Annotated in this window: 104 protein-coding genes, 1 pseudogene and 1 riboswitch (2 of these 106 running past the window's edge); of the genes and pseudogenes, 59 read left to right on the forward strand and 46 right to left on the reverse strand. The window is 70.9% G+C overall.

Going from position 1 to position 112,273, the window contains the following annotated elements; translation table 11 throughout:
- Together J5X86_RS04925 and J5X86_RS04930 are read left to right on the forward strand one after the other, a co-directional pair.
- Positions 1-1,966, forward strand: the 3' portion of a protein-coding gene (locus tag J5X86_RS04925; protein WP_208515516.1) for a proline/glycine betaine ABC transporter permease. Its footprint begins 56 nt before the window's first position; the window shows 1,966 of its 2,022 coding nt (coding positions 57-2,022); its start codon lies beyond the left edge, outside the window; its stop codon occupies positions 1,964-1,966.
- Between the two features lies 1 nt (position 1,967).
- Complete coding sequence (locus J5X86_RS04930; protein ID WP_208515517.1) at positions 1,968-2,945, forward strand: ABC transporter substrate-binding protein; 978 nt, start codon at positions 1,968-1,970, stop codon at positions 2,943-2,945.
- A 36-nt stretch (positions 2,946-2,981) separates the two neighbouring features.
- On the opposite strand, the gene J5X86_RS04935 is transcribed toward J5X86_RS04930, so the two are convergent.
- Both J5X86_RS04935 and J5X86_RS04940 read right to left on the reverse strand, forming a co-directional pair.
- On the reverse strand, positions 2,982-3,569 hold the full coding sequence (locus tag J5X86_RS04935) for a Uma2 family endonuclease (protein ID WP_208515518.1): 588 nt from the start codon (positions 3,567-3,569) through the stop codon (positions 2,982-2,984).
- Between the two features lie 135 nt (positions 3,570-3,704).
- On the reverse strand, positions 3,705-4,148 hold the full coding sequence (locus tag J5X86_RS04940) for a carboxymuconolactone decarboxylase family protein (protein WP_237298993.1): 444 nt from the start codon (positions 4,146-4,148) through the stop codon (positions 3,705-3,707).
- 82 nt (positions 4,149-4,230) lie between these two features.
- Here J5X86_RS04940 and J5X86_RS04945 point away from each other — a divergent pair, with 82 nt between their 5' ends.
- The 3 genes from J5X86_RS04945 to J5X86_RS04955 all read left to right on the forward strand — a co-directional run bounded on the left by J5X86_RS04945 (position 4,231) and on the right by J5X86_RS04955 (position 7,455).
- Entirely contained in the window at positions 4,231-5,736 is a 1,506-nt protein-coding gene (locus J5X86_RS04945) for a PLP-dependent aminotransferase family protein (RefSeq protein ID WP_208515519.1), read from the forward strand.
- Positions 5,737-5,901: 165 nt separating this feature from the next.
- The gene (locus J5X86_RS04950) at positions 5,902-6,252 is read left to right on the forward strand and encodes a hypothetical protein (RefSeq protein WP_208515520.1); all 351 of its coding nucleotides are present in this window, start codon (positions 5,902-5,904) and stop codon (positions 6,250-6,252) included.
- 15 nt (positions 6,253-6,267) lie between these two features.
- On the forward strand, positions 6,268-7,455 hold the full coding sequence (locus J5X86_RS04955) for a glutathionylspermidine synthase family protein (RefSeq protein WP_208515521.1): 1,188 nt from the start codon (positions 6,268-6,270) through the stop codon (positions 7,453-7,455).
- A gap of 47 nt (positions 7,456-7,502) precedes the next feature.
- On the opposite strand, the gene rocD is transcribed toward J5X86_RS04955, so the two are convergent.
- Positions 7,503-8,723 (reverse strand): ornithine--oxo-acid transaminase, encoded by a 1,221-nt coding sequence (rocD, locus tag J5X86_RS04960; protein ID WP_208515522.1) that lies wholly within the window; start codon positions 8,721-8,723, stop codon positions 7,503-7,505.
- 32 nt (positions 8,724-8,755) lie between these two features.
- A riboswitch (ZMP/ZTP riboswitch) is annotated at positions 8,756-8,853 on the forward strand.
- A gap of 39 nt (positions 8,854-8,892) precedes the next feature.
- Here rocD and glyA point away from each other — a divergent pair.
- Positions 8,893-10,164 (forward strand): serine hydroxymethyltransferase, encoded by a 1,272-nt coding sequence (glyA, locus tag J5X86_RS04965; protein WP_078647471.1) that lies wholly within the window; start codon positions 8,893-8,895, stop codon positions 10,162-10,164.
- Between the two features lie 394 nt (positions 10,165-10,558).
- Here the strand turns inward: glyA and J5X86_RS50415 are convergent.
- Positions 10,559-11,117, reverse strand: a pseudogene (locus tag J5X86_RS50415) (RNA polymerase sigma factor); the annotation flags it as partial.
- A 46-nt stretch (positions 11,118-11,163) separates the two neighbouring features.
- On the opposite strand from J5X86_RS50415, the gene trpS reads away from it, so the two are divergent.
- Together trpS and J5X86_RS04980 are read left to right on the forward strand one after the other, a co-directional pair.
- Complete coding sequence (gene trpS / locus J5X86_RS04975; RefSeq protein ID WP_208515524.1) at positions 11,164-12,177, forward strand: tryptophan--tRNA ligase; 1,014 nt, start codon at positions 11,164-11,166, stop codon at positions 12,175-12,177.
- A gap of 237 nt (positions 12,178-12,414) precedes the next feature.
- Entirely contained in the window at positions 12,415-13,014 is a 600-nt protein-coding gene (locus tag J5X86_RS04980) for a 2'-5' RNA ligase family protein (protein WP_208515525.1), read from the forward strand.
- A 37-nt stretch (positions 13,015-13,051) separates the two neighbouring features.
- On the opposite strand, the gene J5X86_RS04985 is transcribed toward J5X86_RS04980, so the two are convergent.
- Positions 13,052-13,858 carry an SDR family NAD(P)-dependent oxidoreductase gene (locus J5X86_RS04985; protein WP_243979259.1) on the reverse strand — a complete coding sequence of 269 codons (807 nt, stop codon included), beginning with the start codon at positions 13,856-13,858 and terminating at the stop codon, positions 13,052-13,054.
- A gap of 168 nt (positions 13,859-14,026) precedes the next feature.
- On the opposite strand from J5X86_RS04985, the gene J5X86_RS04990 reads away from it, so the two are divergent.
- Positions 14,027-15,037 (forward strand): YihY/virulence factor BrkB family protein, encoded by a 1,011-nt coding sequence (locus J5X86_RS04990; RefSeq protein WP_243979260.1) that lies wholly within the window; start codon positions 14,027-14,029, stop codon positions 15,035-15,037.
- Positions 15,038-15,077: 40 nt separating this feature from the next.
- On the opposite strand, the gene J5X86_RS04995 is transcribed toward J5X86_RS04990, so the two are convergent.
- A complete protein-coding gene (locus J5X86_RS04995; RefSeq protein ID WP_374229219.1) occupies positions 15,078-16,511 on the reverse strand; it encodes a D-alanyl-D-alanine carboxypeptidase family protein in 1,434 nt (477 codons plus the stop codon).
- On the opposite strand from J5X86_RS04995, the gene J5X86_RS50420 reads away from it, so the two are divergent.
- The gene (locus tag J5X86_RS50420) at positions 16,510-16,761 is read left to right on the forward strand and encodes an SCO4848 family membrane protein (RefSeq protein ID WP_243979262.1); all 252 of its coding nucleotides are present in this window, start codon (positions 16,510-16,512) and stop codon (positions 16,759-16,761) included. The genes J5X86_RS04995 and J5X86_RS50420 overlap by 2 nt on opposite strands.
- Positions 16,762-16,807: 46 nt before the next feature.
- A complete protein-coding gene (locus J5X86_RS05000) occupies positions 16,808-18,526 on the forward strand; it encodes a metallophosphoesterase (protein WP_208515527.1) in 1,719 nt (572 codons plus the stop codon).
- A 36-nt stretch (positions 18,527-18,562) separates the two neighbouring features.
- Here the strand turns inward: J5X86_RS05000 and J5X86_RS05005 are convergent, their stop codons facing one another.
- The 6 genes from J5X86_RS05005 to J5X86_RS05030 form a co-directional block, all read right to left on the reverse strand.
- Complete coding sequence (locus J5X86_RS05005) at positions 18,563-19,954, reverse strand: VanZ family protein (RefSeq protein WP_208515528.1); 1,392 nt, start codon at positions 19,952-19,954, stop codon at positions 18,563-18,565.
- Positions 19,955-20,147: 193 nt separating this feature from the next.
- Entirely contained in the window at positions 20,148-20,921 is a 774-nt protein-coding gene (locus tag J5X86_RS05010; RefSeq protein WP_119989364.1) for a succinate dehydrogenase iron-sulfur subunit, read from the reverse strand.
- Positions 20,921-22,675 carry a succinate dehydrogenase flavoprotein subunit gene (gene sdhA, locus J5X86_RS05015; protein WP_208515529.1) on the reverse strand — a complete coding sequence of 585 codons (1,755 nt, stop codon included), beginning with the start codon at positions 22,673-22,675 and terminating at the stop codon, positions 20,921-20,923. Before sdhA ends, J5X86_RS05010 begins: the two co-directional genes overlap by 1 nt.
- Before the next feature lie 24 nt (positions 22,676-22,699).
- Positions 22,700-23,170: a succinate dehydrogenase hydrophobic membrane anchor subunit gene (locus tag J5X86_RS05020; RefSeq protein ID WP_208515530.1), complete on the reverse strand. Its 471-nt coding sequence runs from the start codon at positions 23,168-23,170 to the stop codon at positions 22,700-22,702.
- 5 nt (positions 23,171-23,175) lie between these two features.
- Positions 23,176-23,556 (reverse strand): succinate dehydrogenase, cytochrome b556 subunit, encoded by a 381-nt coding sequence (sdhC, locus tag J5X86_RS05025; RefSeq protein ID WP_014061379.1) that lies wholly within the window; start codon positions 23,554-23,556, stop codon positions 23,176-23,178.
- Positions 23,557-23,712: 156 nt separating this feature from the next.
- A complete protein-coding gene (locus tag J5X86_RS05030) occupies positions 23,713-24,264 on the reverse strand; it encodes a 2-oxo-4-hydroxy-4-carboxy-5-ureidoimidazoline decarboxylase (RefSeq protein WP_208515531.1) in 552 nt (183 codons plus the stop codon).
- Positions 24,265-24,580: 316 nt separating this feature from the next.
- Here J5X86_RS05030 and J5X86_RS05035 point away from each other — a divergent pair, with 316 nt between their 5' ends.
- The 4 genes from J5X86_RS05035 to J5X86_RS05050 all read left to right on the forward strand — a co-directional run bounded on the left by J5X86_RS05035 (position 24,581) and on the right by J5X86_RS05050 (position 29,552).
- On the forward strand, positions 24,581-26,224 hold the full coding sequence (locus J5X86_RS05035) for a glycoside hydrolase family 20 protein (RefSeq protein WP_208515532.1): 1,644 nt from the start codon (positions 24,581-24,583) through the stop codon (positions 26,222-26,224).
- Between the two features lie 329 nt (positions 26,225-26,553).
- Positions 26,554-27,630 carry a DUF4328 domain-containing protein gene (locus J5X86_RS05040; protein WP_208515533.1) on the forward strand — a complete coding sequence of 359 codons (1,077 nt, stop codon included), beginning with the start codon at positions 26,554-26,556 and terminating at the stop codon, positions 27,628-27,630.
- Between the two features lie 60 nt (positions 27,631-27,690).
- Positions 27,691-28,374, forward strand: coding sequence for an RNA polymerase sigma factor (locus J5X86_RS05045; protein WP_208515534.1), 684 nt, complete (start codon positions 27,691-27,693; stop codon positions 28,372-28,374).
- Entirely contained in the window at positions 28,374-29,552 is a 1,179-nt protein-coding gene (locus J5X86_RS05050) for a hypothetical protein (protein WP_208515535.1), read from the forward strand. The genes J5X86_RS05045 and J5X86_RS05050 overlap by 1 nt, the downstream gene beginning before the upstream one ends.
- A gap of 238 nt (positions 29,553-29,790) precedes the next feature.
- On the opposite strand, the gene J5X86_RS05055 is transcribed toward J5X86_RS05050, so the two are convergent.
- Positions 29,791-30,690, reverse strand: a complete 900-nt coding sequence (locus tag J5X86_RS05055) for a L,D-transpeptidase family protein (protein ID WP_243979263.1) — start codon at positions 30,688-30,690, stop codon at positions 29,791-29,793.
- Between the two features lie 135 nt (positions 30,691-30,825).
- Between J5X86_RS05055 and J5X86_RS05060 the strand changes: the two genes are divergently transcribed.
- Together J5X86_RS05060 and J5X86_RS05065 are read left to right on the forward strand one after the other, a co-directional pair.
- On the forward strand, positions 30,826-32,415 hold the full coding sequence (locus J5X86_RS05060) for a methylmalonyl-CoA mutase (protein WP_208515536.1): 1,590 nt from the start codon (positions 30,826-30,828) through the stop codon (positions 32,413-32,415).
- A 61-nt stretch (positions 32,416-32,476) separates the two neighbouring features.
- Positions 32,477-32,692, forward strand: coding sequence for a hypothetical protein (locus tag J5X86_RS05065; protein WP_043237345.1), 216 nt, complete (start codon positions 32,477-32,479; stop codon positions 32,690-32,692).
- 385 nt (positions 32,693-33,077) lie between these two features.
- Here the strand turns inward: J5X86_RS05065 and J5X86_RS05070 are convergent, their stop codons facing one another.
- Entirely contained in the window at positions 33,078-33,791 is a 714-nt protein-coding gene (locus J5X86_RS05070) for a B3/4 domain-containing protein (protein WP_208515537.1), read from the reverse strand.
- Between the two features lie 143 nt (positions 33,792-33,934).
- Here J5X86_RS05070 and J5X86_RS05075 point away from each other — a divergent pair, with 143 nt between their 5' ends.
- Positions 33,935-35,188, forward strand: a complete 1,254-nt coding sequence (locus J5X86_RS05075; protein WP_208515538.1) for a hydrolase — start codon at positions 33,935-33,937, stop codon at positions 35,186-35,188.
- A gap of 54 nt (positions 35,189-35,242) precedes the next feature.
- Here J5X86_RS05075 and J5X86_RS05080 read toward each other — a convergent pair whose 3' ends face one another.
- Positions 35,243-35,389, reverse strand: a complete 147-nt coding sequence (locus J5X86_RS05080; protein WP_208515539.1) for an SCO1431 family membrane protein — start codon at positions 35,387-35,389, stop codon at positions 35,243-35,245.
- 131 nt (positions 35,390-35,520) lie between these two features.
- Here J5X86_RS05080 and J5X86_RS05085 point away from each other — a divergent pair, with 131 nt between their 5' ends.
- From J5X86_RS05085 to J5X86_RS05100, 4 genes are all read left to right on the forward strand, one after another.
- A complete protein-coding gene (locus J5X86_RS05085) occupies positions 35,521-36,945 on the forward strand; it encodes an amidase (RefSeq protein WP_208515540.1) in 1,425 nt (474 codons plus the stop codon).
- A gap of 519 nt (positions 36,946-37,464) precedes the next feature.
- Positions 37,465-37,821, forward strand: coding sequence for a hypothetical protein (locus J5X86_RS05090; protein ID WP_208515541.1), 357 nt, complete (start codon positions 37,465-37,467; stop codon positions 37,819-37,821).
- Positions 37,818-39,908, forward strand: a complete 2,091-nt coding sequence (locus tag J5X86_RS05095; RefSeq protein WP_208515542.1) for a bifunctional polysaccharide deacetylase/glycosyltransferase family 2 protein — start codon at positions 37,818-37,820, stop codon at positions 39,906-39,908. Before J5X86_RS05090 ends, J5X86_RS05095 begins: the two co-directional genes overlap by 4 nt.
- Before the next feature lie 16 nt (positions 39,909-39,924).
- A complete protein-coding gene (locus tag J5X86_RS05100; RefSeq protein ID WP_208515543.1) occupies positions 39,925-41,013 on the forward strand; it encodes an LCP family protein in 1,089 nt (362 codons plus the stop codon).
- 194 nt (positions 41,014-41,207) lie between these two features.
- Here the strand turns inward: J5X86_RS05100 and J5X86_RS05105 are convergent, their stop codons facing one another.
- Complete coding sequence (locus J5X86_RS05105) at positions 41,208-41,447, reverse strand: DUF397 domain-containing protein (RefSeq protein ID WP_208515544.1); 240 nt, start codon at positions 41,445-41,447, stop codon at positions 41,208-41,210.
- Positions 41,444-42,253 carry a helix-turn-helix transcriptional regulator gene (locus J5X86_RS05110; RefSeq protein WP_208515545.1) on the reverse strand — a complete coding sequence of 270 codons (810 nt, stop codon included), beginning with the start codon at positions 42,251-42,253 and terminating at the stop codon, positions 41,444-41,446. Before J5X86_RS05110 ends, J5X86_RS05105 begins: the two co-directional genes overlap by 4 nt.
- Positions 42,254-42,369: 116 nt before the next feature.
- On the opposite strand from J5X86_RS05110, the gene J5X86_RS05115 reads away from it, so the two are divergent.
- On the forward strand, positions 42,370-42,786 hold the full coding sequence (locus J5X86_RS05115; protein ID WP_208515546.1) for an ATP-binding protein: 417 nt from the start codon (positions 42,370-42,372) through the stop codon (positions 42,784-42,786).
- Positions 42,787-42,870: 84 nt separating this feature from the next.
- On the opposite strand, the gene J5X86_RS05120 is transcribed toward J5X86_RS05115, so the two are convergent.
- Together J5X86_RS05120 and J5X86_RS05125 are read right to left on the reverse strand one after the other, a co-directional pair.
- Complete coding sequence (locus J5X86_RS05120) at positions 42,871-43,242, reverse strand: hypothetical protein (RefSeq protein ID WP_208515547.1); 372 nt, start codon at positions 43,240-43,242, stop codon at positions 42,871-42,873.
- A gap of 324 nt (positions 43,243-43,566) precedes the next feature.
- The gene (locus J5X86_RS05125; RefSeq protein ID WP_208515548.1) at positions 43,567-44,175 is read right to left on the reverse strand and encodes a TetR/AcrR family transcriptional regulator; all 609 of its coding nucleotides are present in this window, start codon (positions 44,173-44,175) and stop codon (positions 43,567-43,569) included.
- 96 nt (positions 44,176-44,271) lie between these two features.
- Here J5X86_RS05125 and J5X86_RS05130 point away from each other — a divergent pair, with 96 nt between their 5' ends.
- Complete coding sequence (locus tag J5X86_RS05130; RefSeq protein ID WP_208515549.1) at positions 44,272-45,021, forward strand: SDR family NAD(P)-dependent oxidoreductase; 750 nt, start codon at positions 44,272-44,274, stop codon at positions 45,019-45,021.
- A gap of 60 nt (positions 45,022-45,081) precedes the next feature.
- On the opposite strand, the gene J5X86_RS05135 is transcribed toward J5X86_RS05130, so the two are convergent.
- The 4 genes from J5X86_RS05135 to J5X86_RS05150 form a co-directional block, all read right to left on the reverse strand.
- Entirely contained in the window at positions 45,082-45,978 is an 897-nt protein-coding gene (locus tag J5X86_RS05135; RefSeq protein WP_208515550.1) for an RNA polymerase sigma-70 factor, read from the reverse strand.
- A gap of 109 nt (positions 45,979-46,087) precedes the next feature.
- Positions 46,088-47,287, reverse strand: coding sequence for an NAD(P)/FAD-dependent oxidoreductase (locus tag J5X86_RS05140; RefSeq protein WP_208515551.1), 1,200 nt, complete (start codon positions 47,285-47,287; stop codon positions 46,088-46,090).
- Positions 47,288-47,442: 155 nt separating this feature from the next.
- A complete protein-coding gene (locus J5X86_RS05145; protein ID WP_208515552.1) occupies positions 47,443-48,162 on the reverse strand; it encodes a TetR/AcrR family transcriptional regulator in 720 nt (239 codons plus the stop codon).
- Between the two features lie 95 nt (positions 48,163-48,257).
- On the reverse strand, positions 48,258-49,478 hold the full coding sequence (locus J5X86_RS05150; RefSeq protein WP_208515553.1) for an FAD-dependent monooxygenase: 1,221 nt from the start codon (positions 49,476-49,478) through the stop codon (positions 48,258-48,260).
- Positions 49,479-49,540: 62 nt separating this feature from the next.
- Between J5X86_RS05150 and J5X86_RS05155 the strand changes: the two genes are divergently transcribed.
- Positions 49,541-50,206 (forward strand): nitroreductase, encoded by a 666-nt coding sequence (locus J5X86_RS05155; protein ID WP_208515554.1) that lies wholly within the window; start codon positions 49,541-49,543, stop codon positions 50,204-50,206.
- A 116-nt stretch (positions 50,207-50,322) separates the two neighbouring features.
- Positions 50,323-51,087 (forward strand): alpha/beta hydrolase, encoded by a 765-nt coding sequence (locus J5X86_RS05160; RefSeq protein WP_208515555.1) that lies wholly within the window; start codon positions 50,323-50,325, stop codon positions 51,085-51,087.
- Positions 51,088-51,152: 65 nt separating this feature from the next.
- Here the strand turns inward: J5X86_RS05160 and J5X86_RS05165 are convergent, their stop codons facing one another.
- A complete protein-coding gene (locus J5X86_RS05165) occupies positions 51,153-51,884 on the reverse strand; it encodes a FadR/GntR family transcriptional regulator (protein ID WP_208515556.1) in 732 nt (243 codons plus the stop codon).
- Positions 51,885-52,016: 132 nt separating this feature from the next.
- Between J5X86_RS05165 and J5X86_RS05170 the strand changes: the two genes are divergently transcribed.
- Genes J5X86_RS05170 through J5X86_RS05185 form a run of 4 tightly spaced genes read left to right on the forward strand, consistent with a single transcriptional unit; the run spans position 52,017 to position 55,839 of the window.
- A complete protein-coding gene (locus J5X86_RS05170; protein ID WP_208515557.1) occupies positions 52,017-52,529 on the forward strand; it encodes a gluconokinase in 513 nt (170 codons plus the stop codon).
- 19 nt (positions 52,530-52,548) lie between these two features.
- Entirely contained in the window at positions 52,549-53,946 is a 1,398-nt protein-coding gene (locus J5X86_RS05175; RefSeq protein ID WP_208515558.1) for a gluconate:H+ symporter, read from the forward strand.
- 37 nt (positions 53,947-53,983) lie between these two features.
- Positions 53,984-54,754 (forward strand): SDR family oxidoreductase, encoded by a 771-nt coding sequence (locus J5X86_RS05180; RefSeq protein ID WP_208515559.1) that lies wholly within the window; start codon positions 53,984-53,986, stop codon positions 54,752-54,754.
- A 53-nt stretch (positions 54,755-54,807) separates the two neighbouring features.
- Positions 54,808-55,839 (forward strand): L-idonate 5-dehydrogenase, encoded by a 1,032-nt coding sequence (locus J5X86_RS05185; protein WP_208515560.1) that lies wholly within the window; start codon positions 54,808-54,810, stop codon positions 55,837-55,839.
- A gap of 623 nt (positions 55,840-56,462) precedes the next feature.
- Here J5X86_RS05185 and J5X86_RS05190 read toward each other — a convergent pair.
- Complete coding sequence (locus J5X86_RS05190; RefSeq protein WP_208515561.1) at positions 56,463-57,983, reverse strand: FAD-dependent oxidoreductase; 1,521 nt, start codon at positions 57,981-57,983, stop codon at positions 56,463-56,465.
- Between the two features lie 68 nt (positions 57,984-58,051).
- Between J5X86_RS05190 and J5X86_RS05195 the strand changes: the two genes are divergently transcribed.
- On the forward strand, positions 58,052-58,708 hold the full coding sequence (locus J5X86_RS05195; protein WP_208515678.1) for a TetR/AcrR family transcriptional regulator C-terminal domain-containing protein: 657 nt from the start codon (positions 58,052-58,054) through the stop codon (positions 58,706-58,708).
- A 153-nt stretch (positions 58,709-58,861) separates the two neighbouring features.
- Here the strand turns inward: J5X86_RS05195 and J5X86_RS05200 are convergent, their stop codons facing one another.
- A complete protein-coding gene (locus J5X86_RS05200) occupies positions 58,862-60,460 on the reverse strand; it encodes an MFS transporter (protein WP_208515562.1) in 1,599 nt (532 codons plus the stop codon).
- A gap of 131 nt (positions 60,461-60,591) precedes the next feature.
- Positions 60,592-61,599 carry an NAD(P)/FAD-dependent oxidoreductase gene (locus tag J5X86_RS05205; protein ID WP_308124443.1) on the reverse strand — a complete coding sequence of 336 codons (1,008 nt, stop codon included), beginning with the start codon at positions 61,597-61,599 and terminating at the stop codon, positions 60,592-60,594.
- A 91-nt stretch (positions 61,600-61,690) separates the two neighbouring features.
- Between J5X86_RS05205 and J5X86_RS05210 the strand changes: the two genes are divergently transcribed.
- The 7 genes from J5X86_RS05210 (at position 61,691) to J5X86_RS05240 (ending at position 69,039) form a co-directional block, all read left to right on the forward strand.
- Positions 61,691-62,296 carry an XRE family transcriptional regulator gene (locus J5X86_RS05210; protein WP_208515564.1) on the forward strand — a complete coding sequence of 202 codons (606 nt, stop codon included), beginning with the start codon at positions 61,691-61,693 and terminating at the stop codon, positions 62,294-62,296.
- 130 nt (positions 62,297-62,426) lie between these two features.
- The gene (locus tag J5X86_RS05215; protein ID WP_208515565.1) at positions 62,427-63,302 is read left to right on the forward strand and encodes a trans-aconitate 2-methyltransferase; all 876 of its coding nucleotides are present in this window, start codon (positions 62,427-62,429) and stop codon (positions 63,300-63,302) included.
- A 178-nt stretch (positions 63,303-63,480) separates the two neighbouring features.
- Positions 63,481-64,284, forward strand: coding sequence for a DUF1684 domain-containing protein (locus tag J5X86_RS05220; protein ID WP_208515566.1), 804 nt, complete (start codon positions 63,481-63,483; stop codon positions 64,282-64,284).
- A 55-nt stretch (positions 64,285-64,339) separates the two neighbouring features.
- Positions 64,340-64,714, forward strand: coding sequence for a nuclear transport factor 2 family protein (locus J5X86_RS05225; RefSeq protein WP_208515567.1), 375 nt, complete (start codon positions 64,340-64,342; stop codon positions 64,712-64,714).
- A gap of 324 nt (positions 64,715-65,038) precedes the next feature.
- Positions 65,039-66,022, forward strand: coding sequence for a hypothetical protein (locus J5X86_RS05230; RefSeq protein ID WP_208515568.1), 984 nt, complete (start codon positions 65,039-65,041; stop codon positions 66,020-66,022).
- A gap of 141 nt (positions 66,023-66,163) precedes the next feature.
- Entirely contained in the window at positions 66,164-67,633 is a 1,470-nt protein-coding gene (locus tag J5X86_RS05235; RefSeq protein WP_208515569.1) for a CoA transferase, read from the forward strand.
- Positions 67,634-68,100: 467 nt separating this feature from the next.
- Positions 68,101-69,039 (forward strand): aminoglycoside phosphotransferase family protein, encoded by a 939-nt coding sequence (locus tag J5X86_RS05240; protein ID WP_208515570.1) that lies wholly within the window; start codon positions 68,101-68,103, stop codon positions 69,037-69,039.
- Positions 69,040-69,066: 27 nt separating this feature from the next.
- Here the strand turns inward: J5X86_RS05240 and J5X86_RS05245 are convergent, their stop codons facing one another.
- Genes J5X86_RS05245 through J5X86_RS05255 form a run of 3 tightly spaced genes read right to left on the reverse strand, consistent with a single transcriptional unit; the run spans position 69,067 to position 72,652 of the window.
- The gene (locus tag J5X86_RS05245; protein ID WP_208515571.1) at positions 69,067-70,269 is read right to left on the reverse strand and encodes an acyltransferase; all 1,203 of its coding nucleotides are present in this window, start codon (positions 70,267-70,269) and stop codon (positions 69,067-69,069) included.
- The gene (locus tag J5X86_RS05250) at positions 70,266-71,675 is read right to left on the reverse strand and encodes a polysialyltransferase family glycosyltransferase (RefSeq protein ID WP_208515572.1); all 1,410 of its coding nucleotides are present in this window, start codon (positions 71,673-71,675) and stop codon (positions 70,266-70,268) included. Before J5X86_RS05250 ends, J5X86_RS05245 begins: the two co-directional genes overlap by 4 nt.
- Positions 71,675-72,652, reverse strand: a complete 978-nt coding sequence (locus J5X86_RS05255; RefSeq protein ID WP_078641949.1) for a glycosyltransferase family 2 protein — start codon at positions 72,650-72,652, stop codon at positions 71,675-71,677. Before J5X86_RS05255 ends, J5X86_RS05250 begins: the two co-directional genes overlap by 1 nt.
- Positions 72,653-72,875: 223 nt before the next feature.
- On the opposite strand from J5X86_RS05255, the gene J5X86_RS05260 reads away from it, so the two are divergent.
- The 5 genes from J5X86_RS05260 (at position 72,876) to J5X86_RS05280 (ending at position 79,280) form a co-directional block, all read left to right on the forward strand.
- Positions 72,876-74,201 carry a DUF6716 putative glycosyltransferase gene (locus tag J5X86_RS05260; RefSeq protein WP_208515679.1) on the forward strand — a complete coding sequence of 442 codons (1,326 nt, stop codon included), beginning with the start codon at positions 72,876-72,878 and terminating at the stop codon, positions 74,199-74,201.
- Between the two features lie 164 nt (positions 74,202-74,365).
- Positions 74,366-75,565 carry an acylneuraminate cytidylyltransferase gene (locus tag J5X86_RS05265; protein ID WP_208515573.1) on the forward strand — a complete coding sequence of 400 codons (1,200 nt, stop codon included), beginning with the start codon at positions 74,366-74,368 and terminating at the stop codon, positions 75,563-75,565.
- Positions 75,566-76,498 (forward strand): N-acetylneuraminate synthase family protein, encoded by a 933-nt coding sequence (locus J5X86_RS05270; protein ID WP_119989316.1) that lies wholly within the window; start codon positions 75,566-75,568, stop codon positions 76,496-76,498.
- Between the two features lie 116 nt (positions 76,499-76,614).
- A complete protein-coding gene (locus J5X86_RS05275; protein WP_208515574.1) occupies positions 76,615-77,853 on the forward strand; it encodes a hypothetical protein in 1,239 nt (412 codons plus the stop codon).
- 206 nt (positions 77,854-78,059) lie between these two features.
- Complete coding sequence (locus J5X86_RS05280; protein ID WP_208515680.1) at positions 78,060-79,280, forward strand: amidohydrolase; 1,221 nt, start codon at positions 78,060-78,062, stop codon at positions 79,278-79,280.
- Between the two features lie 121 nt (positions 79,281-79,401).
- On the opposite strand, the gene J5X86_RS05285 is transcribed toward J5X86_RS05280, so the two are convergent.
- The gene (locus J5X86_RS05285; protein ID WP_208515575.1) at positions 79,402-79,557 is read right to left on the reverse strand and encodes a hypothetical protein; all 156 of its coding nucleotides are present in this window, start codon (positions 79,555-79,557) and stop codon (positions 79,402-79,404) included.
- 136 nt (positions 79,558-79,693) lie between these two features.
- Here J5X86_RS05285 and J5X86_RS05290 point away from each other — a divergent pair, with 136 nt between their 5' ends.
- From J5X86_RS05290 to bla, 11 genes are all read left to right on the forward strand, one after another.
- Positions 79,694-80,860: a helix-turn-helix transcriptional regulator gene (locus tag J5X86_RS05290; protein ID WP_208515681.1), complete on the forward strand. Its 1,167-nt coding sequence runs from the start codon at positions 79,694-79,696 to the stop codon at positions 80,858-80,860.
- Positions 80,861-81,059: 199 nt separating this feature from the next.
- On the forward strand, positions 81,060-81,572 hold the full coding sequence (locus J5X86_RS05295; protein ID WP_374229220.1) for a hypothetical protein: 513 nt from the start codon (positions 81,060-81,062) through the stop codon (positions 81,570-81,572).
- Positions 81,569-81,760, forward strand: coding sequence for a hypothetical protein (locus J5X86_RS05300; protein ID WP_208515576.1), 192 nt, complete (start codon positions 81,569-81,571; stop codon positions 81,758-81,760). The genes J5X86_RS05295 and J5X86_RS05300 overlap by 4 nt, the downstream gene beginning before the upstream one ends.
- Before the next feature lie 192 nt (positions 81,761-81,952).
- The gene (locus tag J5X86_RS05305; RefSeq protein ID WP_208515577.1) at positions 81,953-83,041 is read left to right on the forward strand and encodes a methyltransferase domain-containing protein; all 1,089 of its coding nucleotides are present in this window, start codon (positions 81,953-81,955) and stop codon (positions 83,039-83,041) included.
- 354 nt (positions 83,042-83,395) lie between these two features.
- A complete protein-coding gene (locus J5X86_RS05310) occupies positions 83,396-84,430 on the forward strand; it encodes a BMP family protein (RefSeq protein WP_208515578.1) in 1,035 nt (344 codons plus the stop codon).
- Positions 84,431-84,543: 113 nt separating this feature from the next.
- Complete coding sequence (locus J5X86_RS05315) at positions 84,544-86,160, forward strand: ABC transporter ATP-binding protein (protein WP_208515683.1); 1,617 nt, start codon at positions 84,544-84,546, stop codon at positions 86,158-86,160.
- Complete coding sequence (locus J5X86_RS05320) at positions 86,157-87,290, forward strand: ABC transporter permease (RefSeq protein ID WP_208515579.1); 1,134 nt, start codon at positions 86,157-86,159, stop codon at positions 87,288-87,290. Before J5X86_RS05315 ends, J5X86_RS05320 begins: the two co-directional genes overlap by 4 nt.
- On the forward strand, positions 87,287-88,582 hold the full coding sequence (locus J5X86_RS05325) for an ABC transporter permease (protein WP_208515580.1): 1,296 nt from the start codon (positions 87,287-87,289) through the stop codon (positions 88,580-88,582). Before J5X86_RS05320 ends, J5X86_RS05325 begins: the two co-directional genes overlap by 4 nt.
- Positions 88,579-89,001 carry a cytidine deaminase gene (locus tag J5X86_RS05330; RefSeq protein WP_208515581.1) on the forward strand — a complete coding sequence of 141 codons (423 nt, stop codon included), beginning with the start codon at positions 88,579-88,581 and terminating at the stop codon, positions 88,999-89,001. The genes J5X86_RS05325 and J5X86_RS05330 overlap by 4 nt, the downstream gene beginning before the upstream one ends.
- 51 nt (positions 89,002-89,052) lie before the next feature.
- Entirely contained in the window at positions 89,053-90,336 is a 1,284-nt protein-coding gene (locus J5X86_RS05335; RefSeq protein ID WP_208515582.1) for a thymidine phosphorylase, read from the forward strand.
- A 106-nt stretch (positions 90,337-90,442) separates the two neighbouring features.
- On the forward strand, positions 90,443-91,342 hold the full coding sequence (bla, locus tag J5X86_RS05340) for a class A beta-lactamase (RefSeq protein WP_374229221.1): 900 nt from the start codon (positions 90,443-90,445) through the stop codon (positions 91,340-91,342).
- A gap of 312 nt (positions 91,343-91,654) precedes the next feature.
- Here the strand turns inward: bla and J5X86_RS05345 are convergent, their stop codons facing one another.
- Positions 91,655-92,638: a LysR family transcriptional regulator gene (locus tag J5X86_RS05345; RefSeq protein ID WP_078647466.1), complete on the reverse strand. Its 984-nt coding sequence runs from the start codon at positions 92,636-92,638 to the stop codon at positions 91,655-91,657.
- A 62-nt stretch (positions 92,639-92,700) separates the two neighbouring features.
- Between J5X86_RS05345 and J5X86_RS05350 the strand changes: the two genes are divergently transcribed.
- Positions 92,701-94,104 (forward strand): MFS transporter, encoded by a 1,404-nt coding sequence (locus J5X86_RS05350; protein WP_208515583.1) that lies wholly within the window; start codon positions 92,701-92,703, stop codon positions 94,102-94,104.
- 581 nt (positions 94,105-94,685) lie between these two features.
- Here J5X86_RS05350 and J5X86_RS05355 read toward each other — a convergent pair.
- On the reverse strand, positions 94,686-95,450 hold the full coding sequence (locus J5X86_RS05355) for an alpha/beta hydrolase (RefSeq protein ID WP_208515584.1): 765 nt from the start codon (positions 95,448-95,450) through the stop codon (positions 94,686-94,688).
- 103 nt (positions 95,451-95,553) lie between these two features.
- Between J5X86_RS05355 and J5X86_RS05360 the strand changes: the two genes are divergently transcribed.
- The gene (locus J5X86_RS05360; RefSeq protein WP_208515585.1) at positions 95,554-96,720 is read left to right on the forward strand and encodes an adenosine deaminase; all 1,167 of its coding nucleotides are present in this window, start codon (positions 95,554-95,556) and stop codon (positions 96,718-96,720) included.
- A gap of 124 nt (positions 96,721-96,844) precedes the next feature.
- On the forward strand, positions 96,845-97,102 hold the full coding sequence (locus J5X86_RS05365; RefSeq protein WP_208515586.1) for an ATP-binding protein: 258 nt from the start codon (positions 96,845-96,847) through the stop codon (positions 97,100-97,102).
- Between the two features lie 143 nt (positions 97,103-97,245).
- Here J5X86_RS05365 and J5X86_RS05370 read toward each other — a convergent pair whose 3' ends face one another.
- From J5X86_RS05370 to afsQ1, 5 genes are all read right to left on the reverse strand, one after another.
- Positions 97,246-97,449, reverse strand: a complete 204-nt coding sequence (locus tag J5X86_RS05370; protein ID WP_014061318.1) for a PspC domain-containing protein — start codon at positions 97,447-97,449, stop codon at positions 97,246-97,248.
- 61 nt (positions 97,450-97,510) lie between these two features.
- Positions 97,511-98,086: a VanZ family protein gene (locus J5X86_RS05375; protein WP_208515587.1), complete on the reverse strand. Its 576-nt coding sequence runs from the start codon at positions 98,084-98,086 to the stop codon at positions 97,511-97,513.
- Between the two features lie 113 nt (positions 98,087-98,199).
- Entirely contained in the window at positions 98,200-98,814 is a 615-nt protein-coding gene (locus J5X86_RS05380) for a hypothetical protein (RefSeq protein ID WP_208515588.1), read from the reverse strand.
- A complete protein-coding gene (locus tag J5X86_RS05385) occupies positions 98,811-100,397 on the reverse strand; it encodes a HAMP domain-containing sensor histidine kinase (RefSeq protein ID WP_243979573.1) in 1,587 nt (528 codons plus the stop codon). The genes J5X86_RS05380 and J5X86_RS05385 overlap by 4 nt, the downstream gene beginning before the upstream one ends.
- Before the next feature lie 217 nt (positions 100,398-100,614).
- Positions 100,615-101,289, reverse strand: coding sequence for a two-component system response regulator AfsQ1 (afsQ1, locus tag J5X86_RS05390; protein WP_174887374.1), 675 nt, complete (start codon positions 101,287-101,289; stop codon positions 100,615-100,617).
- Positions 101,290-101,486: 197 nt separating this feature from the next.
- Between afsQ1 and J5X86_RS05395 the strand changes: the two genes are divergently transcribed.
- The gene (locus J5X86_RS05395) at positions 101,487-102,269 is read left to right on the forward strand and encodes a SigE family RNA polymerase sigma factor (protein ID WP_208515590.1); all 783 of its coding nucleotides are present in this window, start codon (positions 101,487-101,489) and stop codon (positions 102,267-102,269) included.
- A gap of 165 nt (positions 102,270-102,434) precedes the next feature.
- On the opposite strand, the gene J5X86_RS05400 is transcribed toward J5X86_RS05395, so the two are convergent.
- The 8 genes from J5X86_RS05400 to deoC all read right to left on the reverse strand — a co-directional run bounded on the left by J5X86_RS05400 (position 102,435) and on the right by deoC (position 111,878).
- Positions 102,435-103,076, reverse strand: a complete 642-nt coding sequence (locus J5X86_RS05400) for a uridine kinase (RefSeq protein ID WP_208515591.1) — start codon at positions 103,074-103,076, stop codon at positions 102,435-102,437.
- Positions 103,077-103,118: 42 nt separating this feature from the next.
- Positions 103,119-104,729, reverse strand: a complete 1,611-nt coding sequence (locus J5X86_RS05405) for an IS200/IS605 family accessory protein TnpB-related protein (protein WP_374229222.1) — start codon at positions 104,727-104,729, stop codon at positions 103,119-103,121.
- A 202-nt stretch (positions 104,730-104,931) separates the two neighbouring features.
- The gene (locus J5X86_RS05410) at positions 104,932-106,284 is read right to left on the reverse strand and encodes an MFS transporter (protein WP_208515593.1); all 1,353 of its coding nucleotides are present in this window, start codon (positions 106,282-106,284) and stop codon (positions 104,932-104,934) included.
- An 88-nt stretch (positions 106,285-106,372) separates the two neighbouring features.
- Positions 106,373-107,293: an amidohydrolase family protein gene (locus tag J5X86_RS05415; protein ID WP_208515594.1), complete on the reverse strand. Its 921-nt coding sequence runs from the start codon at positions 107,291-107,293 to the stop codon at positions 106,373-106,375.
- A 124-nt stretch (positions 107,294-107,417) separates the two neighbouring features.
- Positions 107,418-108,443, reverse strand: a complete 1,026-nt coding sequence (locus J5X86_RS05420; protein WP_208515595.1) for an amidohydrolase family protein — start codon at positions 108,441-108,443, stop codon at positions 107,418-107,420.
- A gap of 143 nt (positions 108,444-108,586) precedes the next feature.
- Positions 108,587-109,450 carry an aldehyde dehydrogenase gene (locus tag J5X86_RS05425; protein WP_208515596.1) on the reverse strand — a complete coding sequence of 288 codons (864 nt, stop codon included), beginning with the start codon at positions 109,448-109,450 and terminating at the stop codon, positions 108,587-108,589.
- Positions 109,443-110,876 carry an aldehyde dehydrogenase family protein gene (locus J5X86_RS05430; protein ID WP_208515597.1) on the reverse strand — a complete coding sequence of 478 codons (1,434 nt, stop codon included), beginning with the start codon at positions 110,874-110,876 and terminating at the stop codon, positions 109,443-109,445. Before J5X86_RS05430 ends, J5X86_RS05425 begins: the two co-directional genes overlap by 8 nt.
- 6 nt (positions 110,877-110,882) lie before the next feature.
- The gene (gene deoC, locus J5X86_RS05435; protein ID WP_208515685.1) at positions 110,883-111,878 is read right to left on the reverse strand and encodes a deoxyribose-phosphate aldolase; all 996 of its coding nucleotides are present in this window, start codon (positions 111,876-111,878) and stop codon (positions 110,883-110,885) included.
- Between the two features lie 125 nt (positions 111,879-112,003).
- On the opposite strand from deoC, the gene J5X86_RS05440 reads away from it, so the two are divergent.
- Positions 112,004-112,273: the 5' end (the start) of a PH domain-containing protein gene (locus tag J5X86_RS05440; RefSeq protein WP_243979265.1), read on the forward strand. 402 nt of this gene lie beyond the right edge of the window; only the first 270 of its 672 coding nucleotides appear in the window; its start codon is at positions 112,004-112,006; its stop codon lies off the right edge, out of view.

A 112,273-nucleotide genomic window follows, 5' to 3' on the forward strand; every position in this document is an offset into this window, starting at 1 on the left:
CGGGACGGCGGCGGCCGAACCGCGCCCGTCCCTGCTGAGCTCCGCCGTCCGCAGCCCCGCCGCGCGCAAGCTGGCGGTGCTCGTGGTGATCGCCGCCGTGCTCATACCGTTCGCGCACGCCAAGTGGGCGAGCGGTAGCTGGCCGCACGCGCTGACCGTCGATGTGTCCGGACCGCTCGGCGATGCCAGCGACTGGATCCTCGACAACCGCGACAGTCACTGGATCTTTCTCTACTTCTTCGGCCACATCAGCAACGTCATCATCATTGGTGTCCGCGCCGTCTATGTCGCCCTGCTCGCCCTCGGCTGGGCCGGTGTCACCGCCGGGCTGACCCTGATCGCCTGGCGGGTCGCCGGGGTGCGGATCGCGGTCACGACCCTGGTGTCCTTCGCCATCTGCGGACTGCTGGGCATGTGGGTGCCGACGATGCAGACGCTCGCGCTGATGGTCATCGCCGTCACCGCCTCCGTCGTCATCGGCGGACTGCTGGGCCTGGCCGGCGGCCTCTCGGAATGGGCGTTCCGGGTGCTACGGCCGGTGCTCGACACCATGCAGGTGCTGCCCGCGTTCGCGTATCTGCTCCCCGTCGTGATGATCTTCGGCAACGGCGTGCCCGGCGCGGTGCTGGCCACCGTGATCTACGCGGCTCCGCCCATGGCCCGGCTCACCGCCCTCGGCCTGCGCGGCGCGGACGCCGGCGTGCTGGAAGCGGTGACCTCGCTCGGCGCGACCTGGCGGCAGCGGCTGCTGTCCGCCCGGCTGCCGCTGGCCCGCAAGGAGCTGCTGCTGGGCATCAACCAGACGATCATGATGGCGCTGTCCATGGCCGTCATCGCCTCCGTGATCGGCGGCGGCGGTCTCGGTGACCGCGTCTACCAGGCGCTGTCCAGCGTGGACGTCGGCAAGGCGCTCGCCGCCGGCCTCCCGATCGTGCTCCTCGCCGTCGTGATGGACCGCACCATCGGATCGGCGGGCGAGCGGCTCGGCGAGCCCCCGGCCGAGGGCGGGCACCGGCTGCTGCGCGGCTGGCCCGCGTGGGCGGGGGTCGCGGTGGTCACCGCTGTCATCACCGTCGTGGGACGGCTGACCGGCTCCCAGACCTGGCCGACGGGCTGGACCGTCGCCATCGAGGAGCCCGTCAACCAGTTCAAGGAGTGGATGGTCGACCACCTCTACACCGGAGTGCCGGTCGTCGGCGGCACCGCCGACTGGGCCGCGGACTACGTCAAGTGGATCCTCGACCCGCTGCGCGAGGGGCTGCAGGGCCTCCCGTGGTACGCGGTGCTGCTGATCGTCGCGGCGCTGGCCTGGCTGATCGGCACCTGGGCCACCGCGCTGACCGCCACCGCCGCCATGGCCGCGATCGGTGTGCTCGGGGTGTGGGAGCCGTCCATGGACACCCTCTCCCAGGTGCTGGCGGCCGTCTTCGTCACGCTGGTCCTCGGTTTCGCGATCGGCATCTGGGCCGCGCGCAGCACCCGGCTGGAACGGATGATGCGACCGGTGCTGGACATGTTCCAGACCATGCCGCAATTCGTGTACCTGATCCCCGTGGTCGCGCTGTTCGGCGTCGGCCGCGCCCCCGCGGCGGCAGCGGCCATCGTCTACGCGCTGCCCGCCGTCATCCGCATCACCACCCAGGGGATCCGGAACGTCGACCCGGCCGCGCTGGAGTCCGCGCGTTCGCTCGGCGCCACCCAGGGACAGCAGTTGCGCCAGGTCCAGCTCCCGCTGGCCCGCCCGGCGCTGCTGCTCGCCGTCAACCAGGGCGTGGTGCTGGTGCTGGCCGTGGTCGTCATCGGCGGTCTGGTCGGCTCGGGCGCGCTCGGCTACGACGTGCTGTTCGGCCTGGCGCAGGGCGATCTGGCGACCGGTCTGGTGGCGGGCACGGCGATCGTCTGCCTGGGGCTGATGCTTGACCGCGTGACCCAGCCGACCTCGCGCCGCGACAGGAAGGGGGCTTGAGATGGCTCGCACCCGCATTCAACTGCTGATGGCCGTCGCCGGGATCGCGGCCGTGTTCACCGCGACCGGCTGCGGCGCGGCGGACATGACCAAGCAGTCCTCGCCGTACGCCAATGTGGGCGGGGCGAAGAGCGTCACACTCTCGGTCCAGTCGTGGGTCGGCGCCCAGTCCAATGTCGCGGTCGCCCAGTATCTGCTGGAGCATGAGCTGGGCTACCGCGTCGACACCGTCCAGGTGGACGAGATTCCGGCGTGGGACGCGCTCAGCCAGGGCCGGGTGGACGCGATCCTGGAGGACTGGGGCCACCCGGAGCAGGAACAGCGCTACGTCAAGGACAAGAAGCTGATCGTGCCGGGCGGCGGGCTCGGCGTCACCGGCCATATCGGCTGGTGGGTGCCGAAGTACTTCGCCGACAAACATCCGGACGTGCTGAACTGGAAGAACCTCAACAAGTACGCGAAGACCTTCAAGACCGCGGAGAGCGGCGGCAAGGGCCAGCTGCTGGACGGGTCCCCGTCCTATGTCACCAATGACAAGGCGCTGGTGAAGAACCTGAAGCTGAACTACCAGATCGTCTTCTCGGGTTCGGAGGCGGCGCAGATCACCCAGATCAAGCAGTTCGCCAAGGGCAAGAAGCCGTTCCTGTCGTACTGGTACGAGCCGCAGTGGCTGTTCAACCAGGTGCCGATGGTCGAGGTCAAGCTGCCCAAGTACACCGACAAGTGCGCGAACGAGGGCACCAAGGACCCCGAGTCCATCGACTGCGCCTACCCGACCACACCGCTGCAGAAGTACCTCAACGCGGACTTCGCGAAGCAGGGCGGCAAGGCATCGGCGTTCCTGAAGAAGTTCCACTGGACCAAGCAGGACCAGAACGAGGTGTCCGAGCTGATCGCCTCGCAGGGAATGTCGGCCCAGGACGCCGCGAAGAAGTGGGTCGAGGCGCATCCGGACGTCTGGAAGAAGTGGATGCCCTGAGCCCGGATCGCGCTCAGGGCAGCCTGGGCGACCGGATTACTTGAGGAAGCCCGCGGTGTCGAGTTCGAGGCCGAGCGGTTCGGGGAGCGTCACCGGCTCCCCGAACGCCGCTCGGTGCTCGTCCCGGTAGCGGCCCTTTCCGTCCGGTGCGGAGTACACGGTCGTGGAGCCCTCGTCGTCGTGCGGGTCGATCAGCAGATAGATCGGCACGTTGGAGTGGGCATAGCCCTTGACCTTGGCCTGGAGATCGCGAGCTCGTGTGGAGGGCGATGTGATCTCGGCGACGAGCAGGACGTCACCCGCCTGGACCTGCCACTCCTCCATGCTCTTCAGCGCTTCCGAGTCACAGATGAGCAGGTCCGGAATGAACCTCTCTTCCGTCGCGGGGAGGAAGACCGTGGCGGTGTTGGTCACGATCCAGTCTTCCGGTACCTCACGGTTGAGACGACGCTGGAGTCGGCCATAGATCCAGTTGTGGAAATTCGCAGGCGTCGGTGAGATGACGATCTCCCCCCCGATGAGTTCTGCCCGCATTCCATCCGGCAGCTCCAGCTGGGCATGGATGTTGAGCAGATTTACGAACTCTTGGTCGGGCAGTGGCGCCGTCATCACGAGACCTCCCATCGGTGGGTCCCCCTTCTGGCTGTGTTGCCTTCGTGCCGTACTGCCTTGCGGGGCCTGTCACCATCATGCGTTACGCGATGACTCCGACGTCGGACAACGGCCCCCTTCGTCATCAACGACGACGGGGGCAGATGGTCACACGGTCGGCTTGTAGGCGCCGGGGGTCATGCGGGTGGTCACACCGATCCGGTTCCAGGCGTTGATGGTGAGGATCAGGGCGATCACCTGCGCCAGCTCCTGCTCCTCGAAGTGCTTGGCGGCGCGCTCGTAGACCTCGTCGGGGACGAAGCCGTCGGTCAGGACGGTGACGGCCTCGGTGAGGGCGAGGGCGGCCTGCTCCTTCTCGGTGTAGAGGTCGCCGGCCTCTTCCCAGGCGTTGAGGAGGTAGAGGCGCTCCTCGGACTCGCCCGCGGCGCGGGCGTCCTTGGTGTGCATGTCGATGCAGAAGGCGCAGTGGTTGAGCTGCGAGGCACGCGTCTTGACCAGCTCGGCCAGCGCCGGGTCCACGCCCTTCCGGGCGGCCGCGTCGAGGCTGATCATGGCCTTGTAGACCTCGGGGGCGGCTTTGGCGAATTGCATCCGCGGGCCGTGTGCATGAGAAGTTCCGGTCGTCATGCCTTCACGCTAGAGGCCGGGCGGCCCAGGGGTATGGTCCATTTCCATGGCGGATTCATGGGCCACTCCGAGGGACGAACCCGGACAGCGGACGGACAGCCCGGCCGGGCCGGGGGCGGATCTCCATCTGGATCTGCCGCCCGGTGGCGGGAGCGGGGTGCGCGTCGCGCTCATCCGCGCCCTGCGCGACGCCATCCGCACCGGGCGGCTCGCCCCGGGCACCCGGCTGCCCTCCTCCCGCTCGCTCGCCACTGACCTCGGCATCGCCCGGAACACCGTCGCCGACGCCTATGGGGAGCTGGTCGCCGAGGGCTGGCTGACCGCCCGGCAGGGCTCGGGCACCCGGGTCGCCGAACGCGTCGTGCCGCCCGAGCCCGCCCCGCCGCGCACACCCCCGCCCGCCGCCGTGGCCGCCACCCGGCCCACCTACGATCTGCGGCCCGGCGAACCCGATGTCTCGGCCTTCCCCAGGACCGTCTGGCTCTCCGCGGCCCGGCGCGCCCTGATCGCCGCGCCGAACGACGCCTTCGGCTACGGCCACCCCGCCGGACGGCCCGAGCTGCGGCGGGTCCTGGCCGACTATCTGGCGCGCGCCCGCGGGGTGCGGGCCGCGACCGAACGGATCGTGGTCTGCGCGGGGTTCGTCCAGGGGCTGGCCCTGCTCAGCCGGGTGCGGGAGAAGGCGGGACACCGTGAGGTGGCCGTGGAGTCCTACGGGCTCGACGTCCACTGGAACGTGATGCGCGGGGCCGGGCTGCGCACCGTACCGCTGCCGGTCGATCAACGGGGGGCGCGGACGGCGGAGCTGGACCGGTCGGCCGGGCTGCGGACCGTTCTGCTCACCCCGGCGCATCAGTTCCCCATCGGAGTTCCGCTGGACCCCGACCGGCGCGCCGCCGTGGTCGACTGGGCCTCGCGGGTGGGCGGACTGGTGCTGGAGGACGACTACGACGGGGAGTTCCGCTACGACCGTCAGCCGGTCGGGGCGCTGCAGGGGCTCGACCCCGAGCATGTGGTCTATCTGGGTACCGCGAGCAAGAGCCTGGCGCCCGCGCTGCGGCTGGCGTGGATGGTGGTGCCGGACCATCTGATGGACGACCTCCTGGCGCTCAAAAGGACGGGGGAGTGGGAGTCGGGCAGGCTGGACCAGTTGACGCTCGCGGAGTTCATCGGCTCCGGGGCGTACGACCGCCATGTGCGCGGTATGCGGATGCGCTACCGGCGCCGCCGCGACCAGTTGGTGGCGGCGCTCGCCGAACGCGCCCCGCGGGTGCGGGTCACGGGCATCGCGGCCGGGCTGCACGCGGTGCTCCAACTGCCGCCTGGCACCGAGCAGTCCGTGGTGCGGGGCGCGGCCTGGCAGGGCCTGGCGCTGGAGGGCCTGTCCCGCTACCGCTACCGCGACGAACAGGGACAGGAGCAGCAACAGGAGCCGGGCGGGCCCGGACCGGGGCCGGGCGGGCAGCCCGACGCGCTGGTGTTCGCCTATGGCACCCCGCCCGACCACGCCTTCACGGGCGCCCTGGAGGCGCTGTGCCGGGTGCTGCCCTGAAGCCATGCGTTTCAGCGGTCTGAACCCACATTCTTCGGCCGAGCCCCGGCGTCCATGGGCGCGGCAGCTCCCCCTAGGGTGGGCGGTTGCGGCCTCGGGGGACCGGGGAGACCACGCCCTCGGGAGAGACGATGGCCTCGGGGGAGAGGAACGGGGGAGACAGGGATGGAACGGAAGACGACGCGGCGACTGCGGTCGAGCACGGTGATCCTGGGCGGTATGGGCGCGCTGGCGGCGGCGCTCACCTCCTGTGGTTCGGAACCGGACAAGCGCTGTGTGGACCGGAACAGCTATGACGCGGTGAACGGGTACCGGGTCGTCGACTCCAGCGCCTGCAAGGGCTCTTCGTCCACCACGGGCGGCAAGGGCAAGAAGAGCCGGGGCACGAAGAGCGCCGACGGCGAGTGGTACTACGACTCCGAGGTCAGCGGCCGCTATGCGGACTACGGCACGTTCGACAAGAGCAAGGCGGCCGACCGGGGCGGCTTCGGCTGCTCGGGCTCGAGCGGCGGCTGAGCGGGCCGCCCCACGATGAAGCGCCACACCACCGACCCCCGCCCCGGCTGGCAGTCCACGGTGGAGGAGCAGGGGGTCATCTATCCGCTGACCCGCTACCCGGACGGCTCGCTGCGTCCCTACTGGGACGAGAGCGCCTATTACGCCTTCTCGCTGCCCGAGGTCGAGGCGCTGGAGGAGGTCGTCGAGGAGCTGCACCGGATGTCGCTGGCCGCGGCCGCCCATATCGTCGAGACCGGCCGCTTCGCCGACCTCGGCATCGACGATCCGCGGCTGGCCAGGCTGATCGCCGAGTCCTGGCATCGCCGGGCCGAACAGCCCAGCCTCTACGGCCGGTTCGATCTGCGCTACGACGGTGAATCGGGCCCGGCGAAGCTGCTGGAGTACAACGCGGACACGCCCACCTCGCTGGTGGAGGCGGCGAGCGCCCAGTGGTTCTGGATGGAGGACCGCTTCCCGGGCGCCGACCAGTGGAACTCCCTCCATGAGCGGCTGGTCGACGCCTGGCGGACCCAGGCCGCGCTGCTGCCGCCGGGGACGCCCCTGTACTTCGCCCATTCGGCCGGGGACGAGCTGGGCGAGGACCTGATGACGGTGGCCTACCTCCGCGAGACGGCCGACCAGGCCGGGCTGAGCACCGAGGCGATCTCCATGGAGGACATCGGCTGGGAACGGCTGTCGGGCCGCTTCGTCGACAAGCGGTTCCGCTTCATCCGGAGCTGCTTCAAGCTCTATCCCTGGGAGTGGCTGGCCACCGACCGGTTCGGCCCGCAGGTGCTGGACACCCTCGACAACGGGGGCGGCACCGGATCCACGCTGTGGATCGAACCGGCCTGGAAGATGCTGCTGTCCAACAAGGCGCTGCTGGCCGTGTTGTGGGAGCTTTTCCCGGACCACCCCAACTTGCTGCCCGCCTACCTCGACGGCCCCCGTGAACTGGCCGGCGCCAACGGCTATGTGGCCAAGCCGCTGCTCGGCCGCGAGGGGGCCGGGGTCACCGTGCACCCGCCGGGCGAGGAGCCCGTCCTCCGCGATGAGCCGTGCTGCTACCAGGAACTGGCGCCGCTGCCCGACTTCGACGGCAACCGGGTGGTACTCGGCACCTGGGTCGTCGAGGGCGAGGCGGCGGGGCTCGGCATCCGCGAGTCGGCGGGGCTGGTGACGGATGAGTACGCGCGCTTCATCCCCCATGTGATCCTCTGAACCAAACTGATTCTCCAAGCAGGACAGGGCCACCGAGCCGTACCGGGTCATTCGGCCAGCACCGCCCTGAGCTGGTCCAGCGCCCACTCCAGATCCTCCTCGCTGATCACCAGGGGCGGGGCGATGCGGATGGTGGCGCCATGGGTGTCCTTGACCAGCACTCTGCGGTCCATGAGCCGCTCGGAGATCTGCCGCCCGGTGCCCCGTGACGGATGGATGTCCACCCCTGCCCACAGCCCCCGGCCACGCACCTGCTCAACTCCCCTTCCCACGAGCAGCCCCAGCTCCCGGTGGAGCAGCTCGCCCAGCACGGCCGAGCGCCGCTGGAACTCCCCGGTCCGCACCATGGCGATGACCTCCAGGGCGATCGCGCAGGCGAGCGGGCTGCCGCCGAAGGTGGAGCCGTGCTCCCCGGGGCGGTGCACCCCGAGCACCTCGCCGGAGGACACCACCGCCGACACCGGCACCACCCCGCCGCCCAGCGCCTTGCCCAGCACATAGACATCGGGGACCACCCCCTCGTGCTCACAGGCGAAGGTGGTGCCGGTGCGCCCGAGGCCCGACTGGATCTCATCGGCGATGAGCAGCACATTCCGCTCCCGGGTCAGCTCCCGGACCCCGGCCAGATAGCCGGGCGGCGGCACCACCACTCCGGCCTCGCCCTGGATCGGCTCCAGCAGCACGGCGACCGTCTCCTCGGGCGCGGCGTCGAGCGCCGCCTCCATCGCCGCCAGATCCCCGTACGGCACGATCGAGAACCCGGGGGTGAAGGGGCCGTGGTCGGCCCGGGCCTCCCGATCGGTGGAGCAGCTGATGAGGGTGATCGTCCGGCCGTGGAAGTTGTCCCTGGCGGCGATGATCCTGGCCCGGCCGTCCGGTACGCCCTTGATCCGGTAGCCCCATTTACGGGCGGTCTTGATGGCCGTCTCCATCGCCTCCGCCCCCGTGTTCATGGGCAGCACCATCTCCATGCCGCACAGCTCGGCCAGCTCGGAGCAGAAGGCGCCGAAGCGGTCGTGGTGGAACGCGCGGGAGGTGAGGGTGACCCGGTCCAGCTGCGCCTTGGCGGCCTCGATCAGCCGGCGGTTGCGATGCCCGAAGTTGAGCGCCGAGTATCCGGCGAGCAGATCGAGATACCGGCGGCCCTCGACATCGGTCATCCAGGCGCCTTCGGCGGACGCGACGACGACCGGCAGGGGATGGTAGTTGTGCGCGCCATGGGCCTCGGCGGCGGCGATGGCCCGCTCCGCGGAGCGTCCCGATCCCATCTTGTCCTCCTTGTCTCACTAGCTAGAGTGGGGGTGCGCATCGTGACTGGCGAGCCGAGCGTGGAACCGACCACGAGGAAGCGATGCGCGGCCTTAGCGCCACGAGGTGCCGCCCGCCTGGGCACCCCGGGACACGACCGGACCGTCACCGATCGCCCCGGAGGACTCGATGAGCCTGCCCCTTTCCCATCCCGCCCTGTCGGCCGCCGACCCCGAACTCGCCTCACTCGTCGGCTCCGAGGAGCTGCTGCAGTCCGAAACCCTGCGCCTGATTCCGAGCGAGAACTATGTCTCCGCCGCCGTCCTGGAAGCCTCCGGGACGGTGCTGCAGAACAAGTACAGCGAGGGCTACGCCGGCCGCCGCTACTACGAGGGCCAGCAGATCATCGACCAGGTGGAGACCCTGGCGATCAACCGGGCCAAGGCCGTCTTCGGCACCGAGCACGCCAATGTGCAGCCCTACTCCGGCTCGCCGGCCAACCTCGCGGTCTATCTGGCCTTCGCCCAGCCCGGTGACACCGTGATGGGCATGTCACTGCCCATGGGCGGTCATCTCACCCACGGCTGGGGCGTCTCCGCCACCGGCACCTGGTTCCGCGGCGTCCGGTACGGGGTGCGCCAGGACACTGGCGCGATCGACTTCGACCAGGTGCGCGAGCTGGCCCTCGAGGAGCGGCCCAAGCTGATCTTCTGCGGTGGCACGGCGGTGCCCCGCACGATCGACTTCGCCGCCTTCGCGGAGATCGCTCGCGAGGTGGACGCGGTGCTCGTCGCCGATATCGCGCATATCGCCGGCCTGATCGCGGGCGGCGCCCACCCCTCGCCCGTTCCGTATGCCGATGTCATCTCCACCACCACTCATAAGACGCTCCGGGGTCCGCGCGGCGCGATGCTGATGGCGCGCGAGACCCATGCCAAGGCCATCGACAAGGCCGTCTTCCCCGGGCTGCAGGGCGGTCCGCACAACCAGACCACCGCCGCCATCGCGGTGGCCCTGCACGAGGCCGCCCAGCCCGCCTTCCGTGACTACGCCCATGCCGTGGTCGCCAACGCCAAGGCGCTCGCCGAGGAATTGCTCGCCCGCGGCTTCGATCTGGTCTCCGGCGGCACCGACAACCATCTGATCCTGATGGACCTGACGCCCAAGGAGGTGCCGGGCAAGGTCGCGGCCAAGGCCCTGGATCAGGCCGGGATCGTGGTGAACTACAACACCGTCCCCTACGACCCGCGCAAGCCCTTCGACCCCTCCGGCATCCGGATCGGCACCCCCTCCCTCACCTCGCGCGGTCTGTCCACCGAGCACATGCCCGCCGTGGCCGACTGGATCGACCGCGGGGTGACCGCCGCGAAGAGCGGTGACCAGGGCGCCCTCATCAAGATCAGGGCCGAGGTGTCCGAGCTGATGGCGGGCTACCCGGCTCCCGGTCTGCCGACCGGCTGACGCCGCCCGCGGGCCCCTGCCCGGCCTCCAGGCCGGGCAGCGGCCGCCACCACTGCTCCTCCCGGATCCGGTCGTCGGCCACCGGCACCGGCAGGCCCACGATCCGGGCGAGCACCCGCTCGACCAGCGTCTCCCCGCCCTCCAGCGGCGCGCCGCCCTCCAAGGGCATGTCTCCCTCCGGGGGCACGCCGCCCGCCCGCGACACGCCGTGCCGCGACGGTCCGCCGGACGGCGGTATCTCCAACGCCCGCCCGAGCGCCCGCAGCTCTCCGGGCAGCCCTTCCTCGGCCATCTCCTTCGCCTCCCCACTCGGTCCCATCGGCCGTCCGCTGAGTTTCCTCGGCCGTCCACTGCCTCACATCGGCCGTCCAGCGCGTCCCATCCGCGGTCTCCGACGGCCCCAGCAGCCGCTCCAGCCGTCTCAGGGCGCGGCTCAGCCGTGATTTCACCGTGCCGCGCGGCCAGCCCAGCGCCTCCGCGGTCTCCCCCTCGTCCAGATCCAGCAGATAGCGGTAGATCACCACCCGCCGCTGCGGCTCGCTCAGCTCCTCCAGCGCGTCCAGCAGCCGCTCCCGCCGCTCGCCCGCCAGTGCCACGGCCGCCGGATCGGCGGACTCCGGTATCACCGGCTCGGCCCCGGCCAGCAGCGCTCCCTCCCGGTCCGCCGCCGTCCGCCTCCGACGCGCCGAACGCACCGCGTTACTCGTCTCATGGGCGACGATCCGCAGCAGCCAGGGCCGGAACGCCGCCTCGCTCTCGAACCGCCCCAGCGCGAGATACGCCTTCACAAAGGCGTCCTGCACCACATCCTCGGCATCCGCGCCCGCCCCGAGCAGCCGGGCGGTGCGGTGCGCGATCGGCGCATGGGCCCGCACCAGCTCGGCATATGCCTCGGTGTCGCCGGCCAGCACCCGCGCGATGATCTGTGCTTCACGAGTCCTCACACCTTTCATACACCGGCGGACGGAGTCTGGTTCCACACCTGAGAGAATGGGTGCCATGGCCCTCGATCGTCCCCGTGCGCTCTCCGGTATCCAGCCCACCGCAGGTTCCTTCCACCTCGGCAACTACCTCGGTGCGATCCGGCAGTACGTCGCGCTGCAGGAGACCCACGACGCGTTCTACACCGTGGTCGACCTGCACGCGATCACCGTGCCGCAGGATCCGGCGGAGCTGCGCGCCAACAGCCGGCTCGCCGCCGCCCAGCTGCTCGCCTCCGGCCTGGACCCGGACCGCTGCGCGCTCTTCATCCAGAGCCATGTGCCCGAGCACGCCCAGCTCGGGTGGGTGATGAACTGTCTCACCGGCTTCGGCGAGGCGTCCCGGATGACGCAGTTCAAGGACAAGTCGGCCAGGCACGGCGCCGACCGGGCCACCGTCGGCCTCTTCACCTATCCGATCCTGCAGGTCGCGGACATCCTGCTCTACCAGGCCAACCACGTCCCGGTCGGCGAGGACCAGCGCCAGCACATCGAGCTCACCCGGGATCTGGCCGACCGCTTCAACGGCCGCTTCGGCGAGACCTTCACCGTCCCCGAGGCGTACATCGTCAAGGAGACGGGGAAGATCTACGACCTCCAGGACCCGACGATCAAGATGAGCAAGTCGGCGTCCACGCCGAAGGGGATCGTCAGCCTCCTCGATGAGCCCAAGGTCTCGGCGAAGAAGATCAAGAGCGCGGTGACCGACCTCGAGACGGAGATCCGCTACGACGAGGAGAAGAAGCCGGGCGTCAGCAATCTGCTGACCATCTACTCCACCCTGACCGGCACCGCCATCCCGGAGTTGGAGAGCCGTTACGAGGGCAAGGGCTACGGCGCGCTCAAGACCGAGCTCTCCGAGGTGCTGGTCGAGTGGGTCACGCCGTTCCGCGAGCGGACCCAGGAATACCTCGCCGACCCCGCGACGTTGGACGGAATCCTGGCCAAGGGCGCCGAGAAGGCCCGAGCCGTCGCTGCCGAGACGCTGGCCGCCGCCTACGACAAGGTGGGCTTCCTGCCCCCCGCGCGCTGAGTGGCACGTCGAGCGTCGTTCGCACCACCCGGTGAGCACGGCGCGCCCCGCGCACGTATGGGATACGGACCCGCGCGGACCGCGGAACATACCGGTCCGGCCCCCTGACCAGGGGGCCTGTGGATCGGTGTGTGGAAGAACCGAGGAATCTAGCCGCGAAGGCGGCGCAGCCGCCACACTGACACGGGTGCAGCGGCCACAATTCAGCAGCCCGGGAGGGCCAGGAGGGAGAACGCAGTGGGGACCGTAACGCTCGGCGTTTCGATCGCGGTCCCGGAGCCGTACGGCAGCTTCCTCCAGGAGCGGCGCGCGGGCTTCGGGGACCCGGCCGCCCATGGCATCCCCACTCACGTCACCCTCTTGCCGCCGACCGAGGTCGACACCTCGGCACTGCCCGCCGTGGAGGACCATCTGGCGCGGGTCGCGGCCGAGGGGCGGCCGTTCCCGATGCGGCTGGAGGGCACCGGCACCTTCCGGCCGCTCTCGCCGGTCGTCTTCGTCAGGATCGTCGAGGGCGCGGAGGAGTGCGCGGTGCTGCAGGAGCGGATCCGGGTGGAGTCCGGGCCGTGCGCGCGGGAGCTGCAGTTCCCGTACCACCCGCATGTCACGATCGCCCACGGCATCGACGAGGAGGCGATGGACCGGGCGTTCGTCGAGCTCAAGGAGTACGAGGCCGCCTGGACGATCACCGGCTTCGCGCTGTACGAGCAGGGGGCGGACGGGGTCTGGCGGCTGGACCGCGAATACCCCTTCGGGGCGGATGAACAGCCGGGCGGTGCCTCGCCCGTGGTGCCCCGTCAGGCCGATCTATCGCGCCCGGCGGCGCCCTCTCACTGAGCGTTCCGCCGGAACACTCTGCCGGGGTTCCGGTGCGTCAGTCATCCGCGGGTCCGTCGTGGCTGGTCGCGCAGTTCCCCGCGCCCCTACGGGGCCCGCTCAGGCGGAAGACGGACCGGGGCAGCAGGCGGCGTGCCGCCATCGTCAGCCGCAGCGCGCCCGGTGCCCAGACGATCGCGGCGCGCCGCCGCAGCCCCTCCTCGATGGCCTCGGCGACCGCCTGGGGCGTGGTGGCCAGCGGCGCGGGCCGCAGCCCGGCCGTGAGCTTCGTACGGACGAAGCCGGGGCGGACGACCATCACATGGACGCCCGTGCCGCGCAGCGCCTCGCCCAGCCCCTGCGCGAACGCGTCGAGACCGGCCTTGGCGGAGGCGTGGATGAAGTCGGTGCGGCGGACCCGTCCGGCGGCGGCCGAGGAGAGCACTACCAGCGAGCCGTGGCCCTGGCGGCGCATGGCGTTGGCGCAGATCAGGGCCGAGGAGACGGCGCCGGTGTAGTTGGTCTGGGCGACGCGGACCGCCGCCGGGGGGTCGGTCTCGTCCCGCGCCTGGACGCCCAGGACGCCGAAGGCCAGCAGCACCAGATCGATGTCGCCCTCGGCGAAGACCTTGCCCAGGGTCACCTCGTGGGCCTCGGGGGCGAGCGCGTCGAAGGGCACTGTAAGGGTCTCGGCGCCGAGGTCCCGCAGCTGCCGGGCGGCCGACTCCAGGGCGGGGGAGGGGCGGCCGGCCAGCCAGACCGTACGGGCGCGACGGCTGATCAGGCGGCGGACGGTCGCCAGGGCGATCTCGGACGTGCCGCCCAGGACGAGCACCGACTGCGGGGAACCGACTACGTCCTTCATGGGGTGAACGTATCCCCCGATGCGGGGCATATGGAGTGATTGTGCGCCCGTACTCACGGCCTCACCGAAAAGAGTGATGAGCGGAGCGGCTGTCCGGGGAACCCGGATATCCGTATCGCGCACCGGCGCGCCGAGGAGTGACACCGCGCAGAAGGGTACTTGCTGATCATGGAATCGTTGACCCGGCTGCCTGTCGTCGGCCCCGCGATGGCCTGGCTGATGCGCACCCATGCCTGGCGTACCTATGAACGGCTGGACCGTGTCCACTGGACCCGGCTCGCCGCCGCGATCACGTTCACCAGCTTCATCGCCTTCTTCCCGCTCATCGCCGTCGGGGCGGCGATCGGCGCGGCGACGCTCAGCCAAGCGCAGATGGCCCAGTTGCAGAAGAAGGTCGCCCAGCAGATCCCGGGTATCTCCGGCCAGCTCGACCTGGGCGCACTCGTCCAGAACGCCGCCACGATCGGAGTCGTCGCCGGCGCCCTGCTGCTATTCACCGGCATCAGCTGGGTGGGCTCGCTGCGCGAGTGCCTGCGCGCGGTATGGGAGCTGGAGGAGGACCCCGGCAACCCGCTGGTGCGCAAGGTCAAGGACGCCTTCGTGCTGATCGGGCTGGGCGGTGTGGCGCTCGTGTCGTTCGCCGTGTCCGCCCTGGCCGCCACCGCCGTGGGCCGGATCTCCCGGCTCATCGGCATCCCCGAGAACGGGATCGGCGGCTGGCTGCTGCGGATCGCCGCGTTCGCCATCGCCGTCTGCGCCGACCTCGTGCTGCTGAGCTACGTCCTGACCTGGCTCCCCGGTGTGCAGCCGCCCCGCCGTACGGTCGTGGTCGCCGCGCTCATCGGCGCGATCGGCCTCGAACTGCTCAAGGTGCTGCTCAGCAGCTATCTGAAGGACGTGGCGGCCAAGAGCATGTACGGGGCGTTCGGGGTGCCCATCGCCCTGCTGCTGTGGATGAACTTCACCGCGAAACTCACGCTGTACTGCGCCGCCTGGACCGCCACCCCGCCCGCCGCCCACGCCGAGCGCGAGGCCGAATGGGCGGCGGAGGCGGACAAGGCCCAGCCGTCCGACGCGGACAAGGCCCAGCCGTCCGGGCCGGACCAGACCCAGCCGTCCGAGCCGGAGGTCGAAAGGCCCCGCGCCCGCAGGCCCGAAGGCCCGCAGGCGGCGGCGTGACGGCGACCGTAAGAGGGCCGGCTCGGCGGTAAGGGCTCGCTCAGTCGCGCGAGCGGCGCCGCACCAGCTCCGGCAGCGGCCAGCGGCGGTGCACCCCGAAGGCCACCGCGCCCAGCAGCGCCAGTGAGCCGCCCGCGATGCCCACCGCGGTCCATGCCCCGCCGGAGCCCCCGTCGTCCGTGGAGACGGACGCCTGGGCGTGCTTGTGGCCGTTTTCGCCGCCGGCCGAGGGGTGGCTCGCGCCCGCCGCGCCGGGGCGGACGAGGGTCCCGACCGGGTTCACCGAGCCCGCCGCCTTGAAGCCCCAGTCGAAGAGCCTCGCGGTCTCCTTGTAGACCTCGTTCGCCTCCTTCTCCTGCGGATTCATGACGGTGACCAGCAGCACCCGGCTTCCGCGCTGGGCGACCCCGGTGAAGGTGGCGCCCGCGTTCGTGGTGTTGCCGTTCTTGACCCCGGCGATGCCCTTGTAGGGCTCGACGCCGAAGCCGGTCAGCAGCCGGTTGGTGTTCTGGATGCCGAAGCTGGAGCGCTTCTTCTTGCCCTTTTCGAACGTGCCGGGGAACTGCGCGGTCGCCGTCGAGCAGTACTCCCGGAAGTCCGCCTTCTGCAGCCCCGAGCGGGCGAAGAGGGTCAGGTCGTACGCGCTGCTGACCTGGCCCTTCTCGTCGTAGCCGTCGGGTGTGACCACATGGGTGTCCCCGGCGTTCAGATGCTTCGCGTGTGCCTGCATCTCGCTTACGGTCGCCGGGACACCGCCGTTCATGGCCGACAGCACATGCACCGCGTCGTTGCCCGAGCGCAGGAAGACGCCGAGCCACAGGTCGTGGACCGAGTAGGTGTAGTTCTCCTTGACGCCGACCAGGCTGCTGCCTTCACCCATCCCCTCCAGGTCGGACAGCTGCACCTTGTGGGTCTTCGTCTTCGGCATCTTCGGCAGCAGCGTGTCCGCGAACAGCATCTTCAAGGTGGACGCGGGCGGGAGCTGCCAGTGGGCATTGTGCGAGGCGAGCACATCACCGGACTCGGCGTCGGCCACCAGCCAGGACTTTCCGCTGAGCTTCTTGGGCAGCGCGGGCGCCCCCGCCTTGGGGTCCACCTGGGTGCCGGGGCGGCCGAGCCGCTTCCCGCCCACCGTGGACATATGGGCGGGCGGCTTGACCGCGTCGGTGGAGCCGCCCGGCTGATCGGCGGCGTGCGCCGGGGCTGCGGCGAGCGGCCCGCACAGCAGGAGGGCGGCGGCGGTGGCGGCCAGCGGCGCGGCGGCGCGGCGGGCGGGGGTACGGCGACTGCTCGTGCGGGTGCTCTTGCCGGTGCTCTTACGGGTGCGGTCTCGGACGTGAGTGCTGGTGAAGGAAGGTGTGGGCACGGAGGTGAACGTACCTGGCGTCGCTGAGGAGAGCGACAGCAGCGCCGACGTATTGACGGCAGACCCCCGCGTGGAGGTATCCGGGGCCGTGCCCATACTGGAACCCATGAAGCTCAGCCGCCCCGTGTCCTGGTTCCTGCTCGCCTTCGGGGTCTGGAGCTGGGTCATCTGGTTCACCTTTGTCAAAAATTTGTGGAAGGACGCCAGCGGACTCGCCTTCGACGACTCCGGCGACCCCACCACGTACTTTTGGGTGCATCTGCTGCTCGCGATCACCTCGTTTCTCTTGGGGACGGCGATCGGGGTGATCGGGTTGCGTGGGATGCGCGCTCTGCGTCGAAACGACGCCTCCGAGTAGCCGTTCCGGGCAGCCGTCGGGTAGTCGCTAGGGGAGGGGACCGGGGATGGTCGTGCTCTACGTCCTGATCGCGCTGGCCGTCATGGGTCTGCTGACCGGCGTCCACTGGTATGTGTGGCGGCGGCTGGTCGGCGACACGACGGCGCGCGGGGGGTGGGTGCGCCGCACGGGCACGGCGGCGGCCTTCGTACTGCCGCTGATGAGCGTCGGCGCGGTGATCTCGGGCCGTGCGGGCGCGCCCTTCGCGCTCCAGCGCGTCCTGGCCTGGCCGGGTTACCTCTGGCTCGCCCTGCTCCTGTACCTGACCCTCGTCCTGCTCGTGGGCGAGGCGGTGCGGCCCTTGCTGCGCGCATGGCTGAGCCGTCGTGACTCCGTCAAGCCCGCTGATGTGCGGTCGACCGAGGGCCCGGCGGCGGATGCGGAGGCGGCTGCCGCCGCCGGGCGGACAGCGGATGCCGGTTCGGCGGTGACCGCCGACGACACCGGCGCCGTCGGCCCCGCCCCGGCGGCCGTCCGCGCGGAGGGCCGCGAGGGCGCGGCGGCCGGGGACGGCGCGGGCGGGGATGGCCCCGTCGGCGCCGTCGCGAGCAACGTCGGCGGTGGGGCGGTGGCATCCGAGGGGGCGTCGGGCGGGGTGCCGACGGCGCTCGCCGACGGCAGCGGGGCCGCCGCGACGGTGGTGCCCGACGGCGGGGCCACAGCTCTGGCAAGCGGCACGGTGGCGGCCAGAGACGGCGCGGGCTGGGCTGGCAGGGCCGCCGTGGACAGCCCGGTGGGCGCGTTGGACGGCCCCACGGGTCGGGCGTCGGAAGGCGCTGCGGGCCTGGTGAAGGACGCGGTCGGGGACGGCGAGGGCGCGGCTGTGGCGAGCGGAGCGGCGGCGGCCGGAAGCGTCTCGGGCGGGGCGGCGGAGGCCGCTGCGGACGGCCCGGCGCCCGCCGCCTCCCGGCGGCTGTTTGTCGCGCGGGCCGTGGCCGTCGGTGCCACGGCCGTGGCTGCCGGAACGGTGGGGTACGGGACGAACACCGTGCTGCGCGGGCCGCGGATCAAGAGGGTCACCGTGCCGCTCGCCAAGCTGCCGCGCCAGGCGCACGGCTTCCGGATCGCCGTCGTCAGCGATGTCCACCTCGGGCCGATCCTGGGCCGCGCCCACACCCAGCGGGTCGTCGAGGCGGTCAACCGCACCAACCCCGACCTCATCGCCGTCGTCGGCGACCTCGTGGACGGCAGCGTCGCGGACCTCGGCCCTGCCGCCGAGCCGCTGCGCGCGCTGCGCGCCCGTCACGGCAGCTACTTCGTCACGGGCAACCACGAGTACTACTCGGGCGCCGAGGAGTGGGTGGACCATGTGCGCGAGCTGGGCCTGCGTCCCCTGGAGAACGAGCGCACCGAGCTGCCCGGCTTCGATCTCGCCGGGGTGAACGACGTCGCGGGCGAGAGCGAGGGGCAGGGCCCCGACTTCGGCAAGGCGCTCGGCGACCGCGACCGCTCGCGTGCCTCCGTGCTGCTCGCCCATCAGCCCGTGGTGATCCACGACGCGGTGAAGGCGGGCGTCGATCTCCAGTTGTCCGGCCACACCCACGGTGGTCAGGTGTGGCCCGGCACCTATGTGGCCGAGCTCGCCAACCCCACCGCCGCCGGTCTCGAGCGGTACGGCGACACCCAGCTCTATGTGACCCGCGGCGCGGGCGCCTGGGGCCCGCCGGTACGGGTCGGGGCGCCACCGGACGTCACCGTCGTGGAGCTGGCCTCGACCCGTACCTGAGCGCCTGAGCGCCCGCCATCCCGGCCCCACCCCGCATCAGCGCGAGTCGGCGGCGGACCGCTGAACCTCCGCCGAGCCGGAGGGACCGGTAGGACCGCTGGGACCGACGGGACCCGTGCTGACCAGCGGACGGTCGAGGTCCCCCGCCGGTGCGTCGTCGTCGGCCGCCACCGCCACCGCGACCGGCCCCGACTGGTCGGCGGTCTGCGCGGCAGCCCGTACGCCGCCGCCCTGCGCGCCGGCCCGCTTGGCGCGGCGGTGCGGCAGCGGGGCGTTGCGTATGCCCGAGATACGGTCGTGCGGGGCCAGCCGGTCCGGGTGGCGCAGCGTCTTCCGTACGCAGGTGGCGGTCAGTGCGAACCCGGTCACCACCGCCAGCAGTTGGATGGGGCTCAGCGCCGTAAGGACCGCCGCCGCGCCCTGGGCGCCCGAGTCGCGGACGGTGGCGAACAGACCGGACGGCCACGGCTCGTGCAGCAGGGTCAGCATGGCCAGGAACAGCCCCGACAGGAACGGCATCACCAGCGCCCCGAGCAGCAGCGCGCGCAGGGTCAGCCGCCAGGGCACCAGCGGGCCGCCGTCGTCCGACACCAGCTTCAGCAGCAACAGCCGCTTTCCGGGGGTCGCGCCGGTCGCCAGCGGCAGGAGGATGAACCAGGCCACGAAGATTCCCACCGGTATCCATGAGGGGGCCGCGCCGCCCTGATAGGTCATCACGGCCGCGGCAAACACCGATGCGACGACATATCCGGCCACATCCACGACCAGCGCCGTAAGCCGCCGCCCGAAGGGCACCGGACGTGCCGCCAGCGCCCGCCCGTCCAGCGCCTCCAGGGCGGGCAGCATCCGCGCGACCGGCCCGGCCAGCAGCCAACCGACCACCGCCCCCGCCGTGTTGACGATCAGGTCGTCCACGTCGAAGAGGCGGTACGGGCAGTTGTACAGGCCCCACACTCCGGTCCACTGCGTCAGCTCGAAGGACATCGAGACCACGAAGCCGATCACGGCGGTGGCGCGCAGCGAGCGCCCGAAGTGGTAGCGCAGGAAGACGCCGAGCGGCAGAAGCAGCAGCAGATTGAAGACGGTCCCGGCCACGGCGGGGTTCTGGAGGACCAGCGAGTTGAGCCCGACCTTGTGGTGGGCCTCCTTCCAGATGTCGCTGAAGGTGTTCCCGGGCATCCACTGCGGATGGGCCACGGGTGCGAACCGCTCGCACATGTCGCCGGTCTGCTTCGGCAGCGGCACGATCGTCATGCAGAAGGCGGTGAGCGAGTAGTAGAGGAAGCCGTACAGCGACAGCGTCCGCCCCCGGGACATCACGCCATGACGGCGGTACAGGACGACGGCTGTCGGCAGCAGCAATAAGAGTGCCAGCAGCGGGAAGAGCGCGGCGGCGGTCTTGATCGGCAGAAGGTAGGCGGTGGCCATGCGCAGGACTATACGTCATGTGTATACATCGCGTGTATAGCGGACGGGGCACGGCACACGACAAGGGCCCCGCCCCCGGAATCCGGGAAGCGGGGCCCTCGCCCACAAGCTCCGAGCCACAAGCTCCGAGCCACAAGCTCGGAGCCACAAGCCCAGAGCCAAAGGCAAGCTCCGAGCCCAAAGGCTCCGTGTCTCAGAAGCGGCGCGTGATCAAAGCGCGCTTGACCTCCTGAATGGCCTTGGTGACCTCGATGCCCCGCGGGCACGCCTCGGTGCAGTTGAAGGTGGTGCGGCAGCGCCAGACGCCGTCCTTGTCGTTCAGGATCTCCAGCCGCTGCTCACCGCCCTCGTCGCGGGAGTCGAAGATGAAGCGGTGCGCGTTGACGATCGCCGCCGGGCCGAAGTACTGGCCGTCGTTCCAGAACACCGGGCACGAGGAGGTGCACGCGGCGCACAGGATGCACTTGGTGGTGTCGTCGAACCGCTCGCGGTCCTCGGCGGACTGCAGCCGCTCACGCGTCGGCTCGTTGCCCGTCGTGATCAGGAAGGGCATCACATCGCGGTACGCCTGGAAGAACGGCTCCATGTCCACGATCAGGTCCTTCAGGACCGTGAGCCCCTTGATCGGCTCGACCGTGATGGGCTTCTCCGGGTTGATGTCCTTGATCAGCGTCTTGCAGGCCAGCCGGTTGCGGCCGTTGATCCGCATCGCGTCGGATCCGCAGATGCCGTGGGCGCAGGAGCGGCGGAAGGTCAGGGTGCCGTCCAGCTCCCACTTCACCTTGTGGAGACCGTCGAGGACGCGCTCCTTCGGGTCCATGTCGATCTGGAAGTCCTCCCAGACCGCCTGGTCCGAGACCTCCGGGTTGAAGCGCCGGATCCGGAAGGTGACGGTGATCAGGTGCGAGGCGGTGGCGTCGGCCGCCTCGGGGGCCTGGTCGGACTTCTCAAGGGTGGGGGTGCTCATCAGTACTTACGCTCCATCGGCTGGTAGCGGGTCTGCACGACCGGCTTGTAGTCGAGGCGGATGGACTCGGAGCCGTCCGCGCCCACCTCTCGGTACGCCATGGTGTGCCGCATGAAGTTGACGTCGTCGCGGTTCGGGTAGTCCTCGCGGTAGTGGCCGCCGCGCGACTCCTTGCGGGCCAGCGCCGAGATCGCCATGACCTCGGCCAGGTCGAGCAGGTTGCCCAGCTCGATGGCCTCCAGCAGATCGGTGTTGAACCGCTTGCCCTTGTCCTGGACGCTGACGTTCTTGAACCGCGCCCGCAGGTGGCCGATCTCCTCGACGGCCTCCTTGAGCGTCTGCTCGGTGCGGAAGACCATGACGTTCTTGTCCATGGTCTCCTGCAGCGCCTTGCGGACCTCGGTGACCCGCTCGGTGCCGGTCGCGTCCCGCAGGTTCTCCACCTGGCTCTGGACGAACGCGGCCGGGTCCTCCGGAAGCTCGACGAAGTCGGCCCTGGCGGAGTACTCCGCGGCGGCGATGCCCGCCCGGCGGCCGAAGACGTTGATGTCGAGCAGCGAGTTGGTGCCCAGCCGGTTGGCGCCGTGCACCGAGACGCAGGCGACCTCGCCGGCCGCGTACAGGCCCGGGACGACGGTGTCGTTGTCCGACAGCACCTCGCCCTGGACGTTGGTCGGGATGCCGCCCATCGTGTAGTGCGCGGTCGGCTGGATCGGGATCGGGTCCGTGTACGGCTCGATGCCCAGGTACGTCCGCGCGAACTCGGTGATGTCGGGCAGCTTGGCGTCGAGCTGCTCCGGCGGCAGGTGGGTCAGGTCCAGATAGACGTGGTCGCCCTCCGGACCGCAGCCGCGGCCCTCACGGATCTCCGTGTAGATGGACCGCGATACGACGTCTCGCGATGCCAGGTCCTTCATGACCGGCGCGTACTTCTCCATGAAGCGCTCGCCGTCCTTGTTGCGGAGGATGCCGCCCTCACCGCGGGCGCCCTCCGTCAGCAGGATGCCCATGCGCCAGATGCCGGTCGGGTGGAACTGGAAGAACTCCATGTCCTCCAGCGGCAGCCCGCGCCGGTAGGCGACCGCCTGGCCGTCACCGGTGAGGGTGTGCGCGTTGGAGGTCACCTTGAAGAACTTGCCGCAGCCGCCGGAGGCGAAGACGACGGCCTTCGCCTGGAAGACGTGCAGCTCACCGGTGGCCAGCTCGTAGGCCACCACACCGGCGGTGCGCTTGACCCCGTCGACCTCGGTCATCAGGAGGTCCAGGACGTAGAACTCGTTGAAGAACTCCACGCCCTCCTTGACGCAGTTCTGGTACAGCGTCTGGAGGATCATGTGGCCGGTGCGGTCCGAGGCGTAGCAGGACCGGCGGACCGGGGCCTCGCCGTGGTTACGGCTGTGGCCGCCGAAGCGGCGCTGGTCGATGGTGCCGTTCGGGGTGCGGTTGAACGGCAGGCCCATCTTCTCCAGGTCGAGGACGGAGTCGATGGCCTCCTTCGCCAGGATCTCGGCGGCGTCCTGGTCGACCAGGTAGTCACCGCCCTTGATCGTGTCGAAGGTGTGCCACTCCCAGTTGTCCTCCTCGACATTGGCGAGGGCGGCGGCCATGCCGCCCTGCGCCGCGCCGGTGTGGGAGCGGGTCGGGTAGAGCTTGGTGAGCACCGCGGTGCGGCTGCGCTTGGTCGACTCGATGGCCGCGCGCATTCCGGCCCCGCCGGCGCCGACGATGACGGTGTCGTACTTATGGATCTTCATGAGTGGATACCTCAGCCCCGGGGCCTAGCGGATGTTCGGGTCGAAGGTGAAGATCACCAGAGTGCCGAGCACGATGGTGAATCCTGCCGCCGTGTAGAGCAGCGCCTTCAGCCACAGGCGGGTGGTGTCCCGCTCCGCGTAGTCGTTGATGATCGTGCGCAGGCCGTTCGCGCCGTGCAGCGTGGCGAGCCAGAGCATGATCAGATCCCATGCCTGCCAGAACGGCGAGGCCCAGCGACCGGCCACGAAGGCGAAGCCGATCTTGGTGACACCGCCGTCCAGCACGAGCTGGATCAGCAGATGGCCCAGGACCAGGACGACCAGCAGGACGCCGGACAGGCGCATGAAGAGCCAGCCGTACATCTCGAAGTTCGTACGGGTGGCCCTGGGCGTCTTGCGGGTACGGGCCCGCGGCGGCTCGATGACCGGGGCCGGATGATCCACGTCGTACCCGGTGACCGAGTCGCTCGCGGGGGTGGTGGTCTCGGCGGACATGTGCGTCAGCTCCCGAACAGTTCGCGCAGCGTGTGCTGGAGGATCGGGTAGAAGGCGCCCGCCATCAGCACGACCCAGATACCGACGACGCCCCAGAGCATCTGGCGCTGGTACCTCGCTCCCTTGGACCAGAAGTCGACGGCGATGACGCGAAGGCCGTTGAGGGCGTGAAACAGGATGGCGGCCACGAGGCCGTACTCCATCAGGTTCACGACGGGATTCTTGTAGGTGGCAACCACGTTGTCGTACGCCTCGGGCGAGACGCGGACCAGCGAGGTGTCCAGCACATGTACGAACAGGAAGAAGAAGATGAGGACGCCGGTGACTCGATGAGCCACCCAGGACCACATGCCTTCCCGGCCGCGATACAGCGTTCCAGCCGGCACGGAAAAACCCTCCGGAAGCGGATTTGGGGCCAGCCGGCTTCACGGTCGGTCGGGCCCGGCCGGGTACGGTCCACCGGCCCTGGCCATCGTACCGACGTGCTGTCGGCAGGTTCGTCCGGGGGGCTCAGGTGTGATCTATCAAGCACGAACGGGCGATCATGCGATACGGAACCCGGACGCGTCCGGCAACCGGGAGGTGTTCGCGGCCAGCCGGACGAGTCTGCCGCGGGCGATGCGCCGCAGCTCCTCGGCGGTGTTCTCGCGCTCCCTCTCCCGCTCGTTGCCCAGCCGGTTCCGGATCCCGGTCAGCAGCCGGTCGAGCCGCTCCTCGGGCCGCAGACCATCCAGACAGATGACGAAAACGTGACCGAATCGACGTTCGTACGCATCATGGGCGGCCTGGAGCGCGGTGTGGGCGGCCGGCGACCCCAGGCTCTCCGCGGGCGGCAGCTCATGGCCGACGACCGACTCGTCCGCGAGCGCCTCGTCCAGATCGGCCGGGGTGAGGTCGTAGCTGGCCTCGTCCCCGGCGGCCAGCAGCGCCTCCAGATCGGGGTACGGGCGGTGGGCCGCGATCAGCCGGGCCCAGCGGCGGCTGCCGCAACAGGCGAGCAGCGCGGCCTCGGCCGCGTCGGCGGTGGCGGTGTTGAGCCGGTCGAGGCGGGAGGCTGCGGCGCGGGACCTGGACGTGGGCCTGGACCTGGACATGGACCTGGACAGCGTGGACTCCTCGGACACGCGGTGGACTCCTCCGGCACGCAGGGGACACGCATGGGAGCGGACGCCCAGGAGAAAGAACACCCGGGAGAAACGGACACCCGGGAGAGGCGCGGGAGACATGGCTGGGCGTATGAGCAGTACACGCTAACGATGCGGGGAGGGGGGTGTGCCGGGGGGAACGCGATATCACCCGAACGGGGACGTTTTACTGCATGCAGTGGACGGCATTCGGGGCGCAGGGTGTTTTTCGGCCCAAAGACGGCCGAATGCCCGAAGCGGGAGGGGCCTAAGGAGGTACACCGCCATGGGATTGCCGCTCAGAGCCACCAAGGCGTCCTGCGTCCGCGGTCTCATCGCGGGTGCCGTCGCCACCCTCGTCCTGGCGGCCCTCGGCTGTCAGCAGACGGGCGGCGGCCAGGGCCAGGCCGGCACCCGCTCCTCGCCGGCCCACTCCGCGCACGCCACGACCGCCACCTCGGCGCGCTCCCCCTCCGCCTCGCCCCACGGAACGGCGGCCTCCGCCCCGCCCCGCACCATCCCCTCCGTCCGCGACTTCACCCCGGCCACGGGCCCGGGCTGGCGACCCGGCAGCGGCAGCCGGGTGGTGGCCGACCTCGATGGCCCGCTCGCCGACGAGGCCCGCACGATCGCCGCGGAGCTGGGGCTGCGCACCGCCTCCGGCACCGCCCGCCGCGGTGATCTCTCCCTCGCCCTCGACCCGGGGCAGAGCGGTGGCGGCGAGGCGTACACGCTGACGGTCGGCGGTGGCCGCGCCCGGATCACCGGCCCGGCCGACGCGGGCGTCTTCTACGGCACCCGCACCGTGAAACAGGCCCTGCGCTCCGGCGGCCGCCTCCCCGAAGGCGTGATCCACGACCGGCCCGGGCGCGCCCAGCGCGGCCTCAACCTGGACATCGCGCGCAAGTTCTTCTCGGCCGGGTGGATCGAGGCCCGGATGCGCGAGATGGCCGACCTCAAGCTCAACCAGTTGGCCCTGCACTTCTCGGACGACCAGGGCTTCCGCATCCAGAGCACCAGCCACCCCGAGATCGTCTCGGCCCAGCACCTCACCAAGGCCCAGGTCCGGGAGATCGTCGCGCTCGGACAGCGGCTGCACATCACCGTCATCCCCGAGATCGACTCGCCGGGCCACCTCGGCGCCGTCATCAGGGCTCATCCGCAGCTCCAGCTGCGCAATGCGGGCGGCACCTCGTTCCAGGGGTCGGTGGACATCTCCAATCCGGCCGCGGCCCGCATCGTCGATCAGCTCATGCGTGAGTACGCCCCGCTCTTCCCCGGCCGCTGGTGGCATCTGGGTGCCGATGAGTACCTCGCGCTGACTGTCAAGGACCCCCAGGCGTCGTTCCCGAAGCTGGTGGCCGCCGCGAAGGCGAAGTACGGCCCCAACGCCCGGGTGCAGGACCTGGTCACCGGCTGGCTGAACGACCGGGCCCGGCTCGCGCGGCAGCTCGGCAAGCAGCCCAAGGCGTGGAACGACGGTTTCTTCGCCGGCGGCGTCGTCAAGCCCGACAAGAACATCGAGGTCGAGTACTGGACGGGACGGCTGAAGGAGACGGCACGGCAGCCGCTGGAGTATCTGAAGGAGGGCCGCAAGGTGGTCAACCTCAACGACTCGTACCTCTACTACGTCCTCGGCGAGCCCGGCGGCTTCACCTACCCGACCGGCGAACGCATTTACGAGAGTTGGTCCCCCGCGGTACTGCGCAGCTCCACGCCCGTCGCCGACAAGTCCCTGACCGGACCGAACCGGATCCTCGGTGCCCGTTTCGCCATCTGGGGTGACCGGTCCGAGGCCCAGACGCCCGCGCAGGTGGCCCAGGGCATCCGGCTGCCGCTCGCGGCGCTGGCCCAGCGGGTGTGGGACCCCGGGAAGCCGCCGCTGAGCTGGTCCGACTTCACCCGGCTCGCCGAGCGGCTCGGGGTCTGAGCGCGAGCCCGAGCGGGAGAGCAGCGGGAGAGCAGAGGGAGAAAAGAAGGACGGTCGGGGCCGCCACCCCCCACAGGAGAGGCCCCGACCGTCGATCAGGGAGAGCCCGCATGAGGCTCGCACCCCTTACAGCGTCGCACGCCTCGATTGCGTCACACCTCCCCTTGCACGAAACCGGGGACTTCACCCCGCGTCCAGGGTCCGTTCCGCTCTGGACTTGACCGGTCGGATGCCCGTAACGTGCAGGTCCGCGCTCTGGGCGCGGTCAGAGGCTTTATTTTCTCGCGTGGCCCGCAGCGGGTCACGTTCCCAGGGGGACTCAAAAGACCATGTATCCGTGTGGGAACTGCCGCGCTGTCGCCGTCGGCCCCGACGGGCGCTGTGCCGCATGCGGGACGTACCAGCAGCAACTGCAGCAGCAGCCCTCCGCGCCGCCGCAGCAGCCGTCCGTCCCGCCGCAGATGGCGCAGATGCCGCCGACGCCCGGCGGCTACCCGGCCGGCCCGCCCATGGGCATGCCGACCGGCGGGGTCGATCTGCGGCGCGGGCTTTCCACCACGCTCGTCGCGCTCTTCGGCGTGGCGCTGCCGGCGCTCATCTTCCTCTTCGTGGGGCGCTCCGGCCAGTACAGCGTGATCGGGGACATGCTGGACGCGGTCGAGGGCAAGTCCGTCTCGATCACCGAGGACGACCTCAACGACGCCGACGACCTCTTCACCACCGCGCAGGTCATCTACTCGCTGCTCACCGTCGCGATCGCCGTGGTCTGGGCGATCTGGTTCCGGCGGCTGCGGCTGAACGCCGAGGTCTTCGCGCCCGGCCAGCACCGCTTCAGCAGCGGCTGGGCGGCCGGTTCATGGTTCACCCCCGTCGTCAACTTCTGGTTCCCCAAGCAGATCGCCAACGACATCTGGCGCGCCAGCTCCCCGCAGGGGCCGCACGCCGTCAGCCGCGGTCTGCTCAACGGCTGGTGGGTCACCTGGATCGTCGCGCTGGTCACCAACGCCATCGGCGGCATCCGCTACAACCTGCTGCGGGGCAAGGTGGAGGGCGACGACTACGCCCCCTCTCCCTCCGAGGCGAAGAGCGACATCGAGAGCCTGCACTCCATCCTGGCCTTCGACATGTTCGCGATCGTGATCTTCATGGCCGCGGCGGTCCTCGCGCTGCTGCTGGTCCGGCAGATCACCGCGATGCAGGAGCAGCGCGCCTCGCTGCCCCCGCAGCTGGGCGGCCCGGCTCCGTACGGCATGCCGGCGCCGAACCCGTACGGCGCCCCGGGCCCCGGACCGGCCCCGTACGGCGCCCCGGCCCCCGGGCCCGGCCCGTACGGTGCCCCCCAGATGCCGCCGACCCCGCCACCCGGCCAGCCCGGTCAGCAGTACCCGCCCTACGGGCAGGGCTAGCCCGCGGCTACGCCGGAATCGACTGGACCACGGATTCTCCGAGTGGGGCAGGAAGAGAGCGTGCAGGCGGACGACGCGGAACTGACCGCCGCGGTACTCGCGGCGCAGGAAGGGGACGAGACCGCCTTCCGGACCGTCTACCGGTCCGTGCACCCTCGTCTCCTCGGCTATGTGCGCACGCTGGTCGGTGACGGAGACGCGGAGGACATCACCTCAGAAGCATGGCTGCAGATCGCCCGTGACCTGCAGCGCTTCAGCGGAGACGCCGACCGCTTCCGGGGCTGGGCGGCCCGGATAGCCCGCAATCGCGCACTGGACCACATACGGATGCGCGGCCGCCGCCCGGCCATCGGCGGCGACGAGTCGGAGCTGGAGTTCCGCGCGTCCGACGCGGACACGGCCGGTGAGGCGATGGAGGCCCTCGGCACCGGCCGGGCGCTCGGGCTGATCGCCCAGCTACCGCAGGACCAGGCCGAGGCGGTGGTGCTCCGGGTGGTCCTCGGCCTCGACGCCAAGAGCGCGGCCGCGGTGCTGGGCAAGCGGCCGGGGGCGGTGCGCACGGCCGCCCACCGGGGTTTGCGGCGGCTCGCCGACTTGATCGGCCCGGCGGCGGGGGGCGATCCGGCGGTGCTCGAGGGGATCCCGGGGCAACGCGAGTCACACGGCGGCGGGGCAACCAAGCCGGGTGTGGCGAAGTCTGCTGGTGTGACGGATTCATGCGCGCCAACGCAGAAGGACATGTGATGGCCGAAGACCACCGCTACAGCTGGCTGGATGACAGTGCCGCGGAGCGGTTGCTTCGCGGCGAACCGGTCGAGGGGCAGCCCGGGGCTCCCGACGGCCGGGGCGACGAGTCATATGCCGAAGCGGAGCGGTTGGCAGCCGTGCTCAGCGCCGTCGCCGGAGCGGGCCGCCCGGCGGCCCCCTCCGACGTGTCCGCGCTTCCGGGCGAGGAAGCGGCCATGGCCGCCTTCCGGGCCGCCCGTGTCGAGGTCGAGGCCGCAGTGGAAGCCGTCGCCGAGCCGGGCGTGGCCCGGCGGCCACAGCGGATCCGGCAGTTGAGAGAGAGACAGCCGCGACTGCGCCGCCCGCTGCGGGCGGGCATGATCGCGATGGTGGCCGGCTGTGCGCTGAGCGGTTTCGCGGTCGCGGCCGCGGCGGGTGTGCTGCCCACCCCGTTCGGGCCGAGTCACCACACTCCGGGCCCCTCGGTGAGCATGTCGGACGCCGGACCCGGCGGGGAATCCGCCCACCCGGAGATCTCCGAGGACGGCGGTACGACGGCGCCCGGTCCCAGTGGTTCAAGCGACAACGATGCCAGCGACGTGGGTTCGAACGGCGCCCAGGGCGGAACCGCCCCCTCCGATCCGGCGGACGACGACAAGGGCAAGGACGGGAAGGCGAAGGACCCCTCGTCGAAGGGGAAGCACAGCACCCCGAGATGGGCCCTCCGCGTCTGCCCCCGCTACCTGGCCGCGGAGTTGGCGGGCGTGGACCTCGACAGGAAGTCGCTGAAGAAGCTGACGAAGGCGGCCGGCAGCGCGTCCGCCATCCACGGCTACTGCACCCAGATCCTCGCCGATGACAGCACGGGCGCCCCGCGCAGCGACGACAGCGGCGAGAGCACGGAAAACGGCGGCGGCGACAACAGCACTGACAGCGGTTCGGACAACGGCGGCGGCATCGGCGGGTCCGATGGCTCCGGTTCCGGTGACAGCGGCGGTTCGGGCGGCGGCGGCGATTCCGGTGGCGATTCGGGAAAAGGTGGCGGGGACGACACCACGGTCCCCCAGCCCCCGCCTCCGCCGAGCGACACCACCGGCACCACCGGCACGCCGACCGTCACCACGACACCGACGCCCGCAGGTGACTCCACGGCGTCAACGGACCCCGTGACGGCCACGGAAACGGGTGCCGACTGAGACTCCGGCACCCAGGTGTGACGTTTTTTTCAGCGGTGACGCTGAAAGAAATGGGCCGACTGGTCATCGGCCGCGCGGGAGCCGAGGTTCCCCCCGTACCGACGGCTCCGCGCATTCGGCGCGGGCAGAGCACGTTCCCCCGGCTCTGCCCGCGCCGCCCCCTCTTCGCGCCTGAACCGGCGCCGCTCTCGCGGACCGGGTCCTCGCCACCGGGGTTGCTCAATTGATGGTCGCGGCCTTACTTGTAAACCACGACCTTGTCGCCCGCCTTGACCTTCCCGAAGAGCGCGGCGATCTTCTTCTTGTCGCGGACGTTCACGCAGCCGTGCGAGGCACCGCTGTAGCCGCGGGCGGCGAAGTCCGACGAGTAGTGCACCGCCTGGCCGCCGCTGAAGAACATCGCGTACGGCATCGGGGTGTGATAGATCGTCGACACATGGTCCCGGCTCTTGAAGTTGACCTGGAACAGCCCCTCCCGGGTCGGGGTGTACTCCGAGCCGAAGCGCACATCCATCGCCGACACCACCCGCCCGTTGACCATCCAGGCCAGGGTGCGGCTGGTCTTGCTGATGCACAGCACCCGGCCGGTCAGGCACCGCGGATCCGGCTTGGCCAGCGGACGAGTGGTCGGCGGATAGAGCTGGTCGCGTGTGGGCGTCTTGGTCGCCGAGCGCAGTGAGGTCCAGGTGCGCCGGCTCACCGAGCCGGTGACCGAGAGGCCGTGGCCCCGCTGGTACGCGCTGACGGACGCCTGCGTGATCGTGCCGTAGTAGCCCGTCGGGTTCCGGTTGAAGAGGCCGAGCGCGCGCAGCCGCGCCTGGAGCTCGCGCACCCGGTCCCCGCTGGTGCCGACGGCGATCACGGGCGGGGCCACCCTCGGCGCGGTGCGCCGCGGTGTGACGGGCGTCGTGGTGCGCTGCGGCGGCACCACGACCCGCTTGGGCTTGGGCTTGGCCTTGTGCGTGAACGTGCGATGCGGCCGGGGGGTCTCCCGCGCGGGTGTGCTCGTACTGGCCCGGGCCTGCGGTCTCTCCTGCCCCCGGCCGTCCACGGTCGCTTCCCCCGCCCGGCACCCCGCGACCAGTGCCGCCGCCGTGGCCGTGGCCAGCGCCGTGCCGACCACCGCTGTCCGGTGCATCTGAACCCCCCACTCCCTGATCTTTTTGCTCTGAATGCTTCCCGAAGCTGCCAGGAGGCGAACATCGACGCATGCTGTGAGCAAGGCCCCGTACCGGGAGAACGCCCGGTATCAGCCACCAGGAGGCGTGGACCCATGGCGCGCGAGTCGGAGTCGGGATTCCCCGTCGAGCCGGTGTACGGGCCCGGCGCGCTCAGCGGCTGGGATCCGGCCGGGCGGCTGGGCGAGCCGGGGAAGTACCCCTTCACCCGCGGGGTCTATCCGACGATGTACACCGGCCGCCCCTGGACGATGCGGCAGTACGCGGGGTTCGGCACCGCCGACGAGTCCAACGCCCGCTACCGGCAGTTGATCGAGCACGGCACCACCGGACTGTCGGTGGCCTTCGACCTGCCGACCCAGATGGGCTACGACTCCGACGCCCCCCTCGCGCACGGCGAGGTCGGCAAGGTGGGCGTGGCCATCGACTCGGTCGAGGACATGCGGGTGCTGCTGGGCGCCATCCCGCTGGACCGGGTCTCGACCTCCATGACCATCAACGCGCCCGCGGCCCTGCTGCTGCTCCTCTACCAACTCGTGGCCGAGGAGCAGGGCGTGGCCGGAAGCCGGCTGACCGGCACCATCCAGAACGACATCCTCAAGGAGTACATCGCCCGCGGCACCTACATCTTTCCGCCCGGGCCCTCGCTGCGGCTGGTCGCGGACATCTTCAAGTACTGCAAGGCCGAGCTGCCGAGGTGGAACACCATCTCGATCTCCGGCTACCACATGGCGGAGGCCGGGGCCTCGCCCGCCCAGGAGATCGCCTTCACCCTGGCCGACGGCATCGAGTACGTCCGTACGGCCGTCGCGGCGGGGATGGACATCGACGACTTCGCGCCCCGGCTCTCCTTCTTCTTCGTCTCCCGCACCACGCTGCTGGAGGAGGTCGCCAAGTTCCGCGCCGCGCGCCGGATCTGGGCGCGGGTGATGCGCGAGGAGTTCGGCGCCCGCGATCCGAAGTCCCAGATGCTGCGCTTCCACACCCAGACCGCGGGTGTCCAACTCACCGCCCAGCAGCCCGAGGTGAACCTCGTACGCGTCGCCGTCCAGGGCCTGGCCGCCGTGCTCGGCGGCACCCAGTCGCTGCACACCAACGCCTTCGACGAGGCCATCGCGCTCCCGACCGGCACCTCCGCCCGGCTGGCGCTGCGCACTCAGCAGGTGCTGGCGTACGAGACGGATGTGACGGCGACCGTGGACCCCTTCGCGGGCTCCTACGCCGTCGAGTCGCTGACCGACGCCGTCGAGGAGGCGGCCGTCGATCTGATGCGGCGGGTCGAGGACCTGGGCGGTGCGGTGGCCGCCATCGAGCGGAACTTCCAGAAGGAGGAGATCGAGCGCAGCGCCTACCGGATCGCCCAGGAGACGGACGCGGGCGAACGGGTGGTGGTCGGCGTCAACCGCTTCCAGCTCGAGGAGGAGGCGCCGTACGAGCCGCTGCGGGTCGACCCGGAGATCGAGGCCCGGCAGCGCGACCGGCTCGCCCGGCTGCGCGCCGAACGCGACCGGTCGGCGGTGGGCGCGGCGCTGTCGTCCCTGCGGAAGGCCGCCGAGAGCGAGCCGGGCACGGCCAATGTGCTGTACCCGATGAAGGACGCGCTCGCGGCGCGGGCCACGCTTGGCGAGGTGTGCGACGCGTTGCGGGAGGTGTGGGGGACGTACAAGCCGGTGGACGCGTTCTGAGGCGGCCGGTGTCGGATGTCGGCCCGGGGCCGTTGTCAGGGGGTTGGGTGACACTGGAGCCATGTCGTCGTCACCCCGCCGCGCCTGCCCGGTCTGCACCCGTGAGATCGCGGTCGTCGGTGGGCGCTTCGCCCGCCATGACCCGCCGGGGCGGCGCTCCGCCCTCGAGCTGATCTCCTGCCCCGGCTCGCGGCGGATCGCGCCGCTGCTCACCACCCCGCCAAAGCTCTTCGGAGAGGATGAGCCGCCGACCCCGGGGCAGCAGTCGCTGTTCTAGCCCGCGGCGGGTCTGCCCCTTCCCGCAGTATCGATACGCGGCTCCGCCGCGTGGTGGGGCTCTGCCCCAGCCCTCGTGGTCCGGGGGTGAGGCGCTTGGCGGTGGGCACGGTCGGGTGGGCCTTTCCCCTACCCGCCCCTTCCCGAAACTGGGGCTCCGCCCCAGCCCCCGGGCCAAGCCCTTGGCAGCGGGGCCGAAACTGGGGCTCCGTCCCAGACCCCGGGCCGGGCCGGCCAGTGCCCAGGCCCCGTCGTCCTGGCGTGCCAGGGCGCTGGGGGTGTTCGGGGCTCCGCCCCAGCCTCCGGGGTCCAGGGGCGGAGCCCCTGGTTGCGGGAAGGGGCGGGTAGGGGAAAGATCCGCCGGACCCGCCGCCCTAGCGGCCCCGCTACGCCGCGCCCACCAGCCGGGAGGCGAGCGTCACCCCCGGGCTGGCGTCCGTCAGCGCCTCCATGAGCTGGTCACCGGCTGCCTTCAGCGCGATGTCGTCCATCGGGCTCAGCGCGTCCAGCACGAACATCGCCCGCGTGGTCTCGTGCGTGAGCCGGGTGCGGGTGCATTGGCGCCAGTTCCAGCGGCGGCAGGTGACGCCCGCCTCGTCCCGCCACACGACCTCGCCGGGGGCCGGGTGCTCCACCACCGGCTCGCCCCCGGCCGTCGTCTCGAAGGTCTCGTCGCCCTCGGCGCGCACGAGCCGGGCCGCGCCCACGTAGTGGTCGAGGTCCTCGCCGCCCAGGGGGATCACATGCGCGACCGAGATCGCGTTGTAGATGTCGGTCAGCCGGTCCACCCGGGGCAGCCCGGCGGGCGCCCGCCGCAGCAGCGCCTCCGCGCTGGGCCGGGTGCGCTGGGGCTTGGCCCCGAAGGCGCGGAACGCCTCTCGCCAGGCAGCCAGGTGCGGATGCTCCTCCACCGGCCCGTCCCCGAACCGCTCCCGCGCCGCCTGCTCGGCGTCGGCCAGCAGCCGCTCGCTCAGCTCGTCGCTCGGCCCGGGACGCAGCCCCTCGGCGGTGATGAGCAGCGCCCGGTAGTCGGGGCGCAGGGCGTGCACGGCGGGGTCGATGGCGGCTGAGTCCAGCCAGCCTGCGGCGTCGTTCGTCATACGGTCCACTATGGCATACGGTGCGGTGCAGTGTGATGTACGGGCGCTGGGGCCACCCCGTGCGGGCGCTGGGGCCACCCCCACCCCGGAGACGGTGGGCGGCCTGATGGTGGCGTACGGCCGGACCAGGAACGCTCTTCGGCATGACCACACGTACTTCCGACTCCGGCCCCCGCCGCCGGGCACTGCTCGCCGCCACCGCCCTCGCCGCCGTAGGCGTGGGGATGGCGCAGCCGAAGGCAGCGGTCGCCGCCCCGGCCGCCCGGCGGGTGCGGCTGACGCTGCCCGCGCCCACCGGGCCGTACCCCGTGGGCACCGTCTCCCACCGCCTCGTCGATCAGGACCGGCCCGATCCCTGGGTCGCCTCCCGGCCGTCGCGCGAACTGATGGTCAGCGTCCGCTATCCGGCTCGGGACGTCGAGCGGTATCCGCGCGCCGCGCAGTTGCTGCCGGGCGAGGCGGCCGGCTTCGACCGGCTGAACAACTTCGGGGGCGTGCCGAAGGGCCGTGTCGACTGGGCGGCGACGCGCACCTTCGCGCACCAGGGGGCCCCGCCCGCGCGGGCGCGCCGGGGCCCCGCGCGCCCGGTGGTGCTCTACTCGCCCGGCGTCGGCGACCCGCGCTCGCTGGGCACCACGCTCACCGATGAGCTGGCCTCGCGCGGCTATGTCGTGATCTGCGTCGACCACACCTACGACGGGTCGGCGGTCGAGTTCCCGGATGGCCGGGTCGAGACCAGCAGGCTGCCGGAGGAGTACGAACGCGCCAAGCGCGAAGGCACGGTCGTCGAACTGCTGCGGAAGACCTGTGCGGTGCGGGTGGCGGATCTTCGCTTCGTCCTCGACCGGCTGGAGGCGCTCGCCCCGATGCCGCTCGACCGGTCCGCCATCGGCGCGTTCGGGCAGTCGGCGGGCGGTTTCGCGGCCCTTCAGGCGATGCACGACGACCGGAGGATCGCGGCGGCCGCGAATCTGGACGGGGTGCTGGCCTATGTCGAGGAGGACCAGGACCCCGGCCCTCTCTCGACGGTCGCCGCGGACGGGGTGGACCGTCCCGTGCTGACCATGGGCAAGGACGGAAACGACCACCACACCGTGCCGTCGTGGGGTGCGCTGTGGGAGCACAGCTCGGGCCCGCGCCTGGATCTGACGCTGCTCGGTTCGGCCCATGCGACCTACACCGACGCCACGTCGATGCTGCCGCGGATCGCCGCGCGGCTCGGCCTGCCGGAGAAGGTGGTGACCGATGCGATCGGCACGGTCGCCCCGGAGCGGGCGGTGGCCGTCCAGCGCGCGTATGTCCCGGCGTTCTTCGACCGCGAGCTGCGCCACCGTGATGACGCGGGGCTGCTCGACGGGCCGTCGGCCCGCTACCCGGAGGTGCGATTCGTCGACTAGGTCCCCGGTCCAGGCCGGAGCCCCCGGTCCGGGCCCGGACCGGGTCGAGTACGTCTAAAACAGTCCGAGCTGGGTGGTGAGCAAGGCGAGGACGACGACGAGCGACCAGCCGAGCAGATGCTCCAGCAGGTGATCCTGGTCGTCGGAGGGGCCTCCGGTGCGGGAGTGGAGGCCGGTGCGGCGCGCCGCGATGTCGGTCATGCGGGTGTCCTCTGTGCTCAGCGATGATCGTGATGAAAGTGATGAAACGGGTCATCACCGTTGCCCAGGGTGCGCGGAGCAGCCGCCAGGGGTAAAGGGGGAGTGGCCGAACTCACCCGAGGAGGACCACGGTGACCAGCGTCATTCCCAAGGGTCTGGGCGAGCAGATCCGCGCCCTGGCCGGAGGCGAGGTGACCTCCCATGCGCTGGTCGAGCAGGTGCTCGAGCGCATCGCCGAGACCCAGCCCACCCTGAACGCCTTCCGCCGCATCCGCGCCGAGGCCGCCCTGCGCGAGGCCGCCGAGGCCGACCGGCGGCTGGCGGCGGGGGAGCGGCTGCCGCTGCTCGGGGTGCCGCTCGCGGTCAAGGACGATACGGATGTGGCGGGCGAGCCCACCGCGTTCGGCTGCTGCGGCGACTTCCCGGCCAAGGTCGAGGACGGCGAGGCGGTGCGGCGGCTGAGGGCGGCCGGGGCCGTGATCGTCGGCAAGACCAACACCCCCGAGCTGGGTCAGTGGCCGTTCACCGAGGGCCCCGCCTTCGGCGACACCCGCAACCCCTGGAACCCGAAGTACACCCCCGGCGGCTCGTCCGGTGGCGCCGCGGCCGCCGTCGCCGCCGGTCTGGTCCCCGCCGCGCTCGGCTCCGACGGCGCGGGCTCGGTCCGTATCCCCGCCGCCTGGACGCACCTCATCGGCATCAAGCCCCAGCGCGGCCGGATCTCCACCTGGCCGGACGCGGAGTCCTTCAACGGCATCACCTGCAACGGCCCGCTCGCCCGTACGGTCGCCGACGCGGCGCTGCTGCTGGACGCCGTGACCGGCAACTGCGAGGGGGATCTGCACTGCCCGGAGCCGGTGGATGTGCTGTCCGCGGTGGGCCGTGACCCGGGGCGGCTGCGGATCGCCCTCTCCTTCAAGACGGCCTTCACCGGTACGCCGAAGAAGCTGGACCCGGCCGTGCGGGCCTCGGTCGTCCGGCTCGCCGAGCGGCTGGGGGCCCTCGGCCATGAGGTCGTGGAGGCCGAGCCGCGCTACGGGCTCGTGGGCTTCTCCTTTCTGCCGCGCGCCACGGCCGGGCTCTTCGAATGGTCCGGCCGCGTCCCCGATCCGCTGCTGCTCGACATCCGCACCCGCCACGCCGCCCGCAACGGCCGGCTGCTGGGCGGCGCCGCGCTGCGGTGGGCGCGGTCGTACGAGGAGCCGCTGCGGCGCCAGGTCGGGGCGATCTTCCAGCGCTTCGACGTGGTCCTCTCCCCGACGACGGCCACGCCCCCGCTGCGGATCGGCGCCATGGCCGCGCTGTCGGGGTGGCAGACCGATCGGGCCATGATCGCGGCGTGTCCGTACGCCTGGCCGTGGAACGTGCTGGGGTGGCCCGCGATGAACGTCCCCGCCGGGTTCGCCGACCCCGAGCGCACGCTGCCGCTGGGCGCCCAGTTCCTCGGCCCGGCCAACAGTGAGCCCGTGCTGATCTCGCTGGCGGCCCAGTTGGAGGCCGACCAGCGGTGGTACGAGCACCGGCCGTCGATCTACGGGGTGTTCGACGGATCTTGACGCCTGCGGCGGGCTGCTCCCCTCCCCGCCCCTTCCCGCGGCATCGCTCTGCGGCTCCGCCGCGCCGGACTCCGGGGTCCAGGGGCGAAGCCCCTGGCAACGCCTTCCAGCCCCTCCGGCGTTTGAGGAGCGGGGTCCAGGGGCGGAGCCCCGGCGGGGGCCGGGGCCGGGCCCCGGTTCCGGGAAGGGGCGGGGAGGGGAAAGCATCGAGATGCGGCTCCGCCGCGTGGTCCGCCGGACACCCCGTAGCCGTCGCGGACACCGCACGGGATCGTTCCAGGGGGGCGCGGTCGCGTCGGATGGCTTCGTGAGCCTCGTCTCATTTTCGGCGGTGCCCCAACTCGTCGCCCATGGGCGCCGTTCGAGGTGTCGGCCCCTGCCGTTGAGGGGGTCCGCCGGGGCTCCGGACCGGGAGCCCGCTCGGGCGAAAAAGGCCAGGTCAGAGGGGCATGCGGCGGTCAGGAGGGCGCGGGCCCGGTCGGTCGGCGGTGGGCGGAGCTCTGGCTAGACTTCCGCCACATGGTGACGACAGTGGCCGAAAAGAGACGGCGGCGGAGAAAACAGACCGGGCAGATATTCGTCAACGCCTCCGGCGGGCGGCGCCAGCTTCTGGCGCTCGCGGCGCTGGCCGTCGGCTGCGCCTGCCTCGGATATCTGCTGCTTCTCGGCACGGCCCTGTCCGGGGTGCTGTGGCAGGCCGACCAGGAGCCGCCCAGGACCGTCGAGCGGTCCACCACGGGCGGCACCACGGGCACCACGGGCGGCACCATCGGCGGTGACCAGGCCGCCGGACACTGGCCCAGCACCTACTCCTACGGCGCCGAGGTGACCGAGCCCCTTGCCGATGCCGAGCCGTCCAGGGGCGGCCCCTGGTGAGCCCCCGGCACGCACACCGCCGCGAGCCGCGTGGCCACTGGCTGTTGCTGATCATCGTCGTCTCGGCCGTCGCCGCCGCGCTGGTCTTCGAGGGCTGGACCACCCACGAGGTCGCGTCCCAGTCGACGCGCCGCCCCTGTACGAGCCCCATGCCGAAGGCCGCCGACACCGGGAAGCCGGTCGTACGCATCGGAGGCGGCGGCACGGTCGAGACGGCCGGGATGCCGGAGCGCACCGTCGCCCTCACCTTCGACGGGGGCCCCGACCCCGTATGGACCCCGCGCCTGCTGGACCTGCTGCGCAGCCACCACGCGCACGCCACCTTCTTCCTCTCCGGCGCGCAGGCGGTCCGCCACCCCGAGCTCGTCAAGCGGATCCGCGCCGAGGGGCATGAGATCGGCTCCGGCGCCTACACCGGATCCGATCTGGGCTCGGCTTCGTCCCCGCGCACCCGGCTGGAGCTGTCCCTCACCCAGACCGCGCTCGCGGGCACCGCCGGCGTCAACACCAAACTCGTGCGGCTGCCGCTCACCACCCAGGCCGACACGATGTGCGGCGGTGAGTGGACGGCCGCCCGGCGCGCGGCCGACCAGGGCTACCTCCTGGTCGCGGCCGACCGGCCGCTGCGGAAGCCGGAGCGGGGCGTCGTCCGGCAGTACAGCCAGAACGACACCGGCTACGCCGAGGCGAACAAGCTCCTCCGGAACCGGAAGATCGAGAAGTTCGCCACGGTGTCCGAAGGGCTCGGCGGGCCCCCGGTCAACACTCCGGTGTCGACCGTCGGCCGCCTGCAGGGCGAGGCACTGATCCAGGTCCAGGGCATCGGGCACATCTTCGTCCAGGCCATGACCTGGGTACTCGGCATCGCGGGCGCCCTGGCCCTGCTCCGGCAGGGGCTGCTCGTCTTCTTCGCCCGGGCCCATGTGCGGCGCCTCCAGCGCTCCCGGCCCGGCGCGCCCTGGCTGCGCGAGGTGGACGAGCCGGTGACGGTGCTCATCCCCGCGTACAACGAAGAGGCGGGCATCGAGTCCACCGTCCGCTCACTTCTCGCCTCCACCCACTGGCAGCTCCAGATCATCGTGATCGACGACGGCTCGACGGACCGGACGGCGGACCTCGCCACCTGGATCGACGACCCCCGGGTGCTGGTGGTCCGCCAGCCCAACGCGGGCAAGGCCGCCGCCCTCAACACCGGCCTCGTCCACGCGCACCACGACATCGTGGTGATGGTCGACGCCGACACCGTCTTCGAACCGGACGCCATCCACCGCCTCGTCCAGCCCCTCGCCCATCCGGCCGTCGGCGCGGTCAGCGGCAACACCAAGGTCGGCAATCGCCGTCGGCTGCTGGGCAAGTGGCAGCACCTGGAGTACGTCTTCGGGTTCAACCTCGAACGCCGGATGTTCGAGGTGCTGGAGTGCATGCCGACCGTGCCCGGCGCGATCGGGGCCTTCCGGCGGGACGCGCTGATGGGCGTCGGCGGCGTCAGCGAGGCCACCCTCGCCGAGGACACCGACCTCACGATGGCCCTGTGGCGGGCCGGTTGGCGGGTGGTCTACGAGGAGACCGCCATCGCCTGGACCGAGGTCCCGACCTCCCTGGGCCAACTGTGGCGTCAGCGATACCGCTGGTGCTACGGCACGCTCCAGTCCATGTGGAAGCACCGCCGCGCCCTCCGCGAGGTCGGCCAGGCCGGACGCTTCGCCCGCCGGGCGCTGCCCTATCTCTTCCTCTTCCAGGTCGCGCTGCCGCTGCTCGCCCCCATCGTGGACGTCTTCGCGCTGTACGGCGTGCTGTTCGCCAATCCCGTGGAGTCGATCGGGGTGTGGCTCGCCTTCCTCGTGCTGCAACTGCTCGGCGCCGGATACGCGCTGCGGCTGGACAAGGAGCGGCTGACGGCGCTGTGGGCGATGCCCCTGCAGCTCTTCGTCTACCGGCAGTTGATGTATCTGGTGATCATCCAGTCCGTGGTCAGCGCGCTGTTCGGCACCCGGTTGCGGTGGCACCGCATCCACCGCTCCGGCTCAGCCGCGGACCGGCTGACCGCCGGGCCCGCCGGGTCCGCCGAGCGTCTGTCATCCAACTGAGGAGGTGAGGAGAACGATGTCCCACGACTGGCCGGGCAACGGCAACGGCTACGAGTCCGGCTACGACGACGAGTACGACTCGGGCTACGGCGAGCCCGCGCCCCGCCGCCGGTGGCCCCGGCGGTTGCGGCGCACGGTGGTCGTCCTGCTCGCGGTGGCCCTGGTAGGCGGCGCCTCCACCTACGGCTGGGCCTGGTCCAAGCTCAACACCGACGTCGACTTGGGCAAGGTCGAGCACCGCCCCCCGAAGGGCAAGGGCACCAACTACCTCGTCGTGGGGTCCGACAGCCGCGACGGGCTCTCCGGCCGGGACAAGAAGACCCTGCACACAGGCTCCGCCGAGGGGCGCCGCACCGACTCGATGATGGTGCTGCACACCGGCGCCCACGGCGCGACGCTGATGAGCCTGCCGCGCGACTCCTGGGTGACCATCCCGCCGTACACCTACCCCATGACCGGTAAGCGCCCCGGGCCGTCGAAGAACAAGCTCAACGCCGCGTTCTCGGCGGGCGGTCCCGAGCTGCTGGTGCGGACCATCGAGCACAACACCGGCCTGCGGATCGACCACTACGCGGAGATCGGCTTCGCGGGCTTCGTGAACGTCGTCAACGCCGTCGGTGGCGTCCACCTCTGCCTCGACAAGCCCATCAAGGACAAGAAGTCGGGCGCCGACCTGAAGGCAGGGTGTCAGACGTTGGACGGCCGCCAGGCGCTGGCCTTCGTCCGCCAGCGCCACCAGGAGGCCAAGGGAGACCTCGGCCGCAGCCAGAACCAGCAGAAGTTCTTGTCCGCGCTGGCAAAGCAGGCCGCACGGCCGAGCCAGGCCCTCGTCCCGTGGAAGGTCTTCCCGACCGTGGGCGCGGGCCTGGACACACTCATCGTGGACAAGGGGATGGACCTGCGAACGCTCATGGCCATGTTCAAGGCCATGCAGAGCGTCGCGGGCGACCATGGCCGTGGCCACGGCAACCGGCTGAATGTCCCCGTGACGGGGCATGGCCTCGCGACGTCCAAGGGCAGCGCGGTGCAGTGGGACGAGGCGCGGGCGAAGTGGCTGTTCGGGCGGCTGCGGAACGATCAGCCGGTGGGCGCCCGCCGCGACTAGGCCCTGTCCGGCGGGTTTTTCCCCTCCCCGCCCCTTCCCGCTACCAGGGGCTCCGCCCCTGGACCCCGAGGGGGCTGCGCCCTTGGACCCGGGGGGCTGCACCTCTGACCCCGGGGTCTGGGGCGGAGCCCCAGTTTCGGGAAGGGGCGGGGAGGGGAGCAGCCCGCCGCAGGCGCCAAGACCCGCCAGGCCCCCTAGTTGTTGCTGGCGTAGGTCACGAACGCGGTCCAGGCGGTGGGGGTGACGGCGAGTTGGGGGCCGTTGGGGTTCTTGGAGTCGCGGATGTGGATGGTGGAGGGGGTGGGGGCGACCTCAACGCACGAGGGGCCGTCGGCTGTGCTGTAGCTGCTCTTGGCCCAGGCGACTTCAACGCAGTCAGGGCCGTCATTGCTGCTGTAGCGGCTCTTGATCCACTCATTGGGCTTGAGGGTCATGTCTCTCCCCGCAGTTTCTCGATGAAGGCCAGAGACTCACGCGGCGTGAGGGCCTGCGCTCGGATGATCCCATAGCGCAGCTCAAGGATCTGGACCTCTTTGGGATTGGAGATCACGCGGCTGGTGAGCTGAGCTTCCGAATAGCCCACCGTCGTGCCATCGTTCAGCTTCAGAACCCGCAGCTCACCGCTCATCCCGGCATGGTTGTCACGATCCGTCGGCATCACCTGGATCTCGACGTGCCTCAACTGGCCTAGTGTCAATAGGTGTTCGAGTTGGCGGCGCAGGACCATTCTGCCCCCAAGCGGGCGCCTCAGCGTCACCTCTTCCTGGACGAATGTCAGCGTCGTCGCGGGCCGCCGCTCAAAGATCTCCTGCCGTGCCATGCGGGCCGCCACATGGCGTTCGATCTCTTCCTCCGAATACGACGGGCGTCGCATGTCGTACAACGCGTGGGCGTACTCGGGCGTCTGTAAGAGCCCCTGCACGTTGTGGTTGCCGTATGCGCCGATCTCAACGGCCTCGGCTTCCAACTTCGCCAAGTCCCGAACCTTCTTCGGGTAGCGGGCCTCGGCGACCTCCTTCTTCATCGCGGCCAGCTTCCCGCTCGCCCCCAACACCTGATCCGCGTGGTCCAGGAACTCCGGGCTGGGGATGCGCCGGGCCCGCTCGACGGCCGAAACCTGCTCCTCGCCGTAACCGATCGCCGCCCCCAACTCGGCCTGCTTCAGCCCGGCCGCTTCGCGCCACAACTTGATCTGACGGCCGACCGTCCTCAGGACCGCGCCGCTCTCCTCATCCTCCATACGGGACCACCTCCCACCCGGCGCCGCCGGACAGGCCCGGACCAGGGCCGGACAGTCACTGCCCGTATCGGCGTCGCTACTTTTCAGCCTATTCGCGCGCGGCCACTCTGAGTGACGTGAGCCAACAAATCACTCGAACCGACACTTCCGTTTCGCCCTTCACCGTCCTGCTCTCGGCCACCCGCAAGGGCGCCCGCCTGGCACGACTCCTCGGGACGGAGCGCATCCGCTCATGGGGCCTGCCGCATGAGACGGCGGCGTTGATCATCGCCGAGCTGGCCGCGAACGCCGCGCTGCATGGCCGCGTCCCGGGGCGGAACTTCCGGCTGGCACTCAGCGTCACCGGGAACACCCTCCGTATCGAGGTGCGGGACCCCCGGGTCGAACGGCTGCCGACCGTGCGCCCGGCCCCCGAGCCCGAGGCGCCGCGCGAGTGCGGGCACGGGCTGCTGCTGGTCGAGGAGTTGGCGGATCGCTGGGGCGTCGTACCCGAACTGATCGGCAAGACGGTGTGGGCCGAGATCGGGACCTAGGTGTATTGAAGCGTTCAAACAACGCGAAACTGTCCTGCCGGGTACGTACCCGGCAGGACAGTGTTCCGACTGTCGAGCAGTGGATTACTTGCGGACGATGCGGAACGTTGGGTTTGCGCGGGTTCCGCGGGTTTCCACCTGATAGGTACCAGTGGGCACTTTGTACGATCCCATCTGGAAAATGTCGCGCTTCTTTTTGCCCTGGACATACACCAATTTGCCGACCTTGATCGAAGGCCGCCAAGCAGTACAGTGGCCAGGAGCGATCGCGTTCGTGTGCGTGTTTGTGGTGAAGGCGACGAACGAACTGTAGCCACTCGCGTGATTACAGACACGCACCTTACCGCCGGCCGCCGGCGCGGCCGAGGCGGCTGGAGCGGTCACGGCGATCGCGCCGGCAATACCGGCCAGACCCATTGCGCCGAAAGCGATACGCCGAGCGAACTGGTTATTCACGGCAGCTCCATCGTGTCGGAAAGTGGGTGTTTCGTTCGGGCAGACGCCGAAGCCGTACCCGCCTGTGCCGGCCCATGCCGATGGCGGTGGCCGTCGCGGCACTGGCCAGAACGGCTGGTGCCTGGTGAACTCAATTACCACCTTGTCCGGCGGCGGTAATGACCGACTAACCGGCACCTAACGTTCGCTGCCGTGTGACTAACGTGCCGCCGCCGCGTTGCGGACCGCCCGCCCACCCGTTCCGGCCGTCACCATCGTCGGTGCCACCCAGCCCAAGCGGGTCAAGAGAACATCAAAGCCCTGAGTTGCTGATACTGGGGCTGACTAGGCGGCCGGCCAGTTGCGCAGCGCCATGTCGGCCACCTGCTGCAGTTCCTCCTGCGTGGCGCCGCTGGCCGCTTGGACGGCCATGCCGTTCGCCACGGTCATGAGGTAGCGGGCGAGCACTCCGGGATCGGTGCCGGGTGGCAGGTCGCCTTCGTCGACGGCCTGCCGGAACCGGTCGCGGAGGCGGGCCGTGCCCTCGTTGCGCCAGGCGATGAGGGCGTCGCGGGCGCTGCGTCCGGGGTCGCCGGCGGCGAGGGAGCCCTGGACGCCGAGGCATCCGGCCGGGCAGCCGGGGCGGGTGTTGGCCCGGACGGAGCCGCCCAGGAACGCGGTGGCCACCTGCCGGGCGGTCGGTTCCCGCATGGCCCGGTCCGCGTACGCGGCGGGGCCCTCGGTGTAGCGCTCCAGGGCCTTGCGGAACAGGTCCTCCTTGTTGCCGAAGGCCGCGTACATGCTGGTGCGGGTGATGCCCATGGCGCTGGTCAGGTCGGTGAGGCTGGCGCCTTCGTAGCCCTGCTCCCAGAAGACCCGCATGGCGCGTTCGAGGGCTTCGTCGGCGTCGAAACCCCTCGGTCGGCCGATCGGTGCCTTCTGTCGCGCGTTCATGGCATGGAGCATACCTCTTCAGTACCGGTCGGTGCAGAAGTGCGCTACGCTCACCTTCAGTACCGAGCGGTACCGAAATCTGTGGAGGTCATTGTCATGGGACAGCTTGAGGGCAAGACCGCCGTCATCACCGGCGGCGGCACCGGGATCGGCCGGGCCACCGCCGTACGGCTGGCGGCCGAGGGCGCGCACGTGTTCATCACCGGTCGGCGGAAGGCCGAGCTGGACGCGGTTGTTGAGGCCATCGGCCCGGCGGGGGCCACCGCGGTGGCGGGGGACGTCACGAGCCTGGCCGACCTGGACCGGCTCTATGACGCGGTCCGCGCCCGGGGCCGGGGACTGGACGTGGTCTTCGCGAACGCGGCGACCGCCGCGTTCGCGACACTGGAGGAGGTCACCGAGGAGCACCTCGACCGGACCTTCGCCGTCAATGTGCGGGGCACGCTGTTCACCGTGCAGAAGGCGCTGCCGCTGCTCAACGACGGCGCCTCGGTGATCCTGAACGCTTCCACCGCCGCCGACAACGGCACGGAGGCGTTCGGCGCGTATGCGGCGTCCAAGGCCGCGATCCGGTCCTTCGCGCGGACCTGGGCCAACGAGCTCAAGGGCCGCGGCGTCCGGGTCAACGCGGTCTCGCCGGGCCCGATCGACACTCCGGGGATCACGGACCTCTTCGGCGAGGAGAACGCGGCCGACGCCAGGGGGCACCTCGCCACGACCGCCGCGATCGGCCGGATGGGATGCCCCGAGGAGGTCGCCGCGCTCGTGGCGTTCCTCGCCTCCGAGCAGAGCGGCTTCATCCTCGGCGCCAACTTCTATGTCGACGGAGGCGAGAACCAGATCTGACCCGGGCGCACCGGCCGCCACCGGCGCCCGCCCCCGCGGCCCCGGCGCCGTAGGGGACGGTCAGCGGGAGGTGAGGGGGGTCTCGGACTCGACGCGGGTGAGCTTTTCGGGGTTGCGGACGTAGTAGAGGCCGGTGACGCGGGCGTTCTCCACGCGGAAGGCCAGCACGCCGTCGACCACGCCGTCCAGGCGCAGGATGAGTCCGGGGTTGCCGTTGACCGTCGTGAGCTCACCGGTGAGGATGCCGCCGGCCTTGTCGATACTGCCGGCCATGTACCGGAGCACCTTGTCGGCGCCGACGACCGGCTGCAGGGCCGCCAGCCTGAGGCCGCCGCCGTCGCTGACGAAGACAACGTCCGGGGCGAGTACGTCGAGCAGGCCCCGCAGGTCCCCGGTCGCGAGCGCGCGCTGGAACGAGCTCAGCGCTGCCCGGGTCTCTTCCGGGGAAACCGGTGTGCGCGGCCGGCGGGCGTCGACGTGCCGGCGGGCGCGGTAGGAGATCTGCCGTGCGGCGGCGGGGCTCTTGTCGATCGCGGCCGCGATGTCGTCGTAGCCGATGTCGAAGACCTCGCGCAGCACGAAGACGGCGCGTTCGGTCGGTGAGAGGGTTTCGAGGATGAACATGAGTGCCAGCGACAGGTGCTCGGACAGTTCGACGTCCTCGGCCACGTCCGGCGCGGTGAGCAGGGGCTCGGGCAGCCAGGAGCCGACGTAGGCCTCCTTGCGCCGTTTGAGGGTGCGTAGCCGGTTGAGTGCTTGCCGGGTCGTGATCCGTACCAGGTAGGCGCGCTGGTCCCGCACCTGCGCCAGGTCGACCCTGACCCACCGCAGCCAGGTCTCTTGGAGGACGTCCTCGGCGTCCGCCGCCGATCCGAGCATCTCGTAGGCGACGGTGAACAGCAGGTCGCGGTGGGCGACGAAGACCTCGGTCGCGGGGTCGGAGACGTGGTCGTCCATGTCGTGCGCTTCACTCTCTCGTGGTCGGCGCCAGGCGCCGGCTTGTCAGTCCGGCTCGGTCCTTCTCGGGCCGGGCCGGTCGGTCCGGCCCAGGAAGGGGACGTGGCGGTCAGGCCGCGCCTCGAGTGTCGGACGGCGTCGTGCGGTGTTCCGGCCGGGGCGTTTCCAGGCGGTCGGTGTCATCGCCGTGGGATGCGCGGGAACTGGCCTTGCGTGCCCCGGACACCAACTTGTTGAGGGTGAACCGGCAGGCGATCTCCTTGACGCCGGCACCGGTCCGCCCGCTGATGCGGAGCGCGTTCACCTTGTCGTTCGGGTAGGAGAACTGGGTGACGCCCTCGTTTCGGCCGAGGCTGAGGCACTGCCCGGCGAAGAACATCCGGACGGGAGCGGGTGTCTTCCCCGCGATCCGGCGCAGGACGGTGGCGGCGGCTGCCGGGCCCAGCTGCACGGCGGCCTGACAGCTCATCCGGAACGGGTGGTCCGTCATCACCGCCGCGTCCCCGGCGGCGACGATGTGTACGTCGTCCACGCTGGTCAGCGTCGCGTCCGTGATGAGACGGCCTTCGGTGTCGGTGCGCAGCCCGCTGCGGGCGGCCAGGTCCGGGATGCGGAATCCCGCGGTCCAGATGGTCACCGCGCTGGGCAGCTCGCGGCCGTCGTCGAGCCGCACGGCGTCGCGTGTCACTTCCGTCACCTGCGCACGGGGACCTTCGAAAACGGTCACACCCAGCTTGGCGAGCCGACGGGCGACCGGGCGGCGGACCCGGGCATGCAGGCTGGGGCCGAGCACGTCGCCGCAGACCAGGGTGACCTTGCGGCCCACTTCCGCCAGCTCGGCGGCGGTCTCCAGACCGGTCGGGCCGGCCCCGACCACGGTCACCGGAGCCGATGCCGGCGCCGCGGCCAGCGCCGACCGCAGTCGTTCCGCCCCCTCGAGGTCCGACACCCAATGAGCGAACTCCGCCGCTCCGGGCACGCCGGGATCGGCGGCGCCGCTGCCCACCGCGTAGACGAGGTAGTCGTATGAGACCGTGCCACCGCCCGCCAGCGACACCTGGCGCTCGGCAGCGTTGATCCGGGTCGCGGTGTCGACCACCAGCCGGACCTTCCCGCCCAGAACCTCACCGAAGTCCTCGACCGCGTCATCGGAGCCGGTCACGAGCTGGTGCAGGCGGATCCGTGAGACGAAGTGGGGACGCGGATTGACCAGGGTCACCGACACGCCATCGCGCCGAGCCAGGCTGTTGGCCGCCGTCACGCCCCCGTACCCGCCGCCGATCACGGCCACCTCGACGTTCCCGTTCATGATGTCTCCCTCGCGTTATGGACTCGGCCTTGAGACACCAGCGGCGCATCCGGTGTAACGGCCCACGGGTGAGACGTAGCGCACATCGGGCGCGGCCCGGTCCTACGCCGCGTCGGCTGATCCGCGGCTGAACGGCACGGCCTCGAGGGCACGGGTCATCTGGTTCCGGCGGCGCCCGCCGCGACGAGTCCCAGGAGGTTGTCGTGAATCTCGGTGAACCGGGCCCGCACCGCTTCCGCGGCCTTGGCGACATCGCGCGCGGCGGGGTCGCGAGGCCGTTCGAGCAGCAGCTGGACGGTGTCGGCGAGGGCGGTTTCGGGATCGTCGATGCTGAGCGAGCCTGCGACATCGGCGTCGTTCATGACGGTGCTGAAGCCGACCAGCACGGCGTGCAGGGCGTACATCTGCCGGGACAGCGGGAGATCGTCGCGCACGATCCCGTGGTCGCGCAGGATCGTTATGACCGTGTTGCCCATCGCGCTCGTGGTGGCCTCGGCGAAGCGCTCTTGGTCGGCGGGGCGGTGGAGCAGCTGCCGCAGGGCGCTGTCGTCGCTCCGGAGCCACCGCAGCCACGGGTTGCCCAGTGTCGTGCGGATGAGCAGCGGAGCGAGACGGCGGGGCAGGATGGACCACGGGTCCTGGGCGATCTGGTTGTTGATCGTCTCGATCCAGGCCAGTACCTCGCGCGCGACCAGCCCCACCAAGAGGTCTTCTTTGGTCTCCCAATACAGGTAGACCGTGCCCTTGCCCACGCCCGCGGCCGCGGCGATCTCGGCGATGGTCACCTTGCGGACGCCGTGTTCGAGGACCAGTTCGCGCGCGCTGTCGAGGATTCTGGCTGCCTTGACGGAGTCGTGTTCGATCAGCCGGCTCACCGTCGTGGTTCCTCCCGTTCGCTCTTCGGCGTCATGATGTCACGGGGGTTCACGGAGGTGGTGTGTCTGCCGTGTGGCGGGGCCCTGAGGCCGGGTCACGCCAGGGCGATGTCGACCGTCTTCATCCGGGAAGCCTTGCTGCGGTGCTCGGCCTGCGAGAGGAGCGTTCTGCCGAGTGTCGTCCCCACCACGTGGTCGAAGACGGACCGGATCCGGTACTCGGTACGGTCGGCCGGGACGAAGAGCCTACGCATGACCATGCCGCTGTCCTGGTGGAACTCGATGAAGGGGCGGAGTTTCGCCTCCCAGGCCCGCAGCGCCCGTGGCACGTCTCCGGGATTCCGCTCCAGCATCGTGCCCAGCATGTCGGCCCCGGCCAGGCCGCTGGAGGCCCCCATCCCGGAGTAGAGGGTCAGGCACCACGCCGAGTCGCCGACGAGCACCACCCTGCCCTGGTGCCACGTGTCGAGCCGCACCTGCTCGGCGGTGTCGAACAGGTGGTCCGGCGCCTGCTCGAACTGGTCGAGCAGCCAGCCGAGCGTCGTGCCCGTGGGCTCCGGTCCGAACACCGCCCGCAGCGAGTCGACGGCGGGCCGGGTGAACTCGCCGTCCACATCGTTGGTCCGGTAGTTGAACAGCGCCGTCGGTGGCCGGTCGGCGAAGGCGAACACCCATGCCGACCGGCCCAGCTCGGACATGATGATGCCGTCCGTACCCCGGAAACCGGGGACCGGGCCGGGCAGGCCGCACGCCGCGAGCATGTAGCCGAGACGGTGAATACGGCCTTCATCGGGCCCGAACGCCAGCCGGCGCACGGCCGAGCGCAGGCCGTCGGCCCCGACCACGAGGTCGAACCGTTCGGTGGTCACCGTCCCGGCGGCCCGGTCCTCGATGTCAACCCGCACGCTTTCCGCGTCCTGGCGCAGCGCGACCGGAATGGACGCGTACCGGATCTCCACGTTCTCGGGCAGGGCGTCGAACGCTGCCTGCTCGACGTCGCCGCGCACGACCGGGCGTGACTGGCCGGGCACGGCCTCGGCGAAGCCCATGCCGCGCCGCCGCCGGCCCGCGCGATCGACGTTGTAGTAGGCGATGTCGGTCGAGAAGCGGTCCGGCACCTCGATGCCCAGGCGCTCTGCCGCGGTGATCCCGGTGCCGAAGAGGGTGAGGAAGTACCCGCCGCGGCGGCGTTCGGCTGCTTTCTCCAGGACGACAACGTCCCAGCCCGCCTTGTGCAGCCGCAATGCCGAGGCGGTTCCGCTGACGCCGAGTCCGACTACGAGAGCCCGCTGTCGCGGGGTGGTGTTCGTCTTCATGACCCTCAGCGTAGACTGACTGACCAGATTAGTCATCTGGTCAGAATGAGAAGGGCGAGAACGTGGATGTGTATGAAGCCGTGAACAGTCGCCAGGCCGTGCGGGCGTTCAGCGATGAGCCGGTGCACAAGGAGGTGCTCGCACGAGTGCTGGCCGCAGCCACGCGGGCTCCGTCGAGTGGGAACCTCCAGCCATGGCATGCGTATGTCCTGGCCGGCGAGCCCTTGGCCGAACTGAAGAGGCGCGCAACGGCCAGGGTCCTGGCGGGAGATCCGGGTGATGAGCGGGAGTATCCGATATACCCGGCCGAACTGACCTCGCCGTATCTGGACCGGTTTTCCGCCGCGGCCGCCCAGCGGCACGACGCGATGGGAATCGAGCGCAACGACCCCGACAGGAGTGTGAAGCTCGCCGCCTTGAACGCGGAGGCGTTCGGGGCGCCGGTTGTGCTGTTCTGCTACCTCGACCGGACGATGGGGCCCGGGCAGTGGGCGGACGCGGGGATGTACGTGCAGACGGTCATGCTGCTGCTGAGGGCGGAAGGGCTGCACAGCTGCCCCCAGGTGTTCTGGTCGATGTATCGCAAGACCGTCAGTCAGATGGTCGGAGCCGATGACGGGCTCGAACTGTTCTGCGGTGTGTCGATGGGATTCGAGAAGGAAGGCGTGTCACGGCCGCGTACCGGGCGGGCGGACATGGCGGAAACAGTGAGCTTCCTTGGAGTGTGACCACCGAAGGGCCGAACGCCTCGCGCTGGTCGCGGAGCGGCGCCACACCCGTAAGCTAACTGACCAAATTGGTCACCTGGTCAGAGTCGCGACCACCCCCGAACGGAGTTCCCGCCATGCCAACCGTTTTCGTCCACGGCTTCCCCGAGACGCCGGAGGTCTGGGAGCCGCTGCTCGTCGAGCTCGAACGCATCGCTCCCGCTCGCCCCGCCCCGATCCGCCTGTCCCCGCCTGGTTTCGGGGCGCCCTTGCCGACGGGGTTCGGTGCGACCGTCGGTGATTACCGGGACTGGCTCATCGACGAATTGGAGCGTTTCGCCGAACCCGTCGACCTGGTCGGGCACGACTGGGGCGGCGCACACACCCTCAACGCGGTGATGGCCCGCCCGGACCTCGTGCGCAGTTGGGCCAGCGATGTGATCGGCCTGTTCGACCCGGACTACGTGTGGCACGAGTTCGCCCTGAGTCAGCAGGAGTCACAGAGCACGGGACCGGACCCGGCCGTCCCGTTCGGTCCGGACCTCGCGGTGCGGGTCGCGATGCTCGTGGAGCTCGGCATGGGTGAGCCGGTCGCGAGGCGGGTCGCGGTGGGCCAGGATGAGGCGATGGGGCGGGCCGCGCACTCGCTCTACCGATCAGCCGCCCAACCGGTGATGGCTGAGCTGGGCCGGAACCTCGAACGCGCGGCGCAGCGGCCGGGCCTCGCCCTGCTCGCCACCGAGGACCGCTTTGTCGGGACCGTCGCACAGCGGTGCCGCGCGGCGCGGCGGGCCGGTGCCGGGACCGCGACGCTGGGCGGGCTCGGCCACTGGTGGATGACCCAGGACCCCGGCCGTGGTGCCCAGGTGCTCACCGATTTCTGGGACTCGTTGGACCGCTGAGGTGAACCCGGCCTCGGAGGCGCGGTGTTCGCGCGGAGGCGCTCCGGATGCGGACCCCGCGGTCCTCAGGGCGCCAGGATGTCCAGCTCCCGCAGGGCCCCCACCGTGATCTCCCGCGTGTAGCGCTCCGCCGCCTCCGCGTCGCTCGCGCGGACCGCTTCGGCCACGCGGACGTGGAGGGTGACCGCCTCCGGGTCGGGGTCGGTGAACATGATGCGGTGCTGGGTGCGGCCGGTCAGGACCTCGGTGACGACGTCGCCCAGGCGGGCGAACATCTCGTTGCCCGAGGCGCGCAGGATCACGCGGTGGAAGGCGACGTCGTGGATCAGGTACGCGGGCAGTTGCTGGCCGCGTGAGGTGGCGACCATGTTGAGGGCGTGCTCGGTGAGCTCGGCGCACTGCTCCGGCGTGGCGTGCTCGGCGGCCAGCGCGGCGGCGGCTGGTTCGATGGCCGAGCGGAGGGCGGTGAGGGAGCGGAGCTGGCGGGGGCGGTCGGGGCCGGCCAGGCGCCAGCGGATGATCTGGGGGTCGAAGACGTCCCACTCCTCGGTGGGGCGCACCGTCACCCCGACCCGGCGGCGGGACTCCACCAGGTGCATGGACTCCAGGACCCGCACCGCCTCCCGGACGACCGTGCGCGAGACGTCGTAGCGCCGCTCCAGCTCATCGGTGCGCAGGACGGTGCCCGGCGGATAGTCGCCCCCCGTGATCGCGGGGCCGAGGGACTCCAGGAGCCGGTCGTGCAGCCCTTGGGGCCTGGGCCTCTGACCACGGCCCTGGGGCCCCTGTTCGTCCATGCGCTCAGCCTACGCGGCCACCCACCCATCAAATAAGTATGACTTTTAAGTCACGGACCCTTGAATACGTCGTATCTGTGGGGTTGAGTGTCCCCGGCGCCGAGGTCGAAGAAGACAGCGAGGTTTCACACAATGCACGCCCCCCAGGTTGTCGTGGTCATGGGAGTGTCCGGAACGGGCAAGACCACGGTCGGCCCCCTGCTGGCGGAGGAGCTCGGCGTCCCGTACGCCGAGGCCGACGACTTCCACCCGCCGGCCAACATCGCCAAGATGTCGGCCGGGACCCCGCTGGACGACGACGACCGGCGCCCCTGGCTGGACGCCATAGGCGCCTGGGCCCACGACCACGCCGCGGGCGGGGGCGTGGTGAGCTGCTCCGCGCTCAAGCGGAAGTACCGCGATCGGCTGCGGTCCGCGGCGCCCGGCATCGTCTTCCTTCATCTGACCGGCGACCGCGAGCTGATCGCCGAGCGGATGAAGGAGCGCAAGGGCCACTTCTTCTCCGGGGAGCTGCTCGACTCCCAGCTCGCCACGCTCGAACCGCTGCGGCCGGACGAGTACGGCGTCGCCGTGGACGTCGGCCCGGAACCCGAGCTCATCACCGAGCGGGCCGCCGCCGAACTGCGGCGGCTCGAACACCAGTAACGCAGGTTAGGAATCCCCCGTGACCAGACTCAGCGTCGAGATGCTGGCAGCGGACACCGTCGACCCGATCACGTCGGCCGGTCACGCACAGCTGGGCATAGCCGTCCTCGTCGGCATAGCCGTTCTCGTCCTCCTCATCACCCAGACCAAGCTGCATGCCTTTCTGTCGCTGACGATCGGCTCGCTGGCGCTCGGCGCCGTCGCGGGAGCCCCGCTCGACAAGGTCATCACCAGCTTCTCGGCCGGCCTCGGGTCGACCGTCGCGGGCGTCGGCGTGCTGATCGCGCTCGGCGCGATCCTCGGCAAGCTGCTCGCCGACTCCGGGGGCGCCGACCAGATCGTCGACACGATCCTCGCCAAGGCGAGCAACCGGACGATGCCCTGGGCGATGGTGCTGATCGCGGGGATCATCGGGCTGCCGCTCTTCTTCGAGGTCGGCATGGTGCTGATGATCCCGGTGGTGCTGCTGGTCGCCAAGCGCGGCAACTTCTCCCTGATGCGGATCGGCATCCCGGCGCTCGCGGGCCTGTCCGTGATGCACGGCCTGGTGCCGCCGCACCCCGGCCCGCTCGCCGCGATCGACGCGGTCCACGCCGACCTGGGGATCACCCTGGCGCTCGGCGTCCTCATCGCCGTGCCCACCGCCATCATCGCGGGCCCGGTCTTCTCGCGCGTCGCCGACCGCTGGGTGCACGTCACCCCGCCGGACCGGCTGATGCCCACGCGGCCGTCGGAGGAGCTGAAGCGGCGTCCCGGGTTCGGCGTCACCGTGCTCACCGTGCTGCTCCCGGTCGTGCTGATGCTGATCAAGGCGCTCGTCGACATCGTGGTGGACGACCCGGAGAACACCGGCCAGCGCGTCGCGGACGTCATCGGCGCTCCCCTGATCGCGCTGCTGGCGGCGGTGATCGTGGGCATGTTCACCCTCGGCCGGGCCGCGGGCTTCACCCGGGACCGGATCTCCTCCACCGTGGAGCACTCGCTCGCGCCGATCGCCGGAATGCTGCTGATCGTCGCCGCGGGCGGCGGCTTCAAGCAGACCCTGATCGACATCGGCGTCGGCAAGATGATCATGGACATCTCGCAGGACTGGAACGTCTCCGCGCTGCTGCTCGCCTGGCTGATCGCGGTCGCCATCCGCCTCGCCACCGGCTCGGCGACGGTGGCCACGATCTCGGCCGCCGGGCTGATGACCCCGCTGGCCGCGGATATGTCGAGCACCCATGTGGCGCTGCTGGTGCTGTCCATCGGCGCCGGGTCGCTCTTCTTCAGCCATGTCAACGACGCGGGATTCTGGCTGGTCAAGGAGTACTTCGGGATGAGCGTGGGGCAGACGGTGCGGACCTGGTCGGTGATGGAGTCGATCATCTCCGTCGTCGGGCTCGTCTTCGTCCTGCTGCTGTCCCTGGTGATCTAGGAACTGGTGACTTGAGCACCGGAGAGGTACGTACGCCATGACGACACATCCGCTCTTCGACATCGCGGACCGCACCGCGCTGGTCACCGGCTCCAGCCGGGGCATCGGCCACGCCCTCGCGCGCGGTCTGGTGGAGGCCGGCTGCACGGTGGTGCTCAACGGGCGCGATCCGCACGCCCTCGAGAAGGCCGCCGCCGAGCTCGGCGGCGCCGACGCGGGGGTGCACACTGCCGCGTTCGACGTCACCGACGGCCCGGCCGTGGCCGCCGGTATCGCCGATGTGGAGGAGCGGGTGGGCCCGCTCGACATCCTGGTCAACAACGCCGGGATGCAGAACCGGGCGCCGCTGCTGGAGTTCACCGACGACGCCTGGCGGCAGATCCTGGACACCAACCTCACCAGTGCCTTCCTGGTGGGCCGGGAGACCGCCCGGCGGATGACCACACGCGGCCACGGCAAGATCGTCAACATCTGCTCCCTGCAGAGCGAGGTGGTCCGCCCCGGAATCGCCCCGTACTCGGCGACCAAGGGCGCACTGAAGATGCTCACCAAGGGCATGTGCGCGGACTGGGGCCGGTACGGGATCCAGGTCAACGGGCTCGGCCCCGGCTATATCGAGACCGAGCTGACCCGGCCGCTCGTCGAGGACGAGGAGTTCAGCTCCTGGGTGCGCGGACGGACCCCGGCGGGGCGCTGGGGCCGCACCGAGGACCTGGTCGGCGCGCTGCTCTATCTCGCCTCCCCCGCCGCGGACTTCGTGAGCGGACAGATCCTGTACGTCGACGGCGGCATGACGAGCGTGCTCTGAGCCCTGGCGGGCTCTGAACCCTGAAACCATATGAGGATGAGGAGGCTGGGCGGATGGTGCTGGGCTGTGTGATCCACGGACAGGGTGATCTGCGGATCGAGGAACTCCCCGAGCCGGAACCGGCGCCAGGGCAGGCGCTCGTGGCGATCCGGTACGGCGGGATCTGCGGATCCGATCTCCACTACCACCGGCACGGCGGGGTGGGCGACTTCCGGCTCCAGGAGCCGATGGTGCTCGGGCACGAGGTCGTCGGCACGGTCGTGGCGTACGGCGAGGGCGCGACCGGACCCGCGGTCGGCACCCCGGTCGCCGTCCACCCGGCCACGCCGTGCGGGGTGTGCCCGGAGTGCTCCGACGGCCGCGCCAACGTCTGCCGCGACACCCGCTATCTGGGTAGCGCCGCGCGCACCCCGCATGTCCAAGGCGGCTTCGCCTCCCAGATCGCCGTCCCGGCGGCGCAGCTCCGGGCCCTCCCCGAGGGGCTGGAGCCGCGCCGGGCCGCGCTCGCCGAACCGCTGGCCGTGGCGCTGCACGCGGTGCGGCGGGCGGGCCCGGTGAAGGGCCGCCATGTGCTGGTCACGGGCGCCGGTCCGATCGGCTGTCTGACCATCGCGGCGGCCCGAGCGGCGGGCGCGGCGACCATCACGGCGACCGATCTGCTGCCCCGCGCCCTGGAGTTCGCGGCGGCGGCCGGGGCGACGGCCTGCGTACGGGCCGACGACCCGGACGACCCGAACTGGCCCTCGGACGAGATGGACGTCGCGATCGAGGCGTCGGGCGTTGCGGCTGGGCTCGACACCTGTTTGCGCCGGGTGCGGCGCGGGGGAGTGGTGGTCCAGCTCGGCATGCTGCCGCCCGGGCAGAGCCCGTTCGCCGGAAACCTGCTGGTCGCCCGGGAGATCGAGCTGCGCGGCGCGCTCCGCTTCCACGCCGAGTTCGACGACGCGTTGCGGCTGTTGGCGGCCGACCCGTCGTTCGACGCGCTGATCAGCGGGGTGCGGCCGGCGCGGGAGGCGGTGGAGGCGTTCGGCCAGGCCGCCGACCGCGGCCAGTCGTGCAAGGTGCTGCTGGACTTCGCCAACTGATCGCGCCCTTTGCGGGGCGGGGGCGTGGGTGGTGCGCCTGCTGTTCGTGGTGGGTGCGGGTTCCGCTGGGTGCGGGTGGGTGGGTGGTGCGCCTGCTGTTTGTGGTGGGTGCCGGGGGCGGGGCCTCCGGTGCGGCGCCCTGGACCGCATATTTACGGCGCCGGTGCCCGGAGGCGTGGGGTGGGCCGGGGATTGGCGCCACAAATATGCGAAAGCGTCCAGGACACCACCCCTGCGACCCCACCCCCTCCTGTCTCACTCGCGGCTCCCCGCCGGTGGTGCGGGGCGCCTGTCCGTCCCGCGTTCGGGCCGGGCCGTGATTTCAGCCCCTCCGGCGTTTGAGGAGCGGGTCCGGGGCGGAGCCCGCTGTTCAGTCTCTCCGGCGTTTGAGGAGCGGGGTCCGGGGCGGAGCCCCGGTGGGGGTCCAGGGGGCGGAGCCCCATTCCGCGCGGCGGAGCCGCATATTGATGCTGTGGGAAGGGGCGGGGTGGGGACTTTCCGCCGGAGGCGCCCGCGGTCCGCACTCGGTATTCGGCCCCGGGGCCGGGTTGCGGCTCCCCGCCGGTGGCACGAGTCGCTTGCCGCCGTGGGGCGGTTAGCGGGCTGCCTGTCGGGTGTCGCGCTCAGCGAGTGGGTCGTACCCGCGCGCCGTCCGTCGCCCAGCAGACATAGCCGTCCGGGCGGATGAGGAAGGTGGCCGGGCCGGGGCCGTAGGCGGCGGCTAGGTGGCCGTCCGGGTCCAGGAGGTCGGGGTTCGGGCCGCCGGTGCGGATGGTGTGCAGGCATTCGGCCGCCGCCAGGGTGGGGGCGAGGCCCCCGAAGTCGGTGGCCGGCGGTGTCGCGTCGCCGAGGACCAGCAGGGTGAAGTGCGGCCCTCGCAGGACGTCGAAGAGGCGGACGGGTGTCCCGTCCGGCAGTGCGCACGGGGCGTCCGGGGCGCGGTCGCCCGCCCCTACCGGGCCCCGGTCCTCCCGGTCGTCCATGGCTAGCGGTCCGTCCTGGTAGGTCAGCCCCAGTTGGTGGACCTCCGTCGTTCGCCGTCGCCCCTCCGCGTCGCCCGACCGGTGCGCCCGGTGGATCCGCGTGCTGATGCCGAGCACCCCCGCCGCGACCGGCAGCCGCTCGGCCTCGTAGCTGTCGAGCAGCTCCGGATCCGCGCCGTGCCGCACCACCTGCCCGAGCTTCCAGCCGAGGTTGTACGCGTCCTGCACGCTGGTGTTGAGCCCCTGGCCGCCCGCCGGGGAGTGGATGTGGGCGGCGTCGCCGACCAGGAACACCCGGCCTTCGCGGAAGCGGTCCGCCATCGCCGCGCGGGGGGTGAAGGTCGAGGACCATCGCACATCGGTGGCGGTGAGATGGGTGCGGTCGGCGATTAGCTGCCGTACCGCCTCGGGGGAGGTGTCGGGGACGGCGCCCGGTTCGTCGTACTGCGCGGCGACCTGGAACTGGTCGGTCCCGGCGAGCGGGCACAGCCCGATGCCGCCGCCCTTCGCGTGCTGCCACACGTGCCAGCGGTCGCGGTCCAGTCCGGCGATCACCACGTCCGCGATCAGTGTCGGCGCCGGGTCGACCGTCTCGCCCGTCATGCCGATGCCGAGCGCCTTGCGGATGGTGCTGCGGCCGCCGTCGGCCGCCACGAGGTAGGCGGCGCGCGCGGTCCCGGCCGAGCCGTCGGCGTGGGCGAGGTGCGCCGTGACCCCGTGCGCGTCCTGCGCCAGGCCGGTGAGCGCGGTGCCGAACTCGACGCCGCCGCCCAGCTCTTCGAGTCGCGCGTAAAGGATCTCCACCGTCCGCCACTGCGGCAGCATCCAGATCTCGTGGTACGGCCGGTCCGGCCCCGGATCGGCCCGCTCGATCATCTGGAACTCCCCGAGCGGCCGCTCGTCCTGCCACCCCAGCATCGGCGGATACGGGCCGCCCGCCTCGCGTACGGCGCCGCTGACGCCGAGGTCGTCGAAGACCTCCTGGGTGCGGGGCTGCAGCCCCTTGCCGCGCGAACCCGGGAACAGCCCTTCGCCGCGCTCGACGACCCGGGCCCGCACCCCGCGCCGGGCCAGATCGATGGCGAGGGTGAGCCCGGCCGGACCGGCCCCGACGATCAGTACGTCCACGGGTGAGACGTCCTTAACGTTGTTAAGTTGCATGGTGGAGAGCGTGCGCTTAACGGCGTTAAGTTGTCAAGGGGCCCCTCGTGAGCGGAGAGAATGACCGGATGGCGACGACGCGACTCGACCGGACCCTCGTGGTGGACACCGCCCTGCGGCTGCTGAACGAGGTGGGCCTCGAAGGGCTGACCCTGCGCCGCATCGCCAAGGAGCTGAACGTCCAGGCCCCCGCCCTGTACTGGCACTTCAAGAACAAGCAGGCGCTGCTCGACGAGATGAGCACCGCCATGTACCGGCGTATGTATGAGACGTACGGCGACCTCGGTGACGTCACCTGGCAGGAGCGGCTCATCGAGGTCCACCGCGCCCTGCGCCGGGCCCTGCTCGGCTACCGCGACGGCGCGAAGGTCTTCAGCGGCAGCCGGTTCACCGGCACCGACCACGCCGGGCCGCAGGAGGAGCACCTGCGCACCTTCGTCGCGGCGGGCTTCACGCCGAGCGCCGCCGCCCGCGCCTCGTTCATCGCGTACAGCTTCACGCTCGGCTTCGTGATCGAGGAGCAGTCGGTCGAGCCCCGGCCGGGCGAGCGGGCCCCGGGCTACGACGTCACCGAGCGCGAGGAGCGCATGGCCGCCGAGGGCTACGAGCTGTCGGCGGAGGTGAGCGCGGACCTGTTCCAGGACTACGAGGCGCGCTTCGAGGAGGGGCTGCGCACCGTCGTGGCGGGTATCGAGGCGACCCTGGCCCCGGCGGGCTCGCGGTAGGGCGCAGCTCACCCGCGCCGGAACGCCTCCCAGTCCAGGAGCTCGTTCGGCATGGGCGTCCCCGTTGCGACGTGCGCTGCTGAGCTGGGGCGTCGGGCACCGCGGTATCGCGGTGCCCAACGCCTGACGGATGATCCGCCCAGTTCTTAAGCGTCACCGGACGGCGACGGTCTCCGTGGTCTCCGCCGCCTCCACGATGGCGGGGTCTGAGCCCTTCGGCCCGCGAAGAGCGACGTAGACGAGCAGCACGCCCATGACGGCGGCTCCTACCCACATGGCCTGCTGCCAGCCGTCGACGAAGGACTGCTGCGCGGTGTGGATCAGGTCCTGGGCGTGGCTGCCAGTGCTCGGGGCCACCTCGACGGCGTTGGCAATGCCTTCGTGTGCGGTGTCCGCGGCCCCCTGGGGGATGCCGCCGAGCTTGTCGTCGATGGCGCTGCGGTAGCCGTTGGCCAGGAGCGCGCCGAGCATCGCGACGCCAAGGGCGGTGCCGAATTCGCGGGTGACGTCGTTGAGGGCGGAGGCCACGCCCTGCTTGGCGCGGGGCAGCGAGCTGGTGATGGCCTCGGTGGACGGCGTCATCGACAGGCCCATGCCGATGCCCATGGCGAGCATGCCGGCCAGGATGGACAGGTAGCCGCCGTCGACGGACACGAACAGCGCCATCAGCGCGAGGCCGACGGTGGCCAGGGCGACGCCCACGGTCATGGTGGAGCGGGCGCCGATCTTGGCAGCCATCTTCGGGGCCAGGCCGGAAGCCATCATCATCATGATCGCCATCGGCATCATCGCCACCGTGGACAGCAGACCCGACCAGCCGAGGACGGCCTGGAAGAACGGGAACAGCACTACGGCGATACCGGCCTGGACGCCGAAGACGACGAGCAGCGTGATCGAGCCGCTGGCCAGGCCGCGCTCCCGGAACAGGCGTACGTCCAGCAAGGATGCGTCGCGGCGGCGAAGCTCCCAGGCCACGAACACGATCGCGGCGATCACGCCGACGGCCAGGCTGATCAGGGTGATCGAGTCGGTCCAGCCGCGCTCCGGGCCTTCCTGCAGCACGAAGATCAGGCCGATGACGGAGATGGTCGACACCAGCGCGCCGATGGTGTCGAACGAATGGGAGGAGCGTTCACGGGAGTTGGGCACCGACTTGAACGTCATCGCCAGCGCGATCACGACCAGGACCACGGGCAGCACGAACAGCCACCGCCAGTCCGCGACGTCCACCAGGAGCGCGGAAAGGAACATGCCCAGGATGCCGCCACCTCCCGCGACACCGGTCCACACGCCGATCGCCTTGCCCCGTTCTTCCTCGGGGAACGTCGAGGTGATGACGGCCAGCGTGATCGGCATGATCATCGCGGCACTGATGCCCGCGGCCACACGGGCGCCGATCATCACCCCGGCCGACGGGGCGAGCCCCGCGACGACGCTCGCGGCACCGAAGATGATCAGGCCGGTGATCAGCATGGGCTTGCGGCCCAGCCGGTCACCGATCGCGCCCAGCGGCAGCAGCAGCGCGGCCAGAGCGAGGGTGTAGATATTGATGATCCACAGGACGGTGGTCTGCGAAGCGCCCCACTCGACGGCCATGTGGGTCTGTGCGACGTTCAGGCCGGACACCGAGGCGATGACGGCCATCAGCGCGATCGACACGGTGATCAGGATCGCGCGCAGCTGACGCGCATCCGGCGTACCCCCGCCGCTCACTGGCACGGCCGCCGCCTGGGGAGGCTGGTTGCTACTCATGATTTCCTTCCGAAAAGGGCATGCGGAATCAGCGCCGGGACAGGGCCGGTCGCCAAGGGGGTGAAGCAGGAGGGCAGTTCGCCGCGCGGAGGGCTGGGCGGTCGCGCGGTTCAGCTACGGCAGCGGGAGTGTCAGGCGGGAGCGTTCTCGGCCTGGGCGGCGGCGAGGGCCGCGTCGGTGTCGGCAGCCGCGAGCAGGGCGTTGATGTGGGATCCGGCCAGGGCTCCGGCCGCGGCGGACGCGCCGACCTGAGCGGTGAGGTCGGTTGCGTTTCCGGCGACCCATACGCCGGGGACGTCGGTGGTACCGGCCATGGCGGAGGCGAAACGGCGGCCCATGTTGTCGGGCAGGTCCTCCATCGGCAGCTTCAGCCCGTCCAGGCCCTCGGCGCGGGCCTGCATCTGCGTGGCGACCGCGATCACGCGCCGGGCGACGAAGGAGCCGTCGACCAGGCGCAGACCGGCGAGAGCCCCGTCCTCCTCGACGACTTCCCGCACCCCGGTCTCGACGATGCGGATGTTGCGGGCGGCGAACCGGGCGCGGGTGTCCGCATCGAGGGCGGTGCCGTTCGTGAAATAGACCAGATCGTCGGTGAGCTGACGGAACAGCAGTGCGTGGTGGAGGGAGGCGGGGCTGGTGGCGAGGATGCCGATCGGCTCGTCGCGGACCTCCCAGCCGTGGCAGTAGGGGCAGTGCACAACGGAGTGGCCCCAGCGCTCGGCCAGACCCGGCACGTCGGGCAGCACGTCGCGCAGGCCGGTAGCCACCAAGACGCGGCGCGCGGTCACGCTGCGGCCGTCGGTGAGGGTGACGGTGAAGCGCAGGTCCCCATCGACGGGGTCGGCGGGCGCGGCGGCGGCGACTTCGCCGAAGACGATCTGGCCGCCGTACTGGCGGACCTGCGCCCGGCCGCGCTTGAGGATCTCGGGCGGCGGGGTGCCGTCCAGGACGATGAAGCCGTGCATGGCTGCGGCGGGCGCGTTGCGCGGGGTGCCGCTGTCGATGACGACGACCGAGCGGCGTGAGCGTGCGAGCATGAGTGCACCGTTCAGGCCGGCGGCGCCGCCGCCGACGACCACCGCGTCCACGGTGTCGGTGGGCAGGGTGTCGCTCTCGTAGCGGGAAGTCTGCGCAGACACGTCGCGCCCTTTCGTCGTACGTGGCCCCCGTGCTGGACCATCCGCATTCGACGTTAAGCCCACCTTGCAGCAAGGGCATACCATGTTGCCTATGACGCAAGAAGATGGGCAGCTGGACAGCCTCGTGCGCAAACGGATCCGTGCCCTGCGGGTCGCGCAGGGGTGGTCCCTGGAGGAACTCGCCTCCCGTGCCAAGCTCAGCCAGTCCTCGCTGAGCCGGATCGAGAACGGTCAGCGCCGCCTCGCCCTGGACCAGCTTGTGACTATCGCCCGCGCTCTGGACACGACGCTGGACCAGCTCGTGGAGAACGCGGCCGACGACGTCGTCATCAGCCCGATGATCGACGGCACCCACGGCCTGATGCGCTGGCCGATAAAGGGCGACCCCGGCATGAGCGTCATGCGTCAGCGGATGACCGAACCCCCGCCGGACAACCCGGCCCGCATGCGTGCTCACCCGGGCCGCGAATGGCTTGTCGTGCTCTCCGGTACGGCGATCCTGATGCTCGGGCACCGACGGTTCCGGATCGAGACGAACCAGGCTGCCGAGTTCCCCACCATGATGCCGCACGCGATCGGCGCCGAGGGCGGACCGTGCGAGATCATGGGGATCTTCGACCGAGATGCCCGCCGCGGCCACCAGCGCGACGCAGGCGAGAACGGCGGGTGCGACGGCGCGAAGGGGCCCTGCGAGTAGCACCCGCGGGACGGGGGCTGCGCCGCCACACGAGGGATGATCTTGCGTGGCGGGCAGCACATCGGGCGACCTTGTTGCCTAGTACGCAAGAGGTCGTGCGGTTCACGCATGGAGTACTTACGGTGGGGCCATGACCCCAGGACGCGAACACACCCCGCACCATGGCGGCTCGCACGGCCACCACCACGAGCAGCACGACGACAGCGGCCAGGCGGAAATCCTCGACCTGGACGCCGAGGTCCTCGCCGAGCACATCGCGGACATCACCGCCTGGCTGCCCTTGAAGGCCGAGCCGCGCCAGATCGTGGACCTGGGCTGCGGCACCGGCGCGGGTACCTTCGCGCTCGTCGAACGCTTCCCCGATGCACATGTCACCGCCGTCGATACCTCTGCCGGCCACCTGCAGCTGCTGCGGGAGAAGGCGTGCGCCCGCGGCGTGCAGGACCGGGTGCGCACCGTGCAGGCCGACCTCGACACCAACCACTGGCCTGACCTCGGCACACCCGACCTGGTGTGGGCCTCGGCGTCGATGCATCACCTGGCCCACCCCACGCGGGCACTGGCCGGCGTGCACGAACTCCTCGCGCCGGGCGGCCTGTTCGCGGTCGTCGAGCTGGACGGCTTCCCCCGGTTCCTGCCCGCCGACGCCCCCGAAGAGCGGCCCGGACTCGAGGAGCGCGCGCATGCCGCGACCGACAGCTTCCACGCCGAGCACGTCCCGCACCGTGGCGCCGACTGGGGGCCGATGCTGACCGCCGCCGGGTTCGCCGTCGAGGACGAGCGCACCATCACCGTCAACATCGCAGGCAGCCGCAGCGAGACCATCGGCCGCTACGCCCTGGGAAGCCTGCAGCGCATCCGCGGCGTCGCCGCCCCCGCGCTCGACGCCGCGGACCTTGCCGCACTCGACGAACTCCTGGACGAAAGCGGCCCGAAGAGCATCCTGCGCCGCGACGACCTCACCGTGCGGACCGAGCGCACCGTGTGGGCCGCGCGCCGCGCCTGACCCCGGCTGCCCGGCTTGCCTGCCGGGCAGCAACCGCACCCCCTTACTTGCCTGATACGCAACCACTGCCGCGCACCGGCGTGCGCGTCGTCGGGCTGAGCAACCATGCCCGCGCACGCCTCACGCAGCGCTACCTGCCGCGACCCCATGGCGCGGTGGAGAGGAAGAGAGCACCCCCATGACTGCACCGCAGATTCCCGCCGACTACGACGCCTGGCGCGAGGGCCGGTGGGAGGAGATCGCCGGAGTCAACGGGAAAGGCACGGTCACCGCCAAGGCCAAGATCAGCGGCCACGATGCGCACACGCTGGACGGCCTGCCCGGCATCTGGACCACCACCGAAACCGGCGCGCTGACCGTGACGGCCAAGGCCGCCGACGGCGTGCGCGTCAACGGCGAAACGGTCGACGGCACCGCCGAAGTCCCCTCCGGCGCCAAGCTGGACTTTCCCGGCGGCCTGAACGGGTTCGCCGGCGGAGCCGACGGCTTCTATGGCGTCATCGTCATGGACCAGACTCGCGTGGAGCACTCCGGCCTCAGCGGCGTCGACCGCTTCCCCTACGACCCCACGTGGGTGTTCGAGGGCCACTACCGGGCCGCGGAGACGGGGCGTCGGATCGAGGTGGAACGGCTGACCGCGCCGCGGTCGACGGAAGCGATCCTGGCCCCCGTCGACTTGGTCGTGACCACTCAGGGCACCGAGTACGTCCTGGCCGTGCTGGAGGAGTCGCCCGGCCAGCGCCTGGTCATCTTCACCGACGAGACCAACGGCGATTCGACGCCGCAGATCGGCCGCTGGCTGGTCCTGCCGCTGCTGGAGCCCGGCTCCGCGGTGACCGTCGACTTCAACAAGGCGACCCTCTCGCACCACCACCTGAATCAGGAGGTGTTCGTCTGTCCGCTCTCGCCGCCCGGCAACCACCTGCCGATGCGCATCGAGGTCGGCGAGCGCGCCCTCATTCACGCTGCCGACCAGGGCTGACCCCACCTCAATCCATCCGCTGTTCACCGCAGTTCGTACCGAAGGAAGAACCCGCATGAGCCAGGAACTCAAGGACAAGGCCGTCGCCTACCTCCGCGCGCTGGAGAACCGGGATTGGAAGGCCGCCCGCGCGATGTGTGCCGAGACGACGACGGTGTGGCACAACGACGGCAAGGGCGAGCAGTCGATCGAGGAGAACATCGCCGGGATGGAGGGGCAGATCGAATCCATCGAGTTGATGCGCTACGACATCACCCGCCAGTTCTCACAGCCCGGCGAAGTCCTCCAGCAGCACGTGGTGCACGTCGCCACCGCCAACGGCATGCGCGGCGAGGTCCACGCCGCGGTGTACTTCCGCTTCGACGACAAGGGTCTGATCACCCGCATCGAGGAATACGCGAACTTCATCCCCGCAGGCCAAGACAACTAAAACGGCGAAAGCGTCCATCCACCGTCGTCACCGCGCTACGGAAGCCGCTGCGCGGTGCGACCCCCATCCAGTCGGAGCCCCTCGCGGCTCCGCCAAGCGCCCGATCAAGAATCTCGTTCTGCATCGGCTGCAACAGCGGCCCTGCTATCGCACGCTCACGCCACGCTTCAAGCCTTTCGGAACTACTCGTCTAGGGGGATCCCTCATTGTGATGTCCGATGCCATGACAGGTCTGGACCAGTCGTGGCACCCTGTCGGCGACAAAGCGTCAGACAACGTTGTCCGACGCTCTCGGGTACCTCCAACGGACTTGGAGCTCACCGCATGAGACGTGTCGCCACCTTATTCAGCGCCCTCACCCTCGCCACTCTCGGCTGGACCGCCGGAACCGCCGCCCACGCGGCCCCCTCCGCCGAGGGAGCCGGAACCTCCGTCTCCACCGAGGAGCAGCGCGCCGCCGCCCGCTTCTGGACGACGGACCGGCTGCGCGCCGCCCAGGACGTCACCGCCCTGCCCGCCGCCCGCACCGCGAAACTCGCGACCGCCCCGCCCACTACGGGCGAGCGGGTGAGCGTGCCCCCGCTGCCGGGTCCCGCAGCGTCCACCTCCGCGCCCTCGACCCGGGCCACCTCCCCCACCGCCTGGACGGGTGGCGGCCTGATCAGCACCACGGCGGGCAAGGTCTTCTTCCAGAACGCCTCGGGTGGCACCTTCGCCTGCTCGGCCACCGTCGCCAACAGCGACAACCGGTCCGTCGTGCTCACCGCCGGCCACTGCGTCGTGGACGCGGCCACCGGCACGGGCTACCGCAACTGGGTCTTCATCCCGGGCTACAACAACGGCAACCGCCCCTACGGCACCTTCTCCGCCCGCAGTCTGTTCTGGGAGCCCCAGTACGTCTCCACGCGGGGCAACGCCAACTGGGACTACGCCTTCGCCGTCATGAACACGTTGAACGGCCGCACCCTGGCCGAGACCGTGGGCGCGCAGGGCATCGCCTTCAACTCGCAGACCGGCCGCCATGTCCACTCCTTCGGCTACGGAGGCTCCGCCGCCGAGGGCAACGGCGAGCGGCTGAACCACTGCGAGGGCAATGAGTTCGCCGACGCGGGCCGCCCCGGCTCCACGATGTGGGGCATCGACTGCGTCCAGACCGGAGGGTCCAGCGGCGGCGGCTTCCTCGCCGACTTCTCGGGCGGCGGGGGCTATCTGATCGGCAACATCAGCGTCAGCGCCGGTGCGAACGAATACCACCCGACGCTGGGCAACGAGGCCCTCGACCTCTACCGGCGGGCGGGCGCCGCCTAGGCTCACCACCAGGCCCACCACCAGGCCCACCACTGGGCTCGCCACCCACCTTGTACGGCCCGCCCTCTCCGTCCCCGACCAGGAGGAGGGGGCGGGGCACTCGCCGCCGGGCGCCCTGGAGCTGCGGCGCACAATGAGCGCATGACGAGGAGCGACGCACCACCGGACTCGGCCACCCTCCACGCCTGGACCGCCCTCGGCGGCGACCCGGCGCTGCTGGGGAACGTGGCGTACCGCGCGGTGAGCGGGGGACTGCCCGCCCGGCTGCCCGTGGCCGAGCTGGCCCGCGCCACCGTGGGCGTATGCTCGCTGGCCGCCGCCGAACTGGGTGCGCGGCGCTCCGGCGGGGCCGTTCCGGCGATACGGGTCGACGAGGGCGCCGTCGCCACCGCGTTCGTCAGCGAACGGCACCTTCGTATCGACGGCCGGAAGTCCACCAACTTCGCCCCGCTGTCCGGCTTTTGGCGCGCGGCCGACGGCTGGGTCCGTACGCACGCCAACTACCCGCACCACCGCGCCCGGCTGCTCACCGCCCTCGGCCTGTCCGGCGACAGCGGGCCGGACGAGCTCGCGGCGGCGCTCGCGGCCCGCCCCGCCCGGGCGATCCAGGAGACCGTCTACGCGGCGGGCGGGCTGGCCGTGGCCGTGGCGGAGCCCGGCGAGAGCGAGATTCCGCTCGCCGGGCTGCCGTTGATCGAGTCCCGGCGGATTGGGGAGGGCGCCCCGCGCCCGCGCCCGCTCCTGCGCCCGGCCCCGTTCCCGGAGGCGCCCCTGCCTGCGCGCGGGGCGCAACCCACCAGCGGGGCCCTGTCCGCCAGCGTTGTGCTGCCCGCGCGCGGCGTGCGCGTGCTCGATCTGACCCGGGTCATCGCCGGGCCGGTGGCCACCCGCACCCTGGCCCTGTTGGGCGCCGATGTGCTGCGCATCGACTCCCCGGGGCTGCCCGAGGACCCGGACGCACACGCCGACACCGGCTTCGGCAAGCGCTCCGCCGCACTCGACCTCGGCGCGGCCGAGGACCGCCGGACCTTCGAGGCGCTGCTCGCCGACGCCGATGCGGTGGTCACCGGCTACCGCCCCGGTGCGCTCGACCGCTTCGGCCTCGCCCCGGACGCCCTGCTGGAGCGCCACCCCGGGCTGATCGTCGCCCAGCTCTGCGCATGGGGCTGGTCGGGGCCCTGGGCCGGGCGGCGCGGTTTCGACAGTCTGGTCCAGGCGGCGACCGGGATCGCCGCGATCGAGGCGAAGGCCGACGCCGATGCCGACGCCGACGGTCACCCCGGTGTGCTGCCCGCCCAGGCGCTTGACCATGGCACTGGCTATCTGCTGGCGGGCGCGGTGCTGCGGGCGCTGACGGAGCGGCAGGAGGTGGGTGGCGGGCGCCATCTGCGGCTTTCGCTTGCGGGCACGGCGTCCTGGCTCTTGCACGGCATCGCCCCCGCGCTGCGGGACGGTGGCCTCGCCCATGACCCGGCGCCCTGGCTGGCCGAGACCGCCTCGGACCTCGGCATGCTGCGGTACGCCTGCTCCCCGATCGCTTGCCCGGACGGCTCCCTGGACTGGGCTCGTCCGCCCGGTCGCTTGGGCGTCGACGCCCCGCGCTGGCTCTGAGCCCGGGAAGGGGCGGATTTTTCCCCTCCCCGCCCCTTCCCGAAACCGGGGCTCGGCCCCCGGCCCCGCTCCTCAAGCGCCGGAGGGCTGGATTGGGCTTCGCCCTCGGGGGCCGGGGGCTGGGGCGGATCTCTGTCACGCGGCGGAGCCGCATATCGGTGCTGCGGGAAGACGCCCCTGGACCTGGGGTCTGGGGCAGAGCCCCAGTTTCGGGAAGGGGCGGGGAGGGGAAAGTCCGCCCCTGTCCGACCCTCCCCGTTACCAGGGGGCTTCGCCCCCTGGTAACGGGGGCTGGGACGGAGCCCCACCACGCGGCGGAGCCGCATATCGATGGTGGGGGAGGGGGCAGTGCGCCGCAGGCGTCTCCACCCGCCGGGCCCCCTGATGCCCTCCGGGCAAATTGGGTTGCCGCCGGACCCTTCCCTGACGCGTAGTGGTGTCCCACACGACTCAGGAAAGGGGTGCCGATGAGCGCGAGCGCGATGCATGCCGACGAACGGCCCATCGACGTGGCTCTCGTACGGCGGCTGCTTGCCGCGCAGTTCCCCCGGTGGGCGGAGTTGCCCATCGAGCGGTTCGCCTCGTCGGGCACTGTCAACGCCCTGTTCCGGCTCGGCGGCGACCTCGCCGTACGGCTGCCGCGGATCGCGGGTGGGGCCGGGGACATGGAGCGGGAGCACCACTGGCTGCCACGGCTCGCGCCCGCGTTGCCGGTTCCCATTCCCGCGGTGCTCGGCAAGGGCGAGCCGGGGGACGGTTTCCCCTGGCCGTGGACGGTCCACCAGTGGCTCGACGGGGAGAATCCGCAGGAGGGGCGCGTCGCAAGGCCCGGGCGGCTCGCCGCCGATCTCGCGGAGTTCATCGTCGCCCTGCGCCGGATCGAGCCCGCGGACGGGCCGCCCGCCTACCGGGGCGGGCCGCTGCGGGAGGTCGACGAGGAGACTCGGACCGCGATCGGCCTCCTGCACGGCACGATCGACACGGGGGCGGCTACCGCGGCGTGGGAGGAGGCGCTGGCGGCGCCCGGGTGGGACGGGCCGCCGGTGTGGGTGCACTCCGATCTGATGCCGGGCAATCTGCTGGTCGCGGACGGGCGGCTGAGCGCCGTCATCGACTTCGGAACCGCCGGGGTGGGCGACCCCGCCTGCGATCTGATCCCGGTCTGGAATCTGCTCCCGGCGTCGGTGCGGGAGGACTTCCGCTCCGCGCTCGGCGTGGGCGTGGGCGCGGACGACGCCACCTGGGCCCGGGGCCGGGGCTGGGCCCTGAGCATGGCGCTCATTCAGCTTCCGTACTACCGCGAGACGAATCCGACGATGGCGGCCAACGCGCGCCATGTGATCCATGAGGTGTTGTCGGCAAGGTCGGCAACGAGCAGGGCTCCCCTCGCCGCCGAAACCGGCTAGGGGAGCCTCTGAGCGTACGTCGAGCCCTTACAGCCGGACCGTGGTCAGCGAGCGCTTGATCACCGGGGTGAGCTTCTGTTCGACGAAGCGGTAGAGCAGCCAGGCGAGGCCCAGCATCACCAGTACGGTCAGGGCGAACGTCCCGTAGGAGGGGATGCCCAGCTTTCGGTGGAACGCCCAGACGGCGACCCAGCCCAGATGCTCATGGACCAGATAGAACGGGTAGGTCAGGGCGCCCGCCACGGTCAGCCAGCGCCAGTTCGCCCAGTTCAGCCTGCCGAGCGCGATCAGTGTCACCGCCACATAGCCGAAGGCGACCACGCCGATGATGGCGGCGGCCGAGCGGTAGGAGAACGCGTCGATGTTGGCCGGGTGCCACAGGTCGCGGATCGCGTAGTGCTGGCCGATCAGGAAGCTGATCCCGATGATGCCCCAGGACAAGGCGTCATGGCCGAAGCGGTGGAGCAGATAGATGCCCATGCCGCCGATGAAGTACGAGGAGTACTCCGGCATCAGGACGACGTCCAGCAGCGGCAGGTTCGCGGCCTCGGCGAACGCCGAGCCCAGCGTCCAGACGGCGCAGAAGAGCACCACCCGATGCCGGGTCGCGCCCGGCAGCACCACGAACAGCGCGAAGAGGGCGTAGAACCGCAGCTCGGCCCAGAGGGTCCAGCACACGCCCAGTACCCGGTCCACCCCGAGCGGCTGCTGCAGCATGGTGAGGTTGACCAGCGCGTCGCTGGGCGACACCGCCTTGTAGGTGACCCAGGGGAGCGCGAAGACGGCGGTCACCAGGATGATCGCGACCCAGTAGGCGGGGTAGAGGCGGGAGACGCGCGAGGCGAAGAAGGAGCGCAGCGGCCGTCCCCATCCGCTCATGCAGATGACGAAGCCGCTGATGACGAAGAAGATCTGGACGCCGAGACAGCCGTAGGCGAAGGTGCTGGAGAGGGTGGGGAACTGGACGCGGGGCGAGGAGCCCCACGCCTGGGCTATCTCACCGTCGCGCCCGCCGTAGTGGTACGCGGCCACCATGAGCGCGGCGAGCAGACGCAGCCCGTCCAGCGCGCGCAGCCGCACCGGATGGCCGCCGCCGCGCGCGGCCGCCTTCGCGGTGCGCTCGGCGGATCGCTCCAGAGCGAGATCGGGGGCACGCGGCGGCGTCGGCGTGGGAGCCGTCGCCGCCGCGGGGGATATCGGCCCGGCGTCGGGGGCGGGCGGCGCGCTCATCCGGTGACCGTCCGCTTGAGGGCGGCCCGCTTGATGGCCCGGGCCCGGCGGGCGACCTTGCGCACCGTCTCATTGCGCGGGATGAAGGCGAGCTGCGAGGGGACCGCCCCGGGCAGGGCGAGCGCGGTCAGCCGGCGCTTCTTGAAGTAGCGCCAGGTCTGGTTGTCCAGGTGGGCGGCCAGATAGCGCTCGGTGGCGGGCCGCAGATCCGGGTAGATCTTGGCCTGCATGCAGAAGCCGACCGCGGTGATCAGTCCGGTCAGCCGCTTGCCCGCCCGCTCGTCGACCGGCTGGGCGGCGGCCACCGCCTTGTGGTCCTCGAGGTCGGGCAGCAGCGCGTCCACGATCGTCACCGGCATGCGGTTGCTGTTCTGGTACGGGGTGAGCCGCTCCAGCAGCGTATCGGTGCCGATCCGGGCCACCGGAAGTCCGTAGAAGACGTCGGCGGTGAGCAGCGCGGTGGAGAAGCAGCCGATGACCAGGGACGGACTCATCCGCTGGTACAGCACCTCGGCCAGGACAGGGGTGTCCATGACGGTCAGCTCCGCGCCCAGCTCCGCGGCCTTCTTCTCCAGCATCCGCGACCAGCGGGCCGGGGCGGTGGGGTGCGGCTTGAAGACGACGGTGCGGTGGCCCAGCGCCACGGCGCCGCGCAACATCCGCACATGCAGCTCTTCCTCCTCCTGCGGAGTGAGGATGTCCAGCGCGGACAGATACTGCCCGAGCATCAGTGCCGGACCGTTGCCGACGGCGATCCGCTCGCTGGCGGAGACGACACCGCGCGGGGCGGCGTCGGCGACCTCGGTGAGCACCTTGGTGAACACCTCGGTCGGCAGGATCTCCGGTTCGACGCCGAACTCGGTCAGCAGCAGCGGCCGCAGCCCGGGCACCAGGTCCAGGTGGAGCAGCCGGCGGATCCGGGTGCCGATCAGCGGGTCCAGCTTGTTGCGGGTCGGGCCGTAGCTCATCAGACCGTCCGCGTAGACGTCGATGGGCGCGCCCTGGAAGACATTGGCGACCGCCATCGCCGGGTTGACCTGGATGGACTCCAGGATCAGCTCGATGTTGTCGTCGCCCAGGTTCCACAGCAGCCGCAGATGGCGCTCCCACAGCGGGGCGTCGTCCACGCGCGGGGCCCAGCCGCCGGGGTGGAACGGCGAGATCGTCTCGTTCCAGGACAGCACCCGGTCGAAGCGGCCGCGCAGCCGCTCGAAGCCGGGCATCTCGTCGACCGGCGGGGTGGTCTCCGGCGTCGCGGCGTTGTTGCTGATCAGCAGCAGCCGGCGGTCGGCCGGGCCGACGCTGTCCGCGTCGATCGCGGCCGCGAGGGTCGCCGCCCCGTAGAGGGTTGAGGCGAGGAAGATCTGGGTGCGCTTGCGCTCCGCCAGCGGCTTGTAGGCGGACATCAGGCCGCCACCTCCGCCCCGGCGGGCCGGCGCTTGACTCGCCGCAGGCGTGCGGCGCGCTCGTAGTCCATGGAATCCAGCGCGTCCTTCAATACGTCCTGGGGCATGCGTTTCATCGCCGCCGCCGACATGGATCGGAGTTTGCGGGCCACTTGTGGTTCGAATCTCTCGATGTTGCCCAGGTGGTGGGAAATGATCGCGCAGTAGGTGCGGACGGCCTTCGGCAGCAGGGCGTCGGCGTCGCGGTCCCGCGCGGTTTCCTCGATGACCTGGTCGAATGCGCGAATGAAGTCGAGCTGCCGCACATCGCCGATCTGGGTGAGCGAGGAGGAGACCCCCCGCCGGTAGAACACTCCGTGCACGCCGAGGACGGCGAAGCTGCGGGCCTCGCGGTGCAGCCGCCAGATCCAGGGCCGGTCCTCGGCGGTGCGCAGTCCGTGGGTGAAGTGCAGCAGCCCCTCGTCGGCCAGGCGGCGGTGGTACATGCCCGCCCAGGCATAGGGGTAGTCGACGGAGGTGGAGCGGTCGGCCGGGAGGATCGCGTCCCGCGGGTTCATCACCACATTGCGACGGCCGTGCGGCACCCGAGTGATCGAGCGGGCTCGCGCGGTGCACTGGACATGGTCGGTGCGGACGAAGTCGCACCCCAAGTCCTCGATCGCCGCGAGCATTTGCTCGTAGTAGCCGGGGGCGAGCCAGTCGTCGCCGTCGAGGAAGGTGATGTACTCGCCGGTGGAGTTGTCCAGGCCGGTGTTCCGGGCGGTGGCCAGCCCACCGTTCTTCTCGTGCCGTACGTAGACGGCCCCCGGAAGGTCGCGTTCGGCGCGCTCCAGGATCTCCGGCGTCCCGTCGGTGGCACAGTCGTCGACGAGAATGAATTCGAAGTCCTCACGCGCGTTCGCGCGCAGACTTCTGAGCGTGTCGGGGGCATAGGTCTGCACGTTGTAGAACGGCACGATGACGGAGAGCTTAACCACGCGGGTGACGCTAGGTCGCTGTTCGGCATTCGTCTTGACCTAGGGTGTACGTAGAGGTGAACGAAACACGTCGGAATGGTTAACCCGCCGCTCCAGCCAGCCGATTCTCCAATCGTCGACGTTCTGTTAACCCTTTGTTGCTCTTGCGTTGGGCCGTGAATCGACAACGCTTCCTAGCGTCTGCGACGTGTCCTCACGTACCAATCCCTCCGTGCGAGTCGCCGTGCTCGCCGATTCCGACACCCGGTGGAAATGGGGCGCGCTCACCGCGCATCGCCTCGTACCGGACGAGTCGGGTTCAGCCTCGGGCCGTCGCCTCGACGGCTTCCTGCTGCGCGGCCGCGCCACGCCGACCGCCCGGCAGCTCACCGAGGTCGGGGTGCGCGCCGACGCGATGCGCGAGGTCACGGGCGTGGAATTCGTACGGGCCGTGGACCGTGAGCGCTATGACGTGATCGTGCTCTCGCTGGTCGGCGGCGCCGTCCAGGCCATGCTGCACGGACTGCGCCACGCCTGGCAGGACGACGAGCGCCGCCCCGTGGTCGTCACCGGCTATGTCGGTGTCGTCTACGAGAAGCTGGCAGACGGTCTGCTGCTGCGCCACGGCGCCGATGTGGTGCTGGCCAACTCCCGCCATGACGCCGACCGCTTCCGCGACGTCTACACGGGCGTCGGCGCCGACGGGAACAGCGTCGTCGAATGCGCGCTGCCCTTCCTCGGCGGCGACCGCTACGACGCGAAGGCGCGGCTCGCGCGGAAGTACCCCGGCGGCACGGTCGTCTTCGCCGTCCAGCCGTCCGTCCCGGACAACCGCGCCGACCGCACCTATCTGCTGCGCCGCGCGGTGGAGCACGCGCGCCGCCATCCGGACCGCGAGGTCGTGGTCAAGCTGCGCAGCAAGCCGGGCGAGCACACCACGCATATCGAAGAGCTTCCCTACCAGAAGCTGATCGCCAAGTTCGGCGACGAGCTGCCCGCCAACTTCCGGCTCGCCTACGGGAACATGGGCGAGGTCCTGGACACCGCGGACCTGCTGGTCACGGTCAGCTCCACGGCCGCCCTGGAGTCGCTGCACCGCTCCATACCGACCGCCGTCCTCACCGACCTCGGGGTGCGGGAGACGCTCGGCAACCACCACTTCCTCGGCTCCGGCTGTCTCGCCTCCTGGGACGAGCTGGACGCCGGGCACCTGCCGGAGCCGAACGCCGAGTGGCTCAGCCGCCAGGGCGTCGCCGCCGACGGGCCGTACGAGACCTGGTTCGACGCCGCGCGGGACCGGGTCGCCGAGCTGGCCGCCGCACCGGCCCTCCCGCCGCTCGCCCCCTTCTACACCCCCACCACCGCGCCCGGATATCTGCCCGGCCGGCTCGCCCGGTACGGCTTCGAGCCGGACGGCTCGCCCCGCCCCGGGGCCTCGGCCGAGGACGAGGCTCAGGTCTCGGCGTTGCGGCGGGTGGTGCGCAACACGATGCGCGAAGCGGCCCGCGGTGCCTACCGCCATGGCGTGCAGCGCGTGGCCCCCGTTATCCGGCGGATGGGGGAGCTGTGAGCGACGTACGCGCGGCCGCCGGGTCGCAGCCGACGACGATGCCCGCGCCTCTGCGCCGCGCGGACGGAGAAGCGAGCAAAGAGACGGCTGTGAGCGACGTACGCGCGAACCAAGAGGAGGCCGGGACGGCCTCGATCACCTCTGCAACCCCTGAAGGAGCCGCCATGACCGCCCCGAGCCCAGGTGTGCTCGCCGTGATCCCCGCCCGTGGCGGGTCGAAGGGCGTCCCCGCGAAGAACCTCGCCGCCGTGGGAGGCGTGCCGCTGGTCGTTCGCGCCGTCATGGAGTGCCGGGCCAGCCGGCTGGTGACCGACGTGGTCGTCTCCACCGACGACGCCGGGATCGCCGCCGCCGCCCGCGGTGCGGGGGCCGTGGTCATCCAGCGGCCCACCGACATCGCCGGTGACACCGCCACCAGCGAGGCCGCGGTGATCCACGCCATGGACGCGTACGAGGCGTCGCACGACACCACCGTGGACGTGGTCCTGCTGGTGCAGTGCACCAGCCCGTTCATCATCCGCGAGGACATCGACGGAGTGGCCGCGGCGGTCGCCGAGAAGGGCGCCGACACCGCCCTGACGGTGGCCCCCTTCCACGGCTTCGTCTGGCGCGAGGGCGAGGACCCCGAGGCGGACGGTGGCGACGGCGTCAACCACGACAAGTCCTACCGTCCGCGCCGCCAGGACCGCCCCCAGGACTTCCTGGAGACCGGCGCCGCCTATGCGATGGACGCCCGCGGCTTCCGCGAGGCCGGGCACCGTTTCTTCGGCCGCACCGACCTGGTGCGCACCGACCCCGCCCGGGTGCTGGAGATCGACGATCCGCACGATCTGGCCCGCGCCCGCGCGCTCGCCCCGCTGCTCGACGCCGAGCGGCCGGGCGCCCTCCCCACCCGTGACGACATCGACGCGGTGGTACTCGACTTCGACGGCACCCAGACCGACGACAGGGTGCTGGTCGACTCCGAAGGACGCGAACTCGTGGCCGTGCACCGCGGCGACGGGCTCGGGATCGCCGCCCTGCGCCGCGCTGAGCTGGCGCTGTTGATCCTGTCCACGGAAAAGAACCCGGTCGTCGCCGCACGGGCCCGCAAACTCCAGGTCCCCGTGCTCCACGGCATCGACCGAAAAGATCTCGCACTGAAGCAATGGTGCGAGGAGCAGGGCATCGCGCCGGAGCGCGTGCTCTACGTCGGCAACGACGTCAACGACCTCCCGTGCTTCGGCCTTGTCGGCTGGCCCGTGGCGGTCGCAGGTGCGCACGACGTCGTGCGCGGCGCTGCACGTGCGGTCACCTCCACCCCCGGAGGGGACGGCGCGATCCGCGAGATCGCCTCGTGGATTCTCGGAAAGGAACTGTCTTAAGTGAGCTCCAACTCTCGCCTCCGCACCCTCGGCGACAAGATCGCCGGCCCCGGCCACCCGGTCTACGTCACCGGTGAGATCGGTATCAACCACAACGGCGACCTGGAGAACGCGTTCAAGCTGATCGACGCTGCCGCCGAGGCCGGCTGTGACGCGGTCAAGTTCCAGAAGCGAACCCCGGAGATCTGCACCCCCCGCGACCAGTGGGACATCGAGCGTGACACCCCCTGGGGCCGGATGACCTACATCGACTACCGCCACCGCGTGGAGTTCGGCGAGGCCGAGTACACCGCCATCTCCGAGCACTGCAAGAAGCGCGGCATCGACTGGTTCGCCTCCCCGTGGGACACCGAGGCCGTCGCCTTCCTGGAGAAGTTCGACGTCCCGGCGCACAAGGTGGCCTCGGCCTCGCTGACCGACGACGAGCTGCTGCGCGCCCTGCGGGCGACCGGCCGCACCGTCATCCTGTCGACGGGCATGTCCACCCCCAAGCAGATCCGCCACGCGGTGGAGGTGCTGGGCAGCGACAACATCCTGCTGTGCCACGCCACCTCCACGTACCCGGCCAAGGCCGAGGAGCTCAACCTGCGCGTGATCAACACGCTGCAGGCCGAGTACCCCAACGTGCCGATCGGCTACTCCGGCCACGAGACCGGTCTGCAGACCACGCTGGCCGCCGTCGCGCTGGGTGCCGCGTTCGTCGAGCGCCACATCACCCTCGACCGCGCCATGTGGGGCTCGGACCAGGCCGCCTCCGTCGAGCCGCAGGGCCTGACGCGGCTGGTCCGGGACATCCGCACCATCGAGGACTCCCTCGGTGACGGCGTCAAGAAGGTCTACGAGAGCGAGCTCGGCCCGATGAAGAAGCTCCGCCGTGTCGCGGGCGTCGTCGCCGAGTCCGACTCCGCCGACCGCGAGCCCGCCGCGGTCTGAGGCACTCTGCCGTGAATCCTCCGGCCGGTGTGCCCGGCCCTCGCCCGGAAGCGGCGGGCACCTCTGACGCGTCAGGGGCTGCCCGCCGCTTCCGGGCCCTGCCTTTGGACGGTGCGATGGTCTCCGCTGCCCCCCTTGCCCCTCTGGCCACTCTTGCCTTCGTCGAGAGCCCGGTTCAGCTACTGAACGTGCTGGAGTGGGCGTACGCCGACGCCCAGCGCGCCCAGGGCCCGGACCAGCGCGCCCAGGGCTCGGACCAGCGCGCCCAGGGCTCGGACCAGCGCGCCCGGGGCCCGGAGGCCACGGCGCCCCAGGACCTCACCGTGGTGGTGCTCTCCCCGCACGACCCGATGACCCGCGGCCAGCTACGCCGGATGGCCGAGCTGGCGCGGGACGAGGGTTTCGCCGTGCGCTGGGAGGACGCGCGGGGTGGGGCCGGTGCGCCGGTCAAGACGATCAGCGGGCTGCGCGGACCGCTGCGCCGGGCCGCGCGGATCGTGATAGGCGATCCGTTCTCCCGCTATGTCCAGCTACTGCTGACCCTCACCCGCGCCAAGGACCTGGTCGTGGTGGACGACGGCACGGCCACCATGGAGTTCATCTCCCAGCTCGCCAAGGGGGAGCCCCTGGTGCGCTGGCACCGGCGCGGCAACCGGGGGCCGCGCGACATGGTGTTCGCGCCGGTCTCCGCCACCGCGCGGCGTCGGCTCACCCCGGGGGCCAAGCGCCGGGTCGAGGTCTTCAGCTCGATGCCGGTGGAGGCGCCCGACGGGGTCACCATCACCGCCAACGACTTCGCCTGGACCCGGGCCCGGTTCGGCCCGCCCCGGCTCACCGGCGGCACCGACCTGGTCGGCACCTCCCTGGTGGAGACGGGCGTGGTGGACCTGGAGCGCTATCTGGAGGCGGTCGGCTCGCTGACCCGCGCCCATGGCGCCACCCGCTACTTCGCCCACCGCCGCGAGAGCGCCGAGAAGCTGCACCGGGTCTCGGCCGAGGTGGGTCTTGAGATCGTACGGCCCGATCTGCCGCTGGAGCTGATAGCCCGCCGAGGCCCCATCGGCCACACGATCGTGAGCTTCCCCTCGACCGTGGTGCACACCCTGCCGCTCGCGCTCGTGGGCACCGGTGTGCAGGTCGCGGTCTGCGATGTGGACCCCGCCTGGCTGACCAGCAACGCCTCCCCGCGCGCCCAGGGCTTTCTGTCCGGGGTCACCGGGACGGCCCGCGATGTGCGCCGGCTGAGCTCGGGGCCGCCGACGGACCCGGCTCCGCCGAAGGGTTCGGTCCCGCCGAGGGATCCGGCCCCGCCGGGGAGCCCGGGTTCGCCCGCGGCACCGGTCGCCGCGTCCTGAGCCGCTGAGCTGCTGAGCCCGTCGCCCGTACGGCCGTGTGGCGCTTCTCACCCGCGACCGGCCACAAAACGGGCTGTTATACCCCCTGACTAGGGGGATCATGCACCGCGCCGGGTACTTTTGCGTACCCGAACAGATTGAATTTTTGTTGATCGACATTCGGTGGGCCCACCTGGCGTTCTACGCTTCTTCAGGTGAAGCAATTGATGTCCCTCGATGCGACCGATGCCACACCCGCCGAAGCGCCGGCCCTGCCCGGCACGCTCCCCGACGAGCTGCGTGCCGAACTCATCGCCTTCCGGCGCGATGTACATATGCACCCCGAGCTCGGCAACTGCGAGTTCCGCACCACCGCCGCGATCAAGGCGCGGCTGGAGCAGGCGGGACTGGAGCCGCGGGTGCTGCCCTCGGGCACCGGCCTCATCTGTGACATCGGTCCGCGCGATGGCGTGGCGCCCCTGCTGGCGCTGCGCGCGGACATCGACGGACTGCCCATCCCCGACACCAAGACGGTCGACTACCGCTCGACCATCGCCGACCGCGCCCACGCCTGCGGCCACGATGTGCACACCACCGTGGTGCTCGGCGCCGGTCTGGTCCTGGCCGAGCTGGCCCGCGAGGGGCGGCTGGCGCGTCCGGTGCGGCTGCTGTTCCAGCCCGCCGAGGAGGTGCTGCCCGGCGGCGCGGCCGACGCGATCGAGGAGGGCGTGCTGGACGGCGTCGGCCGGATCCTGGCGCTGCACTGCGACCCGAAGGTCGAGGTCGGCCGGATCGGGCTGCGCGTCGGGCCGATCACCTCGGCCTGCGACCGGCTGGAGATCTCGCTGGACGGGCCGGGCGGCCACACCGCGCGCCCCCATCTGACCACCGACCTGGTGACCGCCACCGCCAAGGTGATCACCGAGGTGCCCGCGCTGCTGGCCCGCCGGGTCGACGCCCGCTCGGGCCTGGCCGTCACCTGGGGCCGGGTGGAGTCGGGCCACGCCTGCAATGTGATCCCGCAGCACGCCGAGCTGTCCGCCACGGTCCGCTGCCTGGACCTGCCCGCCTGGCGGGAGGCGCCCGACCTGGTCCATGCCGCGGTGGACGAGATCGCCACCCTGCACCGCGCCAAGTCGGAGATCAACTACATCCGCGGGGTCCCGCCGGTGGTCAACGAGGCGAGCTCCGCCGAGCTGCTGCGGGACGCCATGACCGCCCGCCGCGGCGCGCAGGCGGTCGAGGACACCGAACAGTCGCTGGGCGGCGAGGACTTCTCCTGGTACCTGGAGCGGGTGCCCGGCGCGATGGCCCGGCTGGGCGTGCGTACGGTCGGCGACACCACCCGGCGCGATCTCCACGCGGGCGACTTCGATGTGGACGAGGACGCCATCGCGGTGGGCGTGGAGCTGTTCACGGCCGCGGTCCTGCTCGACCGGAACGCGTAGGCCCGGCGGGGGCGTGCGCCACCCGGCCGTCGGCATCGCCGACCGCGCCCGCATCGGACCGCCCGGCGCTTCCGAAATACGCCCCCTCATCTCGCCTTCGGGCCGGGCGAGGGGGCTTTCGTCATGCCCGGCGGGATGCCCCGTCCGGCCAGACGACATCCACGGGGATGTCCGCCTCGCGCGCCTGGTGCACCACGTCCGCCGTCCCGCCGCCCTTGCCCGTGGGCGGCCGTCCGTTCCACACGGCCACCAGCCGATCGGCACGCTCCAGCAGCACGGCGTTCGCCGCTTCGTACGCCCCGTCAGGCCCTTACCGCACGAAGGCCCCCGACGCGGAGGTCAGGGGCCGATCGCTGCATCTCCCGATTCCCCGGGAGTACCGTCTGAGTGTCGAGTTCAGAACGGAGTTGAGTATGCCCGAAGAGACAGACATTGGCTCCAGCCTCCGCAAGGTCCGCAAGCGGCGCGGTCTGACGCAGAGGGAACTGGCCGCTGCATCAGGCGTATCGCTCTCGCTGATCCGGAAGTTGGAGCAGCGCGAGATCACCGACACGCGCATGGAGACGGCTCGGAAGCTCGCTGTCGCCCTCCGCGTCCCGACCGCGTCTCTGCTGACTCGAGACCGCAACGAGGAAGACTCAGTGCCGGAGCAGTGGCAGCCGCTGCGCGACGCCGTGGAGCGACCGCCGGTGCAGTCGGCCGAGGCTCCGACCGCGGAAGGCACCGCCGCCCTGATGCCATCAGTGCGGGCCGCGTACTTCGACAACCGGCTGGCTGACCTCGTCCCCGTGCTTGCGCCCCTGCTCCACGACCTTGACGCTCTCGATGACGACCAAGACGCCCGAGCACTGCGTTCGCATGCACTACAGATCGCAGGCAGCGTTCTCACCCAGACTCACCAGTACGGGGCCGCAGAGACTGCGCTGCGCCGTGCGCTGGACAGCGCCCCTGACCGGCTGCGTACGGCGTCGATCATCACGACTTGGACGTGGTTGCTGATGCGCCAGGGCCGACTCGAAGACGCCCGGCGACTGGCTACCCACTGGGCAGACGAGTTGGAACCACGGATGTCCCGCGCGACGGAGGAGGATCTGGCTGCCTGGGGCTGGGTCCTGCTGCAACTGTCCGCTGCGGCGGTGCGAGACAACCGCGATGGCGAGGCGCGTGACGCGATGCGGCTCGCCAGGTCGGCCGCTGTCTTGACGGGCCGGGAACTCTCGCGTGGTAACGCTCGACTGGCGACCTGGGGGCCGCTGACCGTGGCGTACAAGCGGGCTGAGCGGAACGTCGTTTTGGACCGCCCCGATCTGGTGTTGGAGGCGGCTGAGCGCCTGGAGTCGAGCGGCCCGGAGGAGAGCACGGAGCATCACCGGCACCGGCTGGACGTGGCTCGGGCGCACGTGATGATGAGGCAGTACGGGGAAGCGGTCGAGGTTCTGGGCGGCGTACGGGAGCGCGCTCCGGAGTGGCTGGCTCAGCAGCGGTACGCGCGGGACATCCTCGGCGATGTGGTGGAGCGGCGGCGGACGTTGACGCCGGAGATGCGGACGCTGGCTGACGCGGTGAGTCTGCCGCTGTAACACTCGTTGGCACTTCCGTCAGGAGCCTGGGGGAAGTGCCATTGAGTGATGCCCGTCACCACACTTAGCGTCACGACACGGATACAAATCGGCCACGAGGAGCCGTGTCGTGATTGCTGCCCCACAACCAGCCTTGCCCTGGCAACCGCCGCCCGCTGTGGGCGTCGAGGCGTTACCCACAGGCAGATGGTGGGACGCTGTGAGGGCCGCCCCGACCGTTGGCGAACGCGCCCTCAAAGTGCTCAGCGACGAGACCGGCGCCGTCATCCAGGACAAGTACGGCACCCTGTACTGGCTCGTAGCCGTGGGCTCCGCTACGAGTTGGCACCTGCGGCAAGTCCGCGTCCTCACCCAGCTCGCCGACGAGAGCACCTATCTCGGCGTACCCCCCATCTCCTGGACGGAGGGTCCCCGCACCCACTGGCGCGTGCCGCTCTCGGCCGAGCACTACCTCACCGACGCCTTCAAGCTATGGGGAGCCCTGGCCGAGGCCGACCGTGTCGTGTTCGGCCCGGTCCCGCAGGGCCGCCAGACCTGCTATCGCTGCGAACTCCCCACCGAAGAACCGGTCATCGTCGATGTCCAGCACGGCGGCAGTGGCGCCGGACGCACCATCTACGCCTGCCCGCGCCACACCCGGACCTACCAGCGCGACGCCGTCGCCGAGGCCGCCGCCAGGCGCCGCGCGCTCGACCAGAGCGTGACCCGATGACGGCCGCCGAGCAGATCGCCGAGCGGACCAAGGACCCGTTCGCCGACGAGGCGTGGCGCGCCGCCATCGAGCACGCCGCGGGCTGCCTGGCCTGCCGGACGCCCGGCGCCGGCTGCGAGACCGGGGAGCGGCTGCTCCGCGCCTACGAGGAGGCTGCGCGGCAGGCCCGACGCGAGGAGGGCGAATGAGACACCGACGCCAGGCCCCCGAAGGGGTGGCGTTGTTCGACTACACGGGCGCCCAAGCGCCCGCACTCAGGAGGTAGAACGGTGACTGTCGAGAACAAGCACAAGGGCGATCCCGCCCCGATCAAGCCGTGGACGCCCCCGCCGCCGCCCCCGCCGGATGGCACACCGCCCCCGCGAGAGAGGTGAGGGTCCATGACCGAGGACTGGCGACCACGTCACGCGGCACTGCTCGAAACCCTCGCCGCGTCCGGCGAACTCCCGGAGGCGTGGCGCCCGGCCTTCGACGCCGTGCCACGACACCACTTCATCCCCGGCGATATCTGGGAGCAGCGAGCAACGTGCGTCCCCGTCACGACGGACGCGGCGTGGTGGGACCTCGTCCACCGGGATGTGCCGATCGTGACGCAGGTCGACGACGGGCGGAGTGACGGCCCAGGCATCGCGACCTCGTCCAACTCCATGCCCACGATGGTGGCGCGCATGCTCACCGCGCTCGAGGTCACCGACGGGCAGCGCGTATTGGAGATCGGTACCGGCAGCGGCTGGAACGCGGCGCTGCTCGCCGCGCGCCTGGGAAGCCAGAACGTCACCACCGTCGAGGTCGATCCGGTGCTGGCGGAGAAGGCCGCGAAGGCCATCAAGGAAGCCGGATACAGCCCCGACGTCGTGTGGGGCGACGGCGCACAGGGGTGGGAATCCGGAGCGCCGTACGACCGGATCATCGCGACCTGTTCGGTGCGCCGCATCCCTCACGCATGGGCACGGCAGACCAAGCCGGGCGGGCTCATCCTCGCCCCGCTGGCGGGGGACTTCTGGTCCGGGACGCTGGTACGGCTCGACGTGGCCGGTGACGGGGTTGCCTCCGGCCGGTTCGTCGGCGGTGCCCGGTTCATGCCGATGCGCTCGGAGCGCCCTGGCCCGGACGTCCCGGTGGACAGCGGAACCGGGCGGCACGGCAGCACCGGCCCGCTTCCCGCCGACACCATGACCGGCCTCGGCTTCGCCCTCTACGCGGGCGCGAAACTGCCGGGCGTGGTCATGGCCGACGGAGCACCGGACGGCAGGTATCAGATCTGGCTCCACGATCGAAATGGGTCGGCCGCCACGGTCACCCGGAGGGAGGTGTGGCAGTACGGCCCACGTCAGTTGTGGGAGGAGGCCACTGCCGTGCACAAGGCGTACGTGAACGACGGCAGCCCGGACTCCGGCGACTTCGGGCTGACCGTGTCCCCCGGCGGACAGCGACTCTGGCTCCGCTCACCCGACGCACCCCTCGACTGACAGACGAAGCCCACCCCGGCTCCGCCCGTGCGCCACCGCCGTAGTGCACGGGCGGGGCCCGCACGTCCGGTGGTGCCCGTGCACTAGGGCCGGTGGTGTGGGAGGAGGGCCGGGCGACCCGGCCCTCCTCCTCGAACCCGGAGCTTCGTCCGGCGGGTCTCATACCGGGACGTACCGGGCGCAATCCCGCCCGTTTTGCCCGCCCGAAACGTTGTGTAGACCTGGCGGACACGAGAGGTTCGCGACGATCCGATAACAGCTTCCGAGGGGGCCTTTATCTGGCATCTACGCGCGTTACGATGCGCCGGAGCCAGCGCCGCAAGGGGCGCTTCGAGAACATCAGAGGGGACCCTCGTGCGCCGGGTATCCACGATAGCGGTCGCGGGCATTGCCACCGCGGCTCTCGCATTCTCCGTCACCGCGTGTGGCAGCAGTTCCGAAGAGGGAAGCAAGGACGCCGGCGTCGGCCTGGCCTATGACGTCGGCGGCCGTGGCGACCACTCCTTCAACGACTCCGCCGCCAAGGGCTATGACAAGGCCCTGAAGGACTTCGACGTCAAGGGCAAGGAGTTGACGGCGAAGGACGGCGACACCGACGCCGACCGCTACGACAAGCTGGCGAGCCTCGCCGAGGCGGGCTACAACCCCGTCGTCGGCGTCGGCTACGCGTGGACCCCCTCGCTCACCAAGGCCGCCAAGAAGTACAAGGACACCGACTTCGCCATCGTCGACTCGGTCGTCGAGGCCAAGAACGTGGCCAGCCTGGTCTCCGCCGAGCACGAGGGCTCCTACCTCGCCGGCGTGGCCGCGGGCCTGAAGACCAAGTCCAACAAGGTCGGCTTCATCGGCGGTACCGACAGCGCGCTGATCAAGAAGTTCGCGGGCGGCTTCCAGCAGGGCCTGAAGGACACCAACCCCAAGGCGTCCCTGGACGTCCAGTGGGTGCAGGTCGGTTCGCCCAAGGGCTTCGGCATGCCCGACCGCGGCAAGGACATCGCCGAGGGCATGCTCTCCAACAAGGTCGACGTGATCTTCTCCGCGGCCGGCGGCTCCGGCGCGGGCGCCATCGAGGCGACCGCGGGCAAGAAGGGCACCTGGTCGATCGGCGTCGACGGCGACCAGTACTACGACAAGGGCCTGGCCCAGTACAAGAACTCGATCATGACCTCCATGGTCAAGACCGTGGACGGCTCGGTCTACGACTTCATCAAGAGCGTCGTCAAGGACAAGAAGCCCGAGAGCGGCGTCCAGTCCTACGACCTCAAGCGCGGCGGCGTCTCCCTCTCCTACTCCGGCGGATTCATCAACGACATCAAGCCGAAGATCGAGGCGGCCAAGAAGAAGATCGTCGACGGCCAGATCAAGGTCAACGACACCTACAAGGACTGACCCTCGGGCCACGGATCCGTACGGCACCCCCGGGTGTCCGCCCGGGTCCGTGGCACATCCGGCCGGTCCGGCCCCCGGCCCGCCCCACCTCCGTCGCCCCTCAGGAGTGCGCCATCGAAGCCGCCAGCCCACCCAAGGGCGCTCCCGCCGGTGCCGTCACCGACGTCGCCGTAGAACTCCACGGAATCACCAAGCGGTTCCCCGGAGTCGTCGCCAACCACGACATCGACATCACTGTGCGCCGCGGCACCGTGCACGCCCTCGTGGGCGAGAACGGCGCGGGCAAGTCGACCCTGATGAAGATCCTCTACGGGATGCAGCGCCCGGACGAGGGCACCATCGCGATCGACGGCGAGACGGTGGAACTGCACTCCCCGGCGGACGCCATATCCCGCGGAGTGGGCATGGTGCACCAGCACTTCATGCTCGCCGACAACCTCACCGTGCTGGAGAACGTGGTCCTCGGCGCGGAGAAGCTGCACGGCATCAGCGGCAAGGCGCGCGCCCGGATCAAGGAGATATCCGACGCCTACGGGCTGGGTGTCCGCCCCGATGTCCTCGTGGAGGACCTGGGGGTGGCGGACCGTCAGCGCGTGGAGATCCTCAAGGTCCTCTACCGGGGCGCCCGGACGCTCATCCTCGACGAGCCGACCGCCGTCCTCGTCCCGCAGGAGGTCGACGCGCTCTTCGACAACCTCCGCGAGCTCAAGTCCGAGGGCCTGACGGTGCTGTTCATCTCGCACAAGCTGGGCGAGGTGCTCTCCGTGGCCGATGACATCACCGTCATCCGCCGCGGCACCACGGTCGCCTCCGTCGCACCGTCCGAGACCGACCCCCGGCAGCTGGCCGAGCTGATGGTCGGCAGCGAGCTGCCCTCGCCCGAGACCCGCGAATCCACCGTCACCGACACCGAGATGCTCGTCGTGGACGCGCTGCGGCTGACCGCCACCGATGTGGACGGGGTGGAGCGGGCCGTGCTCGACGACATCGCCTTCACCATCCGCAAGGGCGAAGTCCTCGGCATCGCCGGTGTGGAGGGCAACGGCCAGGCCGAACTGGTCGAGGCCATCATGGGCATGCGCGACCCCGACGCCGGCACCATCACCCTCGACGGCGCCGACATCTCCCACGCGCCCACCCGCAAGCGGCGCGAGGACGGCATCGGCTACATCCCCGAGGACCGCCACCGGCACGGACTGCTGCTGGAGGCGCCGCTGTGGGAGAACCGCATCCTCGGCCATGTCACCGAGGTGCCCAACAGCAAGGGCGGGCTGCTCAATCCGGCCGCCGCCCGGCGGGACACCGAGCGGATCGTCGCCGAGTACGACGTCCGTACGCCCGGGATCGAGGTCACCGCGGCCTCGCTGTCCGGCGGCAACCAGCAGAAGCTGATCGTCGGCCGGGAGATGAGCCACCACCCCAAGCTGCTGATCGCCGCGCACCCCACCCGGGGTGTGGACGTGGGCGCCCAGGCGCAGATCTGGGACCAGATCCGCACCGCGCGCCGTGAGGGTCTCGCGGTGCTGCTGATCTCGGCCGACCTGGACGAGCTGATCGGCCTGTCCGACACCCTGCGGGTGATGTTCCGCGGCCGGCTGGTCGCCGACGCCGACCCCGCCACCATCACCCCGGAGGAACTGGGCTCGGCCATGACCGGCGCCGCCTCCGGCAGTCTGGACCACCCGGCCGACGACGGGACCGAGGCCGCGACCGGGGGAGAGGCCCGATGAAGAAGCTGGACAAGGAGCGGGTGCTGCTCGCGGTCGCCGCCCCGGTGCTGGCGCTCGCCGCCGCGTTCGTGGTGACCGCGCTGGTGCTGCTGGCGACCGGCAAGGAGCCGTTCAACGCCTTCGGCATCATGATCGACTACGGGGTGAAGGCCGACAGCCAGGTCTACATCCTCAACAAGGCGACGACGTACTACCTGGCGGGGCTCTCGGTGGCCATCGGCTTCCGGATGAACCTCTTCAACATCGGCGTCGACGGCCAGTACCGGCTCGCCGCCTTCTTCGCCGCCGTGGTCGGCGGGGCGCTGAAGCTGCCGGGGCTGGTGCAGATCCCGCTGATCATCCTGGTCGCCATGCTCGTCGGCGCCATGTGGGCGTCCATCGCCGGTCTGCTGAAGGTCTACCGGGGCGTCAGCGAGGTGATCAGCACCATCATGCTGAACTCCCTCTCCGGCATCCTCATCAGCTATCTGCTGGTGGACGGGAGGCTGGCCGACCTCGACAAGCAGACCAACATCGTGGCCACCGACCCGCTGCCGTCCTCCAGCCACTTCTTCACCTTCCCGGCGGGCGGCGACCTCGACCCCATCTGGGGCTTCATCGTCGTCGCGGCGCTCGCGGGCGCCGGCTTCTGGTTCCTGCTCGGGCGCACCCGGTTCGGCTTCGATCTGCGCGCGGTGGGCCGCTCCGAGTCCGCCGCCCAGGCCAGCGGCGTCAACGTCAAGCGCATGGTGCTCACCAGCATGGTGCTCTCGGGCGCGATGGCCGGTCTGGTCGGCATGCCGACTCTGCTCAACGACACCCACCAGTTCACCTCCGACTTCCCCACCGGCATCGGCTTCACCGGTATCGCCATCGCGCTGCTCGGCCGCAACAACCCGGTCGGCATCGCGCTGGCCGCCGTGCTGTGGGGCTTCCTGGAGCGCGGCGCCAACCGCCTGGAGTTCGAGGGCTACGACAAGGAGATCGTCGGTGTGATGCAGGGCGTGATCGTCCTGTGTGTCGTCATCGCGTACGAACTGGTGCGCCGCTACGGGCTCAAGCGCCAGCAGCAGAGGGTCGGCGCGGAGCTCGCCGCCCAGGCCAGGGCCGACAAGGGCATCGACAAGACGGAGACGGAGGTGCCGGCATGAGTGCCACGGTGACCACCACCAAGAGCACAAGCACGCCGGGCAAGGGGAACGGGCCCGCCTCCCGGATGTCCCTGGGCAAGGTGCTGCTGATCGGCGCCGGTGCGCTGGTCGCGCTGTCGGTGCTGCGGGCGTTCGTCGACGCCGCCCAGCAGGCGGACTTCGACCGCGTCACCTCCTCCGGGCAGATCGCCACCGCGCTCTCCATGGCCGTGCCCATCGGCCTCGCGGGCCTCGGCGGGCTGTGGTCCGAGCGGGCCGGTGTGGTCAACATCGGCCTTGAGGGCATGATGATCCTCGGCACCTTCTTCGGCGCCTGGGCGGGCTATCAGACCAACCCCTGGGTGGGGGTGCTCGCGGGCGTCCTCGGCGGCGCGGCCGGCGGTCTGGTCCACGCGGTGGCCACCGTCACCTTCGGGGTGGACCACATCATCTCCGGTGTGGCGATGAACATCCTCGCCCTCGGCGCCACCACCTATCTGGCCAAGCGCTGGTTCGAGCCACTGGGCGACATCGGCGGCTCCCCGAAGAACTCCCCGCAGGTCGACCCCATCCAGACGTTCACCGTCCCCGGACTGTCCGACTGGCTCGCCGACCTGGAGAACCACCACTGGTTCCTGGTCTCGGACGTCGCCGGCATCCTCGGCGGTCTGGTCACCGACATCTCCGCGCTGACCGTCGTCTCCATCCTCCTGGTCGTGGGCAGCTTCTTCGCCCTGTGGCGGACCTCGTTCGGCCTGCGGCTGCGGTCCTGCGGTGAGAACCCGACGGCGGCCGAGTCCCTCGGCGTCAACGTCTACCTCTACAAGTACGCGGCCGTGGTGATCTCCGGCGCCCTCGCCGGGCTCGGCGGGGTCTTCCTCGCCCTCGTCCGCTCGCACATCTACAACGAGGGCCAGACCGGCGGCCGCGGCTACATCGGCCTCGCCGCCATGCTCTTCGGCAACTGGCGGCCGGGCGGGCTCGCGATGGGCGCCGGTCTCTTCGGCTACTCCGACGCCCTGCAGCTGCGCAACGGCGGGGCGACCGTCCACGCCCTGCTGATCCTGGTGGCACTCGGCCTCGCCGCGCTGGCGGCCTGGCGGATTGTCCGCAAGAGTTATGTCGCGGGCGCGGTGTCCGGCGCCGCGGCCGTCGCGCTGCTGCTGTGGTACGCCCTGACCGACACGGTCCCCAACGACCTGGTTAGCGCCACGCCGTACATCGTGACCCTGCTGGTCATGGGGCTCGCCTCACAGCGGCTGCGGATGCCCAAGGCGAACAACAGGCCCTATCGAAAGGGACAGGGCACATGAGCACTTCCGCCGCCGCGGCCCCCGACTGGGAGGGCTTGCGCGTACAGGCCCAGGACGCCATGTCCCGGGCCTACGCCCCCTACTCGGACTTCCCGGTGGGCGCCGCCGCGCTCGTCGACGACGGCCGCACCGTCAGCGGCTGCAATGTGGAGAACGCGGCGTACGGCGTCGCGCTGTGCGCCGAATGCGGTCTGATCTCCTCCCTCGTCGCCTCCGGCGGCGGCCGCCTCACCGCCTTCACCTGCTGCGACCGCGAGGGCGCCGTACTGATGCCCTGCGGCCGCTGCCGTCAGCTCCTGTGGGAGCACGGCGGCCCCGAGCTCCAGATGGACACCCTCACGGGCATCCGCCCGCTCGCCGAACTCCTCCCGGACGCCTTCGGCCCCGCCGATCTGCGCCGCGCCGCCGCCCACGGCTGACGCCCGCGCCCGGTCGGCCCCCCTGCACACGAAAGGCCCCGTACCGCCCCCATGGACGCCATCTCCGTCATCCGCGCCAAGCGCGACGGCACCCGCCTGACCGACGCCCAGATCGACTGGGTCATCGACGCCTATACGCGCGGCGAGGTGGCGGACGAGCAGATGTCCGCGCTCGCGATGGCGATCTTCCTCAACGGCATGGACCGGGCCGAAATCGCCCGCTGGACCGCCGCGATGATCGCGTCCGGTGAGCGGATGGACTTCTCCTCCCTGCCGCGCCCGACCGCCGACAAGCACTCCACCGGCGGCGTCGGCGACAAGATCACCCTGCCGCTCGCCCCCCTCGTGGCCGCCTGTGGAGCCGCCGTACCGCAGCTCTCCGGCCGGGGCCTCGGCCACACCGGCGGCACCCTCGACAAGCTGGAGTCCATCCCCGGCTGGCGCGCGCAGTTGTCCAACGAGGACATGCTGGCCGTCCTGCGCGACGTGGGCCCGGTCATCTGCGCGGCGGGCGAGGGACTGGCCCCGGCCGACAAGAAGCTGTACGCGCTGCGCGATGTCACCGGGACGGTCGAGTCGATCCCGCTCATCGCCTCCTCGATCATGTCCAAGAAGATCGCCGAGGGCACCGGCTCCCTGGTCCTGGACGTCAAGGTGGGCTCCGGCGCCTTCATGAAGGACATCGACTCGGCGCGCGAACTGGCCACCACGATGGTCGGCCTCGGCAATGACCACGGCGTCCGGACGACCGCCCTCCTCACCGACATGTCCACCCCGCTCGGCCTGACGGCGGGCAACGCCCTCGAGGTCCGCGAGTCCGTGGAGGTCCTGGCGGGCGGCGGCCCGGCCGATGTCGTCGAGCTCACCCTGGCCCTGGCCCGAGAAATGCTGGACGCGGCGGGCCTGCCGGACGCCGACCCCGCCAAGGCCCTGGCCGACGGCACGGCGATGGACCACTGGCGCCGCATGATCGCCGCCCAGGGCGGCGACCCGGACGCCCCGCTCCCGGTGGCCCGCGAACAGCACGTCGTCACGGCCACCGCCGACGGGGTCCTCACCCGCCTCGACGCCTACGCGGTGGGCCTGGCCGCCTGGCGCCTGGGCGCGGGCCGCGCCCGCAAGGAGGACCCGGTCCAGGCGGGCGCGGGCGTCGAACTCCACGCCAAACCGGGCGACCGCGTCACAACGGGCCAGCCCCTCCTCACCCTCCACACCGACACCCCGTCGACCTTCGCCTACGCCCTGGAGGCCCTGGAGGACGCGGCCACCTACGCCCCCCACAACACGGAGTTCACCGCCACCCCGATCGTGCTGGAACGCATCGCCCAGGGGTAATCAATGGGCCAGACCTCAGCGTGGACGGGCATGAGCGTAGGCAACGCACCGCCTGATCCGGGCGTCCTTCGTTGCGTAATGATCGTGACGAGAGGACGTTCTCGCTGTGAAGACCATGGGTGCCCGCACGAGCCGCCGTGCACTGCTCTCCTTCGGCGCCGGTACGGCGCTCGCCGTTCTGCTGCCGGCGCACGCCTCGGCGCGGGAGGGGATCCCGGGGCGGATGAGGGAGCTGGAGCGGGAGTACGACGCCCGGCTCGGGGTGTTCGCCCTCGACACCGCCACCGGCAGGACGGTGCTCCACCGCGCCGATGAGCTGTTCCCGATCTGTTCGGTCTCCAAGACCCTCGCGGTCGGGGCCGTGCTCAGGGATCTCGACTGGAACGGGGAGTACCTCGCCCGGCGCATCCGCTACACCGAGGACGACGTCAAGACGGCCGGTCATATCCCGATCACCGGTACGCCCGAGAACATCGCCAACGGGCTGACCGTCGAGGAGCTGTGCGCCGCGGCCATCTCCTACAGCGACAACGGCGCGATGAACCTCCTGCTGCGTGAGCTCGGCGGCCCCACCGCGGTCACCCGGTTCTGCCGCTCCATGGGGGACGGGGTCACCCGGCTCGACCGCTGGGAGCCGGATCTGAACTCCGCCGAGCCGGGGCGGGTGACCGACACCACCAGCCCGCGGGCCATCGGGCAGACCTACGCCCAGCTCGCCGTGGGCCGCGCCCTCGACCCCGGGGACCGCGAGCGGCTGTCGGGCTGGCTGGTGGCGAACACCACGGGCGACGCCCGCATCCGTGCCGGAGTCCCCGCCGACTGGACCGTGGGCGACAAGACCGGGACCGGCCGCTACGGCACCACCAATGACGTGGGCATCGCCTGGCCCCCGAACCGGGCGCCGATCGCTCTGGCCGTCCTCTCCACCCGGCAGCAGCAGGACGCCGAGGCCGTCGACCCCCTGATCGCCAAGGCCACCGCACTCGCGGTCGAAGCACTCAGCTGATCCCAGGCACCCCGGACCCCGAGGCCACCGGCGGGGAGCGGGGCCGGGGCCGTACCCACCCCCGCCCAGTGCCCGCCACCAGGCGACCCGGAAACGGGCCAGGGCTGGAGGCCACCGGCGGGTGGCCGCCGACGAGACGGGAGGGGGTGGGGTCGCAGGGGTGGTGTCCTGGACGCTTTCGCATATTTGTGGCGCCTATCTCCGGCCCACTCCACGCCTCCGGGCACTGGCGCCGTAAATATGCGGTCCAGGGCGCCGCACCGGAGGCCCCGCCCCCGGCACCCACCACGCACCCGCACACCCACGCACCCACTACGTCAGCAACTGACCCCGCCGGCTCAACAGAAACGTCTTGAAGGCCGCCACCGGCGGCGTGTCCGGGTGGCCGTCCAGCCACGCGACCCCGATCTCGCGGACGGCGCGCGGCGCGGTGACGGTCAGCTCCGCCACCCCGGGGCGGGGGACGGCAGGAGGTGGGAGGAGGGCCACCCCGAGGCCCGCCGCGACCAGGCCGCGCAGCGTCTCCGCCTCCTCGCCCTCGAAGGCGATCCGCGGCGTGAACCCGGCCTCGGCGCACAACGCGTCGGTGATGCGCCGCAGCCCGTAGCCCGGCTCCAGCGTGACGAACAGCTCCGAGGCGGCCTCGGCGAGCCGGACCCGGCGGCGCCCGGCCAGCCGGTGGTCGTCGGGGACCACCAGCCGCAGCCGCTGCTCGTCCAGGCGGCGGGCGACCAGATCGGGGGCGTCCGGCACCGGGGAGGTCAGGCACAGGTCGAGGCCGCCCGCGCGCATCCGCTCGAGCATCGCCTCGCCGTAGTTCTGGACCAGTTGGAACCGCACTCGCGGATGGTCCACCCGAAAGCTCCGGATCAGACCGGGCACGGTCTCGGTCCCCAGCGTGTGCAGGAAGCCGAAGGAGACCAGGCCCGCCGCCGGATCCGCGTCGGCCCGTACGGACTCGGCGGCGCGGTCGACCTCGGCGAGGGCCCGTTCGACCGAGTGCAGGAACGTCCGTCCCGCCGGGGTGAGTGCCACCGTACGGCCCCGGCGGGCGAAGAGCGCCACGCCCAGGTCCTCCTCCAGTCGGACCATCGCCCGGCTGAGTGTCGACTGGGGCACCCCCATCTCCTGTGCGGCGCGCGTCACATGCTCATGGCGGGCGACGGCGGCGAACTGGGCGAGGCGCGGTGTGAGGGCGGCGGCCCAGGACTCCGCCTCGACATCTGCTGTCACCGGAATGTCGTTTTCGTAACTGATGCGTGACACGGGCGCCCCTGACCTTTGCTCATGCGGCAGTGGATTGATTATCGCCATTCCGTGCATTGGACGCATCAACCGTGCTTACGTACGGTCGAAGCATGCCTCCTGCTGATACCGGGGCGTCCACCGGAACCCACCGTGTGGACGCCTCCGCTTCGATGTCGACGACCCCGAACCCCTCCCAGCCCGCCACCGCGAAGACCGCGAGCCCCGCGAACCCCGCGGGCTCCGCGAGCGCCGCGAACGACGCGAGCCCCGCGAGCCCCGCGTCCAAGCAGATGAGCCCGGGCCACCCCGGTTACGCCCGGATGCGGCTCGCCCTCTTCACCGCCGGACTAGCCACCTTCGCCCTGCTCTACTCGACCCAGGCGCTGCTCCCCGCGATCTCCGACGATCTGCGGGTCCAGGCGGACCAGGCCAGCTGGAGCGTCTCCGCGGCCACCTTGGGCCTGGCGCTCGCGGTCGTGCCGCTGAGCGCGCTGTCCGAGCGGTTCGGCCGACGCGCCATGATGACCGGCTCGCTCACGGTCGCGGTCGTCCTCGCCCTGCTGGTGCCGTTCGCACCGGACCTGGGCTGGCTGATCGGACTGCGCGCGGTCCAGGGCGTGGCGCTGGCCGGGATCCCGGCCTCCGCGATGGCGTATCTCTCGGAGGAAGTTCACCCGAAGGCGTTGGTCGGCGCGATCGGGCTGTTCGTGGCCGGTAACAGCGTCGGCGGTATGAGCGGCCGGATCCTCACCGGCTGGGTGGCGGACGCCTGGGGCTGGCGGGCCGCGCTGGCCGCGGTCGGCGCGATGGCGCTGCTGTGCGCGGTGGCCTTCCGGCTGCTGCTGCCCAGGGCCCGGAACTTCACCCCGGCCGCGGTGAGCCCGCGGGCGCTGGCCCGCACCCTCGCCGGGCATCTCGCCGATCCGCTGCTGTGCCGGCTGTACGCGATCGGCGCGCTGTTCATGACGGTCTTCGGCGGGGTCTACACGGTCATCGGCTACCGCCTGGTGGCCGAGCCCTTCGGCCTCTCGCAGAGCCTGATCGGCTCGATCTTCCTGATCTACCTGGTCGGCACGGTCTCCTCGGCGGCGACCGGCAAGCTGGTCGGCCGGCTCGGGCGGCGCGGCGCGCTGTACGTCGCGGTGTCCACGACGGCGGCCGGACTGCTGCTGTCCCTGCTGAACTCGATCCCGGCGGTGCTGGCCGGTCTGGTGCTGATCACCGCGGGCTTCTTCGCGGGCCACGCGGCGGCGTCCTCGGCGGTGAGCCGTACGGCCAAGACCGGGCGCGCCCAGGCCGCGGCGCTCTACCAGGCGTCGTACTACATCGGCAGCAGCGTGGGCGGTGCGCTGGGCGCGCTCGCCTTCCACGCGGCCGGATGGGGCGGCACGGTCGCCATGGGCCTGGTGGCGGTCGGCGGCGCGGCGGCGATCACGGTGTACGCGACGCGCAAGGCGCAGGCCGAACGGCGCGCGGAGGCCGCGCGCCGCGAACTGGTCGGCGTGCCCGCCTAAGGGCTCGGCGGGGAAGTTCCCCGACCTGCCGTCGATCGTCCGCAGCACCGTCGTGGCTGGTCGCGCCCACGCGGCGGAGCCGCACATCGACACCGCCCGCGCCCCTTCAGGGCGCTCCGCACCACGGCCGACTTCCACCGATCCACTGAGGCCGACCCCATGAAGCCCGAAGGGGCCGCCCCGCCACTGTCCCGGCGGGACGGCCCCTTCGCCTGTGCGGGCTCCCGGCCCGTGCGGGCGACTCCTGCCGCGGGCGGGTCCTGCCGCGGGCGGGTCCGGCCGCGGGCGGGTCCGGCACTGGGTGGCCCATGGGAGGCCGTTCGGCCGGGGCGGGCCTCGTCTCGCGCCGTCGGCGCGACTGACCAGCGGGCAGGGCTGGGGCGCGGCCTGGCCCCCTCACCGGCCCGGCGGCCGACGGCGAGGGACTGCCCGGCATTCCGACCCGGCTCCAAGGCGCCCAAGGCGCCGAAGGCGGCACCGCGCTCGGCAGGATGCACAAGCCCCCGACGCGCCCGGCCCCCGTCCATGCGGCGCGGAAACCGCACGGACGGGGGCCGGGGCGCACGCGCACAACCGCCCGTTCAGCGCCGCAGGTTCGCCCCGAAGCCCGCCGCCAGCGGCATCCGCAGTCCCAGCGGCGGCGGAGCCGCCAGCGCGTCGGCGACCGGGCGGGAGAAGCCGGAGTGGAAGAGGGAGCCGAGGAGGAAGTCCACGGCCAGCGCCTGCACCTCGGAGCGGTGCTGATGCAGCCCGTGCCCGTCGGTGTGCACCTCGAAGCGGCACACATCGCGGTTGGCCTTCTTCGCCCGCTCCGCCAGCCGGTAGGACAGCTCGGGGTCGGACCGCTCGTCGTTCGTGCCGTGGGCGATCAGCACCTGCCGTCCCACCAACTGCTTCACCGGCTCGGGTTCGAGCACCTCGTCCGGCGCCGGAAGCCAGGGCGCCAGCGCCACCACCGAGGCGACGGCCGGGTGGCCGGCGGCGCGGAGGGCGGCGCGTCCGCCCATGCCGTGGCCCGCGAGGCAGACCGGCACATCGCCGTAGCGCCGTACCACCTCCTCCACGGCCCACGCGGCATCGGAGGCGGGATCGGCGGCGGCCCCGTTCCAGCCCCGGCGCCGGTAGTGGACGACATGACCGGCCAGCCCCTCCTCCCGGCCCGCCCGGACCAGCCGCCGGGCCAGCGGCAGTGCGGCGGCCGCCGTGAGTCTGGAGGGCCGTCTCGTCCCGTTGGGTTCGCCCTCGGGGAGGAGCAGCACCACACCGTGTACGGTCCTTTGCGTGGCGGCCGCGCCCATCGGCCGCCCCAGCCGTGCGCCCCGCTCGGGCAACGCTTGCTGAGCCATGGCAGAACGATCGCAGAAGGACTGGTGTACTCCACTACCCGTGCGGGTCACTGTTCCGTATCTATCCCTCACGTTCTACGCGCGTAGGGGCTATGGTGCCCAGATGACGAGCGAGCACAGCCATGAGCCCACCCCCGAACAGATCCGCCGCGCCCCCAAGGTGCTGCTCCACGATCACCTCGACGGCGGGCTGCGCCCCGGCACGATCGTCGACCTCGCGAGGGAGACGGGGTACGACGCGCTGCCGGAGAACGAGCCCGACAAGCTGGGCGTCTGGTTCCGTGAGGCGGCGGACTCCGGATCGCTGGAGCGCTATCTGGAGACGTTCTCGCACACCGTCGGCGTGATGCAGACCCGCGACGCGCTCGTCAGGGTCGCCGCCGAATGCGCCGAGGACCTCGCCGAGGACGGCGTCGTCTACGCCGAGATCCGCTACGCCCCCGAACAGCACCTCGAGGGCGGGCTGACCCTGGAAGAGGTCGTCGAGGCGGTCAACGAGGGCTTCCGTGAAGGGGAGCGGCGGGCCTGGGAGAACGGCCACCGCATCCGGGTGGGCGCCCTGCTGACCGCGATGCGCCACGCGGCCCGTGCCCTGGAGATCGCCGAACTCGCCAACCGCTACCGCGATCTGGGCGTGGTCGGCTTCGATATTGCGGGCGCCGAGGCCGGCTTCCCGCCCACCCGGCACCTGGACGCCTTCGAGTATCTGAAGCGGGAGAACAACCACTTCACGATCCACGCGGGCGAGGCGTTCGGACTGCCGTCCATCTGGCAGGCGCTCCAGTGGTGCGGCGCCGACCGGCTGGGCCACGGCGTCCGCATCATCGACGACATCAAGGTCGCGGACGACGGCTCCCTCGCCCTCGGCCGCCTGGCCTCGTACGTGCGCGACAAGCGCATCCCGCTGGAGCTGTGCCCGACCTCCAACCTCCAGACGGGCGCGGCCAGTTCCTACGCCGAGCACCCCATCGGGCTGCTCCGCCGACTGCATTTCCGCGCGACCGTGAATACGGATAATCGTCTGATGAGCGGGACGAGCATGAGCGCGGAATTCCAGCATCTTGTATCAACGTTCCATTACACGCTTGACGACATGCAATGGTTCACGGTCAATGCCATGAAATCGGCCTTCATTCCTTTTGACGAACGTCTGGCGATGATCAGTGACGTGATCAAGCCCGGATACGCCGAGCTGAAGTCCGAATGGCTGTTCCGAAATGTGGCCTCCGCGTCGGCCGTGACCAGGGGTTCCGCGTCCGAGGGCCGCTGACCGAGTGCACTGGGGTCATGACCTGGGCGGGGTTTCTGGGGCCGTTTTCGGCGTTTGCGGGCAGCCGAAATCCATGGCTACGTTTCCGTATCGGTCAAGCCCCCGTCTCAAGGACAGATTTCTGATGAAGCAGGGAACGCTCAAGACTCTCGGTGTCATTGCCCTCGGCGCCGTCGCCGTCATCACCGGAGGCAGCGCCGCGTCCGCGGCCGGCAGCGCGCCGGTCCCGGGCGGCTCCGCGGGCCGTGTCGCCGCCCCGGGGCAGCCCGCCGCCCAGCCCGCCGGAAAGCCCGCCGCCCCCCAGGCCAAGCCCGGCCAGGGCGTGCTGGGGCAGCTCCCGCTGCAAGGTCTGCCGACCGGCGGCCTCTTCAAGCTGGGCTGATCCCCACCTGGGCACACGGCCGGGCCACACATCCCGATGGGGTGTGCGGCCCGGCCGTTCCGTATGGGCTGTATGCCAGGGTCACGCCGCTACGCCGCGACGCCGGCGGAGCGGGGTCACCACACGACGCCGGCGGAGCGGGGTCACCACGCCTCGCGGTAGGCGTCCTCCGCCGGAAGCAGGAACCACAGCGCGAGATAGAGCAGGAACTGCGGCCCCGGCAGCAGACACGAGACCACGAAGAGCACTCGCATCGTCGTCGGCGTGGTCCCGAAGCGCCGGGCGAGACCCGCGCAGACACCGGCGATCTTCTTCTCGTGGCGGGGGCGGACCAGCGGTGCGCTCATGATGGGGACTCCTCCTCGTCGAGTGGGCTCGGGAAGAGCCAAGTTCCCGATGTCCTCAACGCTATGTCCGCGTGCTGGAGGAGACGTCGCTCCACGGTGCGATCCCGACCCTGGGAATCGTCGGGGTCGGGGCCAGGGCGCCGTCGTCCCGGGGGAGGGGCAGGGCCCGGCCCCGGTCAGCCCGACGGCGGAGCCACGTCCGGACGGCGGGGACCACCAGTACGTGCGCGAGAGCGACCCCGACGGTGTTCAGCAGCACCGCGTCCACGTTCATGATCTGCCCGGTCACCTCGCTGCGCAGCAGCGCCACCCCCATGGCCGCCATCGCCCCGCTGAAGGCCGTACGGGCCAGTGAGGCCAGCGGATACGCCTCCACCCGCCCCCCTGCCAGCGGCAGCAGCACCCCCAGCGGTGCGAGCAGCAACAGCCCGCCTCCGATGGAACGGGCGGCTTCCCAGGGGCTGAGCGCCAGATCGGCGCGGATGGTGGCCAGGGGTTCGAGGGTCGCGGCGGACACCCAGGGCACGTTCGACGGTCGCAGGGTCAGCGAGCAGACGAACGCGAGATGTGCGACGAGGAGAACGAAGCCCGCGACGCGGTAGCGAAAGGCGGCCCTGCGGCCGAAAGGACCCTGCACGCACTTCAGGACGCCGCCCGCGGGGGTCGTGGTTCCGCCCGCGCCCCGCTGGTCAGCACCTTGTTACCGACAAGTCGCCAACCTGGGACGAGGCGGTACCGGCAGGTAACGAATCAGGAGACCAGGACCCCGGAGTTGACCGCGATCATGGGGTTGCGGCGCATCTCCTCGGTGCACTGGTACGCCTTGAGCGGATCCCGCTGGCTGTCCGGGCCGCCGAGCACCACCTTGCCGTCATCCCCGGCCACCGTGGTGTCCGCGAGAGTGCAGGCGATCTGCGCGAGCGCCAGGGACTGGATCTCCTCCGGCGGCCGGCTCAGCCGCAGCGCGCTGTCCGGGTCGTCCTTGGCCGGACCGGAGATCTCCACCCAGTCCTCGACCGCTGTGGTGAACCCGGCCGCCGCCTCGGCCGCCGTCGGCGGCAGCCGTAGCTGCTCCAGCAGCGCCTGGGCGACCCGCACCGGCTCCTGAGACGTCTTCTCGTCGCCCAGCCGGGTGGTCCGGCTCACCGACAGGACCCGCGAGGAGCACAGCAGATAGATCCGCACGGAGACCCGGCTCATCCCCTCGGCGGCCCGCTCCGACTCCGGCGCCCGGCAAGACGCCCGCGAGGGCGCGGCCCCGGCGTCCACCGGCACCGAGGTGCCGCGTATCCCGCAGCCGGACGCCAGCAGTGCGACCGCGCCGGCCAGCAGAAGAGCGGCCGACCGGCTCCACCGCGCGCTCATGGCCTGCCCTCCTCGTTCCGGCCCGTGCCCCTGGCCGAATTCCTGCCCTTGCCCTTGCCCCAGGTCCTGCCCTTGCCCCTGGCCCTGCCGCCGTCGTCGCGCTCGCTCTCGGCGGCGCCCTCGCGGTCGAGATCGTCGAGATCGCCGAGCCCGTCCTCGGCCTCGTCGGAGGCGATCCGGGAGGCGTCCATCGGCAGCCGCAGCGTGAAGACGGCCCCGCCCTCCGGGGAGTTCGCGGCGCTGATGTCGCCGCCGTGGATATGCGCGTTCTCCATCGCGATCGACAGCCCGAGCCCGCTGCCCTCCGAGCGCGGGCGGGACGCGCTCGCCTTGTAGAAGCGGTCGAAGACATGCGGCAGCACGTCCTCGGGGATGCCAGGACCGTGGTCCCGGACCTTGATCAGCAGCTCATCGCCGTCGGTGCGCACCGAGACCCGCACCGGCGAGCCGCCGTGCTTGAGCGCGTTCCCGATCAGATTCGCCAGGATCACATCCAGCCGCCGCGGATCCAGCCGGGCCACGATCCCGCGCGCCGCGTCCAGCTCCACCGCGTCCAGCCAGGCGCGGGCGTCGATGCACGCCGTCACCTGGTCGGCGACATCGACATCGTCGAGCACCAGCCGGGCCGTGCCCGCGTCGAAGCGGGTCACCTCCATGAGGTTCTCCACCAGGTCGTTCAGCCGCCGGGTCTCGCTCACCACGAGCTGCACCGCCGGAGCGATCATCGGGTCGAGCGAATCGGCCTCCTCCTCCAGCACCTCCGAGACGGCCGTGATCGCGGTGAGCGGGGTCCGCAGCTCATGCGACATGTCCGCGACGAAGCGCCGGCTGGACGCCTCCCGCGCGGACAGCTCCGCCACCCGCTTCTGCAGCCGCTCCGCGGCCCGGTTGAAGGTGTGGGAGAGATTGGCCAGCTCATCGGAGCCCGAGACCTGCAGCCGGGTGTCCAGATGCCCCTCGCCCAGCCGGTGCGCCGCCTCCCCGAGCCGCTGCACCGGCCGCAGCACCGTGGCCGCGGCGGCCTGCGCCAGCAGCGCGGCGCCGATCAGCGCGAGCCCGGTGGCGATCCCCAGCGACCAGGCCAGCGAGTTCAGATCCTGGCGCTCGGTGTCCAGGGACTTGAGCATGTAGCCGGTCGGCCCGCCGCCGTTCACCTTGGCCCCACCGACCAGATACGGGGTGCCGTCCAGCGTGATCCGCTGCCAGTAGAGGTGGTACGGCGAGGTGTTCCCCTTGCCCACCGGGCGCTTCTGGTCCACCGCGCGCCGCAGCGACGCGGGCACCGCGTCCAGCGTGAACAGCTCCTTGTCCGAGGCGGCCGGACAGCTACCGGCGTCCCGGGTCCGGGTGATCAGCAGCACCTCGTACTTCTGGGTGTTGTCCGCCATACGACCCGCGGCGTCCCGCAATTCGGAACAGGTCGGGAGGGAGGGCAGCGGGTCGGTGTCGTCCTTCAGCGATTTACGGAACTCGTCCAGCGCCGCGTCCTGGGTACGGGTCAGCACCGCGTCACGGTTCAGCCAGTACGCGATGGCCGACGCGGACACGGCGGCGGTCAGCGCCACCAAGCCGAAGACCAGCATCAGCCGCAGCCGGAGGCTGAACCACCGCAAGAGCCCCGCGGCCCAGCCCCGGGCCCGACCGGGCTCGTCGCTCACTGCGCTCAATTCCGTACTTCTCCGCCCCGGCGCGCACCACGCATAGTCGTCACTGTGCTGGTTTGTTCGCTTCTCCGCCCGTGCGGCGAAGGTGCGGGCATCGTGGTTGGCTGCGGGCCGGTGGCCGCACGTGCGTCGCTCACTATGGCGCGTCCAGCCGGTATCCGACCCCGCGCACCGTACGGATCAGCGTCGGCGACGACGGGACGTCCTCCACCTTCGCGCGCAGCCGCTGTACGCATGCGTCGACCAGCCGCGAGTCGCCGAGGTAATCGTGCTCCCAGACCAGCCGCAGTAGCTGCTGACGGGACAGCGCCTGCCCCGGCCGGCGGCTGAGCTCCAGCAGAAGCCGCAGCTCGGTGGGGGTGAGCTGCAGGTCCTCGCCGTTCTTGGTGACCGTCATGGCCGCGCGGTCGATCAGCAGACTGCCGAAGGCCGCGGAATCATTGGCCTCCCGCTCGCCACGCCGCAGCACCGCGCGGATCCGGGCGTCCAGCACCCGGCCCTGGACGGGTTTGACCACATAGTCGTCGGCGCCGGACTCCAGGCCGACAACGACGTCGATGTCATCGCTGCGCGCGGTCAGCAGGATGATCGGCAATTGGTCGGTACGGCGGATCCGGCGGCACACCTCGAAGCCGTCGATCCCGGGCAGCATCACATCGAGCACGATCAGATCCGGCCGCTGCTCGCGCAGCAGTTTCAGGCCGTCCTCGCCCGTCGCCGCGGTCGCCACACGGTGGCCCTGGCGGGACAGAGAGAGTTCGAGGGCCGTGCGGATGGCGTCGTCGTCCTCGATCAGCAACAGGAAAGGCACGTTGGTCATTCTGGCCTACAAGGGGCCTGTAGTTCGACCGTCAGGGGTTTATCGGCTCGATCGCCTGTGACGAGCCTGTGACAGTCGACAGACAGCCCCATGAAACTGACCCGGCAAAGTCTTCTGTGCACCGGGCGGAACGCCACCGGCCGGGGCAGCCAGCAGACCGATCAGGCTCCACCGACGGGGGGCGCGAAATGAGCACACTGCACTTCACGAACACCAGCGCAGTTCGCACGCGCCTCCACGACACCGGCCGGGGCAACGAGAAGTCCGGTGCCGTGAGCGGGCGGGGGTGCGCTCGCGGCGCCGGGCGTCAGCGGCCTCCTTACATGGTGGCCATTGACGCGATCACGGGGGAGAAGGAGGCCGGTCACGGCCTCGGGGGGGACAACGGGGGACCGGGGGGACACGGGGGAAGCTCGTACAGGGAGGCAGAGGGGGAGCGGCGCACCACGTCGGAGGCGGAGTTCACCGCCTATGTCCAGGAGCGCCGCGCCTCCCTGTACGCAACCGCCTACCACCTGACCGGTGACCGCTTCGAGGCCGAGGACCTGCTGCAGAGCGCGCTGTTCTCGACCTACCGGGCCTGGGACCGGATCAGCGACAAGGCGGCGGTCGGCGGCTATCTGCGCCGCACCATGACCAATCTGCACATCAGCGCCTGGCGTCGGCGCAAGCTCAACGAGTACCCGACGGAGGAGCTGCCGGAGACGGTGGGCGATCACGACGCGATGCGCGGCACCGAGTTGCGCGCCGTGCTGTGGCAGGCCCTGGCCCGGCTCCCCGAGCTGCAGCGCACGATGCTGGTGCTGCGCTACTACGAGGGCCGGACGGATCCGGAAATCGCGGACATCCTGAAGATCAGCGTCGGAACGGTCAAAAGCAGCATCTGGCGCTCACTGCGCCGGCTGCGCGAGGACGAGACCCTCAGCTTCGGCCGTGACGAGGAGGAGTCCTTCGGCGAACTGGTCGCCTGACGGCGGCTGGACGACCGAAGGCGGGGGGAAAGCGGGGGAAACCGGGGGAACACGGGGGAAACGGGAGGGGAACAAGAAATCGGGGGAGCACGGGGGAAACAGGCGCGAGGCCGGACATCCGAGGGGGATTGTCCGGCCTCACGCCTTTTCCCGCGCCGTTGCTCGCTACACGGACGCCTTCTCGCCGGAGGCGGGGACCCGCCCTCCCGCCGTCGCGGCCGCTATCCGGCCCATCGCCGTGCCCTTGCCGCACGCGTACGCGCCCAGCGCCGTCTGCCGGGCCACGATCCCGCGCTCCGCGCGCATCAGCCGCCAGCCGCGCCGCAGCAGATACCCCGCGGGCTTACGGCCCTCCCGCAGATCGCGCAGCAGTCTGCGCCGGAAGGTGGTGGAAGGACGGCCGCGCAGACAGAGCGCGTCCGCGAGCACCCCGAGATCGGCACACCGCCCGATGATGTCGGCGGCGAAGATCCCCTCGGCGATGAACAGCGGCGCCCGCCCGATGGCCAGCGCCTCCTCGCCGACGCGGGAACTGGTGGCGATGTCGTACAGCGGCACGGTCGTCCGTGACGTACGGCACAGCGTCTCGATCGCCGCGACCGCCGCGTCCGCGTCCCAGGAGCGTGGCGAGTCCCAGTCGGCGCCCCCGTCGTCGGCGAGTTGCGGGAGCGTCGGGTCGCCGCCCTCCTTGTAGAAGTCGTCGAGGTTGAGCACGGGCAGCCCGGTGCGGGCCGCGAGGGAGGACTTTCCCGAGCCCGAGGGGCCGGTGAGCAGGACGACACGGGCGGAAGGCGGTTGGCTGGTCACGGAACACCAGTGTGACGCATCCTTTCGCTGACGTGAACGTTTCTAGGGACTGAGCGGGAGTGAGTCCTGGTGCCAGGACTTGTGCTCAGCCGTGTGCCCCGAACGTTTATGGGCACACTGGTCCCCCGCTTTCGCTCCGCGTCCTGCGCAGACGGATCGTGTCCGTGGTCCGGGAATGCGGGGGCGGGTTTCCTCACGCCCGGGGATACCCGATGCGGCCTGGACGGTCCGATGCCCCACCACATCGCTCCGGTGCGGTGGGGGCGGTTGCGTCCGTCGCCGGATCGGGCGTCCCAGGGCGCGCCGTCCGATTGCCACGGCGGCAGCGTCGTGGCGCGTGATCTTGCGGGTCTTCGTGGTCAGGGGCCGCTGCCAGTGCTGGGCGCCCCAGCGGGAGGTGTAGGCGGGATCGACGGCCACGACGCCGATGCCGAGCTCGGCGGCCATGGACATCAGCCTGCTGCGCAGCCTACTCACGGGCATGCCGGAGATCAGCCGGCGGAACCGCTTGCGCCGCCCGTGCTTCTCCCGGGTCTTCCCCGTCGTGAAGTCCAGGTCCTCGATCGCGATGGCCAGCCGATGGCGTTTGGCCCAGTGCAGGAGGCGGATGAGGGCATGGCGCACCTGCGCGTCCCGGTGCGGTGCGCTGCCGGTGAGGTGGTAGTCGAACCTGCGGGGCTCGCCGACGGGGTTGCCGTGGGTGTCCAGGCGCCAGGCGGCCAGGTGGTCGGCCTTGGTGTCCACACCGATCAGTCCGCCGGACCGTAGCGCTTCCAACGGCACCGTCCTCACGAGCGGGATCTGCCAGGAGGCGGTCAGGTACCAGCGGTCACGTTTCACGTCGAAGTGGATGCGGTACGCCACGGCACGGTTCGCCTGGACGCGGTCGGCCCACTGCTGGCCCCGGTGCCGGAAGCCGACCCGGCAGGCCAGCACGTACCGGCCGTGGGGCGCGTTCGCCAGCCCGGCCAGCGGCGCAGGAAGCCTGATGCTCACCTCACCATCCGGACTGACACGGATCGTCTCGTTCCCGTACCGCTTCCCCGATTCGCCGTCGGCCTGGAGGAACCAGCGCTCGCCCTCCCACCGCTCCCGCCACTCGGCTTCGGTCAGCCGGGTGGCTTGGAGGTCGTGCCGGTTGCGCAGCAGCTTTCTTCCGCCGCGCACCACTCGCACGCGTCCGGCTTCACTGTCGGCCCGCTCCCGCTGAAGCCGGTCTTGGAGCAGGTGCAGGCGCCGGGATTTGGCGAACCACTCCGGCCGGGAGCGGTAACCACCTGGCAAGTCCTTGGAACCCTTCGCCCCGACTGGTGGCGCCAGTCTGCGAGCGATCATGTCGATGCCCGCCTGGAGGTGCTGGATGTAGGCGAGTTGACCGCGTCGGGCCAGCGCCCACTGGTCGTGCGTGGCCTTGGTGATGCTGCCCGCCCAGCGCGAGGAGGACTGGCCGGTCAAAGACCGCTTGCGCCGCGCCCACTGGTCCGAATCGTGATCCAGCCCGGCCGCGCAGCGGGCTTTCAGGTCCCGGGAGGCCAGGGAGCCCAGCCAGCCACTGACCAGGCGCAGGACCCTCTGGTCCTGCCCGGTCAGGCACTTGAGGCTGTCGCGGATGGCCACCCCGGTCGGACCGGGCGCCACGAACGACGCCGCCACCTCGCGCAGCCTGTCCACCCCCTACGCGGCTCGAAGATCCCGTCACGGCATCTAACGAGCGCCTCCCGCAGGGGTCACGCATTCGATGCCAGAACTCTGGTTCCCTTTCAAGGCTCGTCGCATGTCGTCGACACCCAGCCGTGCACACCAGAACGCGCGGAAGCGCGGTCAAGCGGAAACAGTTCCAACCCCGGCCCCACCGTCAGACGACCGCGCGCGGCCGTTCCGCCGCCGCCGTACGGGCCGGGCGGGTGCGGGGGCCGAAGACCGCCAGGATGAGGGCGCCCAGGAGCCAGGTGCCGGCGATGAAGTAGAAGACGCTCTGATAGCCGGTGCGGTGGTAGAGGGCCGCGATGATCAGCGGTCCGGCGGCGTTGGAGAGACGGCCGAGCCCGTAGGAGACGCCCGTGCCCAGTGAGCGGCCGCGGGTGTCGAACAGCTCGGGGGAGTAGGCGTACCCCAGGGCCGTGTAGCCGCGCTCGAAGAGGTTCACCAGGAAGCCGAAGACCACGATCAGGATCGGGTTGAAGGTCAGCCCGTACAGCAGACCGCACAGCGCGATCACCGTGCCGAAGGCCACCAGACACCATTTGCGCTCGAACCGGTCGGTGACCAGGGACGCCAGGAACGAGCCGAGCGGAGCGCCCACGGTGGTGAGCGCCACATAGAAGACCGACTTCTCGACGCTGAAGCCCTCCTTGGCCAGCAGGGTGGGCGCCCAGCTCGAGTAGCCGAAGAAGCCGATGGTCTGGGTCACCCACAGGACCGTGAGCAGCAGGGTCGGCCCGAGGTACCGCTTTTGCAGGAGGAGGCGGGGCGACGCCTTGGCGGGCCGGGTCTCGTCGATCGGCGGCGCGGGCTCGGGGAGCGGGCCCTTCTCGGCGGCGACCCGGGTCTCGATCTCGGTGAGGATCACCTCCGCCGCGTCGTACTCGCCCCTGCTCTCGTGCCAGCGGGGGGACTCCGTCAGGTGCCGGGCGAAGAGGATGAAGAGGAGGCCGAGGGCGCCCCACAGGTAGACCAGCCGCCATGACCAGTCGCTGAGCGGTACGACGAGGCTGGCGATGAGGTTGGTGGCCGGGGTGCCGCAGATGCCGATGACGATCGCGTACGCCTGGTATTTGCCGCGTACGGCGGCCGGATACATCTCGTTGACGTAGATGACCGCCACGACGGTCATCGCGGACAGCCCCGCCGAGGTCAGCACCCGGAAGACGCCCAGCGAGACGACGTCCCAGGAGAAGACCGAGACCAGGGAGAAGACCCCGAACCACAGCGTGGTGTGGAGCAGCGCCTTCTTGCGGCCCCAGCGGTCGGCGAGGGTGCTCGCGACCACGGAGCCGATGAACATGCCGACGAACGACAGCGAGGTGACGTAGGCGATCTGGTCGACCGTGATGCCCCAGAGGTCGATGAGCTGGGGAGCGGTGGTGGCGAAGGTGTTGATGTCCGCGAACTCGAAGAAGTAGGCGAAGGAGACGGCCAGCAAGGTGATCTTGTGAAACCGGGCGATGGGGAGTCTGTTCAGCCGGTTCACCGCATTGGAATGCTGCATGGGCGGCCCTTGTCGAAGAGGCGGGGAGGAGGGCGGGGAGGATGAGGCGGGGAGGGGACGGGGTCGGGTTTCGGCGGGCGGACCGGGGTCAGGCGCCTTCGCCGGGCCAGTAGAGCCTCATGGGGTTGTCGACCAGCAGCTTCCGCCGCTGCTCGGCGGTGACCGCCACCTGGGGCACGTAATCGACCAGCAGTCCGTCGTCGGGCATATGGCCGGTGAGGTTGGGATGCGGCCAGTCCGTGCCCCACAGCACCCGATCGGGGAACTCCTCGATCACGCGGCGGGCGAAGGGCACGACATCGGTGTACGGGTGCCGCTCCGGGGTCAGGGCCGGGGGCCCGGTGACGCTGAGGCGCTCGGGGCAGGTCACCTTCACCCACACCTCGTCGCGTTCGGCGAACCGCAGGAAGCGGCTGAAGCCCGGTCCCGCGGCCGGTTCGGTCACATCCGGGCGTCCCATGTGGTCCACGACGAGGGGGGTGGGCAGGGAGCTGAAGAAACGTTCCAGCTCGGGCAGGTCGGCGCTTTCGAAGTAGAGGACGACATGCCAGCCGAGCGGGGCGATCCGCTTCGCGATGGCGGCCAGATCGTGCTGGGGCGCGGCGTCGGCCAGACGCCGCAGAAAGGTGAAGCGCACCCCGCGCACCCCCGCCGCGTCCAGCCGGCGCAGCTCGGCGTCGGTGACATCCGGTCGTACGGTCGCGATGCCGCGCGCCCGGCCGCCGGACGCCTGGACGGCGTCGACCATGGCGCTGTTGTCCGCGCCGTGACAGGTCGCCTGGACGATCACATTGCGGCCGACCCCGAGGTGGTCGCGGAGGGCGAAGAGGTCGTCCTTGCCGCCGTCGCACGGCGTGTACTTGCGCTCGGGCGCGAAAGGGAACGCGGCTTGCGGGCCGAAGACATGGCAGTGGGTGTCGACGGTGCCCGGCGGCAGGGCGAAGGCGGGCCGGGACGGGTCGGGGTGCCAGTCCAGCCAGCCCGGGGTCTTGGGGGAGAGCGTGCTCATGAGGGCTCCTCTGGGCGAGTGAGCGGCCCTGCGGTCGTCCTCGTGGGCCGTGCGGTCGTCATCGCGGACCGGAGGTCGTCATCAGGGGACCTGTGATCGCGATCGGCGGACCAGGCGGTAGCCATCAGCGACCCTGCTTTGTCAGCAGGGCGTCCAGGCGAGGGTAGACGGTACGGGCGTTATATTCGTAGATGCCGGTCAGATCGGCCCCGGAGAGCCCGGCGGCCTCGGTGTAGCGGCGGGTGTCGTCGAAGTGCCGGCCCGTGCGGGGGTCGACATCGCGGACGGCGCCGATCATCTCCGAGGCGAAGAGGATGTTCCGGGCCGGGATGACGTCGAGGAGCAGGTCGATGCCGGGCTGGTGGTAGACGCAGGTGTCGAAGAAGACATTGCCCAGGACGTGCTCCTCCAGGGGCGGCTTGCCGAGGGCCATCGCCAGACCGCGGAACCGGCCCCAGTGATACGGAACGGCGCCGCCGCCATGCGGGATGATCAGCCGCAGGGTGGGGAAGTCGGCGAACAGATCGCCCTGCACGAGCTGCATGAACACCGTCGTATCGGCGTTGAGGTAGTGCGCCCCGGTGGTGTGGAAGGCGGGGTTGACGCTGGTGCTCACATGCACCATCGCCGGGATGTCGTACTCCACCAGCTTTTCGTAGACCGGGTACCAGGAGCGGTCGGTCAGCGGCGGGGCCGTCCAGTGGCCGCCCGAGGGATCGGGGTTGAGGTTGACCGCCACGGCCCCGTACTCCTCCACGCAGCGGACGAGTTCGGGCACGCAGGTGGCCGGATCGACGCCCGGCGACTGCGGAAGCATGGCGGCGGGGGCGAAGCGCTCCGGGTAGAGCGCGCTGACGCGGAAGCAGAGCTCGTTGCAGAGGGCCGCCCACTCGGCGGAGGTGCGGAGATCGCCGATGTGGTGGGCCATGAAGGACGCCCGGGGCGAGAAGACCGTCAGGTCGATGCCGCGTTCGTCCATCAGCCGGAGCTGGTTCGGCTCGATGCTGTGGCGCAGTTCGTCGTCGCCGACGTGCAGATCGGCGCGGGAGGGGGCGACGGCGGGGTCGGTGAGTCCGTTGATCTGCTGGGTGCGCCATGCCTCCAGCGCCGGGGGCGCGGTGGTGTAGTGGCCATGGCAGTCGATGATCATTGGCTGTTCCTTCTTGGCGTGCGGTTCCTCGCAACCTAACTGTCGATGAAATTGTTGACAATATGTGCGACGAAAAAGACCCCCGCGATGTCCGGGGTACGGACGCCGCGGGGGCGGAGCTGCGGTGGTGCGAAATCGCGGGGCTAGGCGCCCATCGGATGCCACACGGTCTTGGTCTCCAGGAAGGCGAGGAGCCTGCCGGTGCCGGGATCGGCCGCCCAATCCACAGGCTGTGGACGAAGGACCCGCTTCAGGTTCTCCGCACTGGCCTTCTCCAGCTCGACCGCGAGCTCCGCGTCCGCGCCGGCGAGGTCGATCGCGTTGACGTCCTGGTGCGCGGCGAGCGGGGCGGCGATCTCGGCGGTACGGCCGGAGAGGATGTTGACCACGCCGCCCGGGAGGTCGGAGGTGGCCAGCACCTCGGCCAGGGAGAGGGCGGGCAGCGGGGACTTCTCGCTCGCCACCACCACGGCCGTGTTGCCGGTCACGATCGCGGGAGCGATCACGGAGACCAGGCCGAGGAAGGACGAGTCCTGCGGCGCGAGGAGGGTGACCACGCCGGTCGGCTCGGGGGAGGAGAGGTTGAAGTACGGCCCGGCGACGGGGTTGGCGGACCCGGCGATCTGGGCAGTCTTGTCCGACCAGCCCGCGTACCAGACCCAGCGGTCGATCGCGGCGTCGACCTGGGCGGTGGCCTTGGCCTTGCTCAGCCCCTCACCGTCGGCGACCTCCGCGACGAACTGGTCGCGGCGGCCCTCCAGCATCTCGGCGACGCGGTAGAGGATCTGGCCCCGATTGTACGCGGTGGCCCCGGACCAGCCGCCGAACGCCTTGCGCGCGGCGACGACCGCGTCCCGGGCGTCCTTGCGGGAGGCCAGGGGGGCGTTGGCCAGCCACTGGCCCTTCGCTGTGGTCACCTCGTACACCCGCCCGCTCTCGGACCGGGGGAACTTGCCCCCGACGAACAGCTTGTAGGTCTTGAGCACGGAGAGTCGGTTGTCAGACATCGAGGTATGCCTCCAGGCCGTGACGGCCGCCTTCGCGGCCGTATCCCGACTCCTTGTAGCCGCCGAACGGAGAGGCCGGGTCGAACTTGTTGAACGTGTTGGACCACACGACGCCCGCCCGGAGCTTGTTCGCCATCCACAGGATGCGCGAACCCTTCTCCGTCCAGATGCCCGCCGACAGCCCGTACGGCGTGTTGTTCGCCTTGGCCACGGCCTCTTCGGGGGTGCGGAAGGTCAGCACCGACAGCACCGGGCCGAAGATCTCCTCGCGGGCGATCCGGTGGGCCTGGGTCACGCCGGTGAAGAGGGTGGGCGCGAACCAGTAGCCGGAGCTGGGCAGTTCGCACTCCGGGGCCCAGCGCTCGGCGCCCTCGGCCTCGCCCGCGTCGGCCAGCGCGCGGATCCGGGCCAGTTGCTCGGCGGAGTTGATGGCGCCGATGTCGGTGTTCTTGTCCAGCGGATCGCCCACGCGCAGGGTGCCCATCCGGCGCTTGAGCGCGTCGAGCAGCTCGTCCTGGACGGACTCCTGGACCAGGAGGCGGGAGCCCGCGCAGCAGACATGGCCCTGGTTGAAGAAGATGCCGCCGATGATGCCCTCGACCGCCTGGTCGATGGGGGCGTCGTCGAAGACGATGTTCGCGGCCTTACCGCCGAGTTCGAGGGTGACCTTCTTCTTCGTACCGGCCACCGTACGGGCGATGGCCTTGCCGACCTCGGTGGAGCCGGTGAAGGCCACCTTGTCGATCCCGGGGTGGGCGACCAGCTCGGCGCCGGTCGAGCCGTCGCCGGTGATGATGTTCACCACGCCCTTGGGGAGCCCGGCCTGACGGCAGATGTCCGCGAAGAACAGGGCGCTCAGGGGCGTCGTCTCGGCGGGCTTGAGCACGACCGTATTGCCGGTGGCGAGGGCCGGGGCGATCTTCCAGGCCAGCATCAGGAGCGGGAAGTTCCAGGGGATGATCTGGCCGGCGACGCCCAGAGGCTTCGGGTCCTGCCCATAGCCCGCGTACGCGAGCTTGTCGGCCCAGCCCGCGTAGTAGAAGAAGTGGGCCGCGACCAGGGGCAGATCGGCGTCGCGCGACTCGCGGATCGGCTTGCCGTTGTCCAACGACTCCAGGACGGCCAGTTCGCGAGAGCGCTCCTGGATGATGCGCGCGATGCGGAAGAGGTACTTGGCGCGCTCCGAGCCGGGGAGCGCGGACCAGGTCGTGAACGCCTTACGGGCGGCCTTGACCGCGCGGTCCACGTCCTCGGTGCTGGCCTGGGCGACCTCGGAGAGGACCTCCTCGGAGGAGGGGGAGAGGGTCTTGAAGACCTTGCCGTCGCCCGCCTCGCCGAACTCCCCGTCGATGAACAGGCCGTAGGACGGGGCGATGTCGACGACCGCGCGGGACTCCGGCGCCGGTGCGTACTCGAAAACGGGCATGGCGTATCAGTCCACCGTCACGTAGTCGGGACCGGAGTACCGGCCGGTGCTCAGCTTCTGGCGCTGCATCAGCAGGTCGTTGAGGAGGCTGGAGGCGCCGAAGCGGAACCAATCCGGGGAGAGCCACTCGCCGCCCAGCGTCTCGTTGACCATCACCAGGTACTTGATCGCGTCCTTGGAGGTGCGGATGCCGCCCGCGGGCTTCACGCCCACCTGCACGCCGACCGCGGCGCGGAAGTCGCGGACCGCCTCCAGCAGGACGAGGGTGACGGGCGGGGTCGCGTTGACGGCCACCTTGCCGGTGGAGGTCTTGATGAAGTCCGCGCCCGCGAGCATCGCCAGCCAGGAGGCGCGGCGGACGTTGTCGTACGTCTGCAGCTCACCGGTCTCGAAGATGACCTTGAGGTGGGCGGCGGTGCCGTCCTCGCGGACGCAGGCGTCCTTCACCTGCCGGATCTCCTCGAAGACGTCGAGGTAGCGGCCGGAGAGGAAGGCGCCGCGGTCGATCACCATGTCGATCTCGTCCGCCCCGGCGGCCACCGCGTCCCGGGTGTCGGCCAGCTTGACCGGCAGCGCGGCCCGGCCGGAGGGGAAGGCGGTGGCGACGGCCGCCACGTGGATGCCGCTGCCCTTCAGGGCCTCCTTGGCGGTGGCCACCATGTCGCCGTAGACGCAGATCGCCGCGACCTGCGGGGCGGTGCGGTCGGTGGGATCGGGGTTGATCCCCTTGGCACACAGGGACCGGACCTTGCCCGGGGTGTCGGCACCCTCCAGGGTCGTCAGGTCGATCATCGAGATCGCCAGGTCGATGGCGTACGCCTTCGCCGTGGTCTTGATCGAGCGGGTGCCGAGGGTCGCGGCACGGGCCTGCAGGCCGACCGCGTCGACGCCCGGCAGGCCGTGCAGGAAGCGGCGCAGGGCGCGGTCGTCGGCGGTCACGTCCGCCATCGACGCGAGTCGCTCCGCGGCCTCTTTGCCGTATGCGGGAACTGTGGTGGGCATGGTCACCAGACGAGCATATCTACGCGCGTAGTCGGATGTCACCCCCGCCCCCGGATTCCCTGGGGGCCGGGGCGAGCGATCCCTGGGCGTCCCCCGTCCCGGGAGTGTGGTGCACAATCGGGCGCATGACGAGCCCGGACGACGACTCCGCCCCCGCCGCATCCTCCTCGGTGCCTTCCTCGGTGCCCGAGACCTTCTCGGACCGCGTCTACCGCTCCCCGAGCGGCATCGGAGGCGGGGTGCTGCTGCTCGCGCTCAGCGGCTGGCTGGGCATCGACGCGATGATCCGGGGCGAGGGACGGACGCCGTGGCTGGCGCTGGCCGGGCTGCTGTTCGCGGTGCCGGTGGTGATCGCCTTCACGGTGCGCCCGGCGGTGTACGCGGGGCAGGACCGG

Source organism: Streptomyces sp. NEAU-YJ-81 (assembly GCF_017592595.1).
GTDB lineage: Bacteria > Actinomycetota > Actinomycetes > Streptomycetales > Streptomycetaceae > Streptomyces > Streptomyces hygroscopicus_B.

What these genes read in the sequence shown, in the direction of transcription:
- J5X86_RS05065 (WP_043237345.1), top strand. Translation starts at nt 32,477, where the DNA reads ATGTCGTCGTCACCCCGCCGCGCCTGCCCGGTCTGCACCCGTGAGATC.
- J5X86_RS05415 (WP_208515594.1), bottom strand. Translation starts at nt 107,293, where the DNA reads ATGAGCACGCTCTCCCCCAAGACCCCGGGCTGGCTGGACTGGCACCCC.
- J5X86_RS05105 (WP_208515544.1), bottom strand. Translation starts at nt 41,447, where the DNA reads ATGACCCTCAAGCCCAATGAGTGGATCAAGAGCCGCTACAGCAGCAAT.
- J5X86_RS04935 (WP_208515518.1), bottom strand. Translation starts at nt 3,569, where the DNA reads ATGGGAGGTCTCGTGATGACGGCGCCACTGCCCGACCAAGAGTTCGTA.
- J5X86_RS04940 (WP_237298993.1), bottom strand. Translation starts at nt 4,148, where the DNA reads ATGCAATTCGCCAAAGCCGCCCCCGAGGTCTACAAGGCCATGATCAGC.
- J5X86_RS05130 (WP_208515549.1), top strand. Translation starts at nt 44,272, where the DNA reads ATGGGACAGCTTGAGGGCAAGACCGCCGTCATCACCGGCGGCGGCACC.
- J5X86_RS05080 (WP_208515539.1), bottom strand. Translation starts at nt 35,389, where the DNA reads ATGACCGACATCGCGGCGCGCCGCACCGGCCTCCACTCCCGCACCGGA.
- trpS (WP_208515524.1), top strand. Translation starts at nt 11,164, where the DNA reads ATGGCCCTCGATCGTCCCCGTGCGCTCTCCGGTATCCAGCCCACCGCA.
- J5X86_RS05165 (WP_208515556.1), bottom strand. Translation starts at nt 51,884, where the DNA reads ATGGACGAACAGGGGCCCCAGGGCCGTGGTCAGAGGCCCAGGCCCCAA.
- J5X86_RS05250 (WP_208515572.1), bottom strand. Translation starts at nt 71,675, where the DNA reads ATGTCCGCCTACAAGCCGCTGGCGGAGCGCAAGCGCACCCAGATCTTC.
- J5X86_RS05030 (WP_208515531.1), bottom strand. Translation starts at nt 24,264, where the DNA reads ATGTCCAGGTCCAGGCCCACGTCCAGGTCCCGCGCCGCAGCCTCCCGC.
- J5X86_RS05300 (WP_208515576.1), top strand. Translation starts at nt 81,569, where the DNA reads ATGACGGCCGCCGAGCAGATCGCCGAGCGGACCAAGGACCCGTTCGCC.
- J5X86_RS05170 (WP_208515557.1), top strand. Translation starts at nt 52,017, where the DNA reads ATGCACGCCCCCCAGGTTGTCGTGGTCATGGGAGTGTCCGGAACGGGC.
- J5X86_RS04990 (WP_243979260.1), top strand. Translation starts at nt 14,027, where the DNA reads ATGGAATCGTTGACCCGGCTGCCTGTCGTCGGCCCCGCGATGGCCTGG.
- J5X86_RS05150 (WP_208515553.1), bottom strand. Translation starts at nt 49,478, where the DNA reads ATGAAGACGAACACCACCCCGCGACAGCGGGCTCTCGTAGTCGGACTC.
- J5X86_RS05125 (WP_208515548.1), bottom strand. Translation starts at nt 44,175, where the DNA reads ATGAACGCGCGACAGAAGGCACCGATCGGCCGACCGAGGGGTTTCGAC.
- J5X86_RS05245 (WP_208515571.1), bottom strand. Translation starts at nt 70,269, where the DNA reads ATGAGCGCGCCGCCCGCCCCCGACGCCGGGCCGATATCCCCCGCGGCG.
- deoC (WP_208515685.1), bottom strand. Translation starts at nt 111,878, where the DNA reads ATGCCCACCACAGTTCCCGCATACGGCAAAGAGGCCGCGGAGCGACTC.
- J5X86_RS05235 (WP_208515569.1), top strand. Translation starts at nt 66,164, where the DNA reads ATGACGAGGAGCGACGCACCACCGGACTCGGCCACCCTCCACGCCTGG.
- J5X86_RS05430 (WP_208515597.1), bottom strand. Translation starts at nt 110,876, where the DNA reads ATGCCCGTTTTCGAGTACGCACCGGCGCCGGAGTCCCGCGCGGTCGTC.
- J5X86_RS05090 (WP_208515541.1), top strand. Translation starts at nt 37,465, where the DNA reads ATGGTGACGACAGTGGCCGAAAAGAGACGGCGGCGGAGAAAACAGACC.
- J5X86_RS05325 (WP_208515580.1), top strand. Translation starts at nt 87,287, where the DNA reads ATGAGTGCCACGGTGACCACCACCAAGAGCACAAGCACGCCGGGCAAG.
- J5X86_RS05320 (WP_208515579.1), top strand. Translation starts at nt 86,157, where the DNA reads ATGAAGAAGCTGGACAAGGAGCGGGTGCTGCTCGCGGTCGCCGCCCCG.
- J5X86_RS04945 (WP_208515519.1), top strand. Translation starts at nt 4,231, where the DNA reads ATGGCGGATTCATGGGCCACTCCGAGGGACGAACCCGGACAGCGGACG.
- J5X86_RS04995 (WP_374229219.1), bottom strand. Translation starts at nt 16,511, where the DNA reads ATGGGTTCCAGTATGGGCACGGCCCCGGATACCTCCACGCGGGGGTCT.
- J5X86_RS05215 (WP_208515565.1), top strand. Translation starts at nt 62,427, where the DNA reads ATGACCCCAGGACGCGAACACACCCCGCACCATGGCGGCTCGCACGGC.
- J5X86_RS04950 (WP_208515520.1), top strand. Translation starts at nt 5,902, where the DNA reads ATGGAACGGAAGACGACGCGGCGACTGCGGTCGAGCACGGTGATCCTG.
- J5X86_RS05395 (WP_208515590.1), top strand. Translation starts at nt 101,487, where the DNA reads ATGAGCACACTGCACTTCACGAACACCAGCGCAGTTCGCACGCGCCTC.
- J5X86_RS05035 (WP_208515532.1), top strand. Translation starts at nt 24,581, where the DNA reads ATGGGATTGCCGCTCAGAGCCACCAAGGCGTCCTGCGTCCGCGGTCTC.
- J5X86_RS05410 (WP_208515593.1), bottom strand. Translation starts at nt 106,284, where the DNA reads ATGCAGCATTCCAATGCGGTGAACCGGCTGAACAGACTCCCCATCGCC.
- J5X86_RS05230 (WP_208515568.1), top strand. Translation starts at nt 65,039, where the DNA reads ATGAGACGTGTCGCCACCTTATTCAGCGCCCTCACCCTCGCCACTCTC.
- J5X86_RS50420 (WP_243979262.1), top strand. Translation starts at nt 16,510, where the DNA reads ATGAAGCTCAGCCGCCCCGTGTCCTGGTTCCTGCTCGCCTTCGGGGTC.
- J5X86_RS05330 (WP_208515581.1), top strand. Translation starts at nt 88,579, where the DNA reads ATGAGCACTTCCGCCGCCGCGGCCCCCGACTGGGAGGGCTTGCGCGTA.
- J5X86_RS05220 (WP_208515566.1), top strand. Translation starts at nt 63,481, where the DNA reads ATGACTGCACCGCAGATTCCCGCCGACTACGACGCCTGGCGCGAGGGC.
- rocD (WP_208515522.1), bottom strand. Translation starts at nt 8,723, where the DNA reads ATGGGATCGGGACGCTCCGCGGAGCGGGCCATCGCCGCCGCCGAGGCC.
- J5X86_RS05110 (WP_208515545.1), bottom strand. Translation starts at nt 42,253, where the DNA reads ATGGAGGATGAGGAGAGCGGCGCGGTCCTGAGGACGGTCGGCCGTCAG.
- J5X86_RS05225 (WP_208515567.1), top strand. Translation starts at nt 64,340, where the DNA reads ATGAGCCAGGAACTCAAGGACAAGGCCGTCGCCTACCTCCGCGCGCTG.
- J5X86_RS05185 (WP_208515560.1), top strand. Translation starts at nt 54,808, where the DNA reads ATGGTGCTGGGCTGTGTGATCCACGGACAGGGTGATCTGCGGATCGAG.
- J5X86_RS05075 (WP_208515538.1), top strand. Translation starts at nt 33,935, where the DNA reads ATGACCACACGTACTTCCGACTCCGGCCCCCGCCGCCGGGCACTGCTC.
- J5X86_RS05380 (WP_208515588.1), bottom strand. Translation starts at nt 98,814, where the DNA reads ATGAGCGCGCGGTGGAGCCGGTCGGCCGCTCTTCTGCTGGCCGGCGCG.
- sdhA (WP_208515529.1), bottom strand. Translation starts at nt 22,675, where the DNA reads ATGAAGATCCATAAGTACGACACCGTCATCGTCGGCGCCGGCGGGGCC.
- J5X86_RS05355 (WP_208515584.1), bottom strand. Translation starts at nt 95,450, where the DNA reads ATGGCTCAGCAAGCGTTGCCCGAGCGGGGCGCACGGCTGGGGCGGCCG.
- J5X86_RS05360 (WP_208515585.1), top strand. Translation starts at nt 95,554, where the DNA reads ATGACGAGCGAGCACAGCCATGAGCCCACCCCCGAACAGATCCGCCGC.
- J5X86_RS05200 (WP_208515562.1), bottom strand. Translation starts at nt 60,460, where the DNA reads ATGAGTAGCAACCAGCCTCCCCAGGCGGCGGCCGTGCCAGTGAGCGGC.
- J5X86_RS05160 (WP_208515555.1), top strand. Translation starts at nt 50,323, where the DNA reads ATGCCAACCGTTTTCGTCCACGGCTTCCCCGAGACGCCGGAGGTCTGG.
- J5X86_RS05135 (WP_208515550.1), bottom strand. Translation starts at nt 45,978, where the DNA reads ATGGACGACCACGTCTCCGACCCCGCGACCGAGGTCTTCGTCGCCCAC.
- J5X86_RS04985 (WP_243979259.1), bottom strand. Translation starts at nt 13,858, where the DNA reads ATGAAGGACGTAGTCGGTTCCCCGCAGTCGGTGCTCGTCCTGGGCGGC.
- J5X86_RS05100 (WP_208515543.1), top strand. Translation starts at nt 39,925, where the DNA reads ATGTCCCACGACTGGCCGGGCAACGGCAACGGCTACGAGTCCGGCTAC.
- J5X86_RS05280 (WP_208515680.1), top strand. Translation starts at nt 78,060, where the DNA reads ATGTCCCTCGATGCGACCGATGCCACACCCGCCGAAGCGCCGGCCCTG.
- J5X86_RS05290 (WP_208515681.1), top strand. Translation starts at nt 79,694, where the DNA reads ATGCCCGAAGAGACAGACATTGGCTCCAGCCTCCGCAAGGTCCGCAAG.
- J5X86_RS05140 (WP_208515551.1), bottom strand. Translation starts at nt 47,287, where the DNA reads ATGAACGGGAACGTCGAGGTGGCCGTGATCGGCGGCGGGTACGGGGGC.
- J5X86_RS05050 (WP_208515535.1), top strand. Translation starts at nt 28,374, where the DNA reads ATGGCCGAAGACCACCGCTACAGCTGGCTGGATGACAGTGCCGCGGAG.
- J5X86_RS05265 (WP_208515573.1), top strand. Translation starts at nt 74,366, where the DNA reads ATGACCGCCCCGAGCCCAGGTGTGCTCGCCGTGATCCCCGCCCGTGGC.
- J5X86_RS05275 (WP_208515574.1), top strand. Translation starts at nt 76,615, where the DNA reads ATGGTCTCCGCTGCCCCCCTTGCCCCTCTGGCCACTCTTGCCTTCGTC.
- J5X86_RS05180 (WP_208515559.1), top strand. Translation starts at nt 53,984, where the DNA reads ATGACGACACATCCGCTCTTCGACATCGCGGACCGCACCGCGCTGGTC.
- J5X86_RS05060 (WP_208515536.1), top strand. Translation starts at nt 30,826, where the DNA reads ATGGCGCGCGAGTCGGAGTCGGGATTCCCCGTCGAGCCGGTGTACGGG.
- J5X86_RS04930 (WP_208515517.1), top strand. Translation starts at nt 1,968, where the DNA reads ATGGCTCGCACCCGCATTCAACTGCTGATGGCCGTCGCCGGGATCGCG.
- J5X86_RS05305 (WP_208515577.1), top strand. Translation starts at nt 81,953, where the DNA reads ATGACCGAGGACTGGCGACCACGTCACGCGGCACTGCTCGAAACCCTC.
- J5X86_RS05210 (WP_208515564.1), top strand. Translation starts at nt 61,691, where the DNA reads ATGACGCAAGAAGATGGGCAGCTGGACAGCCTCGTGCGCAAACGGATC.
- J5X86_RS05350 (WP_208515583.1), top strand. Translation starts at nt 92,701, where the DNA reads ATGCCTCCTGCTGATACCGGGGCGTCCACCGGAACCCACCGTGTGGAC.
- J5X86_RS05425 (WP_208515596.1), bottom strand. Translation starts at nt 109,450, where the DNA reads ATGTCTGACAACCGACTCTCCGTGCTCAAGACCTACAAGCTGTTCGTC.
- J5X86_RS05190 (WP_208515561.1), bottom strand. Translation starts at nt 57,983, where the DNA reads ATGCAACTTAACAACGTTAAGGACGTCTCACCCGTGGACGTACTGATC.
- J5X86_RS05055 (WP_243979263.1), bottom strand. Translation starts at nt 30,690, where the DNA reads ATGCACCGGACAGCGGTGGTCGGCACGGCGCTGGCCACGGCCACGGCG.
- J5X86_RS05020 (WP_208515530.1), bottom strand. Translation starts at nt 23,170, where the DNA reads ATGTCCGCCGAGACCACCACCCCCGCGAGCGACTCGGTCACCGGGTAC.
- J5X86_RS05195 (WP_208515678.1), top strand. Translation starts at nt 58,052, where the DNA reads ATGGCGACGACGCGACTCGACCGGACCCTCGTGGTGGACACCGCCCTG.
- J5X86_RS05070 (WP_208515537.1), bottom strand. Translation starts at nt 33,791, where the DNA reads ATGACGAACGACGCCGCAGGCTGGCTGGACTCAGCCGCCATCGACCCC.
- J5X86_RS04955 (WP_208515521.1), top strand. Translation starts at nt 6,268, where the DNA reads ATGAAGCGCCACACCACCGACCCCCGCCCCGGCTGGCAGTCCACGGTG.
- J5X86_RS05365 (WP_208515586.1), top strand. Translation starts at nt 96,845, where the DNA reads ATGAAGCAGGGAACGCTCAAGACTCTCGGTGTCATTGCCCTCGGCGCC.
- J5X86_RS05040 (WP_208515533.1), top strand. Translation starts at nt 26,554, where the DNA reads ATGTATCCGTGTGGGAACTGCCGCGCTGTCGCCGTCGGCCCCGACGGG.
- J5X86_RS05010 (WP_119989364.1), bottom strand. Translation starts at nt 20,921, where the DNA reads ATGAGCACCCCCACCCTTGAGAAGTCCGACCAGGCCCCCGAGGCGGCC.
- J5X86_RS05005 (WP_208515528.1), bottom strand. Translation starts at nt 19,954, where the DNA reads ATGGCCACCGCCTACCTTCTGCCGATCAAGACCGCCGCCGCGCTCTTC.
- glyA (WP_078647471.1), top strand. Translation starts at nt 8,893, where the DNA reads ATGAGCCTGCCCCTTTCCCATCCCGCCCTGTCGGCCGCCGACCCCGAA.
- J5X86_RS05385 (WP_243979573.1), bottom strand. Translation starts at nt 100,397, where the DNA reads ATGCTGGTCTTCGGCTTGGTGGCGCTGACCGCCGCCGTGTCCGCGTCG.
- J5X86_RS05240 (WP_208515570.1), top strand. Translation starts at nt 68,101, where the DNA reads ATGAGCGCGAGCGCGATGCATGCCGACGAACGGCCCATCGACGTGGCT.
- J5X86_RS05000 (WP_208515527.1), top strand. Translation starts at nt 16,808, where the DNA reads ATGGTCGTGCTCTACGTCCTGATCGCGCTGGCCGTCATGGGTCTGCTG.
- J5X86_RS05335 (WP_208515582.1), top strand. Translation starts at nt 89,053, where the DNA reads ATGGACGCCATCTCCGTCATCCGCGCCAAGCGCGACGGCACCCGCCTG.
- J5X86_RS05420 (WP_208515595.1), bottom strand. Translation starts at nt 108,443, where the DNA reads ATGATCATCGACTGCCATGGCCACTACACCACCGCGCCCCCGGCGCTG.
- J5X86_RS05370 (WP_014061318.1), bottom strand. Translation starts at nt 97,449, where the DNA reads ATGAGCGCACCGCTGGTCCGCCCCCGCCACGAGAAGAAGATCGCCGGT.